Annotated in this window: 100 protein-coding genes (2 of these 100 running past the window's edge); 44 read left to right on the top strand and 56 right to left on the bottom strand. The window is 65.2% G+C overall.

Going from position 1 to position 114,008, the window contains the following annotated elements:
- Positions 1–63 carry the 5' portion of an SRPBCC family protein gene (locus tag K2Y42_RS02205; RefSeq protein ID WP_291147955.1) on the bottom strand. Its footprint begins 396 nt before the window's first position, so the window shows 63 of its 459 coding nt (coding positions 1–63); it begins with the start codon at positions 61–63; its stop codon lies off the left edge, out of view.
- 224 nt (positions 64–287) lie between these two features.
- On the opposite strand from K2Y42_RS02205, the gene K2Y42_RS02200 reads away from it, so the two are divergent.
- The 5 genes from K2Y42_RS02200 to K2Y42_RS02180 all read left to right on the top strand — a co-directional run bounded on the left by K2Y42_RS02200 (position 288) and on the right by K2Y42_RS02180 (position 4,448).
- A complete protein-coding gene (locus K2Y42_RS02200; RefSeq protein WP_291147953.1) occupies positions 288–1,010 on the top strand; it encodes an RDD family protein in 723 nt (240 codons plus the stop codon).
- Between the two features lie 106 nt (positions 1,011–1,116).
- On the top strand, positions 1,117–1,944 hold the full coding sequence (locus K2Y42_RS02195; protein WP_291147951.1) for a cytochrome c: 828 nt from the start codon (positions 1,117–1,119) through the stop codon (positions 1,942–1,944).
- Positions 1,945–2,138: 194 nt separating this feature from the next.
- Entirely contained in the window at positions 2,139–2,426 is a 288-nt protein-coding gene (locus K2Y42_RS02190) for a hypothetical protein (protein WP_291147949.1), read from the top strand.
- 379 nt (positions 2,427–2,805) lie between these two features.
- Positions 2,806–3,027 carry a hypothetical protein gene (locus K2Y42_RS02185; protein WP_291147947.1) on the top strand — a complete coding sequence of 74 codons (222 nt, stop codon included), beginning with the start codon at positions 2,806–2,808 and terminating at the stop codon, positions 3,025–3,027.
- Positions 3,028–3,308: 281 nt separating this feature from the next.
- Positions 3,309–4,448 carry a tetratricopeptide repeat protein gene (locus K2Y42_RS02180; protein WP_291147945.1) on the top strand — a complete coding sequence of 380 codons (1,140 nt, stop codon included), beginning with the start codon at positions 3,309–3,311 and terminating at the stop codon, positions 4,446–4,448.
- A gap of 72 nt (positions 4,449–4,520) precedes the next feature.
- Here the strand turns inward: K2Y42_RS02180 and K2Y42_RS02175 are convergent, their stop codons facing one another.
- On the bottom strand, positions 4,521–4,928 hold the full coding sequence (locus tag K2Y42_RS02175) for a lysozyme inhibitor LprI family protein (protein ID WP_291147944.1): 408 nt from the start codon (positions 4,926–4,928) through the stop codon (positions 4,521–4,523).
- A gap of 670 nt (positions 4,929–5,598) precedes the next feature.
- Between K2Y42_RS02175 and K2Y42_RS02170 the strand changes: the two genes are divergently transcribed.
- On the top strand, positions 5,599–6,828 hold the full coding sequence (locus K2Y42_RS02170; RefSeq protein WP_291147942.1) for a TIGR03862 family flavoprotein: 1,230 nt from the start codon (positions 5,599–5,601) through the stop codon (positions 6,826–6,828).
- 35 nt (positions 6,829–6,863) lie between these two features.
- Here the strand turns inward: K2Y42_RS02170 and K2Y42_RS02165 are convergent, their stop codons facing one another.
- From K2Y42_RS02165 to K2Y42_RS02155, 3 genes are all read right to left on the bottom strand, one after another.
- Complete coding sequence (locus K2Y42_RS02165) at positions 6,864–8,693, bottom strand: ATP-binding cassette domain-containing protein (protein WP_291147940.1); 1,830 nt, start codon at positions 8,691–8,693, stop codon at positions 6,864–6,866.
- A 94-nt stretch (positions 8,694–8,787) separates the two neighbouring features.
- The gene (locus K2Y42_RS02160) at positions 8,788–10,275 is read right to left on the bottom strand and encodes a PDZ domain-containing protein (protein ID WP_291147938.1); all 1,488 of its coding nucleotides are present in this window, start codon (positions 10,273–10,275) and stop codon (positions 8,788–8,790) included.
- Between the two features lie 158 nt (positions 10,276–10,433).
- Positions 10,434–11,201, bottom strand: coding sequence for a hypothetical protein (locus K2Y42_RS02155; RefSeq protein ID WP_291147936.1), 768 nt, complete (start codon positions 11,199–11,201; stop codon positions 10,434–10,436).
- A gap of 352 nt (positions 11,202–11,553) precedes the next feature.
- Between K2Y42_RS02155 and K2Y42_RS02150 the strand changes: the two genes are divergently transcribed.
- Positions 11,554–13,230 (top strand): FHA domain-containing protein, encoded by a 1,677-nt coding sequence (locus K2Y42_RS02150; RefSeq protein WP_291147934.1) that lies wholly within the window; start codon positions 11,554–11,556, stop codon positions 13,228–13,230.
- Positions 13,231–13,243: 13 nt separating this feature from the next.
- Here the strand turns inward: K2Y42_RS02150 and K2Y42_RS02145 are convergent, their stop codons facing one another.
- From K2Y42_RS02145 to K2Y42_RS02120, 6 genes are all read right to left on the bottom strand, one after another.
- On the bottom strand, positions 13,244–14,494 hold the full coding sequence (locus K2Y42_RS02145; protein WP_291147932.1) for a GNAT family N-acetyltransferase: 1,251 nt from the start codon (positions 14,492–14,494) through the stop codon (positions 13,244–13,246).
- A gap of 154 nt (positions 14,495–14,648) precedes the next feature.
- The gene (locus tag K2Y42_RS02140; RefSeq protein WP_291147930.1) at positions 14,649–15,011 is read right to left on the bottom strand and encodes an ABC transporter permease; all 363 of its coding nucleotides are present in this window, start codon (positions 15,009–15,011) and stop codon (positions 14,649–14,651) included.
- A 56-nt stretch (positions 15,012–15,067) separates the two neighbouring features.
- The gene (locus K2Y42_RS02135) at positions 15,068–15,649 is read right to left on the bottom strand and encodes a hypothetical protein (RefSeq protein ID WP_291147928.1); all 582 of its coding nucleotides are present in this window, start codon (positions 15,647–15,649) and stop codon (positions 15,068–15,070) included.
- Positions 15,650–15,793: 144 nt separating this feature from the next.
- The gene (locus tag K2Y42_RS02130; protein WP_291147927.1) at positions 15,794–16,969 is read right to left on the bottom strand and encodes a VWA domain-containing protein; all 1,176 of its coding nucleotides are present in this window, start codon (positions 16,967–16,969) and stop codon (positions 15,794–15,796) included.
- 103 nt (positions 16,970–17,072) lie between these two features.
- Positions 17,073–18,296 carry a porin gene (locus tag K2Y42_RS02125; RefSeq protein ID WP_291147925.1) on the bottom strand — a complete coding sequence of 408 codons (1,224 nt, stop codon included), beginning with the start codon at positions 18,294–18,296 and terminating at the stop codon, positions 17,073–17,075.
- Between the two features lie 727 nt (positions 18,297–19,023).
- Positions 19,024–20,250, bottom strand: coding sequence for a porin (locus K2Y42_RS02120; protein ID WP_291147923.1), 1,227 nt, complete (start codon positions 20,248–20,250; stop codon positions 19,024–19,026).
- An 807-nt stretch (positions 20,251–21,057) separates the two neighbouring features.
- Between K2Y42_RS02120 and K2Y42_RS02115 the strand changes: the two genes are divergently transcribed.
- Entirely contained in the window at positions 21,058–22,629 is a 1,572-nt protein-coding gene (locus K2Y42_RS02115) for a glucan biosynthesis protein G (RefSeq protein WP_291147921.1), read from the top strand.
- Positions 22,626–24,599, top strand: coding sequence for a glucans biosynthesis glucosyltransferase MdoH (gene mdoH, locus K2Y42_RS02110; protein WP_291147919.1), 1,974 nt, complete (start codon positions 22,626–22,628; stop codon positions 24,597–24,599). Before K2Y42_RS02115 ends, mdoH begins: the two co-directional genes overlap by 4 nt.
- Positions 24,600–24,617: 18 nt before the next feature.
- Here mdoH and K2Y42_RS02105 read toward each other — a convergent pair whose 3' ends face one another.
- Positions 24,618–25,604 carry a TIGR01620 family protein gene (locus tag K2Y42_RS02105; RefSeq protein ID WP_291147917.1) on the bottom strand — a complete coding sequence of 329 codons (987 nt, stop codon included), beginning with the start codon at positions 25,602–25,604 and terminating at the stop codon, positions 24,618–24,620.
- Positions 25,601–27,055 (bottom strand): YcjX family protein, encoded by a 1,455-nt coding sequence (locus K2Y42_RS02100; protein ID WP_291147915.1) that lies wholly within the window; start codon positions 27,053–27,055, stop codon positions 25,601–25,603. Before K2Y42_RS02100 ends, K2Y42_RS02105 begins: the two co-directional genes overlap by 4 nt.
- Before the next feature lie 661 nt (positions 27,056–27,716).
- Between K2Y42_RS02100 and K2Y42_RS02095 the strand changes: the two genes are divergently transcribed.
- On the top strand, positions 27,717–29,438 hold the full coding sequence (locus tag K2Y42_RS02095) for a methyl-accepting chemotaxis protein (protein ID WP_291147913.1): 1,722 nt from the start codon (positions 27,717–27,719) through the stop codon (positions 29,436–29,438).
- A gap of 247 nt (positions 29,439–29,685) precedes the next feature.
- Here K2Y42_RS02095 and K2Y42_RS02090 read toward each other — a convergent pair whose 3' ends face one another.
- Positions 29,686–29,871, bottom strand: coding sequence for a hypothetical protein (locus K2Y42_RS02090; RefSeq protein WP_291147911.1), 186 nt, complete (start codon positions 29,869–29,871; stop codon positions 29,686–29,688).
- 127 nt (positions 29,872–29,998) lie between these two features.
- Positions 29,999–30,874, bottom strand: coding sequence for a MoxR family ATPase (locus tag K2Y42_RS02085; protein ID WP_291147909.1), 876 nt, complete (start codon positions 30,872–30,874; stop codon positions 29,999–30,001).
- A gap of 688 nt (positions 30,875–31,562) precedes the next feature.
- Here K2Y42_RS02085 and dksA point away from each other — a divergent pair.
- Positions 31,563–31,928, top strand: a complete 366-nt coding sequence (dksA, locus tag K2Y42_RS21240) for an RNA polymerase-binding protein DksA (RefSeq protein ID WP_366512356.1) — start codon at positions 31,563–31,565, stop codon at positions 31,926–31,928.
- 51 nt (positions 31,929–31,979) lie between these two features.
- On the opposite strand, the gene K2Y42_RS02075 is transcribed toward dksA, so the two are convergent.
- Together K2Y42_RS02075 and K2Y42_RS02070 are read right to left on the bottom strand one after the other, a co-directional pair.
- Positions 31,980–34,631, bottom strand: coding sequence for a DUF3772 domain-containing protein (locus K2Y42_RS02075; protein ID WP_291147906.1), 2,652 nt, complete (start codon positions 34,629–34,631; stop codon positions 31,980–31,982).
- A 67-nt stretch (positions 34,632–34,698) separates the two neighbouring features.
- Positions 34,699–35,085: a flagellar biosynthetic protein FliO gene (locus K2Y42_RS02070; protein ID WP_291147904.1), complete on the bottom strand. Its 387-nt coding sequence runs from the start codon at positions 35,083–35,085 to the stop codon at positions 34,699–34,701.
- A 269-nt stretch (positions 35,086–35,354) separates the two neighbouring features.
- Here K2Y42_RS02070 and K2Y42_RS02065 point away from each other — a divergent pair, with 269 nt between their 5' ends.
- The 3 genes from K2Y42_RS02065 to K2Y42_RS02055 all read left to right on the top strand — a co-directional run bounded on the left by K2Y42_RS02065 (position 35,355) and on the right by K2Y42_RS02055 (position 40,845).
- Entirely contained in the window at positions 35,355–37,877 is a 2,523-nt protein-coding gene (locus K2Y42_RS02065) for a PAS domain-containing sensor histidine kinase (RefSeq protein WP_291147902.1), read from the top strand.
- Between the two features lie 39 nt (positions 37,878–37,916).
- On the top strand, positions 37,917–38,354 hold the full coding sequence (locus tag K2Y42_RS02060; protein ID WP_291147900.1) for a cupin domain-containing protein: 438 nt from the start codon (positions 37,917–37,919) through the stop codon (positions 38,352–38,354).
- Positions 38,355–38,583: 229 nt separating this feature from the next.
- Positions 38,584–40,845 (top strand): autotransporter outer membrane beta-barrel domain-containing protein, encoded by a 2,262-nt coding sequence (locus K2Y42_RS02055; protein ID WP_291147898.1) that lies wholly within the window; start codon positions 38,584–38,586, stop codon positions 40,843–40,845.
- Between the two features lie 47 nt (positions 40,846–40,892).
- On the opposite strand, the gene K2Y42_RS02050 is transcribed toward K2Y42_RS02055, so the two are convergent.
- On the bottom strand, positions 40,893–41,201 hold the full coding sequence (locus tag K2Y42_RS02050; RefSeq protein WP_291147896.1) for a hypothetical protein: 309 nt from the start codon (positions 41,199–41,201) through the stop codon (positions 40,893–40,895).
- Positions 41,202–41,444: 243 nt separating this feature from the next.
- Here K2Y42_RS02050 and recA point away from each other — a divergent pair, with 243 nt between their 5' ends.
- Positions 41,445–42,590, top strand: coding sequence for a recombinase RecA (gene recA, locus K2Y42_RS02045; RefSeq protein ID WP_291147894.1), 1,146 nt, complete (start codon positions 41,445–41,447; stop codon positions 42,588–42,590).
- Between the two features lie 342 nt (positions 42,591–42,932).
- Positions 42,933–45,623: an alanine--tRNA ligase gene (alaS, locus tag K2Y42_RS02040; RefSeq protein WP_291147892.1), complete on the top strand. Its 2,691-nt coding sequence runs from the start codon at positions 42,933–42,935 to the stop codon at positions 45,621–45,623.
- A 5-nt stretch (positions 45,624–45,628) separates the two neighbouring features.
- Here alaS and K2Y42_RS02035 read toward each other — a convergent pair whose 3' ends face one another.
- A complete protein-coding gene (locus tag K2Y42_RS02035; RefSeq protein ID WP_291147890.1) occupies positions 45,629–45,916 on the bottom strand; it encodes a hypothetical protein in 288 nt (95 codons plus the stop codon).
- Positions 45,917–46,282: 366 nt separating this feature from the next.
- Here K2Y42_RS02035 and K2Y42_RS02030 point away from each other — a divergent pair, with 366 nt between their 5' ends.
- A complete protein-coding gene (locus K2Y42_RS02030) occupies positions 46,283–46,846 on the top strand; it encodes a hypothetical protein (protein WP_291147888.1) in 564 nt (187 codons plus the stop codon).
- 445 nt (positions 46,847–47,291) lie between these two features.
- On the opposite strand, the gene K2Y42_RS02025 is transcribed toward K2Y42_RS02030, so the two are convergent.
- From K2Y42_RS02025 to K2Y42_RS02015, 3 genes are all read right to left on the bottom strand, one after another.
- A complete protein-coding gene (locus K2Y42_RS02025) occupies positions 47,292–47,759 on the bottom strand; it encodes a hypothetical protein (RefSeq protein WP_291147886.1) in 468 nt (155 codons plus the stop codon).
- Positions 47,760–47,761: 2 nt separating this feature from the next.
- Positions 47,762–48,979 (bottom strand): NADP-dependent isocitrate dehydrogenase, encoded by a 1,218-nt coding sequence (locus tag K2Y42_RS02020; RefSeq protein ID WP_291147884.1) that lies wholly within the window; start codon positions 48,977–48,979, stop codon positions 47,762–47,764.
- A gap of 153 nt (positions 48,980–49,132) precedes the next feature.
- The gene (locus tag K2Y42_RS02015; RefSeq protein ID WP_291147882.1) at positions 49,133–49,687 is read right to left on the bottom strand and encodes a DUF924 family protein; all 555 of its coding nucleotides are present in this window, start codon (positions 49,685–49,687) and stop codon (positions 49,133–49,135) included.
- Positions 49,688–49,804: 117 nt separating this feature from the next.
- On the opposite strand from K2Y42_RS02015, the gene K2Y42_RS02010 reads away from it, so the two are divergent.
- The 8 genes from K2Y42_RS02010 to K2Y42_RS01975 all read left to right on the top strand — a co-directional run bounded on the left by K2Y42_RS02010 (position 49,805) and on the right by K2Y42_RS01975 (position 61,887).
- Positions 49,805–51,082 (top strand): RNA methyltransferase, encoded by a 1,278-nt coding sequence (locus tag K2Y42_RS02010; protein ID WP_291147880.1) that lies wholly within the window; start codon positions 49,805–49,807, stop codon positions 51,080–51,082.
- A gap of 144 nt (positions 51,083–51,226) precedes the next feature.
- Positions 51,227–51,835 carry a hypothetical protein gene (locus K2Y42_RS02005; protein ID WP_291147878.1) on the top strand — a complete coding sequence of 203 codons (609 nt, stop codon included), beginning with the start codon at positions 51,227–51,229 and terminating at the stop codon, positions 51,833–51,835.
- Positions 51,836–52,127: 292 nt separating this feature from the next.
- Positions 52,128–52,745, top strand: a complete 618-nt coding sequence (gene rpsD, locus K2Y42_RS02000) for a 30S ribosomal protein S4 (protein WP_291147876.1) — start codon at positions 52,128–52,130, stop codon at positions 52,743–52,745.
- Between the two features lie 352 nt (positions 52,746–53,097).
- The gene (locus K2Y42_RS01995; RefSeq protein ID WP_291147869.1) at positions 53,098–54,828 is read left to right on the top strand and encodes a L,D-transpeptidase family protein; all 1,731 of its coding nucleotides are present in this window, start codon (positions 53,098–53,100) and stop codon (positions 54,826–54,828) included.
- Positions 54,829–54,849: 21 nt separating this feature from the next.
- The gene (locus tag K2Y42_RS01990) at positions 54,850–55,932 is read left to right on the top strand and encodes a murein L,D-transpeptidase family protein (protein WP_291147866.1); all 1,083 of its coding nucleotides are present in this window, start codon (positions 54,850–54,852) and stop codon (positions 55,930–55,932) included.
- Between the two features lie 214 nt (positions 55,933–56,146).
- Positions 56,147–57,451 carry a dicarboxylate/amino acid:cation symporter gene (locus tag K2Y42_RS01985; protein WP_291147862.1) on the top strand — a complete coding sequence of 435 codons (1,305 nt, stop codon included), beginning with the start codon at positions 56,147–56,149 and terminating at the stop codon, positions 57,449–57,451.
- Between the two features lie 160 nt (positions 57,452–57,611).
- A complete protein-coding gene (locus tag K2Y42_RS01980) occupies positions 57,612–58,688 on the top strand; it encodes an efflux RND transporter periplasmic adaptor subunit (protein WP_291147859.1) in 1,077 nt (358 codons plus the stop codon).
- Positions 58,689–58,731: 43 nt separating this feature from the next.
- Positions 58,732–61,887: an efflux RND transporter permease subunit gene (locus K2Y42_RS01975; protein WP_291147855.1), complete on the top strand. Its 3,156-nt coding sequence runs from the start codon at positions 58,732–58,734 to the stop codon at positions 61,885–61,887.
- A 230-nt stretch (positions 61,888–62,117) separates the two neighbouring features.
- Here K2Y42_RS01975 and K2Y42_RS01970 read toward each other — a convergent pair whose 3' ends face one another.
- The 4 genes from K2Y42_RS01970 to K2Y42_RS01955 all read right to left on the bottom strand — a co-directional run bounded on the left by K2Y42_RS01970 (position 62,118) and on the right by K2Y42_RS01955 (position 65,171).
- Positions 62,118–63,212: a paraquat-inducible protein A gene (locus tag K2Y42_RS01970; RefSeq protein WP_291147853.1), complete on the bottom strand. Its 1,095-nt coding sequence runs from the start codon at positions 63,210–63,212 to the stop codon at positions 62,118–62,120.
- Between the two features lie 354 nt (positions 63,213–63,566).
- Positions 63,567–63,908 carry a Grx4 family monothiol glutaredoxin gene (grxD, locus tag K2Y42_RS01965; protein ID WP_291147851.1) on the bottom strand — a complete coding sequence of 114 codons (342 nt, stop codon included), beginning with the start codon at positions 63,906–63,908 and terminating at the stop codon, positions 63,567–63,569.
- Between the two features lie 156 nt (positions 63,909–64,064).
- Positions 64,065–64,301, bottom strand: coding sequence for a BolA family transcriptional regulator (locus K2Y42_RS01960; RefSeq protein ID WP_291147848.1), 237 nt, complete (start codon positions 64,299–64,301; stop codon positions 64,065–64,067).
- A 108-nt stretch (positions 64,302–64,409) separates the two neighbouring features.
- Positions 64,410–65,171, bottom strand: a complete 762-nt coding sequence (locus K2Y42_RS01955; RefSeq protein WP_291147844.1) for a hypothetical protein — start codon at positions 65,169–65,171, stop codon at positions 64,410–64,412.
- Positions 65,172–65,491: 320 nt separating this feature from the next.
- Between K2Y42_RS01955 and K2Y42_RS01950 the strand changes: the two genes are divergently transcribed.
- On the top strand, positions 65,492–66,919 hold the full coding sequence (locus tag K2Y42_RS01950; RefSeq protein WP_291147842.1) for an aldehyde dehydrogenase family protein: 1,428 nt from the start codon (positions 65,492–65,494) through the stop codon (positions 66,917–66,919).
- An 8-nt stretch (positions 66,920–66,927) separates the two neighbouring features.
- On the opposite strand, the gene K2Y42_RS01945 is transcribed toward K2Y42_RS01950, so the two are convergent.
- Entirely contained in the window at positions 66,928–67,824 is an 897-nt protein-coding gene (locus K2Y42_RS01945) for an adenylate/guanylate cyclase domain-containing protein (RefSeq protein WP_291147840.1), read from the bottom strand.
- Positions 67,825–68,167: 343 nt separating this feature from the next.
- Here K2Y42_RS01945 and K2Y42_RS01940 point away from each other — a divergent pair, with 343 nt between their 5' ends.
- On the top strand, positions 68,168–68,770 hold the full coding sequence (locus K2Y42_RS01940) for a hypothetical protein (protein WP_291147838.1): 603 nt from the start codon (positions 68,168–68,170) through the stop codon (positions 68,768–68,770).
- A gap of 27 nt (positions 68,771–68,797) precedes the next feature.
- Here K2Y42_RS01940 and K2Y42_RS01935 read toward each other — a convergent pair whose 3' ends face one another.
- Positions 68,798–69,232 carry an MgtC/SapB family protein gene (locus tag K2Y42_RS01935; RefSeq protein WP_291147836.1) on the bottom strand — a complete coding sequence of 145 codons (435 nt, stop codon included), beginning with the start codon at positions 69,230–69,232 and terminating at the stop codon, positions 68,798–68,800.
- A gap of 210 nt (positions 69,233–69,442) precedes the next feature.
- Between K2Y42_RS01935 and K2Y42_RS01930 the strand changes: the two genes are divergently transcribed.
- Both K2Y42_RS01930 and K2Y42_RS01925 read left to right on the top strand, forming a co-directional pair.
- Positions 69,443–70,021, top strand: a complete 579-nt coding sequence (locus tag K2Y42_RS01930; RefSeq protein ID WP_291147834.1) for a hypothetical protein — start codon at positions 69,443–69,445, stop codon at positions 70,019–70,021.
- Between the two features lie 55 nt (positions 70,022–70,076).
- On the top strand, positions 70,077–70,595 hold the full coding sequence (locus tag K2Y42_RS01925; protein ID WP_291147832.1) for a hypothetical protein: 519 nt from the start codon (positions 70,077–70,079) through the stop codon (positions 70,593–70,595).
- 33 nt (positions 70,596–70,628) lie between these two features.
- On the opposite strand, the gene purL is transcribed toward K2Y42_RS01925, so the two are convergent.
- Complete coding sequence (purL, locus tag K2Y42_RS01920) at positions 70,629–72,857, bottom strand: phosphoribosylformylglycinamidine synthase subunit PurL (protein ID WP_291147830.1); 2,229 nt, start codon at positions 72,855–72,857, stop codon at positions 70,629–70,631.
- A 374-nt stretch (positions 72,858–73,231) separates the two neighbouring features.
- Between purL and K2Y42_RS01915 the strand changes: the two genes are divergently transcribed.
- Positions 73,232–73,630, top strand: coding sequence for a hypothetical protein (locus K2Y42_RS01915; protein WP_291147828.1), 399 nt, complete (start codon positions 73,232–73,234; stop codon positions 73,628–73,630).
- Between the two features lie 459 nt (positions 73,631–74,089).
- Here the strand turns inward: K2Y42_RS01915 and purQ are convergent, their stop codons facing one another.
- The 4 genes from purQ to purC all read right to left on the bottom strand — a co-directional run bounded on the left by purQ (position 74,090) and on the right by purC (position 76,521).
- A complete protein-coding gene (gene purQ / locus K2Y42_RS01910; RefSeq protein WP_291147826.1) occupies positions 74,090–74,794 on the bottom strand; it encodes a phosphoribosylformylglycinamidine synthase subunit PurQ in 705 nt (234 codons plus the stop codon).
- Between the two features lie 159 nt (positions 74,795–74,953).
- Positions 74,954–75,403: a hypothetical protein gene (locus K2Y42_RS01905; protein WP_291147824.1), complete on the bottom strand. Its 450-nt coding sequence runs from the start codon at positions 75,401–75,403 to the stop codon at positions 74,954–74,956.
- Positions 75,403–75,645, bottom strand: coding sequence for a phosphoribosylformylglycinamidine synthase subunit PurS (gene purS, locus K2Y42_RS01900; RefSeq protein ID WP_291147822.1), 243 nt, complete (start codon positions 75,643–75,645; stop codon positions 75,403–75,405). The genes K2Y42_RS01905 and purS overlap by 1 nt, the downstream gene beginning before the upstream one ends.
- An 87-nt stretch (positions 75,646–75,732) precedes the next feature.
- The gene (purC, locus tag K2Y42_RS01895; protein WP_291150138.1) at positions 75,733–76,521 is read right to left on the bottom strand and encodes a phosphoribosylaminoimidazolesuccinocarboxamide synthase; all 789 of its coding nucleotides are present in this window, start codon (positions 76,519–76,521) and stop codon (positions 75,733–75,735) included.
- Positions 76,522–76,880: 359 nt separating this feature from the next.
- Between purC and K2Y42_RS01890 the strand changes: the two genes are divergently transcribed.
- Positions 76,881–77,204 carry a DUF1476 domain-containing protein gene (locus tag K2Y42_RS01890; protein ID WP_291147820.1) on the top strand — a complete coding sequence of 108 codons (324 nt, stop codon included), beginning with the start codon at positions 76,881–76,883 and terminating at the stop codon, positions 77,202–77,204.
- A gap of 77 nt (positions 77,205–77,281) precedes the next feature.
- Here the strand turns inward: K2Y42_RS01890 and K2Y42_RS01885 are convergent, their stop codons facing one another.
- From K2Y42_RS01885 to purB, 3 genes are read right to left on the bottom strand one after another with little or no spacing between them, the layout of a single operon-like run.
- Positions 77,282–77,863 (bottom strand): alpha/beta hydrolase, encoded by a 582-nt coding sequence (locus K2Y42_RS01885; RefSeq protein WP_291147819.1) that lies wholly within the window; start codon positions 77,861–77,863, stop codon positions 77,282–77,284.
- Between the two features lie 44 nt (positions 77,864–77,907).
- A complete protein-coding gene (locus tag K2Y42_RS01880) occupies positions 77,908–79,041 on the bottom strand; it encodes a hypothetical protein (RefSeq protein ID WP_291147817.1) in 1,134 nt (377 codons plus the stop codon).
- Between the two features lie 55 nt (positions 79,042–79,096).
- A complete protein-coding gene (gene purB, locus K2Y42_RS01875) occupies positions 79,097–80,404 on the bottom strand; it encodes an adenylosuccinate lyase (RefSeq protein ID WP_291147815.1) in 1,308 nt (435 codons plus the stop codon).
- 577 nt (positions 80,405–80,981) lie between these two features.
- Between purB and K2Y42_RS01870 the strand changes: the two genes are divergently transcribed.
- Positions 80,982–81,179: a hypothetical protein gene (locus K2Y42_RS01870; RefSeq protein ID WP_291147813.1), complete on the top strand. Its 198-nt coding sequence runs from the start codon at positions 80,982–80,984 to the stop codon at positions 81,177–81,179.
- A 118-nt stretch (positions 81,180–81,297) separates the two neighbouring features.
- On the opposite strand, the gene K2Y42_RS01865 is transcribed toward K2Y42_RS01870, so the two are convergent.
- From K2Y42_RS01865 to K2Y42_RS01820, 10 genes are all read right to left on the bottom strand, one after another.
- A complete protein-coding gene (locus tag K2Y42_RS01865) occupies positions 81,298–82,383 on the bottom strand; it encodes a branched-chain amino acid ABC transporter substrate-binding protein (protein WP_291147811.1) in 1,086 nt (361 codons plus the stop codon).
- Positions 82,384–82,393: 10 nt separating this feature from the next.
- Entirely contained in the window at positions 82,394–83,500 is a 1,107-nt protein-coding gene (locus K2Y42_RS01860; RefSeq protein ID WP_291150137.1) for a branched-chain amino acid ABC transporter substrate-binding protein, read from the bottom strand.
- Positions 83,501–83,629: 129 nt separating this feature from the next.
- The gene (locus K2Y42_RS01855) at positions 83,630–84,001 is read right to left on the bottom strand and encodes a DUF6867 family protein (RefSeq protein ID WP_291147809.1); all 372 of its coding nucleotides are present in this window, start codon (positions 83,999–84,001) and stop codon (positions 83,630–83,632) included.
- Complete coding sequence (locus K2Y42_RS01850; protein WP_291147807.1) at positions 84,001–84,723, bottom strand: ABC transporter ATP-binding protein; 723 nt, start codon at positions 84,721–84,723, stop codon at positions 84,001–84,003. The genes K2Y42_RS01855 and K2Y42_RS01850 overlap by 1 nt, the downstream gene beginning before the upstream one ends.
- Positions 84,720–85,658, bottom strand: a complete 939-nt coding sequence (locus K2Y42_RS01845) for an ABC transporter ATP-binding protein (RefSeq protein ID WP_291147805.1) — start codon at positions 85,656–85,658, stop codon at positions 84,720–84,722. Before K2Y42_RS01845 ends, K2Y42_RS01850 begins: the two co-directional genes overlap by 4 nt.
- A gap of 5 nt (positions 85,659–85,663) precedes the next feature.
- Positions 85,664–87,010, bottom strand: a complete 1,347-nt coding sequence (gene livM, locus K2Y42_RS01840) for a high-affinity branched-chain amino acid ABC transporter permease LivM (protein WP_291147803.1) — start codon at positions 87,008–87,010, stop codon at positions 85,664–85,666.
- A 4-nt stretch (positions 87,011–87,014) separates the two neighbouring features.
- Positions 87,015–87,929, bottom strand: a complete 915-nt coding sequence (locus K2Y42_RS01835) for a branched-chain amino acid ABC transporter permease LivH (protein WP_291147801.1) — start codon at positions 87,927–87,929, stop codon at positions 87,015–87,017.
- Between the two features lie 240 nt (positions 87,930–88,169).
- Entirely contained in the window at positions 88,170–88,412 is a 243-nt protein-coding gene (locus tag K2Y42_RS01830) for a CDGSH iron-sulfur domain-containing protein (protein WP_291147799.1), read from the bottom strand.
- Positions 88,413–88,524: 112 nt separating this feature from the next.
- On the bottom strand, positions 88,525–88,854 hold the full coding sequence (gene soxZ / locus K2Y42_RS01825; protein WP_291147797.1) for a thiosulfate oxidation carrier complex protein SoxZ: 330 nt from the start codon (positions 88,852–88,854) through the stop codon (positions 88,525–88,527).
- A 3-nt stretch (positions 88,855–88,857) separates the two neighbouring features.
- Positions 88,858–89,400 carry a thiosulfate oxidation carrier protein SoxY gene (locus tag K2Y42_RS01820; RefSeq protein WP_291147795.1) on the bottom strand — a complete coding sequence of 181 codons (543 nt, stop codon included), beginning with the start codon at positions 89,398–89,400 and terminating at the stop codon, positions 88,858–88,860.
- Between the two features lie 151 nt (positions 89,401–89,551).
- Here K2Y42_RS01820 and K2Y42_RS01815 point away from each other — a divergent pair, with 151 nt between their 5' ends.
- The 5 genes from K2Y42_RS01815 (at position 89,552) to K2Y42_RS01795 (ending at position 97,576) form a co-directional block, all read left to right on the top strand.
- Positions 89,552–90,034 carry a thioredoxin gene (locus K2Y42_RS01815; RefSeq protein ID WP_291147793.1) on the top strand — a complete coding sequence of 161 codons (483 nt, stop codon included), beginning with the start codon at positions 89,552–89,554 and terminating at the stop codon, positions 90,032–90,034.
- Entirely contained in the window at positions 90,031–91,362 is a 1,332-nt protein-coding gene (locus K2Y42_RS01810; protein ID WP_291147791.1) for an NAD(P)/FAD-dependent oxidoreductase, read from the top strand. The genes K2Y42_RS01815 and K2Y42_RS01810 overlap by 4 nt, the downstream gene beginning before the upstream one ends.
- A gap of 304 nt (positions 91,363–91,666) precedes the next feature.
- Positions 91,667–94,189 carry an acyl-CoA dehydrogenase gene (locus tag K2Y42_RS01805; RefSeq protein WP_291147790.1) on the top strand — a complete coding sequence of 841 codons (2,523 nt, stop codon included), beginning with the start codon at positions 91,667–91,669 and terminating at the stop codon, positions 94,187–94,189.
- Positions 94,190–94,203: 14 nt separating this feature from the next.
- Positions 94,204–96,228 (top strand): 3-hydroxyacyl-CoA dehydrogenase NAD-binding domain-containing protein, encoded by a 2,025-nt coding sequence (locus K2Y42_RS01800; RefSeq protein ID WP_291147788.1) that lies wholly within the window; start codon positions 94,204–94,206, stop codon positions 96,226–96,228.
- A gap of 43 nt (positions 96,229–96,271) precedes the next feature.
- The gene (locus K2Y42_RS01795) at positions 96,272–97,576 is read left to right on the top strand and encodes an acetyl-CoA C-acetyltransferase (RefSeq protein WP_291147787.1); all 1,305 of its coding nucleotides are present in this window, start codon (positions 96,272–96,274) and stop codon (positions 97,574–97,576) included.
- Here K2Y42_RS01795 and K2Y42_RS01790 read toward each other — a convergent pair.
- On the bottom strand, positions 97,573–97,707 hold the full coding sequence (locus K2Y42_RS01790; RefSeq protein ID WP_291147785.1) for a hypothetical protein: 135 nt from the start codon (positions 97,705–97,707) through the stop codon (positions 97,573–97,575). The genes K2Y42_RS01795 and K2Y42_RS01790 overlap by 4 nt on opposite strands.
- A 27-nt stretch (positions 97,708–97,734) precedes the next feature.
- Between K2Y42_RS01790 and K2Y42_RS01785 the strand changes: the two genes are divergently transcribed.
- Positions 97,735–98,607, top strand: a complete 873-nt coding sequence (locus tag K2Y42_RS01785) for an intradiol ring-cleavage dioxygenase (RefSeq protein WP_291147784.1) — start codon at positions 97,735–97,737, stop codon at positions 98,605–98,607.
- Between the two features lie 20 nt (positions 98,608–98,627).
- Here K2Y42_RS01785 and K2Y42_RS01780 read toward each other — a convergent pair whose 3' ends face one another.
- Together K2Y42_RS01780 and K2Y42_RS01775 are read right to left on the bottom strand one after the other, a co-directional pair.
- Positions 98,628–99,293 carry a GNAT family protein gene (locus K2Y42_RS01780; RefSeq protein ID WP_291147783.1) on the bottom strand — a complete coding sequence of 222 codons (666 nt, stop codon included), beginning with the start codon at positions 99,291–99,293 and terminating at the stop codon, positions 98,628–98,630.
- A gap of 85 nt (positions 99,294–99,378) precedes the next feature.
- Complete coding sequence (locus K2Y42_RS01775; protein WP_291147781.1) at positions 99,379–101,094, bottom strand: long-chain fatty acid--CoA ligase; 1,716 nt, start codon at positions 101,092–101,094, stop codon at positions 99,379–99,381.
- A gap of 445 nt (positions 101,095–101,539) precedes the next feature.
- Between K2Y42_RS01775 and K2Y42_RS01770 the strand changes: the two genes are divergently transcribed.
- The 3 genes from K2Y42_RS01770 (at position 101,540) to K2Y42_RS01760 (ending at position 103,926) form a co-directional block, all read left to right on the top strand.
- On the top strand, positions 101,540–101,806 hold the full coding sequence (locus K2Y42_RS01770; protein ID WP_291147779.1) for a phosphopantetheine-binding protein: 267 nt from the start codon (positions 101,540–101,542) through the stop codon (positions 101,804–101,806).
- Between the two features lie 104 nt (positions 101,807–101,910).
- Positions 101,911–103,155, top strand: coding sequence for a beta-ketoacyl-[acyl-carrier-protein] synthase family protein (locus tag K2Y42_RS01765; RefSeq protein WP_291147777.1), 1,245 nt, complete (start codon positions 101,911–101,913; stop codon positions 103,153–103,155).
- Between the two features lie 288 nt (positions 103,156–103,443).
- Entirely contained in the window at positions 103,444–103,926 is a 483-nt protein-coding gene (locus K2Y42_RS01760; protein ID WP_291147775.1) for a cyclophilin-like family protein, read from the top strand.
- Positions 103,927–104,066: 140 nt separating this feature from the next.
- On the opposite strand, the gene K2Y42_RS01755 is transcribed toward K2Y42_RS01760, so the two are convergent.
- The 3 genes from K2Y42_RS01755 to K2Y42_RS01745 form a co-directional block, all read right to left on the bottom strand.
- A complete protein-coding gene (locus K2Y42_RS01755) occupies positions 104,067–104,336 on the bottom strand; it encodes a hypothetical protein (RefSeq protein ID WP_291147773.1) in 270 nt (89 codons plus the stop codon).
- Between the two features lie 237 nt (positions 104,337–104,573).
- On the bottom strand, positions 104,574–104,843 hold the full coding sequence (locus tag K2Y42_RS01750; RefSeq protein ID WP_291147771.1) for a hypothetical protein: 270 nt from the start codon (positions 104,841–104,843) through the stop codon (positions 104,574–104,576).
- 185 nt (positions 104,844–105,028) lie between these two features.
- Positions 105,029–105,742, bottom strand: a complete 714-nt coding sequence (locus K2Y42_RS01745; protein ID WP_291147769.1) for an autoinducer synthase — start codon at positions 105,740–105,742, stop codon at positions 105,029–105,031.
- Between the two features lie 486 nt (positions 105,743–106,228).
- On the opposite strand from K2Y42_RS01745, the gene K2Y42_RS01740 reads away from it, so the two are divergent.
- A complete protein-coding gene (locus K2Y42_RS01740) occupies positions 106,229–107,701 on the top strand; it encodes a PAS domain-containing methyl-accepting chemotaxis protein (RefSeq protein ID WP_291147767.1) in 1,473 nt (490 codons plus the stop codon).
- 12 nt (positions 107,702–107,713) lie between these two features.
- Here K2Y42_RS01740 and K2Y42_RS01735 read toward each other — a convergent pair whose 3' ends face one another.
- Entirely contained in the window at positions 107,714–108,010 is a 297-nt protein-coding gene (locus tag K2Y42_RS01735; protein ID WP_291147765.1) for a hypothetical protein, read from the bottom strand.
- 253 nt (positions 108,011–108,263) lie between these two features.
- Between K2Y42_RS01735 and K2Y42_RS01730 the strand changes: the two genes are divergently transcribed.
- A complete protein-coding gene (locus K2Y42_RS01730; RefSeq protein WP_291147763.1) occupies positions 108,264–109,721 on the top strand; it encodes a DUF4041 domain-containing protein in 1,458 nt (485 codons plus the stop codon).
- A 94-nt stretch (positions 109,722–109,815) separates the two neighbouring features.
- On the top strand, positions 109,816–110,838 hold the full coding sequence (locus tag K2Y42_RS01725) for a phosphotransferase (protein ID WP_291147761.1): 1,023 nt from the start codon (positions 109,816–109,818) through the stop codon (positions 110,836–110,838).
- 27 nt (positions 110,839–110,865) lie between these two features.
- Here the strand turns inward: K2Y42_RS01725 and K2Y42_RS01720 are convergent, their stop codons facing one another.
- From K2Y42_RS01720 to K2Y42_RS01710, 3 genes are all read right to left on the bottom strand, one after another.
- Positions 110,866–111,633: a creatininase family protein gene (locus K2Y42_RS01720; protein WP_291147760.1), complete on the bottom strand. Its 768-nt coding sequence runs from the start codon at positions 111,631–111,633 to the stop codon at positions 110,866–110,868.
- Between the two features lie 159 nt (positions 111,634–111,792).
- Positions 111,793–113,154 carry a type III glutamate--ammonia ligase gene (gene glnT, locus K2Y42_RS01715; protein ID WP_291147758.1) on the bottom strand — a complete coding sequence of 454 codons (1,362 nt, stop codon included), beginning with the start codon at positions 113,152–113,154 and terminating at the stop codon, positions 111,793–111,795.
- Positions 113,155–113,244: 90 nt separating this feature from the next.
- Positions 113,245–114,008, bottom strand: partial view of an APC family permease gene (locus K2Y42_RS01710; RefSeq protein WP_291147755.1) — the end only. Its footprint extends 868 nt past the window's final position; only the last 764 of its 1,632 coding nucleotides appear in the window; its start codon lies off the right edge, out of view — the gene reads right to left on this strand; its stop codon occupies positions 113,245–113,247.

The raw sequence follows: 114,008 nt of genomic DNA, 5'->3' as shown, positions 1-114,008 counted from the left end.
CTCCGGCGGGGCTGCAAACACGCGGTGGAGGCGAATGGTGTTGGTTTCCGGTTTCTTGGACATCAAATCTCTCCCTTGGCTGGCCGGCGGCCCGCGCGATTGTCCGGCACGTGGCCGCCGTCTAGCTTAAAGACGTACGGCGCAGCCCGTTCCCGACAGACATGCGTGATAAATCCCGCCGCCACCGTCTGTCTCCCTCGGCACATCCGCGCCGCCGGAAAACGCGCACCCTGGAGCTGAACGCAGGCGGCAGGCAGCATGCCACCCAAACGCGAGTGGAGCACATCATGGTGAACATCGAGGGGCAGGCGATTGAGGAGCAGGCGGATGGGGCGCCCACCGAGCGCGCGCCGCGCGACGCCGGGTTCTGGAAGCGCGCGCTGGCGCTCCTGATCGACGCCTGCGTCGTCGGAACGGTCGTCTCGGTTCTGTTTCTGCTGCTCGCGCTGGCGGTGCCCGATGTCGGGAAGATGATCACGCTGAACACGCCGTTCGGCATCGGCACCGTGGAGAAAGTCATCGAAGACAAGAGCACGGCGACGCCCGCGGGCGATGGCGCCACGCTCACGACGACGGACAAGACCATCGAGAAGACGGTGCTCGGCCGTTGGGTCTACCGCTACCGCATCGAAGGCTCGGGGCGCGAGACGGAGGGCGCGTACTACACCACCAAGTTCCGCACCTACACACGCCAGCAGCTCGATCCCGTCACGGGCGAGGAGATCGAGACGGCCGACGTCGATGCGATCGCGTTTGTGGTGCTCATGCTCTATTGGATTCTGGCCGACGCGGGCCTCCACCAGGGATCGCTCGGCAAGCGCCTGTTGGGCCTCAAGGTCGCGGACGCAAAGGGCCAGCGCCTGACGCTGGCTGCCGCCGCCGGCCGCAACCTGCTGAAGATCCTCTCGGCCGTCCCTGCGTTGCTGGGCTTCATGATGGCCGGTTGGACGAAGCGCAAGCAGGCGCTCCACGACAAGATCACGGGCAGCTACGTGATCGTCGCGCGCTGAGGGGCAGGAACGCCGCGAGCGCGCCGAAGCGTCATCATTGGCAAGCATTGTTCCGCAAACGGCGCTAAAATCGTTTGCGGTGGCGCTTGCCGGGGAGTGGACGCGAATGAGACTGGGGCTCGGACGAATTTTCCTGCTGGCCGCCGTCATACTCGGCGCGGTGCCCGCCAGCGCCGCCGAGCGCGTCCTGACGCTGTCGTTTGGTGGCGAGCCCCGCCGCGTCACGGCCGAAGAGCTGCTCGCCCGGCCGGATGCGGCCACGATTTCGATCCCGAACGACCTGTCCTACAAGCGCGCGATGACCTACCGGGCGGTGCCGATGCTGGCCGTCATCGGCGACGCCGCGCTGCGCGATGCGGACACCATCGAAGCGCGCGCGAGCGACGGGTTTGTATCGCAGATCCCGGCGGCTCTCATCAGGAAGGCCGCCGAGGGCGGCTCCGTGCCCTGGATCGCCGTTGAAGATCCGAGCGCGCCCTGGCCCAGCATCAAAGGCCAGAGCCACAGCGCCGGGCCGTTCTACCTGGTGTGGGAGCATCCGGAACGCTCGAGCGTTGGCAGCGAGCAATGGCCGTTCGCGCTCGCAGTCTTGACGGCGGTCGCCCACCCTCTGCAGCGCTGGCCGCAACTGGCCGTCGCGGAAGCGCTGTCCCAGGATGCGCCCGAGCGCCGGGGCCAGCAGAGCTTCATCACGAACTGCATGCCGTGCCACCGCTTGAAGGGGGCGGGCGAGGGAGAGATCGGCCCCGATCTCGGCCAGCCGATGAACGTCGCGGAGTACATGACGGCGGCCGGCATCCGCGCCATCGTGCGCGATCCGAAAGGCGTGCGCACCTGGCCGAAGCAGCAGATGCCCGGCTTCACGGCCGAGCAGATACCGGATGGCGAGCTCGACGCGCTGGTCGCCTACCTCGAGCACTTGGCGAAACGCTGAGGCGCATGCCTGCAACGCATGGGTCCGTCGGCGAAAAACATCTCTGATCTGACGATAAATACCGGCCCGATCGGCGCAATTGTCAGCGTCTCCGTAAGGGCATTTTAGACCCCGCGTGGAAGAGTGCGTCCAGGCCGGCAACAAGAAGCGGACCGCACCGCCCAGCCCGGAACCCCCATACAGGAGACGTCAGAATGAAGATCATGAAGACTGCGCTTGTCGCCAGCCTTGTCGCCGCCAGCGCGCTCGCGGGCATGGCCAACGTCGCGCAAGCTCACAAGTCGAAGTATTACGGGCCGAAGTATTACGGCAAGCATCATCACCACAACAAATACAAGTACGGCGTCGGCGCTGCCGCCGCGGTCGCGACTGTGGTCGCAATCGACGCCGCCCGGCGTTCGGACTGCAAGAAGTGGAAGTATCGCTATCAGCGTACCGGCAACCCGGCATTCCTCGATCGCTACTACGCCTGCAAGTACTAAAGCCCGGCCACGCGCTCCGGGTGCGGCCGTGCTCGCGCCGCGCCGCCGATAGCGCTGCAAGCCGATCTCGCGGTTCCGTCGTACTCCTCCATTGCTCGGGCGATGGAAGAGTGCGGCGTTTTCTTTTCAGCGTTCCTGTGCGGTGCAGCACAACGATCCTGCCGCCATTGCCGGCTCACTCCGCATTCGCCCGTTTGCCGTTGGCCGTTTTGGCACTACCATCAGACCGCGCACGGTCCGCGTGCGGCTGCAGGCAAGGAACCGACATCTATGGCAATCGATCCGATCTGGTATGTCGTCGGGGCTTACGCGCTGGGTGCAGTCGTGATTGCGGGGCTGGTCGCGCTCTACTTCCGCAGATGAGGATCGCACACGGGCCATGATCTCGCGCATCGTTGTCCTGACCGACGACAGCGACGCCATCGAGTTCGCCAAATCCGGCGCGCCCGAACCGACACAAGAGTTGCGCGACTGGATCGCGCGCGAATGCAAGGGCGCGGTCCGCATCGAAGCCGACAGCGTGTTCAACGTCATCTTTGAATTCGAGGTGATTGAGGACGCGATGCGATTTCGGGCACGGTGGGCGGAGCCCACCAAGTAAGAGAGCAGGGCGGAGCCCACAAAGTAAGAAAGCAGGGCGGAGCCCACTAGGCAAAAGACAGTGGGCGGAGCCCACGAAGTGAAGAGCAGGGTGGAGCCTACTGAGTAAGAGCGCGGGCCAACGCCACTGAAATGCGCGTGCGCGGCGCTCGCATAGAGACAGGCCGGACCATCCGTGTTCCTCGCGGAACTGTTTCTCCCGAAACACGGCCGTAATGTCCCCGCCGTCAGCGCCATCCTCCCTTCTTCGACCGGCGCAAGGGTTCAGGCAGGAGCAGCCACATGCCGCTATATCAGCACGCCCGCATTCCACTCGCGCTCGGCGCAATCTACCTCGGCCTCAATGCGCTTTTCGGTGGACCGGACTTCTCGCCCTGCACGCAGGGTACGTCCGCGTCGAAAATCGCCGGATGCACGGCGCTCATCGATGGCACCGGCCTCAGCGGCAAAAACCTCTCCATCGCATACCTGCAGCGCGGCCTCGCGCACGACGACGCCAACGAGCTCGACGCAGCGCTCTCCGATTATACGGCGGCCATCAAAGCCGATCCGAAACACGCGATCGCTTACTCGAACCGCGGCCACACCTACGCGCGCATGAACGAGCTGACGCTCGCCATGGCCGATCTCGATGCGGCCGAAAAGCTCGATCCGAACCTCGGCCTCGTCTACCAGAACCGTGCCTTCGTCTACTCCCTGCAAGGCAACATGGAAGGCGCGATGGTCCAGGCCGTGCGCGCGCTGGAGGTCGCCCCGCGCGATCCGCAGAACCACTACAATCTCGGCGTCTTGAAAGGCCTCGGCGGCGACACCGCCGGCGCACTTGCCGCTTATGCCAAGGCCGTCGAGGTCGATCCCAACCACGCAGGCAGCTACGTCAATGCGGGCGTCATCCTGGCCGACCAGGGCGATCTCGACACGGCCATGGTCCGCTATCAAAAGGCGCTCGCGATCGATCCCGATAACGTCCTTGCTCACCACAACTTGGGCGTTCTGCATTGGCGGCGCCAGGAGTGGCAGAAGGCGCTTGAGGAAACGGGGCGCGCCATCGCTCTCGACCGCACCTTCAAGCAGGCCTACATGATCCGGGCGATTGCCCGCGCCCAGCTTGGCGACATCGACGGAGCCTATGCCGACAACACGGCGGCCATCGCCCTCGATGCGTCATACATGGTCGCCTACATCAACCGCGCCGAAATCCAGATCCACAAGGGCCACCACCAGGAGGCAATCGACGATTGCTCGCGGGCCATCGCCCTCGGCCCGGCGGCGGCGGAGCTGGGGTACGCCCACGCGCTGCGCGGCCAGGCGCAGGCCAAGCTCGGCAATACGGAGGAAGCGCGCCGCGATTTCCAGAAAGCGCTCGAAGTCGCGCCCGATGAAAAGATCGCAGCCGATGGACTGGCCAGCCTCGGAACGTAGGCCGAAGCCTCAACCGACAACCGGACGCCGCGTCATCTGAAAGGATGAGGCGGCGTTCGCGCGTCAGGGAGATCACTCGAGATTGTAGCGCTCGCCGAGGTCTTTCGTGCGCTCGTTCGTCAGAGCCGTCATGCATCCGAGAACCGCGGAAGACGTACCCGTGCCGCCCGACCACTCCATCGGCACCGCGCCCTTGCAGTCCGCATCGCGAAACGCCACCCACGCCCGCTGGCTTTCGCGCATAGCCTTTTCCCAACTTGCCCGGTCGTAGGGCTTTTCGAGATCGCTTTCGGCGATCTGCGCGAGCACCTTCTTGTAGGCCGCGTTGAGCTTGGCATCCGCCGCCTTGAAATCTTCGTCGGCGCAGAAGTTCATGTCCACCGTCGTCTTCTGGTCGGCGCAGTCGATGGGGTCGTCCGCGTGCGCCGGAAGAGAGGCGACGCAGAGGGCAAGCAGGGTGGCAGCAACAGTCAGGCGCATGGCGCGATCCTCAGGATGACAGTGCGCCACCCTAGCCGATGATCCGCATACCCAACAGGCACGCGCGGGAGGTTATCCGGAAATCCCGATAAGCGCCGCGCCTACCGCAAAGTGCCGCCGCTTGCAGCGGTGCGTCCGAAAAAGGAACGGCCCGAATTTCTGTTCGAAATCCGGGCCGAACGACGATGAGAACAAACCCTATCCGGCCGGGGTGGCCGGGTTCAGGTCAAATGTCGCGATCACCACTTCCACCGGTAGCGCTTCGGCACGCACCTCTCGCGGCCCCACACATGTGACCTGTGCCAGCCTCTGCGGTCCCGTTGGCAGCTCAGGTGCCAGCCATGGGTCTGGATCACGTTCGACGTTGCGGCCGTGGAATTCGTCGGCGCGCTGCCGCCCAGGGGCGCTGCCTGCGCAAAGGTCGTGAGAGCTCCCAGGCACACAACGCCCGCGAGGCCGGCAAGTGTTCTTGTCATGGCGATCTCCATTGGCTTCAAATGGCTTGGCTTCAAACGACGCGGACCTGATCTGGGCCCCCGTCCAGAGTGCGACTCCAGAATAAACGACCGGCCGCGCCCGCACTATCTGAAACCCCAACCTCAATTGTTCTTTGCGTTGACAGGTGCTAAGCGGGCACCTCGCAGTTATGCTCGCAAGTGCTCAGGGTGCAGTGCAGCCAACAGAAAAACATGTCGCCGTCGTCGGCGCCGGACCATCCGGCCTGATCGCGGCTGAAACGCTCGCCGCGGCAGGGCATCGCGTGGTCGTGTACGACCGCATGCCACGCGTCGGGCGCAAGCTGCTGCTGGCCGGCCGCGGCGGCCTGAACCTCACCCACAGCGAGGCCACGGAGCGCTTCATGACGCGCTACCGGGGAGCCGCGCCTCGGTTACGCGAGGCCATCGACGCGTTCCCGCCCGATAGCCTGCGCGCGTGGTGCGAGGGGCTGGGCCAGGAAACATTTGTCGGCTCGAGCGGCCGCGTGTTCCCGCGCGCGATGAAGACCTCGCCGCTGCTGCGCGCCTGGCTCGCGCGCCTTGCCGGCCTCGGCGTCGAGATCAAGACGAACCACCGCTGGCTCGGTTGGGACGGGGAGGCTTTGGTCTTCGAAACGCCCGGCTGCCGGTTGCTGGTCGAGCCGAGCTGCACGGTGCTGGCGCTGGGTGGAGCGAGCTGGCCGCGTCTCGGGTCGGACGGATCATGGGCGCCGGTTCTGTGTGAAGCGGGCGTCAAGGTGGCGCCGCTCGCGCCTGCGAACTGCGGGGTGCGCATCGCCTGGTCCGAAATCTTCAGCGCGCGCTTCGCAGGCACGCCTCTCAAGCGGATCGCTCTGTCCCTCGCTGACGAGACCTCGCGCGGCGAAGCCATGATCACGGCCGATGGGCTTGAAGGCGGCGCCGTCTACGCGCTGTCGGCGCCGATCCGCGACGCGCTGCAACATCGAGGGGAAGCGACGCTCGCCATCGACCTGCGCCCGGACCTCACGGCAGACGAGATCGCAGCGAAGCTCGCCAAGCCGCGTGGAAAGCAGTCGCTCGCGACGTATCTGCGCAAGGCACTGAACCTCGACCCTGTCGCCATCGGGCTGCTGCAGGAGCAGGCGCACGCTGGTGGAACGCCGCTTGCGTCTCTCGCGCCTGATGCGCTCGCTCGTGCCGTGAAGGCGCTGCCCATCACCGCAGCCGGGCTGGCTCCGATCGAACGCGCAATCTCGACGGCCGGCGGCGTGACGTTCGACGATCTCGACGACGCATTCATGCTGCGCGCCCGCCCGGGCACGTTCATCGCTGGTGAAATGTTGGATTGGGAAGCCCCGACCGGCGGCTATCTTCTCCAGGCGTGCTTCGCGACCGGCCGCGCAGCCGCCAACGGCGCGCTGGCGTATCTCGCAAGGACCTAGCGGCCGCGACCTCGCGGCAAAGACTGCAAGCGGCCTCAGCCCTCGATCTCGTCACGCAGCATTTCGAGTTCGAGCCACCGCTCCTCGGCCTTGGCGAGCTGGCCTTGCACTTCGGTCAAGTCGTCGGAGATAGCGGAAAAGCGCTTGCGGTCGCGCGTGTAGAGGTCGGGCTCGTCCAGCATGGCCGAGAGCGCCTTCTGCTTGGCTTCGAGCTTCGCGATCTCGCCGGGCAGCGTTTCGAGCGCATGCTTGTCCTTGAAGGACATGCGTTTACGCTGAGCGCTCTTGTCGGCGGGCGCGTTCTTCTCATCCGCAACGTCCGCAGAAACAGCGGCAACCGGCTGCTTCTCGCGGGCCTGGCGCGCCTTGAGGTCCGCCCCGCGCTGCGCGAGCATGTCCTTGTAGCCGCCCGCATACTCGGTCCAGCGGCCGTCGCCTTCCGGCACGATCACGCTCGTCACGACGCGGTCGAGGAAATCGCGGTCATGGCTGATCAAGAGCACCGTGCCCTTGTAGTCGGCCAGAACGTCTTCCAGCACGTCGAGCGTTTCGAGGTCGAGATCGTTCGTCGGCTCGTCGAGCACCAGCAGGTTGGAGGGCTTGGCGAGCGCACGCGCCAGCATCAGCCGCCCGCGCTCGCCGCCCGACAGCTTGCCGATCGGCGTCAGGCGCTGCTCGGACGCGAACAGGAAGTCCTTCATGTAGGCGACGACGTGCTTCTTCTCGGTGCCGATCGTCACGACGTCGCCGCGCCCGCGCGTCAGCGCCTCGGAGAGCGTCCAGTTGGGGTCGAGGCTGTCGCGCCCCTGCTCCAGCGAGGCCATCTCGACGCTCGCGCCGCTGCGCACGATCCCCGCGTCCGGTTGCAGCGTGCCGGTGAGAAGCGACACCAGCGTCGTCTTGCCCGATCCGTTCGGCCCGACGATGCCGAGGCGGTCGCCGCGCATCAGCCGGAGCGAAAAATCCTGCACGACGGTGCGGTCGCCGAACGACTTCGAAACGCCCTTGGCCTCCACGACGAGCGTGCTGGAGACGTTTTCGGATTCCGCAACCGAGATCGTCGCCTTCCCCTGCACTGCGCGGTAATCGCGGCGCGCCTGCCTCAGCTTCGCCAGTTCCGGCATGCGCCGCACGTTGCGCTTGCGCCGCCCCGTGACGCCGCCGTGCACCCAGTGATTTTCGGCGACGATCTTGCGGTCGATCTTGTGCTGCTGCGTCTCTTCCTCGGCGAGCTGCTGGTCGCGCCAGTCCTCGAAGCTGCTGAAGGGCAGGTCGACGCGCCGCGCCTGCCCGCGGTCGAGCCACACAGTCGTGCGCGAGAGCTTTTCGAGGAAGCGCCTGTCGTGGCTCACGATCACCAGCGCCGCGCGCGAGGTCGCGAGGTGCCCTTCGAGCCATTCGATCACCGGCAGATCGAGATGGTTGGTCGGCTCGTCGAGCAGCAGGATTTCGGGATCGGCCGCCAGCACGTGGGCGAGCGCGACGCGGCGCGCTTCACCGCCCGAAAGGTTGGACGGATTTTCATCGCCCGAAAGGCCGAGCTGCTCCAGCAGGTAGCGCGCCTGATAGGAGTCGTCGCTCGCGGCCAGCCCCGCCTCCACGTAGGCGAGCGTGGTTTCGTAGGCGGAGAGATCCGGCTCCTGCGCCAGATAGCGCGTCAGCGCGCCGGGCTGCACGAAGCGCGTGCCACGATCCGGTTCCACGATCCCGGCGGCGATCTTGAGCAGCGTCGACTTGCCGGACCCGTTGCGGCCGACGAGGCAGATGCGCTCGCCCGCGGCAACGGAGAGATCCACCCCGTCGAGCAGGCTCGTGCCGCCGAAGGTCAGCGCGATGTCGGTGAGCTGGATAAGGGGAGGAGCCATGAAAGTCCGCTGTGAAAGGAGGACCAGGCCGAGCCGGGCCGATGCCGCCGTCTAGCAGCCCTCGGGCACGATGGCCAGGATTTGCGGCCCGCGGCTATTTCACCTGCGCCAGCGCGCTGATGGCGTCGAGGGTGGTCCGCCCGAAGCTGCCGTCCACCGTGCCGCTGTATAGGCCGCCGTTGACCAGCCGCTGCTGCAGCGACTTGCGGAATTCCCGGCTCCAGGCCCGGCTGTTCTGCATCATCTGCTGATAGCTGAACGCATAGCGCTGCTCGAGCGCGTGGTAGATGTAGCCGGACGCCGCGTTCGGATCGCGCTCGACGCCGAGCCCCTTGTCGTACTGGTAGGCGAGATTGTGGATCGCGAGCAACTGCCCGCGCTTTGCCGCCTCGATGTACCAGGTGGCCGACGTGGCGTAGTTCTTCTCGACGCCGCGCCCCGTCGAGTACATCGTCCCGAGCGCCGCCATGCCTTCCGCATCGCCGAGATCGGCCGCCTTCTTGTACCACTGCACGGCCTGGAGGTTGTCGGCTTCGAGACCACCTCCGCCCTCGAACATCAGCCCCACGGCCACCATCGCCGGGGTGTAGTTCGTCTCGGCCGCCTTCTTGAACAGGTTGACCGCTTCGAGCGGATCGCGCGTCAGACCTTCGCCGTCGCGGTACATGCGCCCGAGCCGGAACAGCGCGGCGACGTTCCCCGCATCCGACGCCTTTTTGATCCAGCGATGGCCCTCGGTGACGTCCTTTGCCGTGCCGCTGCCGGTCGCGAGCGCATCGCCATAGAGCAGCATGCCGTTCGTGCTGCCCGCGAGCGCCGCCTTCTTGTACCAGTTCGATGCCTCCGTTGCGTCGCGATTGACGCCGGTGCCGTTGGTGTAGAGGCGGGCGAGGAACATCATCGCGGGCGTGCTGCCGCGGTCGGCGACCTGGCGCAGCTCCTGAAGATAGCCCGTGCCGTCGTCGCCGACCCGCCAGACCGAAAGCGTGCCCTGCGATCCGGGCGAGCGGCCCTTGATCGCCTCGACGAGCTCCGAGGTCTGCGAGATCGGCTTGTCGTCGAGCGCGAGCACGAAATCGCCGAAGCGCAGCCCGGCCTGGGCCGCGGGCGCGCCCGGTGTCGTATCGACGACGAACACGCCGCTGTCACTGCTGAGCCCGAGGGCAGATGCCGTCGCCCCGTCGCTCACGCCGTCGAGGCGGATGCCGATGTAGGAGGCTGCGGGATTGCCCGGCGCGGCCAGGAAGCTGATTGGAAGCTTGATCGATTTACCGTTGAGGCGCAGCGCGCCTCCCGGCACCGCACCACCCCCGGAGGGCGGAAACGGAATGTCGGCGCCGGATGGAGGCGCCACGCCCGCCCCGCCATTGCCCGCCCCGCCCGGAGGCGGCAACAGGCGGATGATGTCCCGGTCATCGGCGCCCGCGAGCACGACGCTGCCGTTTGCCGTCCGAGGGAGAGCAGCCAGCGGGCCTGCGCCGCGCACGCTCGCGACCAGCGGACCGGCTGCGGCGAGGTGAGGGGGAAACACGAAAAGTCCGCCGAGCGCTGCCGCCAGCAAGTGCGTCGTGGGTCGCGACATGAACGTGCCCCGCAAGGATCCTGGCGCCAATACTAACCCATCGCGGGCAGCGATGAAATGTGCCGATGGCGCGTGCGCCGGTAGAGGGCCGAGGTCAGCCCGCGGCCCGCCAGCATCGCTTGGACAGGGAAGGCGCTCACGATGCGGCCGGATTGAAATCAGGCGGCGGCCGGTTTCCATTCGCCGGGCGCGGTCTGGCAGAAGATCGCCGTGTTGGCGTTCTTCTCGTCGGCCGTCTCCTGACCCTTCTTCTTGCGGATCTCGAGCTCGGTCGTCACCTTCCGGCACTGCGTGTCGGGCGGGATTTCGCCGATCCGCACGATTTCTTCGTCGACCGGCGGCTTGGCCGCCTTACCGTCAGCGGGCGGCGTGGCGGCCTTGCCGTCTGCGGGCGGCGTCGCGGTGGGCGTCGGCGCATCGGTCGTCTTCGAGGTATCGGAGGCGAGCGCGGTTCCGGGAGCGGCAGGGGCGCCCTTGCCGTCCGGCGCGACCACCTTGTCGGCCGTGACGATGATCGCCGGATCGTTCTTGAGGTCGACGGCCTTCTGCATTGGCTCAGCAACGATGGTGACCTGCTTGGTTCCGTCCTTCGACGTGTAGGTGTCGGTCACGCGCTGTTCGGGGTCCTTGGCCACGACGACCTTGGCGCGCCGGGCGACTTCCCGACGCTCGGGCTTCGACAGCCGGTCGAAGATGATCGCGCCGACGGCGACGGCAGCCACAACTCCAAACACGGTCCGGAAGCGGCCGCCGAACACGACGAGGGGAGCCACGGCGAGAACGCCGGCCCGCGGGAGGATCCTGGCAGGTGCCCGAACGACGCTCTTGAAGGCGCGGCGAATGCCGAACTGCGCATCCGCAGGAGGCGGCAAGCTGGTGATGCCCACAGAAACCGCGAGTAGAACGCAGAGAATGCGCGCCAACATGTCCGTCTCCCGAATTCGCATTTGGACGAAATGAAATCTAAGGGGCGCCAAGCCCAAAGCCTTCGCCCGGACACGCGCTGCACAGATGAGAGACTATCCGAACAGAGCCTAAATCGGGAGTGGGATTCTGCGCCCTTGCAGATCAGGGTTACGAGCGCCGACAAGGACCCCCAAGTCCTTCATCTTTCAAGGGCTAGCGCGCGCATTGCCAGGGGTGTAGCGGGGCTCGGAAGGCCCGGGCGCACGGGGGCATGTCCGCAATATCGACTGGATGCCATGGGGCGGTTGCGGTACGACTTGAACGGAGAGGGTCGCTGTCGCCGAGTCGATAATGCCATTCCAGAAGAGAGGGATGTTCGGCGGGCGCCTTGGGAAGCCCACCGTTCTGATGCTCGGCGCGCTGGTCGCGGCCGGCCTCGCCCCGCCCGCTTCGCGCGCCTTCGACGCCAGCCGCGTCGAGCCCAGCGTCTACAAGATCTACACCTTCGTTCCCGACAAGGAAGGCCAGTTCTCCGTCTCGTCCGGGTCCGGCTTCCTGATTTCCGGCCGCCGCTACGTCGTCACGAATTTCCACGTCGTCGAAGGCGGTGCGAGATTCTACATCGCCTTCCGCGACGGCCGCGAAGCCAAGCTGATCAAAGCGCGGCGCGCCGACAGCCGCCCGAACGTGGATCTCGCTTTGCTCGAAGCCCGCGAGGATCTGCCGGGCTCGCCCCTGAAGCTCGGAGAGTATGAGCCGGACAAGCTCGCCGAGGTCGTGGCCATCGGCTTCCCCGGCGCCGCCAACCTCAACAAGGATCTCGTCCCCGGGCCCGATGCGCGCGGCGTGCCGCTCACCGATCTCGACTCGACCGTGACCACCGGCGTCGTCTCGCGCATGACCTTCACCAACCTCAAGGTTAGCGAAACGCAGATCTTGAGCGCGCGCACCGTGCAGCACAACTCCGCGATCAATCCCGGCAACAGCGGCGGCCCGCTGTTCGATGCCTGCGGCCTCGTTGTGGGCGTCAACACGCTGCAGGGCCTGAACTCCCAGGGGCTCTTCTTTTCCATCCACGCCAACGAAGTTGGGCGCTTTCTGCGCGAGGGCCAGATCTCCTTCGCCTCGACCAGCCGGCCGTGCGGCGCGGGCGTCGGCGGCGGTCTGACGCCTCTGCTCGTCGGCCTGTTGACGACCCTGGCGCTCGCGGGCGCCGTCGTGTTTCTGCGCACGCGCGGCTCGCCGGTCGCGCTCGCAGCGCTGCCGGATGCCGTCGCCAAGCTCCTTTCACCGGGCGCGGCGCGCAACAAGCGACTGACGGAACCCGTGGCCCTGCCGCGTGCCAAGCCAAGCGCGCGCGGCGTGCTCTGTCTGCGCCCGGCGGGGGGCGGCGAGCCGATCCGCTTCGATGACGCGCCGGGCGAAGTCACGCTTGGGCGCGGGCCCGGCGCCGACATCACGGTGCCCGCCGACATGCCGGCGAGCGATACGGTCTCGAAGGTGCATGCGCGCCTCGCTTACGACCGCAAGGCGCAGCGCCTCCACGTCGTCGACCTGAACTCGTCGAACGGCACCTTCGTCAACGGCGCGCGCATCACCGACACCGTAGCCTCCGCGGGCGCGGTCGTGCGCTTCGGTACGATGGAATACAAACTGGCACTGGAAGCTCCCCAGGCGCGCCCCGTATCGAGCCGCGTCGGCGGCGGCGGATGGATGCTGTCCGGCTTCGACCCGTCCGGCCGCGCCTTGCAGTTCGCCGCACGCCCGCTCGTCGATGCCGACAGCGGGGCAGATCTCCCCGCCACCTGGAGCATCGGCCGCGATCCAGCGCGCGCCGATTTCGTGATCGACGACAGCAGCGTCTCGTCGCTGCATGCGCAGCTCATCTACAACCCGGGTGAGACGCTTCAGCTCCGCGACATGGGCTCGATGAACGGCACGCGCCTCGACGGAGATCCGATCGGCAAGCGCACGGTGCGCGTGCGCGATACCGGCCACGAGATCTCGTTCGGTTTGGCGACGCTGCGGCTCTCGCGTTTGACGGGGTGAGGAGCGGCCGGACTTAGCCCTTGGGTTTCGTCCAGCGCGCGAGCAGATCCGTCACGACGCGGCGCGCGCCCAGAGGAAGTGCGCCGATCGCCCGCTTCGTGCCGTTGCGGATCAGTCCGAGATAGACCGTCACGTAGGCCCGGCCGAGAAGCGTCACCGGCTTGGCCCAATCCCTCACGCCGACGGCGTCGTCCGCCCACTCAAGCTTGTAGCCGTCGCCGGGGGCCAGGAGATCGAACACCTTGAGACCGTCGTCGCAGGCGCGCCGGATGCTGTCTTCCATCAGCAGCGCGCCGGCCGCCGTTTTCTCGAAGTCGGGATCGTACGAGATGATGTGGATCGCCGTGCGCCCGAGACACCGGACGCCGATCTCGAGAGCCACCGGCTGATCATTGCACTTGAGCGCCAGCACATGGCAGCCCGCGGGACGGACATCCGCGCGCGTGACGTCGGCAAAGAACTTTGCCGTCCTGGGATCGGCCAGCGCAGGCGAGACGATGCCCCGCTGACGAAGCCAGATGTTCTTGAAATGAAAAGCTTGCGCCGTGAGCGCCTCAGCCTCGGCGCCACCGAAGACCTGCGTGAGGCTCACGGGGCCGCGGTCTTCGAGCCTGCGCCGTTGACGCTTGCGGTTGCGCTTGGCGTTGCTCGAATAGCGCTTCTCGTACTCAGCGAAAGAGGGCGCGCTCGCGAGGTCGAGGTAGGGCGCCTTGAGGTCGCTGGTCACATCGGCGCCGAGCTCGGCAAGGAACGGGGCAACCGCAGAATCTTGACGCACCTTGCGCAGGCGCAGAACGTCCGCTCCCGTTTCGCGCGTCACGAACGCCCATGCCTCGCGCATCAGCGCTATCGCACCCGGGCCGCTTTCGATCAGGAGGTCGCCGTACTGGCTGACGGGCTCGCCCATCCACGCCAGCTCCGTCACCGGGCCCGAGCGTTCCACCACCATCGGCCAGACCATGACGAGACGGTCGCCGTCGCGCGCCGTCACGATGGCGAGACGCGTGGTGCTGCCGACGCGCAGGAAATGATTGGCCCAGTGCCAGAGCCAGTTGAACGTCTGAAAGAGATGGCGATCCGTGCCGGCGCGCTCGAAGAGCGCCGTCCAATCGGCTTCGAGCGCCTCGAAGTCCGCGAATGTCTGGACGAGGCCGAGAACCGGGCGAGGGGCGGGCCCCGGCGAGGGAAACCGGTGGACCGTGGAACGGTCCTGACCCTCGACCTGCGGAAGGTCACGCGGGAGGGTGCGCACGGCTACTGACATGGGGCGATCCATTACGCAAAATGAACATGTGTCCCAGGATGAGACCCATCCTGAGCTACGTAGAACGTGCCACGAAAAGGCTAATGTTTCGGCAAGACGGCCGTGTGTTGCGAGCGGATTTCGAGAGGCCGTGAAACGCGGGGCCGTGCCCGGATCAAGCGTGCGCGATTTCGACCAGCGCCAGCACGAACAGAGTGACGACGGTCGTCCAGATCACAAACGAGCCGCGCCGTGTCGGCGCGCCGCCGCCGAGCATCGCAGTCGCCGCGAGCGTTCCGGACAAAATGAAGTTGATGAGAACGAGGCCGGCGAGTCCAAGACCGCGCGATCCGGGCCACGCGCCCTCAATGTAGGCAGCCGCGCCGCATCCGATCAGAATCGCGCCGAGCAGACGCGGCCACAGTCCGGACCCCGCCGACGGCAATCCGAGAACACGGATGAGCGCAATCGGGACTAGCACGAGCGCGAGGCCGCTGCCCGTCTTGAGAAGCGCTTCAAGCCAAAGGAGCTGGTTCACAGGTGGCGATGCTCGCGGTGAAAGGATGTCCGCCCGGCGCTACGCGCAAAGCGAGTCTAACCGCCGGACTTGTCATCCTGCTTGGCCCACCAGTCGTCCGAACCGAACTTGGGACCGGATTCTTCCACGTCGTCGCCGTTGAAGAAGTCGCCGAAGAAGCCGTCGCCCTGCTTTTTAGCCACGGCCGTCTTCGCAGGTGGCTCGAAGTCGCCCGCGAGCAACCGCGTCAGGTCAGCTTTTATTTGCTGCGTCTTGCGATCGGAGCAGTAGTTCGGATCCTCGGCGGAGGCTTTCGTCACGCCGCCGTAGGCGACGCTGTAGATCTTCTCGACCGTCGCGAGTTGATCGCTGGGAGTTCCGCGTCCCATCTCGTTGGCGAGATAGGCCGCCTTCAATTTGTTCGCGTCGAAGTTATAGCCGCACTTCGCTGCGCGCGCGCTCACTGTTCCGACCTGGAATGCGCGATCCGTCGGCGTCGAGGGAATGACGACGGCAGCAACAGGCGTCGCGGCACCGGCCTGGCCAGCAGGAGGCGTGGGCGCATTGCCGAGAATCGACGCAGTCGAAATGCCGCTCCCACCCGAGCAGCCGGAGACGGCCGCGGCGACGAGAAGAACAGGCACGATGTAGCGATGCATGGGGGCTCTCCCTTGCCCAAAATCAACGCAGATTTGCGCCCTTTTTTAGGTGAGGTCAATGTGAGCAGGCACGTGCGCTGTTGAAAGCGGGCCACTGTTCACCATCCGCCGATGCAACCCGTAACTCCTTGAAGTTATGCGAGGTCAGCGCATCAGTTCGCGCATGGCGGCGTCGAGCCCGGTGAGCGTCATTGGAAACATGCGCCCATCCATCAGCCGCCGCACGAGCCCGATCGAGGGCGTGTAGCCCCAATGAGTCTCCGGCACCGGGTTGAGCCACACGGCGCGATGGTAAATCCCGCTCACGCGCTGCAGCCAGGTGGCGCCGGATTCCTCGTTCATGTGCTCGACCGCGCCCCCGACGTGCGTGATCTCGTAAGGGCTCATCGAGGCGTCGCCGACGAAGATGATCTTGTAGTCGGCAGGATAGGTGTTGAGCACCTGCCAGGTCGGCGTGGTCTCGCTCCAGCGCCGCGCGTTGTCGCGCCAGACGCTTTCGTAGAGGCAGTTGTGGAAGTAGTAGTACTCGAGATGCTTGAACTCGCTGCGCGCCGCCGAGAACAGCTCTTCCGCCGTGCGAATGTGCCAGTCCATCGAACCGCCGACATCGAAGAACATCAGGACCTTGACGGCATTGCGCCGCTCGGGCCGCAGCGCCAGATCGAGATAGCCCTTGCCGGCCGTGTTCCGGATCGTCTGGTCGAGATCGAGTTCTTCGGCAGCCCCTTCGCGCGCGAAGCGCCGCAAGCGGCGGAGCGCGACCTTGATGTTGCGGACGCCGAGCTCGAGGTCGTCGGCGAGATCCTTGAACTCGCGCTTGTCCCAGACCTTGATGGCCCGCCGGTGCCGGCTTTCATGCTGGCCGATGCGGATCCCGGCAGGATTGTAGCCGTATGCGCCGAACGGTGACGTGCCGCCGGTGCCGATCCACTTGTTGCCGCCCTGATGGCGCTCATTCTGCTCGGCAAGACGCTTCCTGAGCGTCTCCATGATCTTGTCCCAGTCGCCGAGCGCTTTGATCGCGGCCTTCTCTTCGTCCGAGAGGTAAAGCGACGAAACGGCGCGCAGCCACTCTTCGGGGATTTCGGCCGTCTCCGCCTCGCTCATGAGGTCGAGGCCTTTGAAGACGTGCCCGAACACCCGATCGAAGCGATCGAGATGGCGCTCGTCCTTAACCAACGCCGTGCGCGAAAGATAATAGAAGTCCTCGACGCGCCGCCCAGCGGCGCCCGCCGCCAGTGCTTCGAGCAGCGTCAGGTACTCTTTGAGCGTCACCGGGATCTTTGCGTCCCGCAGCTCCTTGAAAAACGTCGCGAACATGGCCGCCTCCTGCGCCCACCTATAGGACGGCGGGGCCTCGGAGAAAACAAAGAAGCCGCCCCGAGGGGCGGCTTCCGAGTTTCAGGCTTTAGATCGACTTCGATTAGAAGTTGATCAGAGCGCCGAAGGTGACTTCGTTGAAGTCCTGGCAACCCTGGTTGCCGACATCGCACACGCCGCCATCGGCTTCGATGTTGCGATACTTCAGCCAGAGAGACATAGCGGCAGCGTCGATTTCCTGCACGATGCCAGCGCCGTACCAGTTCAGGTCAGCATTGCGAGCGTCGTCCTGGCTGTCCAGGTACTCACCGTAAAGAACGGTGGCGCCGAGGTGGTTCCAGTTACGACGGATACCACCCTTGAAGTACCAGACTTCGCCTTCGTTCGCGACCAGGTTGTTCTCGAAGTCAGCGTAGTTGACCAAGCCGAAGAGGCCCGTGCCGATGTGCTGAGCGTAGAGGCCAGCCTGGAAGTAGTTGGCGTCGCCGAAGACCGACGAGACAGCGCCCGAGCTCTCAGCATAGACAGCCGTTGCAGCGAGCTTGAAGCCGTGGACTTCGCCAGCGTAACGGATGCCGATATCCCAGATCTCGTCATCGCCCCAAGAAGCCGATGCGCTGAAGCCAGCGAAGGTCGGCGAGTCGTAGCGAACCGAGTTGGCAGGAACGCCGAAGCAGTCGCCGGTGATGCAGACGCCCTGACCGCCCCAAGTGCCGCCGGTGAAGCCGCCAGCGTTGTTGCGGATGCCGAAGCTCAGGAATTCGTACGCCACCCAGTTGGCGGGAACGAGCGAGCCCGAACCGTCGACGAGGATTGCAGCGTTATCCGAAACCATCGACTGGAGGCCGACGCTGACCTTACCGTAATGGTCGCTCTTGATGAACCAGTACGACTGCATGGTCTGAACGAAGTTGTTCGTCAGGCCGCCGTTGAGGAGGCCAGGACCGCGCGGGGTAACCTGGTTGGTCGTGAGCGAGTCGGAGCCGTCGGCTTCGATGTGCAGCACGTAACCCGCCGTCCAGCCCGGGACGATGGTAGCCTGGCCGGTGAACTTGACGTTCGTGGCCAGCGTCGAGCCGAGGCCCGTCACGTAGGTGTTGCTCTCAACGCCGTCGTCCCAGTAGGTGACCTGTTCGGCAACCCAACCAGAGATCGTCAGCGAAACCTTGCGGTTGCCCTTGCGAGCGGTCGTGGCCTCGAGCTCTGCAATGCGCTCCTCGAGGTCTGCGCAGCAGTTACCCCCAAGGTCGGCTGCGTTTGCACCGGTGGCGAAGCTACCTGCGAGCAGGCCAGCTGCCGCCAGGGCGCTTAGGCTGTATTTGTTCATTAGACCTTCTCCCAATCTGCGTTGGTAATCGAGATGGCGGACGCCTTACCTGGGTGGATACGCAAACGAGGCCGCACTCTGCGATAATGACGGCGCGAAGATTCCTTCGGAACCGCCGCTGGCCCGGAGAGTCTGCGATTCTCCCCCTCGCAACAATCGAGCATTGCCTTTTCAGCTATGACAGGGCTGCAACTGTGGCGCGTGAGACACGAGAGGCGCGTCAGAGGCTGAAAACATTGAAACATTTTCATGATGCCCTGAGCGCTTCAGGCTGTGCAGGAACGTGGAAGCCCTGGGGACAACCCGCCCGTGAACCCGTTTTGGCGAGCTCATTGATCCCGAAGGCGGTCCACGGACCAGCGCCGAATCTCATCATAGGGCATGCGGTCGGCCCCGTTCTGCGTCGCGCACAGAATGATCAGGATGCCCAAAGTTTGAACGCGGGTGCGTCCGAAAAACGGGCCAGCAGATGGCAGACGAAACGACTCTGATGGTGGCCTCGCCGCGGCGATCAGATGCTCCCATCGGGCCTGCGCGGATCGCGCACGGCGGGACGCGATGAGGTGGTGCGGCAGCCGGGCGGCCGCCCCCGTCTCTTTGTGGGTCGCGCGGCGCACAGCATCTTGGTCCATCCGGGCAGCGGGCCGCGTCGAGGGGCGACGCGATAAAAACAAAGAGGCCGCCCTTTCGGGGCGGCCTCTCTTAGTCCAGACGCGATCAGCTTGGATTAGAAGTTGATCAGAGCGCCGAAGGTGACTTCGTTGAAGTCCTGGCAACCCTGGTTGCCGACATCGCACACGCCGCCATCGGCTTCGATGTTGCGATACTTCAGCCAGAGAGACATAGCGGCAGCGTCGATTTCCTGCACGATGCCAGCGCCGTACCAGTTCAGGTCAGCATTGCGAGCGTCGTCCTGGCTGTCCAGGTACTCACCGTAAAGAACGGTGGCGCCGAGGTGGTTCCAGTTACGACGGATACCACCCTTGAAGTACCAGACTTCGCCTTCGTTCGCGACCAGGTTGTTCTCGAAGTCAGCGTAGTTGACCAAGCCGAAGAGGCCCGTGCCGATGTGCTGAGCGTAGAGGCCAGCCTGGAAGTAGTTGGCGTCGCCGAAGACCGACGAGACAGCGCCCGAGCTCTCAGCATAGACAGCCGTTGCAGCGAGCTTGAAGCCGTGGACTTCGCCAGCGTAACGGATGCCGATATCCCAGATCTCGTCATCGCCCCAAGAAGCCGATGCGCTGAAGCCAGCGAAGGTCGGCGAGTCGTAGCGAACCGAGTTGGCAGGAACGCCGAAGCAGTCGCCGGTGATGCAGACGCCCTGACCGCCCCAAGTGCCGCCGGTGAAGCCGCCAGCGTTGTTGCGGATGCCGAAGCTCAGGAATTCGTACGCCACCCAGTTGGCGGGAACGAGCGAGCCCGAACCGTCGACGAGGATTGCAGCGTTATCCGAAACCATCGACTGGAGGCCGACGCTGACCTTACCGTAATGGTCGCTCTTGATGAACCAGTACGACTGCATGGTCTGAACGAAGTTGTTCGTCAGGCCGCCGTTGAGGAGGCCAGGACCGCGCGGGGTAACCTGGTTGGTCGTGAGCGAGTCGGAGCCGTCGGCTTCGATGTGCAGCACGTAACCCGCCGTCCAGCCCGGGACGATGGTAGCCTGGCCGGTGAACTTGACGTTCGTGGCCAGCGTCGAGCCGAGGCCCGTCACGTAGGTGTTGCTCTCAACGCCGTCGTCCCAGTAGGTGACCTGTTCGGCAACCCAACCAGAGATCGTCAGCGAAACCTTGCGGTTGCCCTTGCGAGCGGTCGTGGCCTCGAGCTCTGCAATGCGCTCTTCGAGGTCGGCGCAGCAGTTCCCCCCGAGATCGGCTGCGGACGCGCTGGTAACAGACAGACCACCTGCAAGGAGGCCGGCTGCCGCCAGGGCGCTTAGGCTTTGCTTTTTCATTTACCTTCTCCCGTCTACTTACTTCGAAACGGGCGCTTGACGCTTTTACGCCTCGCGCTCACCAACTCGACCCAGCGGCTGCTGCACGACTGTGCCGAATCACCGCTCAGGCCGAGATACTACGCAGATCTCTCCCGACCAGGGAATGCCCAAGATCGCAATTCCAGCCGAATCCACAGGTCATGTTGCGTGATTGCCACTGCGTCTGTTGCCCGGCTAAAGTATTGAAACCGCTGATCATTGTCTTGTGTCGTTTTGAGAAATGGCGCGTCTGCCATGGTTCCCTAAGCCGGTCGGAGGCGGGCTTCATCACCGCCAAGCGCGCGTTCTGCCCAGCCACGGCCTCGATCCATCGCCCGTCTGGCAGGGCACTTTTCCTTGCCTTGGTCTCGCAACCTCCGGCAGCACGTGAGCATGTACAATCTAAAGCGGCGCTGATCCAGTGCGGCGGCGAGCCCTAGCAAAAATATCGCTGGGCGATCCTTGCGAGACGTCCACGGCTCAGGTTATTGTTTTTGCGGCGCACAAAAGTACGCGGGCAATAGTGCGTGGCCGGAGCCTGCGGCTTGGAGGCCTCGCCGCCGAGGAGCCGAGCAGGCCAGCTCCGACCTACCTGTTAATGTTGCCACAATTAAACGCTATCGCCCTTCCACGGCGCGGTTTTATTGAATCGTGCCTGAATGGCCGGATTGCCACGTGGGGAACGTCAGAGCCCCCCGATCAGTTGGTGCGAGATGTGCTGGTTGATCTGGGGACAACGACGACGCGGCAAAAACCGGCGAGGGGGTTCTCCGGAACGAACGCTATATGAATGACGTACCAGCGACTGGGGCGAGCCTGAACCGGCGCGGCGTGCTGCTCGGAACGAGCGCCCTCGTGGCCGTTGCCGCATTGGCGGACAGCCTTCTCAACGCGACCGATGTATTTGCGCAGGCCGCGGAAGATCCTGGGCAGTCGTTTGCAGCCGGCCATGTGCAGAAGCTTGCCGAGGATCTCTCGTCGCGCGCCTTTGCCAAACCCCCGCACGAGGTTCCCGAGCCGTTCAACGCGCTCACCGCAGAGCAGTACCGCGACATTCGCTTCCGCCACGAGAGCGCGATTTGGCGCGGCGAGAACCTCGACTTCGAACTTCAACTGCTGGCGATGGGCTGGCTCTACGATGTGCCGGTCGAGATCTGGATCGTCGACGGCGACAAGGCGCGCGCCCTCAAGGCCAACAGCGCAAACTTTTCCATCGGGCCCTCCATCGAGAAGGCGCCCGACACGGCTCCCTTCGGATTTTCAGGTTTTCGCCTCTCCGGTGCTTTGAACCGCGCGGGCGTCCTGGACGAGTTCGTCTCTTTCCAGGGCGCGAGCTACTTCAAGTCGATGGGCCGCGGCCAGCAGTTCGGTCTTGCGGCGCGTGCGCTCGCCGTCAACACGGCGCGTCCCGGTGGCGAGGAGTTTCCGTTCTTCCGCGGCTTCTGGATCGAGAAGCCGGCGCCTGGCCAGCCCCACATCGTCATCCACGCGCTTCTGGATAGCGAAAGCCTCTCCGGCGCCTACCGCTTCACCGTGCGGCCGGGCAGTGCCACGACGATCGATGTCGAAGCAGCGTTGTTTCCGCGCAAGCCGCTCTCGCACGTCGGTCTCGCGCCGCTCACGAGCATGTATCTTCACGGCCCCCAGCAGCGCCGGTTCGGACGCGACTATCGCCCCGCCGTGCACAACAGCGAGGGCCTTGCCGTCATCAACGGGCAGGGCGAACGCCTGTGGCGTCCGCTCGCCAATCCGAAGATGCTGCAGACCAGCGCCTTCGTGGATAAGAACCTCAAGGGCTTCGGCCTCTGCCAGCGCAGCCGGGACTTTGCCCACTTCGACGACCTGGAAGCGCGCTACGAGCGCCGCCCGACGCTCTGGATCGAGCCCATCGGCAGCTGGGGCGATGGCTATGTCGAGCTGATCGAGATCCCGGTCGCCGAAGAGATCCACGACAACATCGTCGCCTATTGGAAGCCCGCCAACGTCATCGAGCCGGGCAAGCGCTTTAACTATGCCTACCGCATGTCCTGGGGCGAGGACGTGCCGGCGGTGTGGGCGGGCTCCTGGGTCGGCAAGACGCAGGTTGGCGCCGCGCGCAGCCCCGACACCCTTCAGTTCGTTGTCGATTTCGTAGGCCCCGCGGCGCGCGACGCGCGCGAGCTGCCGGTTGCCGATCTCGTCGCCAGCAGTGGTGCGACGTCCAAACTGAGCGTGCAGCGTAATCCGGACGTGCAAGGAATCCGCGTGAAGTTCGAACTCAATACCGCGGGAACCGAGCTCATCGAACTGCGTTTAGGCCTGAAGCTTGGGGATCAGCTGATTTCCGAGAATTGGCTCTATCGATGGACCCCAGCATGAGCCTTGATGACGTCGAACGCGGCGCCGCGCCGGTGAATGCCGAGACGCCACCCCGTTCCCATCACGATGCGAGCGATCCGTCGCTCCTTCCTGCGCCATCGCCGTTAAGAATGCCGGAGCAGGATTTCTCCGCGAGCCCTCCGCGCTTGTGGCCGAAGCGTCGCGGACCCTCTATTCCGCGCACCGCCGTCTTCCTCGGTGCGGCCCTGATGACGGCCGCATTCGCCTATGAACTCTACGGCGTGCTGTCGTTCGTCCAGATGACGCCGTTCCAGCTCTTCTTCCTCGTGCTGTCCACCATCACGTTCGCGTGGATCGCGGTTGGTACGCTGTCGGCCGCTCTGGGCTTTCTTCCCCTTTTCGCGGGCGAGACCGCCGACACAATCCGTATTCCCGACGCGGACGGCCCGCTCAATCGGCGAACGGCGCTGCTCTTTCCCGTCTACCACGAAGAAGCGGCGACAATCGCCGGCACCATTTCCGCCATCGTCGAGGAACTGACGTCGCTCGGCCGCAACGACGCGTTCGACATTTTCGTGCTGTCCGACACGCGTGGAGCCGAGGAGGGCGCCCGCGAGGAAGCCGCCTACGCCGCCCTCGCCAAGGCGCTCGCCGGCGACTGCAAGATCTTCTATCGCCGCCGCATCGAGAACACGGGCCGCAAGGCCGGCAATATCAAGGACTGGGTCGAGCGCTTCGGCGGCGCATACGAGAATTTTGTCATCTTCGACGGCGACAGCATCATGTCCGGCGTCGCGCTGGTGCGCTTGGCCCGCGCCATGGAGAGCGATCCCTCGGCCGGCCTGATCCAGACGGTGCCGAAGCTGATCGGCGGCCGCACGCTGCTCCAGAAGCTGATGCAGTTCGCCGCCAATACCTATGGCCCCTCGGCCGCCGCCGGCCTCGCCTTCTGGGGCAAGGACCAGGGCAACTACTGGGGCCACAACGCAATCATTCGCACGCGCGCCTTCGCCGGCTCCGCAGGCCTGCCCGCGCTGCCGGGTCCGCCGCCGTTCGGTGGCCACATCATGAGCCATGACTTCGTCGAGGCCATGCTGCTGCAGCGCGCGGGCTGGGGCGTGCACATGGCGCCCTCCATCGAAGGCTCCTTCGAAAGCATGCCGCCCGCGCTGACCGACCTGATTGTGCGCGACCGGCGCTGGTCGCAGGGCAACCTTCAGCATCTGGCACTGCTTTTCCGCCGCGGCGTGCCGCCGATGGGCCGCCTGCATCTCTTCATGGGCGCCATGGCCTACGTCGTCTCGGCGATCTGGGCCGCGTCCCTCGTCGTCGGCCTCGTGCTGGCCCTGCAGGGCCAGCAGTTGCTGCCGAGCTACTTCACCGACGCCAAGACGCTGTTCCCAATCTGGCCGATGATCGATCCGGGCGCCGCCATGCGGCTGTTCCTCGGCACGATGGCGGTCGTCCTGCTGCCGAAGGCGCTGGGTCTCGCGCTCGAGCTGAAGCGCGCGCAGCGCGCCCGCGAGCTGTTCGGCTTGCCGCGCGCGGTTGCAGGCGTGGCGACCGAGACGGTCTTCTCGATGCTCTTCGCTCCGATCATGATGATGACGCAGACCTCGTCGGTGCTGCAGATCTTCCTCGGTCGCGATGCCGGCTGGAAAGCGCAGCGCCGCGACGGCGCTCACATGGATCTCGCCGCTGCCATGCGATTCCATGGAGCCCACATGGTGGTCGGCATCATCGTCACCATCGTGTGCTGGAAAACGTCGCCCGGCCTGCTCGTGTGGATGGCGCCGGTCGTGCTCGGTCTCGTCCTGTCGGGCCTTTTGAACTGGTACACGTCGCAGGTCGCCGGCCCCGCCATGAACGTCGTGCTGTCGACGCCGGTCGATCGCTCGCCCGCCTCGATCGAGCTGCGCGCGCTCCGCCATACGGGGCTTTGGCGCGAGCGCTGGCTCGCAGACACCGCCGATGCCGGTCCGCAGCGGGAACTGGCGACGGCCGCCTGATCGCCAGCATTTAGCTCGCTAAGTTTTCGACGCCTTCGCCTCCCGGCGCAGCAGCTCCGGAAGCAGGTCGCGCACGCGGATCGGATCGGTATCGAGAAAAGGCATTGGCCGCGTCACGTCGATTGCGGCGGTGCCGATCCTGGCTGTCAGCGCCCCGTTGAACGCGCCTTCCCCGAGCCGCCGCGACAAGCGCCGCATGAGATCCTGGCCGAGAAACTGGCCGACGAGGTCGTCGGTCATCGCCAGCCCGCCCGTCGCCACGATGTGCCCCACGACCAGGCTGCCGAGCTTGAGCGCGCCGAGCCCGCCGGGGCGCCCGCCATAGGTCGCAGCGAGCCCCTTGAGCATGCGCACATTCTCCACCATCACGTAGAGCATCGCCACCCACACCATCGGGCTCATCGCCGTCACCACCAGCACGCGCTTGGCGCTCTTGAGCACGAGACGGCGCGCGGCCGCATCGAGCGGCGCCATCAATTCGCGGTCGGCCAGACGCAGCAGCTCACCGGGATCGCGGATGTCGCCCGCATGCGCGTCAAGCCGCGAGACGTTCCATGCCAGCTCTCGCCGCCCGCGCAGCGTCGCCGTCAATGCCGCGACGGTCTTGCGTTCGAGTGCGCGGTCGTTCGTGCGCAATGCCGCATCCGCGTCGCGCCTGAGACGCGTCAGCCGCCCGAGACGCACGAGACCGATCAGTTCGCGCAGCACGATCACGAGGCCCGTGAGCGCCGCGATGCCCGCAAGGCTGGTCGCCGTCCATCCGATCCAATCTTCACGCGCGAGCGCCGTCGTGATGAACCCGGTAAAGCTCGCCGCCAGCGTGAGGCTCACGAGGCCCAGCACCGCCGAGAGAAAGATCCCGCCGAGGCTCGCGCCCCGCGACGGCGGCGTGCGGGGCCCATCAGGCGCCGTGTCGTCGGTGTCGTCGTCGGGCGGAAGCGAGGGCGCACTGACGACCTTCGGATCGTCGGTCGAAAAGACGCGCGGGCCTCGGATGTCGCTCATGCCAGCCAGTCTCCGATCAGGTAGTCGAGGGCGCGGTCGAGGCGGACGTGCGGCGCTGCGGGCGTTTCTCCGGCGCCGGTGACCGGCAACAGGCGCGCCGGCCGGAACCGCGGAAAGGTGACGCCGAGCGATACGTCGCCAGAGAACACCGCCGCGGGATCCTCCGGCAGGTCGCCCGGAAAGAGCGCCACCTCGCGCTTGCCGTCGAAACGTTCGGCGCCCACCGTCTCGCCGGGCAGCGGCACGCCGACGATGCAGGGCAGCGTCGTCCGCCCCTCCCGCACCTCGGCTTCGCGCGTCGCGCGCAACGCCGCGAGCGCCATCACGCGCGTCTCAGCGCCTGCACCCGAGGATCGCGCCGCCGCGCGCTCGGTCAGGAGCGCGAGGATGCGTTCGAGCCGGTCGTGGCTCGTGTGATGGACATGGTCGGCCTTCGTGGCCGCAAACAGCAGCCGGTCGATGCGGCGCGCCCCGATCAGCGATTGCAGCCAGCTCGCGAGCCCGGGCCGGAACGCCGTCATGACGGAGGAGAGCGTGCGTTCGAGCTCGCGGATCGCGTCCGCGCCGCCGTTGAGCGCGCCGAGCACGTCGACGAGCACGATCTGCCGGTCGAGGCGGCTGAAGTGATCGCGAAAGAAAGGTCGCACCACATGCTGCACGTAGCTGTCGTAGCGCCGCGCCATCATCGCCGCGAGGCTGCCGCGCTCGATGGCGGCGCCGTCCGGCAGCTCGATTGGAAAGAACGTCAGCAGCGGCGATCCTTCAAGCTCGCCCGGCATGAGAAAGCGCCCCGGCCCGAGGGTCGCGACCTTCGACTGCCGCCGCGTCTCCTGCAGGTAGTGGGTGAAGCGTCGCGCCCCGTCGAGCGCCACCTGCTCGTCCTCTGGCGCGGAAGGATCGATGGCGCCGGCGTAGGCCAGCCAGTCCCGCGCGGGCTCGCCCTGCACGCCGAGGCGCGCGCGCTCCAGCGCATCCCGCGACCAGGCGTCGTAGGACAGGTCGAGCAGCGCGAGATCGAGCAGCCATTCGCCCGGATAGTCGACGATGTCGAGATTGAGCCGGCGCAATCCAAGCGCGCGCCGCAGAGGATGGGCGCTTTCGAACGTGAGCGCGACACGCACCTCGGAAATGCGGCGCGTGCTTTCGGGCCAGTCCGGCGGATCTGCGGAAAGCGCGCCGATGTGGCCTTCGTAATCGAAGCGCGGGACGTGGTCGTCGGGCTGTGGATCGAGGTGCGCGGACGCAAGGCGCCTTTCGGCGACGGGCGTGAAAAACGGCAACCGCCCGCCCTGTGTGAGGTTGCGGATCAGCGCCGTGATGAAGACCGTCTTGCCGGCGCGCGAAAGCCCCGTCACGCCGAGGCGAAGCGACGGCGTGAACAGGTCTGCAACACGCTGACCGGCTTCGGCGAGGCTGTCGGTGAGGGTTTGCGGTAAGTCGCGCGCGGCCAAAGGGAACCTCTCATTGGGTTCCCCTAATTAGGCGGCGCAAACACGCCCTGCAAGGAGCGCTGGGGCAGGTGGTCGCGCCGGCTGCGTGTCAGGCGCGCCGCGGGGCATGCGGTGTCACCCGTAGAAAACGACGACGACGCCGGCACCGATCACGGTCAATCCCATAAGGACGATGGTCGCGCTTCTCATGAATTCGAGCATGTCTTTCTCCACCGGCCCCGCTCCGGCTGACTGCCAGGCAGGGTACGATGCAATGTTTACGGTTCGCTCAATGAACCCGCCCTGAAATGCACTGTCAGGTGCCGTTCATGTGTCAGATGCGGTCCGTGGCCCCCTAGCGCTTTTCCGGAGGCCCGGATTCGCGTGTGTCGCGGGTCGCCGTGGGCCTCGGATGGCGGGCACTGGACGACAGCAGTTGGGTAGCTTTGCGGCTGCAACCCATATTGCCTGGGCATGACGTTGAGAATGCCGGGACGCCGTGATGGAAAAGCCCCAACCGTCCGGCCTTACCAAATGTACCGCCGATAATCGGGACAAAAACAATCTAGATCAGATGATTGACTAATAAAACTTAACTTAAATTGAAACGAAAAGTTCATACGACAAAAGTAATATTGGGCAAACCAAGTTCCACAAGTCGTGGCACGTGAGAGGCTTTCCCATGAGTGCGATGCGTTCGTTAACCGCGCGAGTTCGGATCGAAACCCTGATTTCGCTGCTCACCATCACGGCCGTCTTGGTCGCGACCGCAGGGCTGATGGCCGTTGTGCACGTCCAGTTGACGGACGACGCCAAAGAGAAGGCGATCGAAAGCCAGCAGCTCTCGTTGCGCATCGGCGCCGAGCTGCTGCGCACCACCAATCCCTCGACCGAGGTCGTGTGGGCGGATCGGCGCGTCCAGAAGATCGTCATGGACAAGATCCCGGCCGACACGGATTTCGCGCTGGTGGAATCCATCACGCGTATGGCCGACGACCCGATCACGCTGTTCACGTATGATGCCGCAAAGCGCGACTTTCTCCGCACGTCGACAACCGTGAAGACGGCGAACGGCGGCCGGGCGGTCGGCACGTGGCTCGGCCAGAGCAGCGCCGCCTACGACGCGGTGATGGCAGGCAAGCCCTACAACGGCGCCGCCGACATTCTGGGCACCCAGTACTTCACCGTCTATTTCCCGATTGTCGACCGCGCGTCGAACGTCATCGGCATCCTGTTTGCGGGCACCGAGCAATCGGCGGCCTATGAGCTGGCCGCGGCTCTTGAAAAGCGCATCCTGCTGGCGTCCGGTCTGTTGCTTCCGCTGATGGCCGTCGCCGGGTTTTTCATGTCCCGCCGGTTCATGAAGCCGATCCCGACCCTCGCAGCCGTCATGGACCGCCTGGCTCGCAACGATGCCAAGGGCGACATCCCGTACACCGAATACAACAACGAAATCGGCGAAATGGCACGCGCTGTCTCGGTGTTCCGCGACAACACGCTGGAACGCGCCAAGCTCGAAGAGGAGCGTGAACGCGAGGCGGATCGCACGATGGCCCGCCAGGAAGCGCTCGAATCCCTCATCGACTCTTTCAAGTCTGACACCGCCGAGACCATCGCGGCGCTGTCCGTGATGGCCGCAGATCTCGATCGCACGGCGAACGGCCTGCAGGGCATTGCCGCCGGCACCAGCGACAAGGCGCAGTTCGTCGCCTCCGCGTCCGATCAGGCCTCCGCCAACGTCGGCACGGTGGCCGCGGCCGCCGAGGAGCTGACGGCGTCGATCTCCGAAATCGGCAACCAGATCTCGGTCGCGCTCGCCAACGTCAGTGACACGAGCTCGATGACCATCACCACCAACGAACGCATGTCGGAGCTGCTCGCGTCGGCCCAGGAGATCGGCCAGGTCGTGACCCTGATCCGCGAGATCGCGGGCCAGACCAACCTGCTGGCCCTCAACGCCACCATCGAAGCCGCACGCGCGGGCGAGGCGGGGCGCGGCTTTGCCGTCGTTGCAACCGAGGTCAAGACGCTCGCCACCCGCACCGCGCAGGCGACCGAAAGCATTTCCGAGCAGGTGACCTCGATCCAGATCGCGACAGACGAGGCCGTCCGCGCCATTGGCGAGATCGCAGCCCGCGTCAGCCACGTCAACGGCATCACGACGCAGATTGCCGCCGCCGTAACGGAGCAGGGCTCAGCGACATCCGAGATCAACGCCAGCGTCCATCACGCGGCAGGCGACACCCGCCATGTCAGCGAGACGATTGCCGGCGTGACCGAGGCAGCTACGTCGACCTTCAATTCGGCTCGCGCGGTGCTGGAGACCAGCGCCAACGTAAGCGCGCAGACGAAGGCGCTGGGCGCGCGGATCGAACGCTTCCTCGCAGGCGTTGCCGCCGCCTGATCGCGGTCGCGCGGTCGCATCGAAATATGGATTTGGCCCGGGACCTAAGGTCGGTTGCCGAGCGCTTCAGGCAATCATGTACTGGGCAAGGCGGTGGATTCGACACTGCGTGCCCGCCAGTCGCAAGCACCTCAGTCTCTCGACCATTGAACCAATAAAAAAGGCCGGAGCGTCACACGCTCCGGCCTTTTCTCGTCGTCGAGGGAGAACTCGTCGAGAGAGAAACTATCGATGGAAAACTGCGCGATCAGGGACCGTCGATGTGCAGCGTGAGCGAGCGCGCTTCGGACTTCAGCGACGCGAGCTCGAGGCGAACCTCGCCGTCGCCACGGGCCGAAACGGCGTCCTGCGAGCCGGCCGAGGGCAGCGCGACGAGCAGCAGCAGCGGGATGGCCGCAAACAGAAAACCGTTGCGAATGGAGGACTGGCTCATGACGCGCACTTTCGATGACGGGCTTCAATCGACCCGCAGCGTGCCATGGATCCTGTGTCGGTTGTCTTAATGCGGATGGCTAAGCCCGCCCCAATCCGCCAAATCCCGCGTCAAGGTTGATGCGGCGTTAATCGCCCTTGCGGCGGCTCATGAACGCCAGGCGCTCGAACAGGTGCACGTCCTGCTCGTTCTTGAGCAGTGCGCCCGCGAGCGGGGGAATGATCTTCCGGCTTTCCGTCTCGCGCAGCACGGCCGGGTCGATGTCTTCGTTGAGCAGCAGCTTCAGCCAGTCCAGCAGCTCCGACGTCGACGGCTTCTTCTTGAGGCCCGGCATGTCGCGCAGATCGTAGAAGACCTTGAGCGCTTCCGACACCAGCCGGCCCTTGAGGTCCGGGAAATGCACCTCGACGATCTGCGCCATCGTCTCTGGATCGGGAAACTTGATGTAGTGGAAGAAGCAACGGCGCAGGAATGCGTCCGGCAGCTCCTTTTCGTTGTTCGAGGTGATGATCACGATGGGGCGCACGCGCGCCACGACCGTCTCGCTCGTCTCGTAGACGTAGAATTCCATCCGGTCGAGCTCCTGCAGGAGATCGTTCGGAAATTCGATGTCGGCCTTGTCGATCTCGTCGATCAGCAGCACGGGCCGCGTCTCGGAGACGAACGCATCCCACAGCTTGCCGCGGCGGATGTAGTTGCGGATGTCGCGCACCCGCTCGTCGCCGAGCTGCCCGTCGCGCAGCCGCGAGACGGCGTCGTACTCGTAAAGCCCCTGATGGGCCTTGGTGGTCGATTTGATATGCCACTCGATCAGCGGCGCGCCGAGCGCGCGGGCGACTTCCTGCGCCAGCACGCTCTTGCCGGTGCCCGGTTCGCCCTTGATCAGCAGCGGCCGCTGCAACGTGACGGCGGCGTTGACGGCCACGGTCAGGTCGCGCGTCGCGACATAGCGGTCCGTACCCTCGAATCGCTGCGTGCCCGTGTCCGCGCCCGATTTGGCCATGGCGGCTGTCTCCGTCGTTGCTGAACGCCGTCATAGAAGCGTCGCCCCCGGCCCGCAAGCGGCGTCCCGACGCGGGAAATCGGGCCTGCGGGGGCCGAAGGCGCCGTCGGGCGGAAAGTTGCTGGGGACAAGCGTCTCCGCTGGCAGACGAACGAGCCCAAATCGGTCGAAATATCCGCAGCTTGACCCTTCGAGGCCCGTGAAGCGTTTAACAGTTAAGCAGCGGATTTTCTTGACAGAAGAGGTCGCTGCCGCCAAGAGAGCGTCGCCGCACTTCGGTACGGTTGACACGAGCGAGGAGCGGCGGCGGCAGAGCGACCTTAGGCAGGCCCATTATCGGAGGCCACGAATGACGAAACGAGCCACGGCGAAGTCGGCCAAATCGAAGGCCGTTTCGAAAAAAGCTGCCGTCAAGTCAAAGACCGTCGCCAAGTCGCCGGCCAAGGCTGCTGCGACCAAGGCCGCCGCGAAGGCCAAGCCCGCGCGCACGGTAGCGGCAACGCCTGCAAAAAACCAATCCGCAGCCAGCAAGTCTCCCGTAAAAGCGGTAGCGAAATCCGTGCCTGTGAACAAACCGAGGACCCGCGCCATCGAGAAGACCCAGGACAAGAAGCTCACCGCCAAAGCGGGTGTGGCTTCCACCATCGTCGTCCCGCCGGACTATCGCCCTTCCGAGGACGAGCCGTTCATGAGCGAGAAGCACCGCGCCTACTTCCGCCAGAAGCTCACGGCCTGGAAGGAGGAGATCATCCGCCAGACCCGCGAGACGCTGGCTGGACTGCACGAGGATTCGACGCAGCACGCCGACCTCGCAGACCGCGCGACCTCGGAAACGGACCGCGCGCTGGAGCTGCGCGCCCGTGACCGCCAGCGCAAGTTGATCGCCAAGATCGACGCGGCGCTCGCCCGCATCGAGGACGGCACGTACGGCTACTGCGAAGAGACGGGCGAGCCCATCGGCCTCAAGCGGCTCGATGCCCGCCCCATCGCAACGCTCTCCGTCGAAGCGCAGGAGCGCCACGAGCGCCGCGAACGCGTCTATCGCGAAGACTGATCCACGAACAAGACTGATCCACCAAAGAGCTGAGGCTGCCGCAAGGCCGCCTCAGCTTTCGCGTTCCGGCTTGCTGTCCGGCGCCGACGCGCGCGCCCGTTCCTCGGCGAGCCGCATCAGCATTATCTTCACGCCGTCGAGATCGCGCAGATGCACGTCCTGCTGCGCATGCGCCATTGCGATGCCGGCCTCCCGCAGCGCCTTGATGACCCGGAAGCGCAGATCGCTCTGCACGGCGGCCAGTTTCGTCACGTCCGGCGTGACGCCTCCGACTGAGAACTCGAACCCGTTCATGCTGAGGTTTTCGAGCGCGACGGATGGCGCCGGATGCGGCAGCAGCATCGGGCAGTCCTTGCCGACGCGCTCCAGCATCCGGCGAACCTGCTCGGGATCCGACTTCGAGCTGACGGTGACGCGGACGGTTGCGGCGCCGAGCGAATTGCGATGCGTGTAGTTCGTCACCGTCGACGTGACGAGCGCCGAGTTGGGAACGATCAGGCTCGCCTTTTCCGCCGTCTCGATTTCCGTCGACCGCACTGAGATGCGCCGCACGAAGCCTTCGAGGCCATTGACCGAAACCCGGTCTCCGACCTTGATCGGACGCTCGACCAGGAGGATCAGGCCGGACACGAAATTGTTCACGATCGACTGCAGGCCGAGACCGATACCGACCGACAGCGCGCCCGCGACGATGGCGAAGTTCGTGATGTCGATCCCGCCGTAGGACACCGCCACCAGCGCCGCCAGGATGAAACCGGCGTAGCCCACCGCGGTCCGCACCGAATTGGCGATGCCCTGGTCGATGCGCGGCGACCGGAACACGTCCTTGTCGAGCCAGCGCTGCAGCAGCCGGGTCGCAAACACGAGCGCGAGAAACAGCAGCGCCGCGAGCATGATCCGCGCCACCGAGATGCGGAAGTCGCCGACCTGGAAGCCCAGCACCGCCGCGCGCACCCAGGAGAGCGATTCACTCAGCGTGTAGCCCCACGTGATCAGGAACAGCGGCACGGCGGCGAGCGCGAGCGCAATGTTGAGCAGGGCCGAGAAGGCGCGCGTCAGCACGCGGCTTTGCGTCTCATCGAGGCCGGTCTGCTCCTCCAGCACCGTCGCGAGCGGCTTGATGCCCGAGCCCGGAGCGCCGAGCAGCGCGCGGATGGCGAGATGCAGCACAAGCACGACGGCAATCGCACTGCCCGTCACGATCACCTGCTGGGCGATGAAGCGGCCCAATCCGATATAGCCGAACAGCGTGGTCGCGAGGATCGCGAGCGCGGCCAGCAGGATCGGCACCTTGAGAATCTGCGGCCGCAGCAGCGACGTGTCGTCGTAGACGACCGCATCGACGGCCGCTGGAGAGGACGTCGTGACGGCGGCGGGGGAGGCGGCGCCTTCTGAGATCGGCACGCTCTTGTCGGCCGGCGCCGCGCGCGGCAGCGGATCGAACGGCACGCGCACGATCTGCAGCATCAGGAGCCCGATCGCGAGACTCGCCAGCGCCGTCTCCATGATCGAGAGCGGCAGCGGCAGGTAGAGCCGTGCGATGATCTGTTGGAGGATCAGGTCGCCGGAAAAGACGGCCGCGATCCCCATGATGATACGCGACAGCCGGTGCGCCGCCGGGGTCGAAAGATCGACGAGCCGCCAGTGCGCGCGGCGCGGTTGCAGGATGGCGCGGGCCAGCGCCGATGCGACGATGAAAGCCAGGAGCGCCGGTGCTGCCGCATGCGCGATCTTGCCGACTTCCATAACCAGCAGATTCAAGCTCTCGAGCCCGCCGGCGAGCGCCGACAGCGCGACGAGGCCGGGCAGCGCCAGCAGCGGCGCCATCCATCCGACGGTTACGGCCTTCGTGAAGAAGCTCGGCGGCTTTTCGCGCGGACCGTCGAGGCGATGCGCGAGGAAGCGCCGCACGAGCGCAATCGAAACCGCAAGCAGCAGCACTACGCCGCCGATCAGCGCGGCGAGCGCCGTGCCCCGCCGTGACGCGAGCGACCACCAGTCGGAAATCGCCGAGCCCACTTGCCGCACAGCGCTCGGCAGGTCGTCGGCGAGCGTGTCCCACGTCGCGGGCGTCACGGGCGAGGGGCTGCGCTGCAGGATATGCGAGGCAAACAGATCCTGGCGCGCCCGCTGCAGGGTGTCGCGAAGCTGGTTTGCGCGCACGACGATGAGTTCGATGTTCTTGAGCGCGCCGTCGAACTCGGCCGCCTTCGCATTGAGCCGCGCCCGCTCCGCCGTGACGTTTGCCGCTTCCGGCGCGGCGTCCTTCGCCGGTGTCGTGCCGAGTTGCTCGACCTGCTGGCGCAGGGCTTCCTGCTTGGGCTTGATAGCGTCGCGCGCAGCTTTTGCGCCGTCGAACACGGCGACCAGCCGGGTGCTCAGGAGCGTGAGCTCAGGATCGTTGTCGAGGTTGTTCGTGACGGCCTTCTCGAGCCGGTCCATGTCGGCCTTGAGCTGGTCGACGGGGCGCTGCACGTCGGCAATTTCTTTGAGGTCCGCATCCGTCAGAACGGGGGGCGCAGGCTCGGCCGGGGCGGGCGGCACGGCCGGCGGGGACGCTGGCGGGGCGGTGCCGGGCGGCTCGGCGGCGGAGGGCGAAGCGGCCGGCGCTGACGGAGCGGTCTGAGAAACGGCCACGCCCGCGCCCGCCAGCAGCGAGAGCGCGAGCACGGCGAACCGCAGAATGTGCCGAACCAAAACCATAAATCGTCCTTGTGAATGAACCGCGCGGGCGGCGGATAATGTGCGGCCGCCCCGCACGAAAAAGCGCTTAAGGGCGCAGCGTGGTGCGCGACGAAACCGTGCCGGGCGAAGGTGCGCCGGGCGGCGAAAGCGAAGGCGTGGATTTGCTGGCCGCCGCGCTCTCGGCTCCGGCCTCCGGCCCGCCGATTCCCGTTTCGATCACCATGTCGACAGGCCCGCCCGTCATGATCAGGTGCTCGACCCCGTCACGGCGCACGAGAATGAGCCGGCGGCGGCCGTCGATGTTGAACTGTTCGGTGATCGAAAGGCGCCGCTCGGGCTTGGGGCCGAACAGCCCACTGACGGCCTGCCCCGGGCTCGTCCCCGAGAGATAGTTCCGCACGACGAATGCGCCCCCGATCGTCGCGACGGCGAGGGCGATTACGACCGCAAGATAGTAGACGATGTCCAACATGCTCCTGCCACTCGGGCACCCCCGAGAGTCCTTCCTCTGCGCGTTTCGCGGTTTCCCTATAGCGTGGAATTCATTCCATTTTAACTCTGATGATCGAAGTGTGGGTGTGACGGGGCGCAGCAACACGGGCGCCGGGCGGCCTCTGAGCGGGGCTTCCGGCGACGGCGCAGAGGCCCCGGACACGAGCGTAACCGTTAGCGTAAGAGTTCAGTACATCCATGCAGGCTTCCCGGGCGGTCACCCCTGAGAATCAGATAGCTTTCGCCTTCATGAGTGAGAGCAATGTCCGACCACCCCAAGCCGGCGTATCGGCAGCCCCGCCCCTGAGCGGCGGCCAGGAAGCCGGAATCGTCCCGATCATCGCAGCCTCGGTCGCGGCCGGCGCGCTGGTTTTGGCGCTTGTCGCATCGCCCGCGGGCGAGCCGCTGCTGCTGACGATCCTCTCCGTCCTCGCCATGCTCGGGCTTGCCGCCGTCTTCGCTTACGTCGCCGGCCACGTGCGCATCGGTGAGCGCGTGCGCGACGACGATCTCGTGCGCGCCCTCGCCAACAGCCTCGACGACGGCATCCTCGTCACGCGTCGCGACGGCCGCCCCATGTACGCCAACAAGACGCTCGCCGATCTCGTCGGTCTCACGGCAGGTGGCGAGGTCAAGGCGCTGGAAACCCTGTTTGCAGGCGACGCCCGCGCCACCGCCGCCTACTTCCGCCTGGAGCGCGCAGCTTCGCGCCGCGAGCCCTGGCGCGAGGAGATCGAGCTTGCCGCGCCGGGCCGCCCGCCGCGCCTGCTGCGCGTGTCGCATCGCGCCTGCAGCGTGCCCGGCCACGATCGCGAACTCGGCCCCATGATGCTGTGGACCGTCGCCGACGTGACGCTCGACCGGGCCCACCAGGCGAACACCGTCTCCATGCTCGAAGCAACGCTCGAGCGCCTGGACAGCGCCCCCGCGGGCCTTCTCGAAGTCGATTCCCGTGGCGTCGTGCGCCGTCTGAACGCCACGCTGCTGCGCTGGCTCGGCCTTGAGCCGACCGCGCTGTCCGAGCGCAATCTGAAACTCGCCGATATCGTGTCTCCGGAAGGCGTCGAGCTGATCGTCAACGCGGCGGCCGCCTATTACACGACCGGCCAGGGCGTCGATCTCGATGTCAGGATCGACAAGACCACCCAGGTGCCGCTGCGCTTCTTCGCCCGCCGCGATGCGCAAGGCGGCCTGCTGATCGCCGCCTACCGCCGCGAAGCAGGCACCGAGGACGAAGCGAGCGCCGCCGAAGTCCGGTTTGCCCGCTTCTTCCAGTCGGCTCCGTTCGGCATGGCAACCCTCGGCCCGGACGGCCGCCTGATGAGCGTCAACGCCGCCTTCGCACGCATGATTCCCGATGGGCTGACGGCAGTCGGCTCCCTGGCGGCCCCCGTGCTGTGCCGGCAGGCGGGAAGCGACACGCTGGCAGCGGTCGAAGGTGCCATCAAGCAGGTGCTGGCCGGTACGGCGGGCGCGACGCCAATCGACATCACGGTCGGCCCCGACAGCGAGTTCTCGCGCCGCGTCTACCTTGCTCCGCTCACCCAGGCCAAGGATGCGCGCGAAGCTGCCGTCCTCTACCTGATCGACGCGACCGAGCAGAAGGCGCTCGAAGCCAAGTTCGCGCAGAGCTCGAAGATGGAGGCCGTGGGCAAGCTCGCGGGCGGCATCGCCCACGACTTCAACAACGTGCTGACCGCCATCATCGGCTTCTCGGATCTGCTGCTGCAGACGCATCGCCCGAGCGATCCCGCCCACAAGGACATCATGAACATCCGCTCGAGCGCTGTGCGCGCGGCGGGTCTCGTGGCCAAGCTGCTCGCGTTCTCGCGCCGCCAGACGCTGCAGACGGAGCCGCTCCAGCTCGGCGAGGTGCTAGGTGATCTGTCGCCGCTCCTCAAGCGCTCGATCGGCGAGACCATCGACCTCAAGATGCCGTCCGGCCGCGATCTCTGGTACGTGAAAACAGACCGCACGCAGTTCGAGCAGGTCGTGATCAACCTGGCCGTAAATGCGCGCGATGCCATGCCTGAAGGCGGCACGCTCTCGATCGTGACCCGCAATGTCACCGAGCGCGAGAGCCAGCGCCTGTCCAACCACGGCATGACGGTCGGCGAGTACGTGCTGATCGAGGTCAGCGATACCGGCTCCGGCATGCCGCCCGACGTGATGGCCAAGATCTTCGAGCCGTTCTTCACCACCAAGGGCGTCGGCAAGGGCACCGGTCTCGGCCTTTCGACGGTGTACGGCATCGTCAAGCAGTCCGGCGGTTTCATCTATCCGGAGAGCGCGCTGGGCCGCGGCACCGTCTTCCGTGTCTACCTGCCGCGCTACATGCCGGGCAACGAGGACGAGCTCGTCGCGCAGAAGTCGACCAAGAAGGAGCGTCCCCAGGATCTCACCGGCTCCGGCCGCGTGCTGCTCGTCGAGGACGAGGACATCGTGCGCTCGTTCGCGGTGCGCGCGCTGCGCCGCCAGGGCTACGAGGTTCTTGAGGCGACGACGGGCGTCGAAGCGCTCGAAGTGATGGCCGCCAACGAAGGCAAAGTCGACATCGTCGTCTCCGACGTCGTGATGCCCGAGATGGATGGGCCGACGCTGCTCAAGGCGCTGCGCAAGAAGAACCCGGACCTGAAGATCATCTTCGTCTCCGGTTACCCGCACGAAGCCTTCGAGACCAGCCTCGACAAGAACGAGCAGTTCGCCTTCCTGCCGAAGCCGTTCTCGTTGCCGCAGTTGGCGGCTAAGGTGAAGGAGCAGCTCGCGCTCTAGCGAAGGCTCGGCGCTGGGCGCGGAGTTCTGGAGGCCGAAATGAGCGATGCCGAAGCCCCGATGTGCCGCGTGGTGCGCGCCGACGAAACCTACGACGGCAAGCAGGGCCTGACCTACTTTTGCGGCATTGCCGCAGAAACGGTCGGCTCGAAGGCCATCTGCATGCATCTGCTGACGATCCCGCCCGGCGCGCGCGCCAAGGCGCACCTGCACGAAAACCACGAGACGGCGGTCTATCTGCTGGCGGGCGAGGTCGTCACGCTTTACGGCGATCGCCTGCAGCACCGCATGACCAACCGGGCGGGCGATCTGGTCTACATTCCGGCCGGCGTGCCGCACCTGCCCGTCAACCTGAGTGGCGAGCCTGCATCCGCCGTCATTGCGCGCACCGACCCTAACGAGCAGGAGAGCGTGGTCCTGTTGCCCGAGCTCGAAGCGATCGCCGACGAAGCCATGGCGCGCCTGACCGCGGTTTGACGGAACCGGCCGCACCCCCGCGGTGACGCATCACCCGAGATCGACGCAGCAGCACCGCTTCGGCCGTGAGAATCGCCACGCGATGCGCGCGCGCGACTTCTCGCCAATAGCTGATTTCAATGATCCGTTTTTCCGTAAACGAATTGGTAAGGTTTGTTAACGTCGAGAGCAGAAGTCGATTCTGCCGTGTGCGTGATCCGCTGTCTCGCCGTCAAACCTGAGAGCCCGAATGATCCGCTACACGGAGCAGCAGCCCCGCCGGGCTGAAGTCTGCGATCGCCCGTTTCTGCGCCCGCACGCAGCCGCAATCTTTGCGGTTCTGTCGATCTGCGCGCCGATATCGACGGCGGACGCAGCAGGCTGCGAGTCGGTCACTGGCGGCATTGTCTGTTACGCGCCCGATACCTTCAAAGGCACCGCCGATCTCGCTCAGGTCTTTTACGCGTTCACCAACGCGGGCACTCTGAACACTCTTTCCGCCTTCAACTACACGGGCGCCCCTTATTCCGTCACCAACACAGGCAAGATCACGGGTAGCTTCACCTTCAGTGCCAACAACTCCGGCACGCTGTTGGACGGCTACAGCTTCATCAATCGCGGCACTGTCGGCAACGAAGTGAAGCTCGAGACGGGCGATCTCGTCTTCAGCAACTTCGGAAAAGTCGGCGGACGCGTGTCGAGTTTCGACGGCGACATCCAGATCCTGAACTTCGCGGGCGCGCAACTGAACGGCGGAATTCAAACCGCGGCCGGCAACGACGTGGTGGTCAACGTTGGAACGGTCAAAGGCGATATCGCCCTTGGCTCCGGCGCCAACAGCTTCGTGAACTTCTGGGGCGGTTTGGTCGAATCGGGCGCTACCTTCTCGGTCGGCGCCGGCAATTCGTTCGAAAACTACGGCGTGATCTCTCCGGGTGGCGGCAACAGCGTCCAGACCACGACCTTCACCGGCGACTACGATCAGTACGCCAGCGCCGCCTATCTCACGACGCTGAAGGGCGCGTCATCCGCCGACCGGATCGCCGTGTCCGGCACCGCCGAAATCGCAGGCGCCGTCGTCGTCAACCGCACCGGCGCGATCGGCAACTCCGGCTCGGCCGTGATCATGACCTCGGGCGGATCGTTGACCAACACCGTCACGTCGCTGACCCAGAACGGCTGGCAATATGCGCTGGCCGTCGTCCCCGGATCCTCCGGCGGCGCGACCTACTACCGCTACGACCTGGCCAACTGCTGCGGAAACTACGTCCTCGCGACGCCATCGATGGTCGGTGACGGGGTGAACTGGTCGACGCGCCTGTACGTGTCGGACGGGTCCGGCGGCTACAACGTCACCTCGCTCATGACACTCCCCACGAGCGGCGACCAACTCGTGCTGAGCTGGAACCGCCTCCCACTCATGAACTATCTCACCTCTGTGGTGCTCACGGAGCATCAGACCGAGGTCGCAAGCATCTTGCATGGGGCGGAGGCGGGCAGCCCGGCTATTCGCTTCTTGAACGACACGCTGTTGGACGCCAGTGCCGCGTCGGTGCAGTACCTCCTTGGAAGCGTTCTGTCGCCGACAGCTTTCGTGGCCGACTACAAGAGCCTTTGGCAATCGACGAACGGCTTCATCCAGGCGGTGAACAGTTGCCCCAAGCTCGAAGGCAGCCCCGGCCTGATCGTCGAAGGAGAATGCTACTGGGCCAAGTTCGGCGCGGGCCGCAACGACTGGGAGACGACTTCCAGCAACGTCGGTGGCCAGGATCAGTCGTACGCGTTCTCGGGCGGCGTTCAGGTGGCGCTTCGTGACGAATGGCGGCTCGGCTTCGCGGGCTCCTACGAAGCCGCCACCTTGGACACCGCGAATGGCACGAGCACCGATCGCGACAGCTTCGAAGGCGCCGTCGTTCTGAAGAACCGCTGGGGTAACTTCAGCGCCGCCGCGACCGGCTTTGCGGGATATGGCTGGGCGGATTCCGAGCGCACGCTGTTTGGCGGACTGGGGCCCGCGACGAGCGACCGCGAGATGTGGCTTGCGGGCGCAAACCTGCGCCTGAGCTACCTCTTCGGCCTGTCGCAGGGCTGGTACGCAAAGCCTCTCGTCGATTTCAACGCGACGTACGTCGCCACCAAGGACTTCACCGAGCAGGGCGGCGGCGGCGCCAACCTCGCTGTCGAGGGCGACGGCACCTGGGTGCTGTCCGCGAGCCCCGCCATCGAGGTCGGCACCGAGATCCGCTCCGGCGGCATCCTCTATCGGCCGTTCGTGCGCGTCGGCGGCACGTTCCTGGACGACGCGACATTCGACGTGACGGCGAGCTTCGTTGCGGCTCCCGGCCAGTTCTTCACGACCTCGCAGTCGTTCGACGACGCATACTTCGACGTCACGGCCGGCATCGACATTCTGACCGTCGATGGCGTCGACTTGAAGCTCACCTACGACGGGCGTTTCGCAGAGGACACGACCTCGTCCGCAGTCGGCGCCAAGGCTGCGATCCCGTTCTGAGTGTAAGGCGAGGGAGAGGTGTTCATGAGATCGGTGAAGCGGGCCGGTCAGTCGATGGCCTTGTAGAGCGCCGTGATCATGTCGGCGGCCGTTTTCAGCACGGCTGCATTGGCCTTGAACGCCATCTCGGCTTCCATCATCGAGGTCATGCCCTCGATGTCGCCCGGTAACGGCAGGTAGCCGATCCGCGGCGCGCTGGTGGAGCTTTGCGTGCCCTGCGCCCCCGCAGCGTCTTCCGGAGTGGCGATAGCCTGCGCCGCAGCCCCGAGTTTCGCCGAGGCCGAAAGCATCCCGTTGCGGGCTGTTGTGAGCGCGTCGATCAAGCGGGCGGCGAACCGGCTAAAGCCAAAGATCACACACTGTCCCATGCAACGCCTAAGAGGCCGTTACATCCCGGCCTCGAACTGTCTCGAATGGGGGCTCGATCGGGGTCTCACGAGCAGCGTATCGGCCGGTCTTGGCCCGCCACGTCCCGCGTTCGGCCAGCGTCTCCGAATGCCCCCGTGGACGGAACAGTAGACGGGTGAGAACAAATAGGGTACAAACAAGGCAACACGTCGAGTCGCTCATCAATCGTTAACATGTCATAAGGTGCGCACATGACCAAGCCGGAGCTGCACGTCGTCGAGGGGGGAAAGATGGACAAGAAGCAGGCGCTCGAAGCGGCGTTGGCGCAGATCGATAAGGCCTTCGGCAAAGGCTCGATCATGCGTCTTGGCGCCAACGACAAGATGGATATCGAAGCGATTTCGACGGGCTCGCTGGGCCTCGATATCGCCCTTGGGATCGGCGGCCTGCCGAAGGGCCGCGTGGTCGAGATCTACGGCCCCGAAAGCTCCGGCAAGACGACGCTGACGCTGCAGGTAATCGCGGAATCCCAGAAGAAGGGCGGCGTGTGCGCGTTCGTCGACGCCGAGCACGCGCTCGACCCGGCCTATGCCCGCAAGCTCGGCGTCAAGATCGACGAGTTGCTCGTCTCGCAGCCCGACACGGGCGAGCAGGCGCTGGAAATCGCCGACACGCTGGTGCGCTCCGGCGCCATCGACGTGCTGGTTGTGGACAGCGTCGCCGCTTTGACGCCCGAAGCCGAGCTCAACGGCGAAATGGGCGATATGCAGCCCGGCATGCAGGCGCGCCTCATGAGCAAGGCCTTGCGCAAGCTCACGGCGTCGATCTCGAAGTCCGGCACGATGGTGATCTTCATCAACCAGATCCGCATGAAGATCGGCGTCATGTTCGGCAATCCGGAAACGACGACGGGCGGCAACGCGCTCAAGTTCTACTCGTCCGTGCGTCTCGACATCCGCCGCATCGGCCAGATCAAGGAGCGCGAGGAAACGGTCGGCAACCAGACGCGCGTCAAGGTCGTCAAGAACAAGGTCGCCCCGCCCTTCAAGCAGGTCGAGTTTGACATCATGTACGGCGAGGGCATCTCCAAGATGGGCGAGCTGATCGACCTCGGGTCGAAGGCCAACGTCATCGAGAAGTCCGGCGCGTGGTTCTCCTACGACGGCGAACGCATCGGCCAGGGCCGCGAGAACGCCAAGCTGTTCCTCAAGCAGAACCCGAAGATCGCCGAGGCCATCGAGAAGGCGATTCGTGCCAGCGCCGGCCTGATCGTCGACAAGATGCTGTCCGAACCCGAAGCCAACGCCGAGGGCGAGGAGCCGGACGAGGACGGCGTGCTGCCCGAGGCCAGCGCCGACACCGCCCGCAAGGGCGCCGGCCGGGCCGGGAAGCGCTAGCGCTCCCTCGCAAGCCTGAAATCAGCGCGGCGCAGCCTTCGAAACCGGGGGTTGCGCCGTTTGCCTTTCTGGACAGTCCCGAGACCGACCGCTAAAAGCGGCCAATGGCGGAAAGGCGCTCGCAAGGGGGCTTTTCGCCGCCACGCGCCCGATGCTCCGTCGTCGCTCGATTGACGGAGGCGGGATCCACGTCACTCCTGACAATCGGTGTGTGGTGCAGCGTGGGAAGCCGGCCTTCGGCCAGGATGCATGGTTTCGCCCGCCGCGAAGCCGCGCGCCGCCGGGACCGGTGAGCGGACCGCTTCCAATGCTTTTCAAGGCCTGAGCCTTCAAGGAATCAGAATGACTGGCGTCAACGAGATCAGACGGGCGTTCCTCGACTACTTCAAGAGCGAGGGCCACGAGGTGGTAGCCTCTTCGCCGCTCGTGCCGCGCAACGATCCCTCGCTGATGTTCACCAACGCCGGCATGGTGCAGTTCAAGAACGTGTTCACCGGCCAGGAGCAGCGCCCCTATGTGCGCGCCACCTCGTCTCAGAAGTGCGTCCGCGCCGGCGGCAAGCACAATGATCTCGACAACGTCGGCTACACCGCGCGCCACCACACGTTCTTCGAGATGCTCGGCAACTTCTCGTTCGGCGACTACTTCAAGGAAGACGCGATTGAGTTCGCCTGGCGCCTGATCACCAAGGACTTCGGCCTCGACAAGAAGCGCCTCACCGTCACCGTCTATCACGAGGACGAGGAAGCCCACGCCATCTGGAAGAAGCTGACCGGCTTCGGCGACGACCGGATCATCCGCATCGCCACGAAGGACAACTTTTGGCAGATGGGCGACACCGGCCCCTGCGGCCCGTGCACCGAGATCTTCTTCGACCACGGCCCCAAGATCCCGGGTGGCCCCCCGGGCTCGCCCGACGCCGACGGCGACCGCTTCATCGAGATCTGGAATCTCGTCTTCATGCAGTTCGAGCAGCTCCCCTCGGGCGAGCGCGTCAATCTGCCGAAGGCGTCCGTCGATACCGGCATGGGCCTCGAGCGCATCGCGGCCGTGCTCCAGGGCACGCACGACAACTACGAGATCGATCTTTTCAAGAACCTGATCGCGGCCATCCGCCAGGAATCCGAAAAGGCCGGCAGCCGCGAGAGCAGCGTCGAGGGCGGACCCGAGTTCATCAAGGTCGCGCGACGCGTCATTGCCGACCACCTGCGCGCAACGAGCTTCCTGATTGCCGACGGCGTGCTGCCGTCGAACGAGGGACGCGGCTACGTGCTCCGCCGCATCATGCGCCGCGCCATGCGCTACGCCCATCAGCTCGGCTGCGTCGATCCGCTGATGTACCGCCTCGTGCCCGCGCTCGTGCGCGAGATGGGTGCGGCCTATCCCGAGCTTGGCCGCGCTGAAGCGCTCATTGCCGAGACGCTGAAACTCGAGGAAACGCGCTTCAAGAAAACGCTCGGCAACGGCCTCAAGCTCCTGGGCGAAGCCTCCAGCGGGCTTACCCAGGGAGCGACGTTCTCGGGCGACGTGGCCTTCAAGCTCTATGACACGTACGGCTTCCCGCTCGACCTGACGGAAGACGCGCTCCGCGCCCGCGACATCACCGTCGACGTCAAAGCCTTCGACGCCGCCATGGCAAAGCAGAAGGACGAAGCGCGCCGGGCTTGGAAGGGCTCGGGCGAAGCGGCCACCGAAGAGATTTGGTTCGAGATCAAGGAAGAGACCGGCGCAACGGAGTTCCTCGGCTACGACACCGAGACCGCCGAGGGCGAGATCCGCGCGCTCGTGCGCGACGGCAAGCCCGTCAAGACCCTGAAGGCCGGCGAGGAGGGCGTGCTCGTCCTCAACCAGACGCCCTTCTATGGCGAGAGCGGCGGCCAGGTCGGCGACCAGGGCGTCATCCGCGGCGCCAAGGGGGCGCTGTTCCGCGTCACGGACACGCAGAAGAAGCTGGGCGATCTTTTCGTCCACGTCGGCCGCGTCGAGGCGGGCAGCTTCAAGTCGGGCGAGGCGGTCGAGCTGGCTGTCGATCACGCCCGCCGCACCGCCACGCGCGCCAACCATTCGGCAACCCATCTGCTGCACGAGGCGCTGCGCCAGGTTCTCGGCACGCACGTCGCGCAGAAGGGCTCGCTCGTCTCGCCGGACCGCTTGCGCTTCGACTTCGTGCACCAGAAGCCGATGAGCGCCGAGGAAATCGCGGCCGTCGAAAAGCTCGCCAACGAAATCGTGCTGCAGAACAGCGCCGTCGAAACGCGCCTGATGGCGCTGGAAGACGCAAAGGCGTCGGGTGCCATGGCTCTGTTCGGCGAGAAGTACGGCGACGAGGTGCGCGTCGTGTCGATGGGCGATGCCCATGCCGGAAGCAACAAAGCCTGGTCGGTCGAACTCTGTGGCGGCACGCATGCGCGCCGCACCGGCGACATCGGACTGGTCAAGGTCGTGGGCGAAAGCGCGAGCTCCGCCGGCGTGCGCCGCATCGAGGCACTGACCGGCGACGGCGCTCGCGCCTACCTGGTCGACGCCGATCAGCGCGTCAAGGAAGCCGCCAGCGTTCTGAAGACGCGCCCCGAGGATCTGGTCGAACGCCTCAAGGCCCTGGTCGAAGAGCGCAAGCAGCTCGAACGCCAGCTCGCGGACGCCAAGAAGCAGATCGCTCTTGGCGGCGGCGGGGGCGGCAAGGAGAGCGGCCCCGCGATCGTCGAAGTCGCCGGCAAGAAGTTCCTGAAGCTCTCCGTCGCCGGCGTCGAGATGAAGGACCTGAAGGCGATGGCCGACGACGGCCGCGCCAAGGTCGGCTCCGGCGTTGTCGCGATCGCCAACAATTCCGCCGATGGCAAGCTCGGCATCGTCGTCGCCGTGACGAACGATCTGACGGGCGCCGTCAATGCCGTCGATCTGGTCCGCGCGGGCTCCGAAGCGGTGGGCGGCAAGGGCGGCGGCGGCCGGCCCGACATGGCCCAGGCCGGCGGCCCGGACGGCAGCAAAGCCGACGAAGCCCTGGCTGCCATCGAGGCGCGCCTCGGCGCCTAGTCCGGTCACGCGGCAATCGCTGTCGCGGCGCTGCCGATTGGCAGTTGCCCGCCCCCGACTCCCGGGTCGAGGGCGGTCGCGAGCTTGAACAGCCCCCACGAGAGCCACCGTCTGGAGTGACGCCAGAAGAACGCCGCCAGCGGCTTGGTGAGAATGTCCCAGGCCAGCAGCATGGCGATGGTCGAGCCGACCTCGCGCCAGCTCAGGTCCGGCATGGCCAGCACGAGATCCAACAGCGTCGGATCGAGCACCATGTCGTAGAGCGCGTCGTAAACATGTGAAGACACTGTCATTCCACCCCTCCCGATGTCAGTCGGGATGGAAAGTTGAGACATGCTTAAGAGACGCCAGCGCGCATTTGAAAAACGGAAGCCGACGGAATGAGTTGGATGTGGCGGCTAACGAGCGTGTGAACATTCGTGCCCCAGCTACGCATCCAGACGCACACAACGAATATCCGCGACTGACGATCGTAGAAAAACAAGCAAAAACAGATAAATAGGCAGGCAAGTTAGAGTGGAATATTACGAATAAAACGAATGCAACGCCGCCCGCTTGCGACGCCTCGAACGAAATGCAATAGAAAGAACGGAACGCATGAGCATGCGCCGCATGGGCGCGCAAAGCCCATTCAATTGCATTCGTATTGGGTTCGAGCGATGGCCGCCGACGGGTTCAACGGAAAGCTTTCTGAGGATCGCGTAGCGCACATTTTCGGAGCGTTCACCCGAGAGGTCTTCACGCCCATGGTGGCGTCGCTGACCGGCGTTCCAGCCGCCGAGCGCCGTCGCCTGCTCGATGAAATCCGCCGCCGCCTGGACATCGTCGAAGACGTCATCGCGACCGAGGAGGCCGCCGGCATGCTGCCGCAGCAGGCCCTTGCGCCCGTACCGCTCGAAGACCCCGAGCCCGACGACGGCCTATCCGCCAATGACAACGGGCTCGGCCGCAACCAGCGCAGCCGCGTGCGCGAGCTGGTGCTGCTCGAGGTGCTGGGGCGCGACGCCAAGGCCTTCTCCCTTCAGCAACTCATGAACGCGCTCGCCCAGCGGGGCTTTAACGATACCCAGTCAGCCGTCGTCTCTCAGCTCCATCGCTTGAGAAAACTGGAGCTGATCCGCCAGCCTGCGGGCAGCACCGGCATGTACGAGATCACCACCGAAGGTCTCGGCCACGGCCGCAACCTGCGATCGAGCTTCGGTGCCTATCTCCCGCCCGGCTAGAGTGCTACTGGACGCGTGGGACCAGTTTTCCGATCGGAATCACGAGCGCGGCAAAGCGTCCATTGACGCCAAGGGGCTGTGGTCCTAACTCGCCGCTCCCGAAACCCAGCAAGCCGCTAGGTAGTTTCCCCGAGTGACCGGGATCGAACGACTCTGGTAGTCGAGCGTTCCTAGGGGACCTTGCAGCACAACGTCGATGATCATGCAGAATGCATCCAGCGCCAACGAGCGCTTCGTGTCTCTCGTTTGTACCCTTCGCTCCAGCGTCATGAAGGCGATCTTCGGAAAGAGCTGGGCCTGCGCGCGCTATCAGCGCCGCCACGCTCCGCTCGCCGGACCCCGCCCCGGCGCACGTCTGGACTAAGCCGCTTCTCGCGAAGCCCGGCCCCCCTGTCTCGGATGAACGCGCGCTTCCCAATGCATGGATCAGCTATGCGCTGCCTCGCTAGCGCAGCAGGCGATCGCCGAAGAAGATCGCGATAATCACCGAGACGATCGACAGCACGAAGCCCGCGACCGACAGGCCGAAACTCCACCAGAACGTATTGAGACGAAGTCTCATGTACTCGGAGCGGAGCGCTTCCATCTCCGGATTTCTACCGCGCCCGCCGCCGCCCATCGCCAGCGGCTCTTCCTTGAGATAGGCGAGCCATCCCCCGTGCAGCGCCCAGTAGCGCCCCGCGTTGGTGAGCACGAGGGTGGTCCGCCCCTCATCGTCGAACTTTGCAAGTCGCGCCTTGACCAGGAGGTCGGACGCGAGCTTGAGCAGCGCCAGGCGATCCTTCTCCGGCTCGACCTCGGGCAACGGAAAATCGAACAGCGACAGCGGCGCGCCGGCAAAGGCGCCGTCCAGTAGCCGCGCGGCGACAAGATCGGGAGACGTCGCCCCTGCGGGTGCCGGATCGTCCGCCATGCCTATCCCTGCGTCATCGCCGTCTTGAGATTGGCGTCGATCTTGTCGAGGAAGCCGCTCGTCGACAGCCACTTCTGATCGGGCCCGACGAGCAGCGCGAGATCCTTCGTCATGGAGCCCGCTTCCACGGTCGACACGCAGACCTGTTCGAGCGTCTTCGAGAAGCGCGCGAGCTCGTCGTTGCCGTCGAGCTTGGCGCGATGCGCAAGCCCGCGCGTCCACGCGAAGATCGACGCGATCGAATTGGTGGACGTCTCCTTGCCCTTCTGGTGCTCGCGGTAGTGACGCGTCACTGTGCCGTGGGCTGCTTCCGCTTCCACCGTAGCCCCGTCCGGCGTCATGAGCACGCTGGTCATCAGGCCGAGCGAGCCGAAGCCCTGCGCCACCGTATCCGACTGCACGTCGCCGTCGTAGTTCTTGCACGCCCACACGTAGCCGCCGCTCCACTTGAGCGCGGAGGCAACCATGTCGTCGATCAGGCGGTGCTCGTAGACGATCTTCTTGGCCTTGAACTTGTCGGCGAACTCGGCGTCGAACACCTCCTGGAACAGATCCTTGAAGCGCCCGTCGTAGGCCTTGAGGATGGTGTTCTTGGTGGAGAGGTAGACCGGGAAGTTGCGGTTGAGGCCGTAGTTGAACGACGCGCGCGCGAACTCGCGGATGCTTTCGTCGAGATTGTACATGGCCATCGCCACGCCGCCCGACGGTGCCTTGAAGACTTCCTTCTCGATGACTTTGCCGTCCTCGCCCTCGAACTTGATCGTGAGTTTGCCTTTGCCCGGGAACAGGAAGTCGGTGGCCTTGTACTGATCGCCGAACGCGTGGCGTCCGATCACGATCGGCTGCGTCCAGCCCGGCACGAGGCGCGGCACGTTCTTGGCGATGATGGGCTCGCGGAAAATCACGCCGCCCAGGATGTTGCGGATGGTGCCGTTGGGCGACTTCCACATGTCCTTGAGATTGAATTCCTTCACGCGCGCTTCGTCCGGCGTGATCGTCGCGCACTTGACGCCGACGCCATGCTTCTTGATGGCGTTGGCCGCGTCGACGGTGATCTGGTCGTTGGTCTTGTCGCGGCTCTCGATGCCGAGATCGTAATACTCGAGGTTCACGTCGATGTAGGGATGGATCAGCTTGTCCTTGATGAGCTGCCAGATGATGCGAGTCATCTCGTCGCCGTCGAGCTCGACGACAGTGCCGGTCACCTTGATCTTCTGCATGGGAAAGCCTTCGGGGTGGAGGAGAGGAGGATTCGAGAAATGCTGGGCTGTAGCCTAGCGGCACCGCTGCGCTGCAACAAGATGCCCCTTGGTCGTCAATTCGATTGGTTCCCGAGCCCGGCACCGCCCGAGATCAAGCGAGCCCCCGACCGCTCAGCCGCCGAACCCGCCCTCATCGAGATAGCGCTGCTCGTCCGGTGTCGCGGTGCGCTCGAGAATGGCGTTCCGGTGCGGGAAACGGCCAAAGCGGCGGATGATCTCGCGGTGCAGCTCCGCATACGACCGATAGATATCGTCGAGCGGCTCGGAGAGCGCCACCGACCGGTCCTGGTCGGCCAGATCCTCGGAATGCTCGAAGGGAAGGTAGAGGAACACCCGTAAGTCGGGATCGACGGCCCGGTCCAAGCCGGCGGCGATGGCCGCGTCCGCCACCTCGCGCGCCTGTGCGTCCGTGGCGAACATGCGGGCCGTGCCCCGGAAGCAGTTGCGCGGAAACTGGTCGAGCAGAAGCACCAGCGCCAGCGCGCCGTCCGGCCCCGCCCTCCAGGCGTCGAGATCGCCCCTGGCCGCCGCCTCGTGCAGCGCCAGGCAGTGCGCCCGGAAGCGCCGGTCGAAGTCGGCGTCTTTGGCGAACCACCGGTCGGGCCCGGCGTCGCGCCAGAAGCCGATGATTTCTGCTGCGGTCTCGAGGGGCGTGGGGCTGTCCATGTCCCCCATATTGGGTTTGCGGCGGGAGACTTCAAAGGGTTAAGCAGGCGGACCCGCCTCGCGAAATGCCGTCTCGGACCCCGGGACAGCGCCCGGCAACGATGCTAAAGCCCCACCATGACCGCCGACCCGACACCCGAAACAGCCATCGAGATCAGTTCCGAAGCGGACGCGCGCGTACCGTTCGTCGCCGGGCTATCCATACCGGTCGCGCGCCTCGTGCACGCGTGCCATGAGAAGACCGTCGACGGCGGCCTGTCCGCGCTCGGCGCGCCGGACTTCGACCGCGACACCCTCGAACGTGCGCTCACCTATTGCGCCGAGCTTCGCTGCGAGAGCGATGCCGCGACCTGCCCGGACTGCAAGCGCCGCACCGAGGCGCAGGGCCTCGCCACCCTCGACGACTACATCGCCCATCATCGCGAAATCGTCGTCGGCGACGGATCGGTCCGCCTTATGGGCGCCGGCCAGGAGACGTCGCACACGCCCTCCGTTGCTGTGCTCGAAAAGACGTGGTCGGGCGAGAACTACTGGTTCTGGGCGCGCCGCGTGTTGCGCAAGCTGAGGCACGGCATTCGCCGCGCGAACGTGACCGGCGAGCGCGTGGCGGGCCCGGGCGAGACGCCGTCCGTCGTGCTCGTGGAGCCGCAACTTGCCGACAACATCGGCATGGTCGCGCGCGCGATGGCGAACTTCGGCCTCGACGATCTGCGCCTTGTCGCCCCGCGTGACGGCTGGCCCAACGAGAAGGCGCGCATTGCCGCGTCCGGCGCCAACTACGTCATCGACGACGCGGCCGCCTATCCCTCGCTCGAAGCTTCGCTCGCGGACGTGAACTACGTCGTGGCCACCACGGCGCGCCAGCGGCCGTTGAAAAAGCCGGTGCTCACGCCGGAGGAAGCGATCGCCGAGGTGCGGGCGCGAACCGCGCGCGGCCAGCGCTGCGCGATTCTCTTCGGCCGCGAGCGCAACGGCTTGGAAACGAGCGAGCTTGCGAACGCGGACGCGCTGATCATGATTCCGGTCAACTCGCGGTTTGCCTCGCTCAATCTCGCCCAGGCGGTGCTGCTGCTTGGCTACATCTGGATGCGCGAGAGCGGCCGCGCGAGCCTCGGCCGCGTCACCAACTACGAGACGCCCATTTCCCCCGGCCTGAACTTCGGATCGGACCGCCCGGCGGAGAAAGAGCTGCTGTTCGGCTTCTTCGACCACCTGGAATCTGAGCTTTCCGAGCTCGGATTCTTCAATCCGATCGAAAAGCGCCCTGCTGTTGTCCAAAACATGCGGACTATGTTCACCCGGATGGCGTTGACGGAGCAGGAAGTGCGGTCGCTCCGTGGTATTGTTGCCACTCTGTCCAAAGGCAAAGGACACGGTCGCAAGTCGTCCACATAGGTCGCCTTTATGTTGCCGGTTTTTGGGCAGAGCGATGCCCGCAATCCTGGCATAACACCGTGCCCGTCGGCGAACGGGCGCGAACGGTGGCGGACACAAAGACAACAGGCGTCGCAGTAGGGGCAAATAATGCGGACGAAGATCATGGCGAAGAGTGCATGGGTTGGTGCGGTCGTACTGGCGGGCGTGACCGCGCTCCTTCCGGGGACGGTAACGGCCTCGGAAGGCGAGCTCAGTGACAAGTCCGTGCAGATCTTTATGGAATACGCGTGGTCGCTGACCCCGCAGCAGTTCTCTAAGAAGGACGGCACGGTCATCGTCGTCGACAAGTCCAAGCCGGAACAGGCCATGGTGCCGATCGACGTAGCGCGCGAGGTGATCCGCGTTGGCCGTATTTCGGCTCACGCGCAGGTCTGCAACCTGCCGGAAGACCAGACGCTGAACCATCGCTCTCTGATGCGCCGCGAGACGGACAAGAAGAAGTGGACCGACCAGCAGACGCTGTACATTAACCAGCTCCACCTCACGACGGTCATGTTGCTGACCGGCAAGATCAAATTGGTCGAGAAGGACGGCGACAAGGAAGTGGTCGTCGACGAGAAGCAGGCTCCCCAGCAGACCTGCACGGACGAGCAGCGCCAGAAGGTGAAGGAGCTGATCGCCGCCTACGTGAAGGCCGGCCCGTCTCTGGCCTCGAACGAAACGGGCGCACCGGCTCCGGCTGCCGCCCCGGCTCCTGCCGCCAAGAAGTGATCGGTCGGGGCTGAGGCCCGCCGCGCCGAGGCAAAGCCTTTCCTTGACTGCGGACTTGCCTTGACTGGGGATCGGCCCTCGACTATGCACACCCCAAGACGCGGGCCGATTTGGCCCGCGTTCTATTTGCGCACCCGCGGCAGACCCCGAAAGTTGGGGCCGGCCTGTCGGTCCGCTCCCCGGAAGGGACGGACAGAGGAGGGGGCGCTCCAGGCTGAAATCCAGGCTGTCCCAAGGACTTGACCAGGATTTCGGATACAACGAAGACAGCAACTCTTGGAGTGCCGTTACCATGACGAAGCGCATCCGCGCCAAGCACAAGATCGACCGCCGCCTGACAGAGAACATCTGGGGCCGCCCGAAGAGCCCGCTCAACAAGCGCCAGAGCCGTCCCGGCCAGCATGGCGAGCGCCGCGTGTCCAAGCTGTCCGACTTCGGCCAGCAGCTCCGCGCCAAGCAGAAGCTCAAGGGCTACTACGCCAACCTTTCCGAGCGCCAGTTCTCGCGCCTCTACGTTGAAGCCAGCCGCCTCAAGGGCTCGACCTCCGAGCACCTGATCGGCCTGCTCGAGCGCCGCCTGGACGCCGTTGTCTATCGCGCCAAGTTCGTGCCGACCGTGTTCGCCGCCCGCCAGTTCGTGTCGCACGGCCACGTGACCGTCAACGGCCGCCGCGTGACGATCCCGAGCTTCCGCGTCCGCGTCGGCGACGTTGTCGAGGTCAAGGAAAAGGCCCGCCAGCTCCCGCTCGTCCTCGAAGCGCTGAAGAGCGCCGAGCGCGACGTGCCGGATTACGTCGACGTCGACCAGAACAAGCTGACCGCCAAGCTGACGCGCATTCCGTCGCTTTCGGACGTGCCGTACCCGGTTACCATGGAACCGAACCTCGTGGTCGAGTTCTACTCGCGCTAAAGGTCGAGTTCTACTCGCGCTAAAGGTCGAGTTCTACTCGCGCTAATCTGCAAAGCTTCGGCTTTCTGCGAATTCAACGGCCGGCTCCCACGGAGCCGGCCGTTTTTGCGACCAGCGTCATGTGGATCGGCCGTCCTGGCGCTGGGTCGCTTCACCGGTTGGCAACGGGCGGCCGATACACTTGGGCAACCCTGCGGAGCCCCGCCGCCACGGCACGACGTGGCGAGGGCTCCAGTTTTGTCCGGCCCCGTCCGAAAGATGCCGCATCGCAGGCGTATCGAGGACAGGCTGGAACGTTGACCGCAGCCTGGCGTTTAACGCGTGAGGCATCCAAGGGACGCAGCGCAAGTTTATGAAAAACTGGCTTAAATCGATTGTCCTCGCCTCGGCCTGCGCAGGTGTTTTCCTGGCCGCCGCCGGCCCCGCCGCCGCGCAGGACAGGCGCGACCGGTATGAGCGCTATGACCGCTACGACCGGTACTACAGCTACGATCCCTACGACCGGCGATACCGGCGCAGCCGGGAGCGCGCGCCGGTCTCACCTGCGCCCGCCACCAAGGAAGACAGCGCCGAAGTCGCCGCCCAGCCTCCCATCGGCCCAGCCGTGCTGGCCGTCGTTTCGCTGCGCCATCAGCGCGTTTCGGTCTACGACGCCGAGGGACGCGCAGTGCGCGCCGGCGTCTCCAGCGGCCAGACGGACTACGAGACCCCGGTCGGGATCTACGCGATCCTGCAGAAGAACCGCGATCACTATTCGAACCTCTACGACGACGCGTCGATGCCGTTCATGCAGCGCCTGACGTGGTCCGGCATCGCCTTGCACGCGGGCGCTCTGCCCGGCCATCCTGCCTCGCATGGTTGTGTTCGCCTCCCGCACGCCTACGCGGAAAAGATCTTCGACCAGACCAAGCTCGGCATGCGCGTGATCGTTGCGCGCGACGACCGCGCCCCCGTCGCGATCACGCATTCCCGCCTGTTTCAGCCGACCATCGAAGCAGGCGCGAGTGTCGCCCAGGCGCCGACGCCGATCGCCTACGACCCCGCCTCGACCGAAGGCAGCCCCTTCGAGCCGGATCTGACAAACTGGCCGGAACGGCGCGCTCAACTTGAAGCCTTGCGCCCCGACGCGAAGGCGAAAGCCGCCGAGGCCGAGAGCGCCAAGACGCAGGCCGACGACCTAAAGAAGGTCGAGAAGGCGAAGGCCGCCGAGGTCAAGAAGCTCGCCAAGCCGCTGGCGCGCGCCGAGCGCAACAAGAAGCGCGCCGACGAAGCCAAGACGGCCGCGGAAAAGCGGCTCGCGGCCGCCAAGACGGATCAGACGCGCAAATCCGCAGAGACGCGCGTGGCCGCCGCCGCCAAGAGCGTGACCGAGGCCGAGACCGCGCTCGCTGCCATCAAATCCAAGCATGACGCCGCCAGCGCCGAGCTCGCCCAGGCGACCGCTGCCGCCACCGCTGCGGAAACGGCCAAGGCCTCCGCCGTCGCGGCCGCCGCAGAAGCGCGCGGCAAGATGCTTCCGGTGTCTGTTTTCGTGAGCCTCAAAACGAAGCGGGCTTACGTTCGCCAGGGCCACGAGGCGCTGTTCGACATGCCGGTCACCATTTCAAATCCCGAAGTGCCAATCGGCACGTTCGTGTACACGGCGGTCGATTATGCCGACGGCGGCAACCGCGTGCGCTGGATGGCGACTGCGCTCCCGGCGCGAGCCGACGACGACACGGGCGCCTACGACCGCCAGCGTCGCGCCTCGAAAACGGAAGCGGCGCCCGCAACGGATGCCGTGGCCGCCGGCGCCGCGCTCGACCGCATCACGTTCCCGCCGGAGTTCGTTGCGCGCGTGTCGAGCTATGTCTGGCCGCGCTCCTCGCTGATCGTGTCCGACGAGGACGTCAGCAAAGAAACCGGCGCAGCCACGGATTTCACCGTGTTGATCAGCGGCGAGCCGCAGGGCGGCATCAAGAAGCGTCCCAAGCAGCCGCCGGATTACTACGCCTACGACTCCTACTATTATGACGATGGCTATTACTACGATCGCAGTCAGCGCAGACGTCAGAAGTATCCCTCGTTCTTCAGCTTCTGGTGATTGGCCACGGGAGGATCGTCATTGCCGGCATCCGGGCGACTGTCACGCCAACTGGCGATGGCCGCCATCGCGGGCACGGCGATCACGCTCTCGATCACGCTCAATGGCACGTCCGCCCGGGCCGCTGATCCTGCTCCGCCTGCGGCCAAGGCGAGCGTCGACCGCGATCTCGCCGGGCGCTCGGAGCGCAGGCGCGCGGTCAAAGAGGGCCGCCTGAAGCTGCCGCTGCCCGGAACGCCCGATACGTCCCAGCCCATGACGCGCCTCGCCGCAGCGGGACTTTCGCTGGGCGCGCCGGCGCTGATCCGCGTGTTCAAAGCCGAATCCGAACTCGAAATCTGGCTCGAGAAGAAGCATCGCTTCGTTCTCTTCGCCACCTACCCGATCTGCTACTGGTCCGGCACGCTCGGCCCAAAACTGCGCGAAGGCGACAAGCAGACCCCCGAGGGCTTCTACTATCTGACCGAAGCATCGCTGCATCACGGCGGCCGCTGGCGCCGCTCGCTGAACCTCGGCTATCCCAACGCCTTCGATCGCACGCAGGGGCGCAGCGGCTCCGTGATCCTGATCCACGGCGGCTGCGATTCCATCGGCTGCCTGGCGATGACGAACGAGGTCAACGCCGAGATTTACGATTTCGTGGCCGCAGCCCTCAGCCGAGGAGCGGCGAGCGTCCCCGTGCACGTGTTTCCCTTCCGGATGACGGCGGAGAACATCGCAGCCCAACCGGCCGGACGCTGGAACGGCTTCTGGGACGACCTTCGCCAAGGCTACGACTCGTTCGAACGCACCCATTTGCCGCCGCGCATCACCGTGTGCGGAAAGCGCTACCGGGTCGGCGATGCGGCCTCGTTCGTGCGCACGCCGGACAGGCTCGAGCACTGCCCGCAGGACAATGACGCCGTCCCAGATCCGCTCGAAGCCCACCAGCGCAACGATCAGCCCAACTTCTCGCTGCGCCAAGCCGCGCTCAAGGCACCGCTTGCGCCACGCTGCGACACGTCCCGCCCGAGCTGCCGCAAGTGGGTGGCCCTGCGCGACCGCCACACCAGCCGCATGATCTCGGACCGCGGCGCGGGCGGCAGGCATTCGAAGATTCGCTGAACCGCGGACCTGCTGGCTTTGAAGTCAGCACGAGCGCAATTCGCCCACGCTTTTCACTGTGATTGCTCCGTGCTTCACCAATAGGAGAAGGCGTGGCCGGAATGGTGCGTGCAGGCACGCAACCCGCGGGCATTGCCGCGCGTTGGTGAGGACGCCCAGGCCATTCCGCGAATTTGGTCTATAGTCGGCAAAAAGAGAGGGGCGAGGGGGCACGATGCTGGCGGGGACTGCTGACGAAACGGTGAGCGTGCCGCCAAAGAAGCCATTCTACACCCACCTTTACGTTCAGGTTCTCACGGCCATCGCGCTGGGCGTGCTGCTCGGGCACACCTATCCCGAGCTCGGCACGCAGATGAAGCCGCTCGGCGACGGCTTCATCAAGCTGATCAAGATGATCATCGCGCCGATCATCTTTCTGACGGTCGTGCACGGCATCGCATCCATGACGAACCTGAAGGCCGTCGGCAGCGTCGGCATCAAGGCGCTGATCTATTTCGAGGTCGTCACGACCTTCGCGCTCATCATCGGCCTCGTCGTGACCAACGTCCTGAAACCGGGCGCGGGCATGAACATCGATCTCTCCACGGTCGACAGCTCCGCCATCGCCGAATACGTCCAGAAAGCCGAGAAGCAGAGCACGATCGAGTTTCTGCTCGATGTGATCCCGAAATCCGTCGTCGGTGCTTTCGTGGACGGCAACATCCTGCAGGTTCTGCTGTTCGCCATCCTGTTCGCGTTCGCGCTCCAGGCCATGGGGCAGCGCGGAAAGCTCGTGCTCGATCTGGTCGACCAGCTCTCGCATGTGTTCTTCGGCATCGTCGGCATCATCATGAAGGCTGCGCCGATCGGCGCGTTCGGCGCGATGGCGTTCACCATCGGCAAGTATGGCGTGAGCACGCTGGCCTCGCTCGCAGCCTTGATGGGCAGCTTCTATCTCACGTGCCTGATCTTCATCTTCGGCGTGCTGGGGCCGATCGCCTGGCTCACGGGCTTCAGCATTTTCAAGTTCATCCGCTACATCAAGGACGAGCTTCTGATCGTGCTCGGCACGTCGTCGTCCGAGTCCGTTCTGCCGCGCATGATTGCGCGCATGAAGCAGCTCGGCTGCAGCGAGCCGGTCGTCGGTCTCGTCGTTCCGACGGGCTATTCCTTCAACCTCGACGGAACGTGCATCTATCTCACCATGGCCGCGCTGTTTCTCGCGCAGGCCACCAACGTCGACCTGTCGCTCGCCCAGCAGCTCGGCATTCTGGGCGTGCTGCTGCTGACCTCGAAGGGCGCGGCCGGCGTCACCGGATCCGGCTTCATCGTGCTCGCCGCAACGCTCGCCGCGACCCACACCATCGACGTCAGCTCGATCGCGATCATTCTCGGCATCGACCGCTTCATGTCGGAAGCGCGCGCTCTCACGAACCTCGTCGGCAACGGCGTCGCGACCGTCGTCGTCTCGAAGATGGAAGGCGAGCTCGACGAGGCGCGCATGCACGCCGAGCTGGACCGGCGGCCGCTGCCCGCGTGACGCGCAAAGCTGCGGCGAAAAAAGGGCGCGCGCGGCGCCAAAAATTTGCCGATCGCAGGACGGATCTCTTCGTCTCGCGCGTTATCCTGACGACGAATGCCTTTTGCCGCCGGCGAGACCGACATCTTTGGACGCGCACAGACCGAGGAGCTCTGAAACGATGGGATGGCAAATTCTTTGGCGTGCGCCGCACGCAGCCCGGCCCCTGGCGGCGGTCCTGCTCGCGATTGCGTCGGGGGCAAGCGTTCTTGTCTCTGCCAGCGGCGAGGCGGCTGCCCAGCGGCGTGGCGGCCGTGCCGACATCGTGCCGGCCGTCACCGTAGTCGAGGTGAAGCTGCAGCCCCTGAACGAGCGCGTCGCCGCGGTCGGATCGGGCCGCGCCCGCCAGCAGGTCACGCTGACGACGCGCGTTGCGGGTGTCATCGGCGAGGTGCTGTTCGAGGGCGGCAATCTTGTCGAGGCCGGCCAGCCGCTGGTGAAGCTCAATGCAGAGCCTGAAGCGATCGCCGTCGAGTCCGCCGAAGCTCAGCGCGCCCAGGCGGCCGATCAGGTCGAACGCTATCGGCAGCTCACGAGCGGCACCGTATCGAAAGTCGTGCTCGCCGAAGCCGAAACCGCACTCAAGGTCGCCGATGCCGCCCTGCGCCGCGCCAAGGACGAGCTGGACCGCACGATCATCAAGGCCCCCTTTACCGGCATCATGGGCCTGTCGAACCTTCAGGCAGGCGACTATCTGGCGGTCGGCGCGCCGATTGCGAGCATCGACGATCGCACCAAGCTGCTGATCGAGTTCACGGTGCCGGAAGCCGTCGCGAGCGCGATCAAGATCGGACTGCCTGTCCGCGCGAGCCTGATCACGCGCTCGGGCGAAATCCACAACGGCGTCGTGCAGGCCGTGGGAACGCGCATCGATCCGGTGTCGCGCACGCTGACTGTCCGCGCCGAAATCCCGAACCCCGAATCCAAGCTCATTCCCGGCTCGACGTTCTCGATCTCGATCCAGCTTCCCGGGCAGGAAACGCCGTCCGTGCCCGCGCTCGCCATTCAATGGGACCGCGAAGGCGCCTACGTCTGGAAGCTCGGCGAGAACAACACCGTCCAGCGTGTCAACGCGGCCATCCTGGGCCGCGACGGCGATCGCGTCATGATCGATGCGCAACTCAAGCCGGGCGACAAGGTGATCCACGAAGGCGGCAGCTCGTTGCGGCCAAGCCAGACCGTGCGGTTGGCGTCGTGAGCGCCGCCCTCGTGACGCAAGCCACCAACACGGGACAATCGCGATGACAACGACGAACGACGCGCATCTGTCCCAGGGAAGTGTGGACGACGGCGGATGGGTCGGAACGTTCGTCCGCCGCCCCATCCTGGCCATGGTGCTGAACCTGCTCGTCATCATTGCGGGCATCGCCGCGCTCCAGGGCGTCGAGATCCGCGAGCTGCCGGATGTCGACCGCCCGGTGATCACGGTCCGCACGAACTATCCGGGCGCCACGCCCGAGAGCATGGACGCCCAGATCACCGCCATCATCGAGAGCGCGGTGTCGCGCGTCCAGGGCGTCACGAGCATCTCGTCGAACTCGTCCTACGGATCGAGCCGCGTGACAGTCGAGCTGTCGAGCAACGCCAATCTCGAAACCGCCGCCATGGACGTGCGCGACGCGGTGGCGGGCATTCAGAACCAATTGCCCGACGACATGGACGAGGAGCCGCGCGTCCTCAAGGCCGACGCCGACGCCACGCCGATCATGCGCATGGCGGTCGCGTCCTCGACACTGTCGGAAGGCGAGCTGACCGATCTCGTCAACAACGTCATCGAGGATCGCCTGTCGGCCGTCGAAGGCGTCGCGTCGGCGAATTCCTACGGCCTGCGCGCGAAAATCATCGAGGTGCGCGCCAATCCCGTCGCACTCACGGCGCGCGGCCTGAGCGTGAGCGATCTCATTGCAGCGATCAACAAGGCGTCCGTCGCAACGCCCTCCGGCGCGCTCGAAAACGCGACGCAACAATTGCTGGTGCGGGCGGAGGCGCCAGTCTCGTCGCCGGAAGATGTGGCTGCGCTCGAAATCAACGCCCAAACCAAGGTCGCGGATGTCGCCTATGTCCGCTGGGCGTTCGAGGAGGCAACCGCCATGACGCGCCTCGATGGCACCACCGCCATCGGCGTCGAGATCGTCCGTCAGGCGCAATCCAATACCATCGCCATATCCGAAGGCATCCACGCCGCCATTGCCGAGCTCAAGTCGTCCCTGCCGCCGGGTGTCCAGATCGCCATTACGTCGGACGATGCGGTCTTCATCCGCGAGTCCGTCCGCGAGGTCGTGATCGCGCTCGTGCTGTCGACGGTGATCGTGATTTTGATCATCGTGGCGTTCCTGCGTTCGATCCGCGCCACCATCGCGCCCACCATCGCCATTCCGGTATCGCTCGTCGGTACCATCGCCGCCATCTGGATGGCCGGCTTCTCGCTCAACATCCTGACACTGCTCGCGCTCGTCGTAGCAACGGGTCTCGTCGTCGATGACGCCATCGTCGTCATCGAGAACATCGCCCGCCATCGCGCCATGGGGAAGGGGCCCCGCGCCGCGGCCGTCATAGGCACGCGCGAGATCGTGTTCGCCGTGCTGGCGACCACCGCCACCCTCGCGGCGGTATTCATTCCGGTCTCGTTCATGCCGGGCGTGGTCGGCAGCTTGTTCTCCGAGTTCGGCTTCGTGCTCGCCTTCGCGGTCACGATCTCGTCGCTGACCGCGCTCACGATCTGTCCGATGCTGGCCGCCAAGCTTGGCACCGGCGACCATGGCGCGGATCCGCACGCCAATCCCGGGGTGCTCGGCCGCGTGGGCGGCTGGCTGGCATCGAGCTACGCCTGGGCCATCGACATCTGCCTCAGGATGCGCTGGATCGTGGTGCTCGTCTGCCTGGGCTTCGCCGCGCTCGGTTGGGCCGCCTTCAAGCTCCTTCCGAACGAGATCACGCCTGCTGAGGACCGCGGCGTCGTGCAGATCCGCCTGACCGCCCAGCAAGGCGCCAACCTCGACTACATGTCGAAGAAGACGCACGAAGTTGAGGACGTACTCTCCGAATACCGCAAGACGGGCGAGGTGACGGGCGTCCTCGCGACGGTCGGCGGCGGCGGCGTGAACCGCGCGTCCGTCGTGGCGTCGCTCGCACCATGGAACGAACGCAAGCGCACACAGCAGCAGATCCAGGCCGAGCTGCAGAAGAAACTGGGCGACATCGCCGGCCTCTCGATTTCGATCAGCTCCGGCAACAGCCTCGGCATTCGCGGCGGCGGCCAGGGACTGCGCTTCGCGATCTCAGGCCCCGACTACGCGCGCCTGGCGGACGCCGCCGCCAAGATGGTCAATCGGCTGTCCGAGACGCCGGGCTTCCGCAACGCGCGCACCGACTACGACACCACGCAGCCGCAGCTCTCCGTCCGCATCAATCGCGAGGCAGCCACCAAGCTCGGCGTTCCGATCAGTGAGATCACGAGCTTGATCAACGCCATGATCGACTTCGAGAAGGCCGCCGACCTGTTCGTGGAGGACGAGATCATTCCCGTGCAGGTGAAGGCGGGCGGCCGGCCGATCAACGATCCATCCGATCTCCGCAATCTGTTCGTCAAAACCGCGGACGGCAGCTTCATCACGCTCTCGACCCTCGTCACCATCGAGGAGGTCGCCATCGCGCCGACGCTCGGCCGCGAAGACCGCCAGCGGTCCGTGCCCGTCAGCGTGCAGCTCGATGAGGGCATCGCGCTCGGCGATGCCGTGACGCAGATGCGCGCCGTCGCCGCCGAGGTGCTCGACAAGGATCTCTCGATCACGCTTCTCGGCGAGGCCAAGACGCTCGCCGAGACGACGCAGAACACGGCCTTCGTCTTCGCCATCGCGTTTCTGATCGTCCTCATGGTGCTCGCCGCCCAGTTCGAAAGCGTGGTGAGCGCGCTCGTGATCATGTTCACGGTGCCGTTCGGCCTCGCGGCGGCGACACTCGCCATCCTGATCACCGGCGGCACGATGAACGTCTACAGCCAGATCGGTCTCGTGCTGCTGGTCGGCGTGATGGCCAAGAACGGAATTCTCGTCGTCGAGTTCGCCAACATCCGGCGCGACGAGGGCGCCGACGTCGACACCGCCATTCGCGATGCGGCCAACACGCGGTTGCGGCCCGTGATGATGACGATGACGGCCGCGGTGCTGGGCGCGCTGCCACTCATCTACGCGCATGGCGCGGGCGCCGAGGCGCGTCTCGCGTTGGGCTGGGTGATCATCGGCGGGCTTGGCTTCGCGACCGTGTTCACGCTCTTCCTGCTTCCGGTCGCTTACCGCATCATGGCGCCGTGGTCGAAGCCGCGCGCCGAGGAAACCCGCCTCCTGATCGAGGAAATGCGGGCAGCCGAGCAGCTCGACGCGAACAGCGCCCATGCCTGACGTCGGGACGCGGTTCTGAATGCCAGAGCAATTTCTGACCAAAAGCGGCAGGAGGACTTAGGTGACTGGATCCTGGCCTCCGCCGGGATGACGTGGGCAAGGATGACGTTGAGAATGAGCGGTCCGTAGCGACCCATAAATCCGTCACCCTGACGAAGGTCAGGGTCCAGTCACGCCTCAAGCAATGCTTTTGAGAGGACTGGCGCTAAGCCGTGTGATCGGAAAATGCACTAGGCCGGACGATGCCGGCGGCCGGGGTTCGTCGGCATGGAGACCACGTGCGACGTGGGCTCGGCCTCGCGCAGGCCGTCGCGGTCCGGCTGCACGGCAAGCGGTGTGATCGCCACCTCGCGGCGCAGCGGCCGCGCGACCGGAACTGAGTTCGCCCAGCCGTAGGCGAGCATCGTGATGATGGCGGACGCCGCGAAGAAGTAGACGCCCGGCAGCACGGTCGCCTCGGTGTAGCCCGAGGAGTTGACGTAGAAGATCATCAGCGCGAGCACCATGACGTCGGTCATCGAATAGCGCCCCAGCCACTCCATCGTCGAAATGGACTTCTTGCGGAACTCCGGCGGGATGTCGGGCGAGGTCACGAGCGTCAGCAGGTAGAACAGCTTCAGGAACGGAAACAGGATCGAGAACAGGAACAGCACGACGGTGAGGAAGTACTCTTCGTTCTCGAACAGCGCCCAGATGATGGTCGCGATGGAATGCTCGTTGGTCCAGACGTAGACGGTGGTGAAGCGGATGACCGGCAGGATGATCCCGAGCGCAAAGAACACCGTGGCCAGGATGATGAGGAAGCTCAGCACGAAATTGCGGAACGGCGAGATCTGCCGCGCGAGCGCCGTCTGCGTCGAGGGCTCGTCTGCGGGCCGCGCCGTCAGGCCCTCGTTGCGGAGCCACGCGTAAGAGAGGATCATCAGCACGACAGCGGCCGTGAAGTAGTAGACGCCCGAAAGGCTCGCCGCGTCGTAGAGACCCTGGGCCTTGATGAAGAAGATCGTGAGCGACAGCACCAGCACGTCGTGCATGGACCACTTGCCGAGCCACTCGAGCGCCTTGAGGCGGCGGTTCTGCCGCGTCAGCTCCACGGCCGGAAGCGTCGAGACGAGCAGCAGATAGAGCAGCTTCAACACGGGCAGCACGATCGAGAAGATCAGCACCGTGCCGCCGAGAAATGTCTGCCCGTCGCGGATCAGCACGTCCACCGTCGAGAGCAGCGAATGCTCGGTCGTCCAGAACACGTATTTCGTAAGGCGGATAATGGGGAGCGTGATGCCGAGCGCGAGGCACACGGCCGCGCCGATGATCGCCAGGCTCAACAGAAAGCGCCGTCCGCCCAAACGCATCTGCCGCCTACGCCCTGTCCAGCCCCGATTGCCCCGAAGCATGGACTAGAGGGGCCCGCCGCGTCAAAAATTTGACCGTGACGGCGCTTCCGCGGGTAGGGGCGGTAGCGGGCAGTCGGCAGACGCAGCGGCTGAGGCACAGGGCTGCCGGTGCGCCTCCAAATCGTCGCAGCACACAGGCCATCGCCAGCCTGACGTCAGTTCCCATCAAAGGCGACGTCAGTCACGACCACATCCGGCCGCCAGCCCCACCGTCATCCCGGCGCAGGCCGGGATCCAGACACGCCGTGAGAAACGCGACGCCGGTCGTGGTCCAGCCGGCTACCCTTAGCCGTGGTTCGTGTGGGCGATGCCCTTGTCGTGGATCAGGGCGTGCAGCTCGCCGGCCTGGAACATCTCGCGCACGATATCGCAGCCGCCGATGAACTCGCCCTTGACGTAGAGCTGCGGAATGGTCGGCCAGTTGGTGAAGCTCTTGATGCCCTCGCGGATGTCCTGGTCGTCCAGCACGTTGACGTCCTTGTAGGGCACGCCGAGGTGGTTGAGGATCTGCGCCACCTGAGCCGAAAATCCGCACTGCGGGAACTTGGCGGTGCCCTTCATGAACAGCACCACGTCGTTGCTCTCGATGGTCTCTTTGATCGCCGCGTGGGCGGTTGCTTCGCTCATGGGTCGAAAACCTTTCTTGTCGTGGGATCTGGCGGCGCGCCGCGTACGGGTGGCGGTCGAATTCGTGCCGGTAGATGTGGCGTGCGCCTGCCGGTTGTCAATGCGGCCACGGTGGCGAGGCACGGGGGTGGCCAGGCGACAGGGTGGCCAGGTGCGCTAGTCGGGCGGCGCGGCGGTGGTCAGGGCGAGCGCATGCAACACGCCGCCCATGCGCCCGCCGAGGGCGTCGTAGACCATCTGGTGCTGCTGCACCCGGGATTTGCCTTTGAAAGCCTGGCTTTCCACCCGCGCGGCGTAGTGATCGCCGTCCCCGGCCAGATCCTGGATGACGATCTTGGCATCCGGAAATTTCGCCTTGATCAGCTCTTCGATCTCGGACCGGTCCATAGGCATGGGTGAGGGGCTCCTGAAACGCGTGAGGCCACCCGGTGGGGCGGCCTCGGCGAGTGTATAGGGGGTGAAGGGAGCGCGAAAGGTGCGTCCGAGCGCCGCTGGGGATCTCTAGCGGCGGATCGAGGCGGTCTCGATGCCGCTGGCGCCTAGATAGGGCGCAATGCGGCCGAGCGCCACCAGGGCGGACTCGCCGTTGACGCGCGCCATCGAAATCTCGATTTCGGCGTTTCGGGCCGCAATGAAGGCCATGTCCTGCTGCTGGGAAACCTTCGTCATGCTGATGTCGATTTCGCGGTTGCGCGCTTCGGCGAAGCGGGCCTCGCGGGCCCGGTCGGTTGCAGCCATTGCGGCGGCAATTTCGACATTGCGCTTGAACGTGAAGGCGGCGGTGCGCACAGCGCTGTCCATCGCAATCGACTGGTCGATCTCGCGCTGGCGGGCTTCGGCAAAGAGCGCGGCGCGTCCTGCGTCGGCAGCGGCCATCGAGCGGTCGATTTCCGCATTGCGCTCCGCCATGAAGTCGGCGGCGGCGACCATGGCGCTGCGTTCGCTGGCCGCTTCGATCTCCGCAAGGCGGGCTTCAGCAAACAGCACCGGCGCGATCGCATCGCGCGCAGCAATCGAGCGGTTGATTTCGCGATTGCGCTCGGCGGTGAACTCGCGCGTGCGCAGGGTCTCGACGCGCCGCATGGAGCGGTCGATTTCACCGTTTCTCTGCGAGGTAAAGAGCGCCGTCATGACGGTCTTCTGCAATTCGGACGAGATCGACGCGCGCATCGCCTGCGTCTGGCGGGCGTTCGGAAGATGATGGTCAACGGTGAGGGGAATGAGCGTTGCAACGAGCAACCCCGAAAGCGCGATGGTACGCATGACTGAACTCCACTACGGCGTTGAGGGGAGTGTCACCCGGAAATCTAAAGGTTTATCTATTCGAGAAATAATGCGCCGAGGAATACAGTGTTTTTAAAAAGCGAAACGAAAAACAGAGTTACCAATTGATTTCGATTGTTTTCAATGCAGGTCGCGCCGGAGGCGCGCGAGCAACGACTGGCCGGAGGCATGCGAGGAAAGTCATGCCGAAGGCGTGCAAGCAAAAGACCGGCCGGAGGCATGCGCGGCACGATGCGGACTGGCCACTGGTTGCGCTCGTATGCCAAGTAAGGCGGATTGCGCGGAACGGAACCGGTCAGATGGTAGATCGAAGCAAATTCTATATCGGCGGCACGTGGGTCGACCCCAAGCAGCGGCGAACGATCCCCGTCGTCAATCCGGCGACCGAGGAGCCCATGTACGACATGGCGGTGGGGTCGGCCGAGGATGTCGACGCCGCCGTCGCGGCGGCGCGCGCGGCCTGGCCCGCCTACGCAGCTACAACCCGCGAGGAGCGCGTCGCCCTGCTGACGCGCATCATGGAGATCTACTCCAAGCGGCTGCGCGAAATCGGCTCCGCCGTGTCCGACGAAATGGGCGCTCCCCTCGGGTTTGCCGAGCGCGTCCATGCGGGCGCGGGGCTCAGCCATTTCATGACGACGCTCGAAGCGCTCAAGTCCTATCCGTTCGAGGAGCGCATGGGAGCAACGCTGATTGTGCGCGAGCCGATCGGCGCGGTCGGCATGATCACGCCGTGGAACTGGCCGCTCAATCAGGTCGCCTGCAAGGTCGCGCCGGCCCTGGCGGCGGGCTGCACGATGGTGCTGAAGCCGTCGGAGTACACGCCGACCTCGGCGCTGATTCTCACCGAGATCCTGCATGAGGCGGGCGTGCCGCCGGGCGTGTTCAACCTCGTCAATGGCGTCGGTCCTGAGGTCGGGGCTGCCATCAGCGCCCATCCCGGGCTCGACATGGTGTCGTTCACGGGCTCGACGCGGGCCGGCATCGACGTCGCCATCCGCGCGGCGCCGAGCGTGAAGCGCGTGACGCAGGAGCTGGGCGGCAAGTCCGCCAACATCATTCTCGCCGACGCCGACTTCGAGAAGGCGGTGGGCGGCGGCGCGCGCCATTGCTTCGGCAACTCCGGCCAGTCCTGCAACGCGCCGACCCGCATGCTGGTGCCCCTCTCGCGCATGGACGAGGCCGCCGCCATCGCGGCCGCCGTCGCCGACAGCCTCCGCGTCGGCGATCCCCGCGCCAAGGAGACCGAAACGGGCCCCGTCGCCAACCGCACGCAGTGGGACAAGATCCAGCGCCTGATCGAAAGCGGCGTCTCGGAAGGCGCAACGCTCACAGCCGGCGGCCCAGGCCGCCCGCAGGGGCTCAACAAGGGCTTCTTCGTGCGCCCGACCGTGTTCGCCAACGTCACGCCGGACATGACCATCGCGCGCGAGGAGATCTTCGGCCCCGTGCTCTCGATCCTGGCCTACCGGGACGAGGACGACGCCGTGCGCATCGCCAACGACACCCCGTATGGTCTGGCCGGCTACGTATCCTCCGGCGACATCGACCGCGCCCGGGCGGTTGCCCGCCGTCTGCGCGCCGGCAACGTCAACCTCAACGGCGTCATGAACGACCGCCGCGCGCCGTTCGGCGGCATGAAGCAATCCGGCAACGGCCGCGAATGGGGCCGCTTCGGGCTCGAGGAGTATCTCGAAGTCAAAGCCATGGGCGGCTGGGGCGAGTAGGCGCGCGCTTATTTCGAGCGGATGCCGAAGAACCGCCGCGGCAGGTTGTCGGTGAAGCCGGTAATCGCGTGCTCGCCCACGAATTCGAGGTCGATCAGGGATTGCAGTTTCGCGGCCGCCGGCTCGCTGCAGAGAAATGTCCGGTTGATGCTGCCGGCGATCTTCTCCATGCGAAACAGCAGCACGAGTTCCGCGCCCGAGATGTTGTCCTCGCCGAGGCTGCGCCCGCCGCCCATCACGACGTCGCCAAAGTGCACCGCGATCCGGAACGGCAGCCGCGCGCCGCGCTGCTGACTGAGCAGGGCGGCGATCGCCTCCTTGACCGGCTTCGTCGGCTGGCCGTCGCGCGGCCAGATGGCGAGGAAGCCGTCGCCGAGGTACTTGTTGATCAGCCCCCCGTTGCCCTCGACGATGCGGCGGCATCCGTCAGTCCAGGCCCCGACGAGAGAGGCCCACCGCGCCGGCTCGTAGGACGTGGCGAGCTTGGTCGATCCGACGATGTCGGCGACCAGCATCCAGCATCGGGCGCTCTTCACCTCGATCATTGTCATGGAAGAATGGGCGGACGTCAGCGCGCGGGCGCCCGAGCCAAAGGCCTGGCGGAAAGTGAGGATGGATTCCCCGATCCCCACGCAATCGCCGTCGTAGAGACGCGTCGGATTGGCGATGCGCAACCCGTTGATGAAGGAGCCGTTGCCGCTGCCGAGGTCGACGAGCCAGTACTCCGTGCTGTCCTGGCGATGCACGACGGCGTGGCGCCGCGAAATGCGCCGGTCGTCGAGCACGATGGTATTGGAGGGCGCCCGCCCGATCGAGCAACTTGCGCCGAGCGGCCAGGGACGTCCGTCCGCCGCTTCGAGCCAGGCATCCCGGCTATCCCGGTCGTCCGCCGATTGAGGCCCCATGAGGGGATCCGCGTTTGTGAAGCCTACGCAAACTCGAGTAACGCCCGCGCTCCGTGGAGCGCGCGCCGCCCATCTCTCCGTAGTCTCACGGCCGCTCCAGCGGCTGGCAAGCGATATCTGCTGAGGGCCGCCCGAGGCATCAAATGGCGGGCTTGACGAAATCGGATGACGGCCGCCAAAAGAGACGCGAGGTCATCGCGGGCGATGGACCAAACCGATCCGAAGTCTGGGGGCGCTCATCGAACGGACCTTGATTGATGCGCCCCGAAGCCTTCCGCCGGCCGCGGCCAATGATGAAGCGACGCCCCGCAGGCGGGCAACCAGCCGCCGGCCCACGAAGTCCGTGCCAGCCAAGCCGCGGCCAGCAGAGCACAACAAGTCGCGCGGCTCCCGCGTGTCGCCGCGCGCAACCGTCAAGGTCTCGGCGCCGCGCACCACGCGCCGCAAGACAAGCGCGCCGCCGGACGGCGTGACCTTCCGGCACGACACGGACGCGCACGGCCGCACGACGGCGAAGTTTTTCAAGAACGGCGCGGAAGTCGGCTCTGCCGACATCCGCAACTTCGGCCACACGATCCAGATCACCAACTTTCAGATTGTGCGCGGAGCGCGCCGCCAGGGCATCGGCACCGCGTTCCAGTCCTATATCGAGGCGAAGCTCGGCAAGCCCGCCGTACCGGATGCCATGCTCTCGAACGCGGAGTACCGGCGATGGAAGAAGATCGATCCCATCGCGGTGAGCGACTACGCCAAGGGCGCGAAGACCTACACGCCGCGCGCAAAGAGCGACGGATACATCGCAGCGCATGGCGGGCGCCCCGTGCCGGGATCGCGCGCGGCGCAACGCATCGCGGCGCAGGCTAAGAAGGCAGCGGCGAAGACACGCCGCAAACCGGCGGGAACCGCCAAGAAATCCGCGCGCAAGCCACGAGCGAAAACCCGCTGACGCCTGCGCCGGCCGCGACCGATCCGGCTATTCGTCGTGCTGGCTCGCGTTCCATTTCTTGACGTGCGGAATGCGCGGCACGATCACCGCATAGACCGATGCGATCACGGCGATCACATACCAGCCGATGCCGATCGCCATGCCGACCGCCGCCGCAAACCAGATGGCCGCCGCTGTCGTGAGGTTCCGGACGGAGTCGTTTTCACTTTTGATGATCATGCCCGCGCCGAGAAAGCCCACGCCCGACACCACCTGGGCCGCGATCCGCGCGGGGCTGTTCGGGTCCGCCACGGTGGAGATGAACGTAAACAGGCAAGCGCCGGCCATCACGAAACAGTGCGTGCTGATCCCGGCCGGCTTGTTGCGCAGCTCACGCTCCACGCCGATCATCATCCCGAGCAGCAGGCACAAGGCGAGCTTGCCCGCGAACGCGGCTTCGTGTCCGGTCAGCCAGTCTGACATGTCGTCTCCTGAGTTTTTTCGGCTTGCGAATGGCTACAAGGACGCGGCACACACCGCATCTGTCACGAGACCGTCATCCCGTGCGGCGTCAACCTAGGTGGCAGCCCGTCCGCTGTCTTGGATACGCGGAATACGCCGTCCTGCTTTCACCGCTGACAGTGGCGGAATTCGGCCCGATACTGCGCGCGCAATTACGATGGAAAATCCTGAATGAGAGTTGTTCTCGCGGTGTTCGCCGGTCTCTTCTTCCTGTCGTCGGCGCACGCCGAGGACCATCCTTACACCGGCCTGTGGTCCGAGGCAGGGCTCGAGGACGCGAAGGGCAATGCCGAACTCGCCGGCCCGCTCGCCTGCTACAACAAGTTTACCGAGCAGCTTCCCGACGGCCGGTTTCGCTACTACCTCGTCGATCATGCAAAGTGGCTCGCCGAGAAGAAAGTCGAGTATCTGCTCGCCCAGGAAGGCACGTGCACGATGAATGCGGGCGGGCGAAGCGAGCGCTGCACGGGCCGCGTAATCGGCGAGAAGGACAGCGAGTGGTTCATCGCCTATGAGGGCGCGCCGTCGAACGAGGTCCGCGCGACCTACTACGAAAACGTCTTTTCATTCGAAAAGCGGTTCGACGGCGAACCGATCGTCCGGAACAAGTGCCCGTTCACTATTGCCGAGATCAACCGCTACATCACAGGCAAGACTATCGCGGACTGCACCACGCGGTGCCGGGCGTTCGGTCGCTCGGAAGGGGAAGAGTTCAAGGGCATGCTGAAGGCGCTGACGGGCGAAAAGTGACACGTACGCTTTGTCGGTGCCGCGGCGAACGTCGCGCTACAACGGTGGATCGCACATGAAAACGCGCCTTTCCGGCAGGTCGAGCTTTCTGGCCGCTGCCGGCATCGCAACTGTTCTGCTCGGCGGATCTGTTGTTGCGTATTTGTTTCGGCAGCCGACCGCGCCAGCGCAGAGGCCGCCGGAGGTTGCGACCACGAAGCCGAACGACGCGCTGCCCCCGTCGCTCGATTGCTCCTTCACCGCCTTCATGCACAGCAGCACCGCGGTGTTTTTCTACTTCGACGTCGAGGTGCCGAAAGGCGAGCCGCCGCGCTTCTTTCAACGCGCCTTCGTCTCGGCAGACGGCGTTCGCCAGAACTACGAGCACGCGGAGCGTCCCGCCTGGACCTACGCGCTCGACGGCGACGGCCGGCCGATGATCACGTCGGCGGACGGCGCCACCCACATCGTGCTCTACGACTTGAAGCTCGGCGCATCCGGAAGCCTGCCGGTCGAGGCCGGCATCCGGAGCAACGTGTTCCGCAACCTGGGCGGCCAGTGCCGCCAGACCAATCTCGATGGCAAAGGCGCTTGAGGGGATACGAACAGGGCTTGGCGGAAGCCGCGCCTAGATCTCACCCGCCATGTAGTTCGGCAGCCAGCCTTCGTTGATCTCGGCCAGCTCCGTGAGCTTGAGCGGCTCCTCGCCCTTGAGCACGATGGCGTCGCCGCCCGTGCGCCCGACGATGCGGGCCGGCAGCGCGAGGAGACGCGCGCGCTCGACCACCTCTTCCGCGCGGGCCGGATCGACCGCCAGCACATAACGTCCCTGGTCTTCGCCGAACCACACCGCGTGCGCCGGCAGCTTGCCTTCATAGGCGAACAGCTCCACGCCGAGCCCGCTGCCCTTTTCGCCCGACGCCAGCGCCATCTCGGCAATCGCGACGAGCAGCCCGCCGTCCGAGAGGTCGTGCACGGCCGACACCTTGTCCTCGCGGATGAGCGCGCGCACGAGACGCCCGGCCTTGATCTCGTCGGCGAGATCCACCGGCGGCGGCGCGCCTTCGAGCTTCTCGCAGATGATCTGTTGGTAGAGCGACTGGCCGAGCCAGCCCTGCTCGCGGCCGATGACGATCAGCAGATCGCCCTCGCGCTTGAGCTTGATGTCCGCCACATGCGCCACATCCGGAATGAGCCCGACGCCACCAATGGCCGGAGTGGGCGGGATGCCGACGCCGTTGGTCTCGTTGTAGAGCGACACGTTGCCGGACACGACCGGGTAGTCGAGCACGCGGCACGCTTCCGCCATGCCGCGCACGGAGGCCACGAACTGCCCCATGATTTCCGGGCGCTCGGGATTGCCGAAGTTCATGTTGTCGGTGATGGCGATCGGATCGGCGCCGACGGCGCAGAGATTGCGCCACGTCTCAACGACAGCCTGCTTGGTGCCCATCTCAGGATCGGCCGCAACGTATCGCGGAGTGACGTCACAGGTGGCCGCGAGGCCCTTCTGCGTGCCGTGCACGCGCACGACGGCCGCGTCTCCGCCGGGGCGTCCGATGGTGTCGCCCATCACCATGTGATCGTACTGCTCCCACACCCAGCGGCGCGAGCAGAGCGCGGGCGAGCCGAACATCGTCTTCAGCGCATCGAGATTGCCGTTCGGCGCCTTGACCCACTGCGGCAGCACAGGCTGCGGCGGCACGGGCGCGAACCACGGCCGTTCGTACATCGGGGCCGAGTTCGCGAGCACCGGCACCGGCAGGTCGGCTTCGACCACGCCCTTGTGCATCACGATCATGCGGCCCGTGTCGGTCGTGGTGCCGACGACGGCGAAATCGAGACCCCACTTGCGGAAGATCGCCTCGGCCTCAGCCTCGCGGCCGGGCTTCAGGATCATGAGCATGCGCTCCTGGCTTTCGGAGAGCATCATCTCGTAGGCCGTCATGCCCTCTTCGCGCTGGGGCACATGATCGAGGTCGAGCGTGATGCCGACGCCGCCTTTGTCGGCCATTTCAGACGTCGACGAGGTGAGGCCGGCAGCGCCCATGTCCTGGATGGCGATGATCGCGTCCGTCGCCATCATCTCGAGGCAGGCTTCGATCAGCAGCTTTTCGGTGAAGGGATCGCCGACCTGCACCGTCGGGCGCTTCTCTTCGGATTTGTCGTCGAACTCGGCGGACGCCATCGTCGCGCCGTGGATGCCGTCGCGGCCGGTCTTCGAGCCGACGTAGACGACCGGCAGGCCGACGCCCTTGGCGGCCGAGTAGAAGATCTTGTCCGTCCTCGCGAGGCCGACGCACATGGCGTTGACGAGGATGTTGCCGTTGTAGCCCGCGTCGAAGTTCACTTCGCCGCCCACCGTCGGCACGCCGACGCAATTGCCGTAGCCGCCAATGCCGGACACGACGCCCGAAACGAGGTGCCGCGTCTTGGGATGGGAAGGATCGCCGAAGCGCAGCGCGTTGAGGTTCGCCACCGGCCGCGCGCCCATCGTGAACACGTCGCGCATGATGCCGCCGACGCCCGTAGCCGCGCCCTGGTAGGGCTCGATGTAGGAGGGGTGGTTGTGGCTCTCCATCTTGAAGATGGCCGCGTCCCCGTCTCCGAGGTCCACCACGCCCGCGTTCTCGCCGGGCCCCTGGATGACCCGCGCGCCGGAGGTCGGCAGCGTCTTGAGCCAAACGCGAGAGGATTTGTAGGAGCAGTGCTCGCTCCACATGACCGAGAAGATGCCGAGCTCCGTGATCCGGGGCTCGCGCCCGAGAATCTTGAGCAGCCGCTGGTATTCGTCGGGCTTGAGCCCGTGGGCGGCGACGGTCTCGGGCGTGATGGTGGAAGTCGCGTTGTCCTGCATCAGGAAGGTGTTCCGGGTCTCGCGATGAAGATCTAACGCGGAGCTTATAGCGAGGGAAAACGGGCTTGTCGCTCGCCCGGGCCGTCTTGTCCCGCGGCGCGGACGCGCGTGTCGCAGGTCGCGTGGTTCGTCTGGGCCGCGGCGGGGTCGGGGCGACCGGCGAGAGGACAGGATTCGGGCGGGCTTACGTTGGGTTGAAGCCATGCGACATCACACCCATTGCGACAGTATCGCGCTGCACAAACCTGGCCGCTGCTATGCAGCAATAGGAATTCTTCCTGCCGAGTCATGATGTTATAGAATGCCCAAGCCGGAACGCAGGACCAGAAGAGTCCCGCCGCGGCGAGCATCTCATCATTAAATGGAGTTGAACCATGTTGAAGGCGACGAAAGCCGTTGCTGCAGCAGCGGGTATGATGGGCGTACTTGCTGCGGGTGTCGTATCCGCCGATCCGTTGTTTCATGCCCAGCCGGGCGCAACGGTCGAAATCATGACGCCGGGACGCGGCATCAGTCTCGATATCGGTGGCAAGCACGCGATTGGCTATTTTGTAGCCAATAACAAGGCGTGCGAGCTGACGGTCGTGGTTGCCGACGCGTTCGGCGATCAGGCGAGCCTGGATAGCCCGGGTACCCGTTTCGTCATGCCGGTCACGCAGGGCAAGATCTTCAAGGTCGATGCCAGCGCCGGCCAGTCCGCCGAGTTCTTCTGCGGGCACGGTGCGAATCGCATGATCGCGCGCGTGTATGATCGTGCGCCCTACAAGTCTTAAGAAGCATTCGTAAAGTAACGATGCATAGTTTGAGGGCAGGTCCATGACCTGCCCTCAATTGTTCCAGGTCTTGAAAGTAATGTGAAATTTCGGGCTGCCATGCCGGGCCTGCATTGCAGGCGAGCAAGTGCCGCACTTCCTCGGGGCCGCGGATCAGGGTACAAGCTCACCCAACGAAACACTTCTAGAGAGAAATCCAATGAAAGCCGTGTTGCTCGCTCTTCTCAGCTCCTGGTCGCCCGTCGAGGGCGCCGGCTCCAAGAAGCGCTGAGTTCGGCCTCCGGCGCAGGAGCGTGATCGTTTGAGATCCTATCAATCTCAAACGTGAATCACCCTCCGGCAAGAAGCCGGGTCTCGAATTCACTCCGGCATCGCCGGAGGACGAAAAAAGGGACGAACCGAAAGGTTCGTCCCTTTTGCATTTCAGAGCGACGAGGGCTCCACCTCGACTGCCGACTATCACCCCATCGCAGCCACGGCGCCCACGACCGCGCTCTCGAACACGCGCCGGCCGTCCGTCCCGCCGAGCATCTTTTCGTAGAGCCGCTCCGGATGCGGCATCATCCCGACGATGCGCCCCGTCGGATCGGCGATGCCCGCGATGTTGCGCTGCGCACCGTTCGGGCACGTCTCGGGCGAGACGGTGCCCTCGGCATCGGAATAACGGAACACGACCCGGCCTTCGCCCTCCAGCCGGTCGAGCGTTTCAGTATCGGCGAAGTAATTGCCTTCCGCGTGCGCGATCGGGACGCGGATGACTTCGCCCGGACGGTAGCAACCCGTGAAGAACGTCTTGTCCGTTTCGACCTTGAGATGCACGTCCCGGCAGATGAAGTGCAGGGATTTATTGCGCATCAGCACGCCCGGCAGGAGGCCGGATTCGCAGAGGATCTGAAATCCGTTGCAGATGCCGAGCACGGGCGTGCCCTTGCGGGCCTTCTCGACCACGTCGCGCATGATCGGCGATTGAGCCGCCATGGCCCCGCAGCGCAGGTAGTCGCCGTAGGAAAAGCCGCCCGGCAGCACGATGAGGTCCGAGGAAGGCACCGTGGCGTCGCCGTGCCAGACCATCTTGACCGGAAAGCCGGTGATGGCTTCGAGCGCGGTTTTGACGTCCCGGTCGCAGTTCGAGCCAGGGAATACGATCACGGATGCGCGGAGCATGGTCTCTCCCGGTATGAGCTTGGCCCCCAGTATCGCGTGGCCCTGCCGCTGTCCATAACCCATTGCGCCGCTGCGAACGGGGATGTGGACCGGCGCCCGGGTGGCGAGGGCAGGGGCAATACCTAATGGTTTCGGCGGGGCTCAGACGCCTGCGCCCCGTCAGTTGGGCGTCGCGAGCGGCGACTGGTCCTGCTTCTTCCGTTCGACCTCGTCGCGCGAGGCGTTGGTCAGCGCGGTATCGGCGGCCTTCATGTCGGCCATCGCGGCTTCGAACTGAACGCGGTCGCCGTATCCGCAGCCCTTGCTTTGGGAGGTCCAGACGCCGGTCACCTGCATGTACCGCGTCCGCATCATGACGGCGGGATGCGCGGGCGTGCCGGGAGCCGTGAACACGACCTCGATGCTCCAGGTGTCCGGCACGGAAAGCGTCACGACGTCGAAATCGCCGCGCCGCTCTGCCTTGGCGCCCGGAAGGGCCTGCATGGAGGATTGAAGTCTTGCGTAGCCGAGCGCGCAATCGAGCGTGGGCGCACCCCCGCTTTGCGCGCCTGCAGCCGCCGGACACAGCAGTCCGATGGCCACAGCAATTGCGCGCGCGCTCCGCACCATCAGGGCGCGAGCTCGAAGCTGTAGTTCTCGATGACCGTGTTGGCGAGCAGGTCGCGGCACATGCGCTCGACTTCGGCGCGGGCCTTGTCCTCGCTCATGCCGGCGACATCGACCTCGATGTACTTGCCCTGGCGAACGTCGTTGACGCCTTCGAAGCCGAGCGCGCCGAGCGCGTTCTGGATCGCCTTGCCTTGCGGGTCGAGGACGCCATTCTTGAGCGTGATCTTGATGCGGGCTTTCATTGGACCTCGGGCAGCGGGCAGCGGGCAACCGGCAGCAGTGTTACAGCCATCTTGCTGCCTGCTGCCATGTTGCCTGTTGCCTCATACTTAGTTGGGTTTTCCGGTCGGGTTCGACGCGACGAGCACCGGGCCGACGCCCTTGGGCGGGCGGTTTTCCGTCAGCACGCCAAGACGGCGCGCGACTTCCTGGTAGGCCTCGAGCACGCCGCCGAGATCGCGGCGGAAGCGATCCTTGTCGAGCTTGTCGCCCGACGTGATGTCCCACAGGCGGCAGCAATCGGGGCTGATCTCGTCTGCGAGCACGATCCGCATCTGCTCGTTGTCCCACAGGCGGCCGAACTCGATCTTGAAGTCGACGAGACGGATGCCGATGCCGAGGAACAGGCCGACGAGGAAGTCGTTCACGCGCAGCGCGAGCTGCATGATCTCGTCGATTTCCTGCGGCGTGGCCCAGCCGAACGCCGTGATGTGCTCTTCGGAGACCATCGGGTCGTTGAGGTTGTCGGCTTTGAAGTAGAACTCGATGATCGAGCGCGGCAGCTGCATGCCTTCTTCCAGGCCGAGCCGCGTCGACAGCGAGCCGGCCGCAACGTTGCGCACGACGACTTCGAGCGGAATGATCTCGACTTCGCGGATCAACTGCTCGCGCATGTTGAGGCGCTTGATGAAGTGCGTCGGCACGCCGATCTCGCCGAGACGCTGGAACACGTATTCCGAAATGCGATTGTTGAGCACGCCCTTGCCCTCGATGAGCGCGTGCTTCTTCGCATTGAACGCGGTCGCGTCGTCCTTGAAGTGCTGGATGAGCGTTCCCGGCTCTGGTCCTTCGTAAAGAACCTTCGCTTTGCCCTCGTAGATTCGGCGCCGCTTGTTCATCGATCCTGGTCCCTTGACGATCACGCTCTTGCCCGACATTGCAACTGATGAGGACGGCCTGTCCCGAGGAGCCGACCCATTGATGTTACGACGAGATTTCGGAAGTTCTCGACTTGTCTCTGGGCCGGTCTAACGCACAAATTTCATGCCCGGACACTAGCCGAAGCAGGGGGGAGAAACAATCTAAACGAGGGGGCAAATGGCCTCTGGGGTACGAGCTGGACAAGCCGTTGATTTGTTTGCCCCGCCAAGGTACGGCTCGCGGACTGCTGGGCGTGATGCGAGACCCATACAACACGGATTCGCCCTGAACAAAGCCGGAACAGCCCGGACTGAAAGTAGCCTGATTGGAGACGGTCATGACCACGTTTGACGAGCGCGAAAAAGGTTTCGAGAAGAAGTTTGCCCACGATCAGGACCTGAAGTTCAAAGCCGAAAGCCGGCGCAACAAGATGTTGGCGGAGTGGGCCGGCGCCAAGCTCGGCATCACCGGCGCCGCGCTTGAGGACTACATCAAGGCCGTGCGCAAGGCCGATCTCGCCGAGAAGGGCGATGACGACGTGCTGCGCAAGGTGAAGCAGGATTTCGCCGACAAGGGCGTGACGATCGCCGACGCCGAGATCCGCCAGGCCATGACCGAGTTCCTGGCCAAGGCCGTGACCGAAATCGAATCGGCGAAGTAAGCACGAGATCGGCCAGCGGGTTCAGGCCCGCTGGCCACTTTCCTTTGAGCGTGCGGCCGGCGGCTCCTCGAGCGCGACTATGCCTCGAGCGTCCTGAGGAAGGCGCCGAATCGCAGCACGCCATCGGGCCACGGCCCGAAGCCGGACGCGCTGTTGATGTGACCGGCGTCCCCGGCCTCCACCAGCGTTGACCCCCAGCCATTGGCCAGCGCGGTCGCGCGCTCCATGCTGCAGTAGGGGTCGGTCGACGACGCCACCAGCACGGACGGAAACGGAAACGGCTCGCCCGGCAGCGGCGAAAATCCGCTCGCCGTGGCATCGAACTTGAGCCCTTCCGTCACCGGCCAGGCGCTCGCGTGATCGACATCCGCGGGCGCGACGAGGAACGCCCCCGAAATGAAGCCCTTCGGAATCCGCTTCGCCATGTGGGCCACCGCAGGCACGCCGAGGCTATGCGCCACGATGACCACGGGCCGCGCGCTTTGCACGGCGTTCTCGATGATGCGGCCCACCCACGCCTCGGCATCCGGCGCGTACCAGTCCTCCTGCTCGACGCGACGCGCCGTTTTGAGCGTGCGCTCCCAACGCGTCTGCCAATGGTCTTCGCCGGACCCCGACCAGCCGGGGACGATCAGGATATCGACGTCGGACGTGCGCATGGAACCTCTCGCGAAAAAACCGTTCGCGCGGATGGGGATCGCGCTCAGGACTGGGGATCGGGTGGTGAAACGGCCCCGGAGTTGGAAGGCGTCGACGTGGAGGGCGTCGCCGCCGGCTCGTATTCGGGGCGCGCCATGCCCTGTAGGACGATAAGCCCCGCTGCCGCAAGCAGCAGAACCTTCGTCGGAGGAATGAGGAGTGGCGCGTGCGATATATGTGAAAGCACCATCCCGAATACAACGAGCCCGACCAACGCTCCGGCGAGCGGCATCGCCGCAGCCGCTGCGGAAGCGCCGGTCGCGCTTCCGAGACTCCGCCGCCGCATCACGACGACCAGCACCACGCACACAAGGCTGAGCAGCAGCAGCGCGTCGTAGAGGGACACCTGCTCGAAGGGCGGCGCATACTCCGGCGCGAGGAGCGCGACAGCGACCCATGCCCCCGTCACGACCCACGTCACGAGCGCGAAGCCGAGAATGCTGGCCCAGGCCGGCTCAGTCGGTTCGCTGAGAGGCGGCTTCGCGTTGAGCAGCGCGGCCAGCACCGCGATCGAGACGGCCAGCATGAGGACCGTGAGCGCAATCCCCGTCGGCCCGGCCGGCCCGAAGTCGCCGGCCCGTTCGATCACGCGCTGGGTCAAGGTCACGATGAGGGGTGCAGCCAGCAGGATCCAGAAGCCGTGCCCAATGCCATGTTGCGAAATCACGGCCGCAAGCCAGATCAGAACCGCCATCGCGGCCATCAGGGAGACCACGACGCCCGCCCGGAAGCCGAACCCAGGCTCGGGAACGAGCCCGACGACCTGCTCGAGCGCGAGCGCGAGCCCGCCGGCCTGAAGCGCGGCAATCAGGAGCGCGCCGGCCACCGCGGCGATCTCGATCCGATGGGCTTTGCGAGGCACGGCCGCCCACGCGCAGAAGCCCGGCCAGAACGTCTTCGTCATCTCGACGAGGATCAGCGCCGACAAGAGCGGCGTCATGCCGAGCGTCATGATCGACACGAGCCCGATGTAGGCGCCCGATCCGCGCATGGGAGCCTGCGCGTACAGAAGCGCGGCATCGATGCCCGGCAGCGGTACGTTGCTGCCAACACGATAGAGCGCCAGCACCGCGAAGGTGACGGCGAGGCGACGGATGAATTCGGGCTGGGTCCAGCGGGCGGCGGGCAGGGTGAGCATGCGCGATCCTAGCGCATGCCGTGCCGGAAGCACCAGATCCCGAAGGCGTGATGCGTTACGCCGTGCCGAACACGCGCGTGAAGATCGTGTCGACGTGCTTGAGGTGATAGCCGAGGTCGAACATCTCTTCGAGCGCCGCCACGGGCACCTTCGCCGTCACATCCTTGTCGGCCTTGAGCTCAGTCAGGAAGTCGGCGCCCGTTTCCCACGTCTTCATCGCGTTGCGCTGAACCATCGCGTAGGCCTCCTCGCGCGAGGCGCCCGCCTGCGTCAGCGCCAGCAGCACGCGCTGGGAATTGTGCAGCCCGCCAAGCTTGTCGAGGTTCCGCTTCATGGCCTCGGGGTAGATGACGAGCTTCTCGATCACGCCCGCGAGCCGCGCCAGCGCGAAGTCCAGCGTCACCGTCGCGTCCGGACCGATCATGCGCTCGACGGACGAGTGCGAGATGTCGCGCTCATGCCAGAGCGCCACGTTCTCCATCGCCGGCATGGCGTAGGAGCGCACCATGCGCGCCAGCCCCACAAGGTTCTCGGTCAGCACGGGGTTGCGCTTGTGCGGCATGGCCGACGAGCCCTTCTGCCCGGCCGAGAAGAACTCTTCGGCTTCCAGTACCTCGGTGCGCTGCAGATGGCGGATCTCGGTCGCGAGCCGCTCGATCGAGGACGCCACCACGCCGAGCGTCGCGAAGTACATGGCGTGCCGGTCGCGCGGAATGACCTGTGTCGAGACGGGTTCGGCTTCGAGGCCGAGCTTCTCCGCCACGTAGACTTCAACGCGCGGATCGATGTTGGCGAACGTGCCGACCGCGCCCGAGATGGCGCAGGTGGCGACCTCACGCCGGGCGGCGACGAGGCGTTCGCGCGCGCGCTGGAATTCGGCGTGCGCGAACGCGAGCTTGACGCCGAACGTCGTCGGCTCGGCATGGATGCCGTGGCTGCGCCCGATGGTGACGGTGTTCTTGTGCTCGAACGCGCGCGTTTTGAGGGCGGCGAGCAGGCGGTCGACGCCCGCGATCAGAATGTCGGCGGCACGCACGAGCTGCACGTTGAGGCACGTGTCCAGCACGTCCGATGAGGTCATGCCCTGGTGCACGAAGCGCGCGTCCGCCCCGACGTGCTCGGCGAGATGGGTCAGGAAGGCGATCACGTCGTGCTTCGTCACCGCCTCGATCTCGTCGATGCGCTGGGTGTCGAAGACGGCCTTGGAGCCCTTGTCCCAGATGACCTGCGCCGCCGCGGCCGGAATCACGCCGAGCTGCGCCATGGCGGACGCGGCGTGGGCCTCGATTTCAAACCAGATCCGGAAGCGCGTCTCGGGGGTCCAGATCGCGGTCATCTCGGGGCGTGAATAGCGGGGAATCATTCGGGTCTCGCAGGCTGGAAGAGGGAGGGACTCTGAGACGGGGGCGTAGCAGAGCCGGCCTCCGGCAGCAAATCCGGCCGCGCCGGGCGCCAGCATCCTGCCCGCGCTGTGGATGGCTCTTGCGACACTATGTCATGCGAAAGTCGGGGGCAGCAGACGGGCGTCCCAAATGTCGGCGTTTTCCCTGCATAATATTCAGGCAGGTGAAACTTCGCACTGCGAAATCACGTCGCCGTTTTTTGTGCCGGAAATCGAAAAAAGAAATCGGGCACAATCTGTTGCATTTTGCTGCAGGGCCCAAGTGCATTTTTGCAACGCAATACTCGGCAACAATACGTGAGCCTAAAACGCCAAGATCGGGCCACAGTTCGATGAGAGATCATGCGCCGCGCCGGGTGATCAAGTAACGCAACGATCAACACTGTTGCGAAAATGTTAGGACAAGGTCTTCCGAGACTTGATACTTTTCGAGTTCGTATTTGAGTTTCGGCAGACGCGCGCACACCGACAGCGCTTCGCCGACGAAGGCCGGAACCGGCTCGTCCCGCGAAGACACGACGAAGCTTAGGGGTAATTGATGACCGAACAGATGCAGTCTGAGATTGCTGAGCTCAATCTCAAATTGGAAGAAATCGACGATCCACGCCGCTCTTACGCAATTGTTTCGGAGCGCATTCGCGCTTATCGCGCCCACGGATATCAGGTGCCTGAGGCGCTCGCGCTCATCGAACGCCGACTGGCGCAGGAGTGCATGAGAGAATCGCAGGGCCGCTGAACGTCCCCGTCCCGGGGCCCGCTACAGAGGACCCCTCCGGGGCGATGAACGACGCCCCGCCCGGGATCATGAACGAAGTCCCGCACCGGGCCGGGCAAGACTGCTCCCAAAGCAGCGATCAGGGCCGCCGGTCCACGAGCCAAACGCCTGCGCGCGCCGACGCCGTCACAAACGGGTCGGCCGCCAGGTCGCCAGCCGGATCGAAGGCCAGCTTTCCAAGCGACGGCGTATCGAGCACCGCCATCGGGTCCCGGACCTTCGCCGCGACCGCTTCGCCGTTCGCCGAGCCAAGCGCGGCCACCGCCTGCATCCAGACCTCCAGCGCACCGCGCGCACGCGCCCCGAACACGTCCTCGCCGTGCGGGAGCGGCATCGGATCGGCAGGCAGCAGCACCTGGACGCTGAGCTTCGATTTGGCAGCGACGAGCGCGAACTCTTCGGTCGCAAGCGCATCCGAGCCGAGCACCGGCACCGTCTGGCCGGCCGCCGCAAGCCCCGCCAGCATCACCGCCGCCTCATCCGGATAGCCTGCGAAAAACAACGCGTCGGCGTGCATGTCGCCGATCCGCGCGATGGTCTCCGCGTAGCTGTGCTTGCCGGCCACGATCGGAAACACGGTGGCGAGCTCCACCGCCGCGTCCTTGAGCGCCTGCGCCGCGCGCTCTGCGATGACACGCGCATAGGCCGTCCGGTCGTGCACGATGGCGACGCGCTTGCCAGGAGCCCGGGCCGCAAGCCAGTGCGCGGCCGCATCGCCCTGCCGGTCGTCGCGCCCGGCGAGCCGCAAAATGGGCGCGCCCGCGCCGCCGAGCATGACGTCGGGATGGCGCGCGCCGACGGCGATAAACAGAACTTTCGCAGCCCCATAGACCGGCGCCGCAGCGGTGGCGGCACTGGAGCAGGGGTGGCCGATGACGAGCAGAGGGCCCCGCGCAAGAAGCGCGCGCGCCGCGCCTTCGCCGCTCGCACGTGCGCACCCGTCGTCTTCGACATCGAGAATGAGCGGCTGGCCGAGCACGCCTCCGGCCGCGTTCACGTCCTTGATGGCGGCGGCAAGAGCCTGCTGCATGGCGAGCCCCTGGGCGGCCAGACGCCCGCTCAGGGGCGCGGCGAGCCCGATCCGGATGTCCGCACGCGCGCCCTCGGGCAGAAGCCCGAGCAGCGCCGCGCCGATCATCACGCCGAGCCGCACGCCCCGGAGCATGGACGAGGGCTCAGTTCTGCACGTAGCCGATGGTGCCGTCCGGCAGCTTCTGCCAAGTGTACATGACGTAATCGATGCGGGTCACGTCGCCCTTGGCATCGAACGCGAGGTCGCCGATCGCGGTCTTGTACGTCTTGCCGGAATGCAGCTCCGCGGCGATCTTCACCGGATCGACGGAGTTGAGGGCCTTCGCCGCCTCCGCGATCACCTGCGTCGCCGCGTAGGCATAAAGCGTGTAGGCCTCGGGCTTGAAGTTGCGCGCCTTGAACTTTTCGAGCACGGCCTGCGCCTCGGGGCGCTTCTGCGGATCGGGACCGAACGTCATCAGCGTGCCTTCCGTACCAGGCCCGCCGAGCGCGGCGAACTCGTCGGTGGCGATGCCGTCGCCGCCCATCATCACGGCCGTCAAGCCCGCGCCCCTCATCTGGCGCAGGATGCTGCCGCCCTCGGTGTGCACGCCGCCCCAGTAGACGAGATCGGCGCCGGAGGCCTTGATCTTCGAGACCAGAGCGCTGAAATCGCGCTCGCCCGCATTGATGCCCTCGTACAGCACCTCCTGCACGCCGAGGCCGTTCATCGTCTTCTTGGTCTCGTCGGCGAGCCCCTTGCCGTAGGTCGTTTTGTCGTGCGCGATGGCGACTTTCTTGTCCTTGAAGTGCTGCGCGATGTACTCGCCCGCGATCTTGCCCTGCTGGTCGTCGCGCCCGCAGGTGCGGAACACGTTGCTGAGGCCGCGATCCGTGATCTTGGGGTTGGTCGACCCCGGCGTAATCATCAGGATGCCGTGCTCGGCGTAGATGTCGGAGGCGGGCTCCGTGACGCCGGAGTTGAAGTGGCCGACGACGAAACTCACGCCCTCGCCGACGAACGTATTGGCGACCGAGCGGCCCTGCTTCGGATCTGCCGCGTCGTCGCCGAACACGAGCTCGAGCTTCTGCCCGTTGAGCCCGCCCGCCGCGTTGATGTCCTGCACGGCCTGGTCAACGCCGTTCTTGAGCTGCGCGCCGAACACCGCGTCCTTGCCGGTGAGCGGGCCCGCCACGCCGATTTTGAGCGTCTTCTCGCCGCCGCACGCGGACAGAGACAGGGCGACGGCGAGCGCGATCGCAAGCTTCACGGGACGCATCGAGATCCTCCTGGATGTAAAAAAAGGTGCGCGCTCGCGCGCGCATCGAATGTCAGACCGCGTTTGTCTCCCGAAAAGACGGCGAAGTCACGCCGAGTATGAGAAGACGCGTGAGACGACTTAGGGGCGATCGCGCCAGGTCAGGGGACCCGACCGCTCAAAAATCCATCCGTATTGTTCGGTCATGTGGCGGGTGCGCCGGATCCGATAGGCCACGAGCGCGATGACGGAAAGCAGCCCAAAGTCGACCAGGTAGCTCGGCGCCGACACGAGCGCGGCCCCGAACAGCGCGTAGTGCAGAAACCGCACGGCCGCCGCGATGAGCGCCGTATAGACGAGCACCGGCCAAAGGGGGCTCCAGCCCTCGGCCACGGCCTGCCCCGTGCGCCATGCCGCGCCGCCCCCGACGGCGAGTGTCAGCAGCAGAAACGGGATGACGCCCCCGCCGGGCGGAAGCGCATAGCCGAGAGAGGAAAGCAGGTCTTCGATCATCAATGCCTCCCGCCTTCGAGGTAGGCCTGGCGGATCTCCGGTCGCGCCAAGAGATCCCGCCCCGCGCCCTCCATCGTGATCACGCCGTTGACCATGACGTAGGCGCGGTGCGCCAGGCGAAGCGCATGAAAGGCGTTCTGCTCGACGAGGAAGATCGTCATGCCTTGCGCATTAAGCTCGGCCAGCGTCGCGAAAATCTGTTTGACGATCAGCGGCGCAAGTCCGAGCGACGGCTCGTCGAGCATCAGCAGCTTCGGCCGTCCCATGAGGGCGCGCGCGATGGCCAGCATCTGCTGCTCGCCGCCGGACAGCGTGCCACCGCGCTGGAGAAGTCGCTCCTTGAGGCGCGGAAACAGCGTCGTGATGCGCTCGAGATCCGCTTCGAAATTCTCGCCCCCGTCGACGGCCGCGCCCATCTGCAGGTTTTCGAACACCGTCATGCGCTGGAAGATGCGCCGGCCCTCGGGGGCTTGCGAAATCCGAAGACGCGCGATCTCGTGCGTCGGCAGATGCGTGATCGGCCGGCCCTCGAACAGGATCTCGCCCGCGCGCGCCCGGGGACTGCCGAACACCGACATCATGAGCGTCGACTTGCCGGCGCCGTTGGCCCCGATCAGCGTCACGATCTCGCCGCGGCGGACGTCGAGCGTCACGCCCTTGAGCGCCTGGATGTTGCCGTAGAAGGCCGAAACGTTGGAGACCGACAGCAAGGGTGCGCTCATGATCCGCGTCCCTCTTCCGCGGGCGCCCGGTCGGCGTTCACCCTGTCCGCCGCCGCCAGATCCTCGTCTTCGACGCCGAGGTAGGCCGCGATAACTCTGGGATCGTTCTTGACGCTCTCCGCCGTGCCGTCGGCGATCTTGGTGCCGTACTCGATCACGACGACATGATCGGAAATATCCATCACCACCGACATGTCGTGCTCGATGAGCAGGATCGAGACGCCGGTCTGCGCGCGGATCCCGCGCAGGAGCTTCGTCAGCTCGGCGCTCTCCCGGTTGTTGAGGCCCGCCGCCGGCTCGTCGAGACAGAGCAGCACGGGGTTCGTGCACATGGCGCGCGCGATTTCGAGCCGCCGCTGCGCGCCATAAGGCAGCTCTCCCGCCGGATGGTCGGCGCGGTCGAGGAGCCCGACGACTTCGAGCCACGCCCGCGCCAGCTCCAGCGCCTTGCGTTCCGCCGCGCGGTAGGTGGCGAGCCCGAGCAGGCCGCCGATGCTCCAGCCGGATGCGTGCATCAGCGTCTTGTGCTGCGCCACGATCAGGTTTTCGAGCACCGTCATGCCCGGGAACAGGCGAATGTTCTGGAACGTACGCGCCACGCGCGCCTGAGCTGCGATCTCGTGATCGGGCATGCGTTCGAGCAGGAACAGCTCAGGGTTCTTGCCATAGGTGCGCCTCCGGTCGGAGCGCGTCAGCACGTCCACCGCGTCGGGCGTTGCGGCCGCCCCGTGCGCCAGCGCGATCCGCCCGCTGGTGGCTTTGTAGAAACCTGTGATGCAGTTGAAGACGGTCGTCTTGCCCGCCCCGTTCGGCCCGATCAGCGCCGTGATGTCGCCGCGCCCGACCTGGAACGAGAGGTCCTTGACGGCCACCAGTCCGCCGAAGCGCATCGAGAGGTGGTCGACCACGAGCAGGGGTTCGGATTGCCAGCGCATGCCCGTCACTCCGCCGGCTGGGGTCGATGGGCGGGGCTGCCGCGCGTCGGCCGCGCCGCAAGCCGCACGCTCGGCTCGCGCGTCGAGACCAGCCCCTTGGGCCGCAGCACCATCAGCACCACCATGGCCAGGCCGAACAGCAGCATGCGGTACTGGGCCGGATCGAACCCGCTGCCGAACACGGCCTGCAATCCGCCGAGTTCGCGCAACAGCTCCGTGCCGCCGACCATGGCCGTGGCGGCGATCGCGACGCCCAGCATGCTGCCGAGGCCGCCGAGCACGACGATGGCGACGATCATCGCGCTTTCCAGAAACTCGAATGACTTGGGGCTGACGAAGCTATAATGCGCGGCGAAGAACGCGCCCGCGAGCCCGCCGAAGAATGCGCCCGCCGCGAACGCCGTGAGCTTGGTCGTCACGGTATTGATGCCGAGCGAGCGGCAGGCGATCTCGTCCTCGCGCAAGGCTTCCCAGGCGCGCCCGACAGGCAGCGTCCTGAGGCGCAGCGTGACGAAGTAGGCGGCCAGCGCCAGCGCCAGCACGAGATAGTACATGAAGGCGAGCCGGTAGATCGGCGCGTAGGGGATTGAGAGCGCGGTCCAGAGTGAGTCCGGACCTGGGCCAAGCGAGTAGCCGAACAGCGTCGGCTTCGGGATGTCCGACAAGCCCGCATATCCGCCCGTCACCGGCACCCAGTTGACGAGCACGAGGCGCACGATCTCCGCGAACGCAAGAGTGACGATGGCGATGTAGTCGCCCTTGAGGCGCAGCACCGGCAGGCTGATCAGCACGCCCCAGAGTGCCGCCACGATGCCCGCGATCGGCAGCGCAATCCAGAACGAGAAGCCGTAGGTGGTGGTGAGGAGCGCCGTGCAGTAGGCGCCGACGGCATAGAAGGCGACGAAGCCGAGATCGAGAAGGCCGGCGAGGCCGAGGATGATGTTGAGGCCGAGCCCGAGCAGCACGTAGATCAGGATCTGGATGCCGTAGGTGTCGACGACCTTGAGGATACCCGGCCCTCCGGCAGAGGCGACGGCGAGCGCGATGAAGGGAAACGCAAGCAGCAGCGCCAGCCCCACACGCGGCAGATAACGCAGGTAGGGATGCGGCGGCACCTCGCTTCTGGGCTTTGCGGCGCGGCGCACGAAGCCTGCCGGATAGAGCAGGGCGAACACGAAGCGCACGGCGAACGCGGCGCCCGCCAGCGCCAGCGCCAGTCCCGAGCGTTGGTTCAGCACGAGCTGGTTCGACAGGTTGGTGTCGGTGCGCAGCGCCACGATGGGGAACGCGAGACCGAACGTCACCAGGGCTGCGATCAGCGCCGCTTTCAACGCCTCGCCGATATTGCCCATGGCCTCAGACCTTCTCGACGTCCGGGCGGCCCAACAGTCCGGAGGGCATGAAGATGAGAACGATGGCCAGGATCGAGAAGGCCGCGACGTCCTTGTAGTCGATGGTGAAGTAGGCCGACCAGAATGTCTCGATGAGGCCGATGAGAAGTCCGCCGAGCACCGCACCGGGCAGCGAGCCGATGCCGCCGAGCACCGCCGCCGTGAACGCCTTCACGCCGGGCACGAAGCCGTCGTTGAAGCTGACGACGCCGTAGTAGGTCATCCACAAAAGCCCCGCGACCGAGGCCAGCGCCGCGCCCATGATGAACGTGATCGAGATCGTGCGGTCCACATCCACGCCGAGCAGCGAGGCCATCTTGCGGTCCTGCTCGCAGGCACGTTGCGCGCGCCCGAGAGGCGTGTGGCGCACGACGTACCAGAGCACGCCGAGCAGGAGCGCCGTGACGAGCATGATCACGAGCTGCTTTTCGGCGAGAGTCACCGAGCCCTGACCGACCGGAAGCACGATGACGTTGGACAGGATCGGCTCGAGCGTCTTGTTGCGGGGGCCCTGCACGAGCTGGACGAAGTTCGACAGGAAGATCGACATGCCGATGGCCGAGATCATCGGCGCAAGACGGAACGATCCCCTGAGCGGCCGGTAGGCGAGCCGTTCGATCACCCAGCCCCAGAGGCTGGTCAGCGCCATGCCGAGCACGAGCACGATCAAGAGCGCGAGCCCGAGCGAGCCGATGCCGAGCAGTTGCGTGAGGGCGAGAAAGAGGATGAGAGCGATGAAGGCGGCCAGCATGAACACGTCGCCGTGGGCGAAGTTGACCATGCCGATGATGCCGTAGACCATCGTGTAGCCGATGGCGATGAGACCGTAGATGGAGCCGAGCGTGAGCCCATTGATGAGCTGCTGGATGAAATAGTCCATTGTTGCGGCCGTTCCCCCGAATAGCTCTGCCTTAGCTGTTTAGGACGGGTGCGGCGCGGTTGGGAAACGATTTTTCGGCTGAGGCGCCCGGGAAGCGGCCCGAGCGGGCGGCGTGCTGTGGATTTGTGCGGAGGTGAGGCAATTTTTGCGCAAAAAGGGGCCTGGAGGCTGCGGCCCAACTCCCCGGACGAGTGTCCGATTCGCCTTGGATGTCCGTGCGCGCAGGCGGAGCAGTGGGCCTCAAATCATATTATGCGAGCCGTCGCACCAGGGCTCGTCGTCGGTGGCCTTGCAGCCGCAGAGATTGAAGGTGCCCGTGGACGGCGCCGTAAACTCCAGCGGCTCGATATCAGTCACGCTGTGCGAGCCGTCGCAGAACGGCTGCGTCTGCGAGCGCCCGCAGCGGCAATAGAAGTACGTCTGCCCTTCCACGAGTTCGACCTGGTAGGGGCCCGCTTGCGCGACAATGGGGTCATCAGACATGCTTCGGATCCTGCGTTCAGCCTGCCCTCCGGCGTATCGGCTTCAGGCCGCGCGGGCAAGTCCAAGAAACCAGGAATATAAACCGCTCTGTTAGGTCGGAATTCCGCGGGCCTCAGCCGACCGCGATCGGGTAGCGCTCGATCGTCTCGCCGCCCTCGTCGTCAATCCATGTCACCCGCAGTTCGCCGGGGCCCGGCACCTTGAGATAGAACGAGATGTAGGGATTGGCCGAAATGCTGGGGCCGAACTCGGCCGTGAACACGGGCTTGCCGTCGTATTCGGCCCTGAACGTGTGGATGATGTTGCGCGGGATCGGCTGGCCATCGGCCGTCTTGCGGTTGCCCGTCTCCATGACGTGCGTGATCAGCGCCTTGATTTCGATCACGTCGCCGGCGGCGGCAGCCTGCTCGGGAAGCTTGAGGCGGGGTTTGGAGGCGGCCATTGTCTACTCCGCCCCGCAGCCGCCGATGCCGACATCGACCATCTGTCGCCCGACCAGGAGCGAGTTCGACGACGTCAGCGCCACCGCAACGACTTCCTGCGTCTTGGCAAGGCGCATGCGCCCCGACACGGTCGCCTTGCCGGAGAGCGGCGTGAAATGGAACACGGCCACCGTGGCTTGCGGGTTCTGCGTCGAGAGCAGGGTGATCCGCTGGATATGGTCCTCGCCGGTCATGGGGCTGTCGATGCTGATCTTGTAAGGCACGATGTTGCCGTTCTCGGCAAACTCCGGAAGCTCGAGCACAACGAGCCCTTCGAGCGGCGTCCCGCTTCCGACAACTTTCGCGAACGCGTCTCCGAACTGCGCGGTCGGCACGAGGGGAGGCGGGTCCGCCGCGGCTGCCGGGGTGGTCTTCGCGGCTTCGGCCAAGGCCGCTGCCGGGACCATCGCTGCGGCTGCGAGCGCGCCGGCGCCGGCCAGAACCGCACGGCGATCGAGCGCGCGCCCCCCAAGCAGGTGCTCCCATGGCGAAGTGGTGTTTTTCACGTCCGTGCTCGCATCATCTCTCAAGGCGCGCCGCCTGGGCGGGGAGGAGTCGTCGAAGATTACATATATGAATGCGTGGGCATCGTGGCCATAGCATCCTTCTCGTCATACCTAGGGACTGCTACGATGCCACCAAACGAAGGTGCAAAAAATGGCCCTCGATCACGTCGGAGCCGACTTGGCGCCGCGCGCAAGCCGCGGCTGGCTCACTGGAATTCTGCTCGTGCTGGCGTCCGCCGTGTGCGCGGCCGGCGCGTTCGTGGCCTGTGCGATCGCGCTCAATGCCGCGGCCTCTCTCCCGTCCCATGCCGCATCCCCCATCCGCCTCGTCATGGTGGAAGAGCCCGGGTGCCGGTTCTGCCAGAAGTGGCATGCCGAAATCGGGCGCGGCTACCCCAAAACCGATGAAGGCCGCTTCGCGCCGTTGAAGCGCGTGCGCCGTGGCGCCCCCGATCTCAAGGGGCTCGCGCCGGTCGTCTACACGCCGACATTCATTCTGATGCGGTCCGGCGAAGAGCTCGGACGCGTGACCGGCTATCCCGGCGCGGACTACTTCTACGAGGAGCTGCGGCCGTTGCTGTCCGCAGCCGGGTATTTTCCAGGTTTCGGGACCAAGGAGATCAGTGCGCCATGAGCCAGATCGACCGGCGCCAGTTCGCGCTCGCACTAGCAGCCGTGCCGCTCTCGCTTAGCGCGCTCGCGCGGTCGGCGCGCGCCGCCGCGAAGGCCCGCGTCGTCATCATCGGCGGTGGCCCGGCGGGCGCGACGGTCGCCGTCACGATCAAGCGCGCCGTGCCGGATCTCGACGTCACGCTCATCGAGCCGCAGACGCACTATACGTCGTGCTTCTACTCCAACCATTTCATCGGCGGCTTCCTGCCGGTCTCGCGTATCACCAACACCTACGACGGACTGGCCGCCATCGGTATTAAGGTCGTGCATGCCCGCGCCACCGGATTCGATGCCGCAAAGCGCGAGGTATCGATCGAGAAGGGCGCAGCCATCCCCTATGACCGGCTCGTCGTCGCGCCCGGCATCGGCTTCAAGTATGGCGCCATCGAAGGCTACAGCGAAGCCGCCAGCTATTTCATGCCCCACGCCTGGTCGGGCGGACGTCAGGCGAAGCTGCTGCGCGAACGCCTCGACGACATGGAGAACGGCGGCCTCGTCGTCATCGCCGCCCCGCGCAATCCCTATCGATGCCCGCCGGGCCCCTACGAGCGCGCCTGCCTGATCGCCAACTACCTCCAGCGCGAAAAGCCGAAGAGCAAGCTCGTCATCCTCGATCCCAAGATGTCGTTTTCCAAACAGGCCGTCTTCGAGGAGGCGTTCGCCAAGTACTACAAGAACGTCATCGAGCTGCGCCTCACCAACGACATCGACGACATGAGCGTTGTGCGCGTCGATCCCAAGACGGGCGAGGTGGTGACGAAGTCGGGCGAGACGTTCAAGGCGGCGGTCGCCAACATCATTCCCGACCAGACGGCGGGCGCGATCGCGCTGTCGAGCGGCCTGGCCGAAGGCGACTGGTGCCCGATCAAGCCGGAAAGCTTCCAATCGGCGAAAATCGAAAACGTCTACGTCGTGGGCGACGCAACCATTGCCGCCGACATGCCCAAGTCAGCGTATTCTGCCAACAACCAGGCGCGCGCCGTCGCGGGGCACGTGCTGGCCGATCTCACAGGGGCCGAGCGCCCGCCGGCCGCCTACCGCAACACCTGCTGGTCGATGCTCTCGCCGGGCGACAGCGTCAAGATCGGCGCCGACTACGCGCCGGGCGACGCCAAGGGCAAGCACATCCTGGTCGCCAAGGATCCCTTCATCTCGCAGCCCGGCGAGACGGCAGAGCTGCGCAAGGAGAACTACGAGGAGAGCCTCGCCTGGTACGAGACGCTGACCGCCGACATGTTCGCCAAGTCGGCCTCCGCCACGGGCAAGCATCCTGAGGCAGGACGCGGTTAACAGCCGCCGCGGGTCGCTCTCATTTCAGTCGCGGCCGGAAGATACAACGTTAACGCTCAGTAAAGACAAAGATTTCCACGAATTCATTGTGGCGGAGAGGAACGCTTTATACTCTTCGCTTACCATATCGGCTCGACGCGCGTTTTTGCGTGTGAAGCGGAAGCGTCGTATCGATGGCGAGGTAGTCTCAGCAACTCTGAGCGGCCTGCGCCAGGCGTTGTTGATCGAGCCTGATGAAAGTGGGACGCGCCCCCAGGGCGTAGACCGCTCCTGAGGCGCGACAGACCAAAGAGCGGAGCCCCCGATGGCGTTGATCCTGCTTCTGATCACTTTGATCGCGGTCGCGGTTGCGCTCGGTATCTGGCGGGCCTCTCCCTGGCAATGGGCAGCGGGCCTCGGACTTGTGGCCCTGGCCTGGCAGTGCGGGGCGTTCCACGGCGCGCTGCATGCGCCGCACTTCGGTTTCCTCGGCTTTCTGGTTTGGCTTGGCCTCGCCGGGCTGGCAGCACTTTCAATCGCGGACGTGCGCCGCAAGGTTCTGGTCCGGCCCGCCTTCAAGCTCGTCCGCAACATCCTGCCCAAGGTCTCGGACACCGAGCAGCAGGCGCTCGACGCGGGCACCGTCGGCTTCGATGCCGAGATCTTTTCGGGCACGCCGGACTGGCAGAAGCTGCGCGCCATCCCCCCGATCGTGCTCTCGCCCGAGGAGCGCGCTTTCCTCGACGGTCCGACCGAGCAGCTCTGCGCCATGATCGACCACTGGCAGATCCGCCACGCGGAGCGCCGCATGCCGGTCGAGATCTGGGATTTCGTGAAGGCGCATGGCTTCCTTGGCATGCTGATCTCGAAGGAGCACGGCGGTCTCGGGTTTTCCGCCCAGGCCCAGTCGCTGATCCTGGGTAAGATCGCCTCCCGTTCGCCCGACGTCGTCACCATCGTGATGGTCCCGAATTCGCTCGGGCCCGGTGAGCTGATCGAGAAGTACGGCACCGACGAACAGAAGCACCATTTCCTGCCGCGCTTGGCGCAGGGCCTCGAAGTACCCTGCTTCTCGCTGACGGGGCCAACGTCCGGCTCCGACGCCGCCACCATGCGCGACATCGGCTATGTCACGAAGGGCGAGCACGAGGGCCGTGAGGTCGTCGGCATCCGCCTGTCGTGGGACAAGCGCTACATCACCCTCGGGCCCGAAGCGACGCTGGTCGGCCTCGCGTTCCGCCTGTTCGATCCCGACAAGATCATCGGCGACACCGAGGACATCGGCATCACCGTGGCCCTCATCCCGGCGAAGCATCCGGGCGTGAACATCGGCCGGCGCCATCTGCCCTCGGGCGCGGCCTTCCCGAACGGCCCCAACTGGGGCACGGACGTCTTCATTCCCATGGAGTGGGTGATCGGCGGCCAGGCCATGGTCGGCGGCGGCTGGCGCATGCTGATGGAGTGCCTGTCGGCGGGACGCGCGATTTCGCTGCCCTCATCCGCGACTGCAGGCGCCAAAGCCATGCTGCGCGTCACGACCGCGTACGCCCGCATTCGCCGCCAGTTCGGCCTGCCCATCGCGCGGATGGAAGGCGTTGACGAGCCGCTCGCTCGTCTTGTTGAAACCGCCTACGTCAACGAAGCCGCCCGCGCCGTCACGGCCGCCATGGTCTCGCGCGGCGAGCGCCCGTCCGTCATTTCGGCGCTGATGAAGTACCAGACGACCGAGAAGCTGCGCCGCGCCGTCAACGATGCCTTCGACATCCACGGCGGTCGCGCCATCTGCGACGGCCCATCCAACTACCTGCAATCGGCCTATCAGCTCGTCCCCGTCGGCATCACGGTGGAAGGCGCAAACATTCTGACTCGCACGCTGATCACGTTCGCTCAAGGCGCGCTGCGATCGCATCCCTATTTGTACAAGGAAGTGCAGGCCGTCCAGGACACGGACACCAAGCGCGGCCTCGCCGCCTTCGAAGACGCGCTGCTCGGCCACATCTCGTTCTCGATCTCGAACGTCGCGGGCGCCTTCTTCCACAACATCACGCTTGGGCTGTTCGGCGAGGTGCCGGATCGCGCCGACGGTCTTGAAACCATCTATCGCCAGCTCTCGCGCGCATCGCGCAACTTCGCCCTCGTCGCCGATCTCACGGTCGCGACCCTCGGCGGCGGCCTCAAGGTGAAACAGAAGATCACCGGGCGCCTCGCCGATGCGCTCTCCGAGATCTACCTCCTGTGCTGCGTGCTCAAGCGCTTCGAAGATGACGGGCGACCCGAACCGGATCGCGCCATCGTCGCTTTCGCCGCCGCGAACGGCCTGCATCGCTTCGAGGAAGCGCTTCGCGGCACAGTCGAGAACTTCCCCAACCCGGCCGTGCGCGTCCTGCTCCGCACCCTCGTGTTCCCGTTCGGCCGCCACTACTATCCGGCTCCCGACGCGCTGGGCTCGCGGATCGTGCGCCTCGTGACCGAGCCCGGTCCCGTGCGCGACCGCCTCACGCGCGACATCTACATCTCGAACGATCCGGGCGATGCGACCGGCCTGCTCGAAGTGACGCTGAAAAAGGTCGTCGCCGCCGAGGAAGCCGAAAAGAAGCTTGAACGCGCCATCCGGTCCGGGACCGTTCGCCGCTTCCACGGCATCGATTGGATTGCCGCCGCGGCTGAGGCAGGATCGATCACCGAAAGCGAAGCGTTGATGCTGCGCGAGGTCGAGACGTTGACGGCCCGCGTCATTGCGGTCGATCATTTCGCGCCCGAGGAATTGGAGCCAAACTATCGCAAGGCGGCTTCGATCCTTGGACACAACTCGCGCGGCCTTCCGGCCGATGCGGAAAAACAGATGTAACAGGAGTTCACCCGATGTCCGACGACGGCGAGAGAACGGAAGACGCGCCCGCGAGCACCCTCGCGTTTCGCGACTGGCATTTCTCGGTCGATCAGGAGGGGATCGGCTGGGCCATCTTCGACCGCGAGGGCGCAAGCGCCAATGCGCTCGGCACGCGGCCCCTGCAGGAGCTGTCGGCGATCATCGATTGGGCCGAGGAAGGCGCGCGCCGTCGCACCATGTGCGGCCTCGTCATCCTCTCCGGCAAGGAGAAGGGCTTCATCGTCGGCGCCGACATCAACGAGTTCGACAGCTTCGACACGGAAGCCCAGGTGCTCGACCGCCTCGGCATGGTGCTGGCGCTGTTCGACCGCATCGAGCGCCTGTCGATCCCGGTCGTCGCTGGCATCCACGGCGTCTGCGTCGGCGGCGGCTTCGAGCTGATCCTCGCCTGCCACTATCGTATCGCGACCCGTGATCCTTCGACCAAGGTCGGCTTCCCCGAGGTCAAGCTCGGCATTTTCCCAGGCTGGCACGGCACCGCCCGCTCGATCCGCCAGGCCGGCCCCGTGGCCGCCATGCAGGCGATGCTGACGGGCTCCATGATCGGCGCCTCGCGTGCGCGCGCCCTAGGTCTCGTCGATGAACTGGTCGCCAGCCGCAGCGCGCTCCGCTGGGCCGCGCGCCGCGCCGTGCAGAAAAAGCGCAAGTCGAAGCCCGCAGGTCTCGCCCAATCACTGCTGACGCGCTGGCCCGCCCGCGCGCTGCTCGCCAAGAAAATGCGCGACGAGACCAAGAAGAAGGCGCGCGAGGCGCACTATCCCGCGCCCTTCCGGCTGATCGATCTGTTCGAGCTGCACGGCGGCGACCTCGACGCGATGAAGGCGGCGGAAACGCGCTACTTCGCGCCGCTGCTGATTTCGGACACGTCGCGCAATCTGCGCCGCGTCTTCAAGCTGTCCGAGCTGCTCAAGGCGCAGGCCCCGAAAGACCAGAAGTGGAAGCCGCTGCGCGTGCACGTCATCGGCGCAGGCACGATGGGCGCCGACATCGCCGGCTGGTGCGTCGCCTCGGGCATGGAGGCGACCCTTCAGGATCTCTCTCCTGAGGTCATCGAAAAGGGCATCAAGGCACAGAGCAAACTGTTCTCGCGCAAGTTCAAGACCAAAGCCGAGAAGGCGGCCGCGAAGGCGCGCCTGATCGCCGATCCCACGGGCGCCGGCGCGTCGCGCGCCGACATCATCATCGAGGCCATCGTCGAACGTCTCGACGTCAAGCAGAAGCTGTTTGCGGAGCTTGAGGGCGTGATCAAGCCGGGCGCCGTGCTGGCCACCAACACGTCGTCGCTCGAGATCGAGGCCATCGCCGCCCCGCTCAAGGATCCCGGCCGCCTGATCGGCATCCACTTCTTCAATCCCGTGGCTCAGATGCCGCTCGTCGAGGTCGTGCGCGGGGCGCAAAGCCGCGAGGACGAGGTGAAGAAGGGTGCAACCTTCGTCACCGCCATCGGCAAGTTCCCACTCGTGACCAAGAGCGTCCCGGGCTTCCTCGTCAACCGCGTGCTCGCGCCCTACATGATGGAAGCGATGGCGCGTCTGGAAAAGGGCGAGGAGAAGGAAAAGATCGACGAAGCCGCCCGCGCTTTCGGCATGCCGATGGGCCCCATCGAGCTGTCCGACAACGTCGGCCTGGATGTCTGCGCGCACGTCGGGCGCATCCTCGGCCTGTCGCCGGAGGGCTCCATGCTGCAGCGCCTCGTGGACTCGAAGAAACTCGGAAAGAAGACGGGCGAGGGCTTCTACGTCTGGAAGGACGGCAAGCCCGAGAAAGCGGAAAAAACTTATTCGGCGATCGAGCTCGAACGGCTCGGCCGCGAGCTGGTCGAACCCCTGATCCGGGAATCGCAGCGCGCCCTCGACGACGGCGTGGTGGAAAGCGCGGATCTGGTCGATGCCGGCGTCATATTCGGCACCGGCTTTGCGCCCTTCCGGGGCGGGCCCCTGCACTTCAAGGCGAGCGAGCAGAACCAGAGCGCGGCAACGCGCGAAGCGGCGGAATAGCAGTCGCGCTCGCGCTGCGCGGGCGGACAGAGGAGAGACAAGCATGGCTGGAACTTTGCGGCGGATCGGCATCGTAGGCGGCGTGCGCACGCCGTTCTGCCGCTCAAACACCCTGTATGCCGATCTGTCCAATCTCGATCTGATGACGGCGGCGCTGAACGGCCTCGTCGACAAGTACCGGCTCAAGGGCGTGCACATCGACGAGGTCGTCGGCGGCGCGGTCGTCACCCACTCGAAGGACTTCAACCTGACGCGTGAGGCGGTGCTCGGCACCAAGCTTGCGCCCTCGACACCGGGCATCACGCTCCAACAGGCGTGCGGCACGAGCCTGCAGGCCGCCGCCATGATCGGCGCCAAGATCGCCTCCGGCGAGATCGAATGCGGCATCGCCGTCGGCTCCGACACGACGTCCGACGCGCCGATCGTGTTCTCGAAGAAATTCTCGACCCGCCTGATCCAGGTCGGCCAGCAGAAAACGCTAATGGACCGCGTGCGCGTGTTCAAGGGCTTCAGTCCGAGCGAGCTCGCCCCCCAGCCGCCGAACGTCGCCGAGCCGCGCACCGGCCTCACCATGGGCCAGCATTGCGAGCTGATGGCGCGTGAATGGAAGATCGGCCGCCAGGAGCAGGACCGCTTTGCCTTCGAGAGCCACCGCAAGGGCGCCGAGGCCTATCGCTCGGGCTACATGGACGATCTGATCGTGCCGACCGCCGGCGTGTTCCGCGACAACAACCTGCGCGAGGACATGAGCCTCGACAAGCTCGCGACGCTCAAGACCGCCTTCGACAAATCCGACAAGGGCACGCTGACGGCAGCAAACTCGACGCCGATGACGGACGGCGCGGCCTGCGTGCTGCTATGTAGCGAGGAATGGGCGGCAAAGCACGGTCTCGCACTGCAATCGTACCTCACGTACTCGCAAAGCTCGGCCAACAATTTCGCGGCCGGCGAGGGCCTGCTGATGGCGCCGACGATTGCCGTCTCGCGCATGCTCGATCGCGCGCATCTTACGCTGCAGGATTTCGACTACTACGAGATCCACGAAGCCTTCGCGGCCCAGGTTCTGGCCACGCTCAAAGCGTGGGAGGATCCGCTCTACTGCAAGACGCACCTCGGCAAGGACGCCCCGCTCGGCGCGATCGATCGCGCCAAGCTCAACGTCAAGGGCTCGTCGCTGGCGTTCGGCCATCCGTTCGCCGCGACCGGCGCGCGCGTGCTCGCCAACCTGTCGAAGCTCCTGTCGGAGCACGGCGGTCGCGGCCTGATCTCCGTCTGTACGGCGGGCGGCATGGGCGTGGCAGCGATCCTCGAAAGCGCCAACCGCGCCGAAGCCCGGGTTGCCGCCTAGCCGAATTGCACCTGCGTCACCGAGGTCATTTCGGCGAGCGCCGGATATTGCCCGCCTGCTGCGTTGTTGCCCATGATCGTCGCGGCATGACTGACTGCCGTGATGGCGGTTGCCGTATCGACGGCCGCCACAGCGACGCGTGCAGACAGGGGACAATCATGACAGCAGAGAAAAACGTGTCGCGGCGCGCAGCCTTGACCGGGTTCGCGGGCGGCGCCGCGGCGTTAGCAAGCGCCCGTACGGCGACAGCGGAAGCGGCAGGGCCGGTCGCCGTCCCCCAACTCGCGAACGTCTGCCGCATGACGCCGCGCATGGTCGAAGGCCCGTTCTATTTCGATCCCGCCCTTGTCCGCGAAGATATCACCGAAGGCCGTCCGGGCGTGCCGCTCAGGCTTCTCATCCAGGTGACGGACGGCGCTACCTGCCAGCCGATCCCCGCCGCGCGCGTAGATGTCTGGCACTGTGACGCGACTGGCCAGTATTCCGGCTATGACGGGCAGGGCGACGACCGGGAAATCTCGACCAAGGGTGAAAAATTCCTGCGCGGCACACAGACGACGAGCGCAACCGGCGAAGTCTCATTCAAGACGATCTTCCCCGGCTGGTATCGCGGCCGCACCACGCACATCCATTTCAAGGTGCTGCTCGACGAGAAATCGATGCTGACAGGGCAGATGTACTTCCCGGATGCGCTCGCGGAATACATCTTCGCCAACATCGCGCCCTACAATGCGCGCTCGTCCAAGCGCGACACGCTCAACAGCACGGACTTCATCGCCCGCGCCGACGAAGACCACATTTCCTTCGTGAGCCTGCGCGAGGAGGCCGACGCGTATGTCGCGACGCTGGTGATCGGCGTTGACCGTGCCGCGGGGCCTGAGCGCGCAGGGTTCGGACGTCCGCCCGGCCCACCCCCTGGTCCTCCCGGCATGGGGCCACCGCCCGGCGGCGCCCCAGGACCGCGCGGTCCGGAAGGCGCGCCGGCGCAGCCCCGCAGTCGCGGTTCGATCGTTCCTGGCAGCGAGGGTTGACCGGCGAATGTCTGCGGCCGTCAGGTCGCGAGCGGCTGGCGTTGCTGGCCGGAAGCGTCGAAATTCTCCGGCGCGAGCCACGCCTCGTAGCACGCTCTGAGGCGCGGCCAGTCGCGGTCGAGCATCGCGAACCAGGCCGTGTCCCGGTTCTGCCCCTTGGCGACCATTTGCTGGCGGAACACGCCCTCGAACGTGAAGCCGAAACGGAGCGCCGCGCGCTTCGAGGGTTCGTTGCGGTCGTCGCATTTCCATTCGAAGCGGCGATAGCCGAGATCGTCGAACACGTGGCGCGCGGCCAGAAACAGCGCCTCCGTCGCGACGCGCGTGCGCGCGATCCGCGGCCCCCAGAGAATGCTGCCGATCTCGATCACGCCGTGCTTGGGCTCGATCCGCATGAGGGCCTGGCGGCCTTCCGCCCGCCCGGTGGCAGCGTCGATCACAGCGAAGAAGAGCGGATCGGGTGTTGAGGCGGCCTTGGCGAGCCAGGCATCGAACGCGGCCCGGTCGGCGGGTAGATCGTCGAACAGAAAACGGAAACGCTCGTCCGCGCCCGGCTCCCGCGCCGATGCGTAAAGGGCGTCGCCGTGCAAGCTCGCTTCGAGCTGCTCGAGGCGCGCATAGCGCCCGTGCAGGGACGTGCGTGCGGGGCGCGGCGCGCCCGTCCAGCTTGAGAGATCCGTCGTCATGCGTGACCTGGAGCAGCGTGGTGAGATGGCGCGGTGGGGTGAGTGGCCGTCGCCCTTCCGCGATGGATGACAGGAGAGGCGCGCCCTAGCCTTTCCGGCCGCCCTGGACTTCCTCGGCCTTGAGCTCCTTCTTCGACAGCTTGCCGATCATGGTCTTCGGCAGCGTGTCACGGAACTCGATGTCGACCGGCATTTCGAGCTTTGAGATCTTGGTTTCCAGATGCGCCATCAGCGCGGCGCGCGTGGCCTCCTGCCCGGCCTTGAGCTTCACGAACGCCTTGGGCGCCTCGCCGCGATACTTGTCGCTGATGCCAATGACGACCGCTTCCTCGACGGCCGCATGCTCGTACAAGGCCTCTTCGATTCTGCGCGGATAGACGTTGTAGCCCGAGCAGATGATGAGATCCTTGATCCGGTCGACGATGAAGAAATACCCGTTCTCGTCCATGATCCCGACGTCGCCGGTGCGCAGGCAGGGCCCCGCAAACTGGGCCGCGGTCTCGGCCGGCTTGTTCCAGTAGCCGCGCATCACCTGCGGGCCCTCGATGCAAAGCTCGCCGCGCTCACCGCGGGCAACCTCGCGCGTCGGGTCTGTCAGGTCGCGCAGCGTGAGAACCGTTCGCGGCAATGGCAGGCCGATTGCCCCGCGCGGCGCCGACCCGTCGAGCGGATTGCAGGTCACGACGGGCGAGGCTTCGGAGAGGCCGTAGCCCTCGACGACGCAGCAGCCGGTGGCGGCATCGAACGCCTGCTTGACCTCGGCCGGCAGCGCCGCCCCTCCCGAGAGCACGAACTTGAGGCACGTCAGGTCGTAGCTCGAAATGCGCGGATGGTTCAGCATGGCGTTGAACAACGTCGGCACGCCCGCGAGCACCGTAAGCCTATTCTTGTGGATCAGGTCGAGCGCGTCGTTGAGCACGAAGCGCGGCATCAGGAACAGCTCGGCGGCATACTTCACGCCGAGGTTCATGACGACTGTCATCGCGAAGACGTGGAAGAAGGGCAGGCAGCCCAGCGACTTCTCTTTGCCGTAGACGAGTTCGGGCGCCCAGGCTCCGATTTGCTGCACGTTGATGTAGAGGTTCGCGTGCGTCAGCATCGCCCCCTTGGGGGTGCCCGTCGTGCCGCCCGTATATTGGATGACGGCGACGTCCTCGGCCTCGACCGCAACCGGCGTGAACGTGGCCGCGTCGGTCAGCACCTCGTCCTCGAGCCGCAGGCGGTCGCGCACGCGTGACGAGTGGGGCCGCGCCAGCTCTTTCGACTTGAACAGCTTGAACGGGATCGCCTTCGTCGCCGGCAGCAGCGCCGGGAACGAGCAGATGACGGCGCCCTTGAGCGTGTTGTTGGCGATCAGGGCCTCGACCTTGTCGAACAGCACCTTGAGGTCGAGCGTCACCATCAACTCGGTTTCGCTGTCCTTGGTCTGGAAGGTCAGCTCATCGAGCGTGTAAAGAGGATTGTAATTGACGACGACACCGCCCGCCTTGAGGATCGCGTAATAGTAGACGACGAACGTGGGCGTATTCGGCAGGAAGAGGCCGACCTTGGTGCCCTTCACGACGCCCAGTTGCTGCAGCCCGGCGGCGGCGCGAGCAACCAATGATCCGATCTCGGCGTAGGTCAGCGTGCGGCCCAGGAACGTCGTGCACGGATTGTTCGGGCTGGTGGCGGCTGCGTCCTCGATGAGGTGATGGAGCGGCTTGACCTCGGTGTCTAAATCCCAAGCAACCCCAGCGGGATAGCTCTTGATCCACGCATAATCGGCAAGGGGGGTGTCTTGAGCCGTCCCGTCAGCCATCCGTGTGCTCCCCGCGTTTTTTTACGAGCGGAAGCGTGCAATTTCGGCCGCGTCTGCGTGTCGCGCAGCGTGGCCGAGGCTTCACTATCCACCCGGCAAGCATTAGTTGTAACTTGTCCGTGACGCAGAACGCCGCATTGCCATAGAACACACTTTTTCGGCTTTCGCCTAGTGCGCGCCCCACAAAGACGCGAGAGGTGAGGGCCTATGAGGTGAGGGCCTGTGTCGTGTGGAACTTCGCGGCGTTTGAAGATCTGAGATGAGACGGCCTGGCCGGACGGCCTCGGGCGAAATAGCCCGTTGGCTGGACTTCAGGCCGGTTTAAGGATATGTGACGCCCAAGCTTGTGACGATTGCAGCCTTGCTTTACTTAAGTGCTTCAAGACTTAAGTGAAAGACAACCGGGGTCCCTGCAAGTCAAGTTTGGCAGGGTGTGGAGAGCGAGATGGACGAAGTCGCAACCAAAATCATTGAAATCCTCAAGAAGCACATGAAAGAGCCGAGGGACGATATCTCGCTCACGACCGCTTTGACGGATCTCAAGATCGAGTCGTTAGACCTTGCGATGATTGTTTTCGATATCGAAGACACCTTTGGGATCGAGATCCCCTACAACGCGAACGAAGACGTTGGCGACTTCAAGACTGTCGGCTCGGTGGTCGACAAGGTTAAGGGCCTGATGGCCGCTGGCCCGGCTGCTGCAAAGGCCTAACGGCCAGCCGTAAGGTCCTCGATTGCGCGAATAGCGGGCTGCCGGTCAAGGCGGCCCGTATTTGAACGTGGCTGGGCTTGCCCAGATCTTAGGATTGATAATCCATGGCAAAAGGCAACGGCACACGTCGTGTGGTCGTGACGGGCGTTGGCGTGGTTACGCCGATCGGCCTCAATACCTCTGAGTTCTGGGAGAGCGTGAAGGTCGGCAAGTCCGGCGTGAGCGAACTCGGCGGCTTTCCGCTCGAAGACCTCAAGATTCTGATCGCGGCCCAGATCAAGGATTTCGATCCCAAGGTCCGCCTCAAGAACTTCAAGCGCGACAAGATCATCGTGCACGCCGACCGCTACTCGTGGTTTGCCGCGGCCGCCGCCGAGGAAGCCGTGCGCCAGTCGGGCATCGAGTTCCCGGTCGAAAACCCCTACCGCGCGGCCTGCATCATCGGCTCGGGCGCCGGCGGCCTGACGACCTTCGAAACGGCCTACCGCGACCTGTTCATTCACAACAAGCGCGCCACCAACCCGCTGACGCTCCTGCGCATCATCGGCTCGTCGGCGTCGGCCCACGTCGGTATCGAATTCGGCATCAAGGGCCCGACGTTCGCGACCTGCTCGGCCTGCTCGACCGCGACGCACGCCATCGGCCTCGCACGCGATTACATCAAGAACGACCTGGTGGATGTCGCCATCTGCGGCGCCTCGGAATCGGTCATCAACTACGGCACCATGAAAGCCTGGCAGGCGCTGCACGTGCTGTCGGCGCAGGGCTGCTTCCCGTTCGCCAAGAAGCGCAACGGCACCGTGCTCGGCGAGGGTGCCGGCATCCTGGTGCTGGAAGAGTATGAGCATGCCAAGCGCCGCGGCGCGACCATCCTTGCCGAGCTCGTCGGCTACGGCATGGCCTCCGACAGCCAGGACATGGTGAAGCCCACGGTCGAAGGCCCGAGCTACGCCATGCAGATGGCGCTCGACGATGCCGGGATCGAGGCGTCAGAGATCGACTACCTGAACGCGCACGGCACGGCGACCAAGGACAACGACATCAACGAGACGAGGGCGATCAAGGAGGTCTTCAAGAACTCCGCCTCGAAGCTCGCGATCTCGTCGACCAAGTCGATGACCGGCCATCCGCTGGGCGCGGGCGGCGGCATCGAGGCCGTCGCATGCATCAAGGCCATGCAGGAGAGCTGGGTTCCCCCCACCATCGGCCTCGACGAGCCCGATCCGGAGTGCGACCTCGACTACGTCCCGAACGTCGGGCGGAGCATGAAGGTCAACTACGCGATGTCGAACTCGTTCGCGTTCGGCGGCCTGAACGCCGTTGTGGTGTTCGGCCCGCCACCCGCCTGAGCTGCCTCTGAAGTCTGATCGTTGTGTACTGTTCTGAGGCGCGGGAGATACCAGTCTTCCGCGCCTCTTAACGTGTGGGCGAACGCGGACGAGGCCGTCACCCTCTTGAAGGACGCCGCTCCAGGTGAGATGGTAGGGTTGACGGCCACGATAAAATCGAAGCCGCGCAGTGCGCGCCACAAAATGGCGTTCTCCGCGGCGCCCACTTGGAACCGGATCGCTTGCGGCTCGGTTAATGTCTGGATGGGCGAAAAATAAGCCGTCACGGCGAGGGCTTGGGAGGCTTTGATGCGGCACATAGTCATCAAGGCAGGAAAGGTGACGATCCGGGCTCGGCTGCTGCCGACGCCGACGGCGGATCGCATTTGGGATGCGCTGCCGATGCACGGCGCCGTCCAGACCTGGGGCCGCGAGGTCTACTTCCGCACGTCCCTCTCCCCTGATATCGAGCCGGATGCCCGCGCGGTCATCAACAAAGGTGAGATCGCCTTCTGGCCGGACGGCGACGCAATCACCATCGGGTTCGGCGCGACCCCCATCTCGAAGCGCGGCGAGATCCGGTTCACCAGCAAATGTAACGTCTGGGCCATTGCCATCGACGATGTCGACCAGCTCCGGAGCGTGTATGCGGGCGAAGACATCACCGTGATGGAAGCCGAGTTCAGCGAGCCGGCATGGCAGGGCCACGCTTCGGCTGCCCCGCTCGTTTGTGCGGGACGTCAGGGCCGGCTGCAGGCCGATGCGTGTCCGGCCGACGACGCGAGCGGGTGAAGGCAAGCGCTCATCCCGGAATTCCGCTTTTCATTGAAAAAGCCGGTGCGTGGAGAGCCGCACCGGATTTTCTGATTCAGAGTGTCGGGCCGTCGATTTGTCGAAGTTGCGGGTTGAGCCTCTGCAACTTGTCCCGATCCTTACTTGGCGGCGACCTTGCGCTCGACGGTCGACTTGGAGACTTCGCCGGCGGCTACGAGGGCGCTGATGCAGCCCTGCGAGAGGTTACGGCCGACGGCGCGCATGCACTTGCGGACGCCGGGAGAGCCGACAGCATGCATGCTGCAGTGAGCGCGGTAGTCGGCGGCGCAGGCAAGCTTGACGCCGAGGCTGACGGCGCCGGCCTGGCTCGAAACCAGAAGCGCGCCGAGGGTGATGCTTGCTGCGAGGATGTTCTGGATCTTGGTCATTGGCGTTCTCTCCGTTGCCAGTGTGTGTCCGATGAGGAGAGAGTGCGCCCAAACGGCCCTGGCCGCTGTTCCTCTGGGAACGCGGATGGAAAAAGCGAAGACATCGGCAAAAAAGTAAGGGCGGGGGAGTGCGGCGGTCCGCGGTCGGAAAGCACTCCTTGAGAGACTGATACAACTTTGAGGGCGGTGCGGAGCGTGCGTGGACCCGGCGCTCCGGGCCCGGCTGGGCGAAGCGCCTTACTTGACGGCGACCTTGCGCTGGACGGTCGACTTGGAGACCTCACCGGCCGCCACGAGAGCGCCGATGCAGCCCTGCGAGAGATTGCGGCCGACGGCGCGCATGCACTTGCGGACGCCGGGGGAGTCGGGGGCGTGCATGCTGCAATGGGCGTGGTAGTCGGCGGCGCAGGCGAGCTTGACGCTGAGGCTGACGGCGCCGGCCTGGCTGGACGCGAGGAGAACGCCGAGGGTGACTGCGCCGGCGACGAGGTTGCGGATCGTGGTCATCTGGGTCTCTCCACCGTATGGCGTCGCCTTGGCGCCGGGTTGATGCGAGGATGATCGCCCGGAACGCGCACGAGCGCTGTTCCGCCCGGAACCACCTCACAACGAACGCAAAACACAGTGAAACAACACGCACGGCGGCGCGCTGGCGCCGCTCGATCACAGCGATCAGGAGGGCTGAACGCGGCCTAGACCGCGACCTGCGTCGGGGCGATCAGGCTCGGAAGCAGCGTCTTGAGCTCTTCCAGTTCTGCATCGTCGATCTTGAAGAACATGTTCTTCGAGATGCGGCGCTTCAGGTCGTCATCGAGCGCGCGGCCGAGCAGAACGACCGGAACATCGCCCGGCGGATAGAACTGCGGCGGCCCGAGCGCCTTGAACGCCATGACATGCTGGTAGAACGACTGCCACTTGGTCTGGGTGGCAACGAGGAGGTGGCGCGCATCCATGGCCACGCAGGCCGTCACGCCGGCGCGAATGGCGGCCGCATAGAGGCGTGCGCGGTAGCGCGTGTTGGTGATGTCCGGATCGATCGACAGGCGCGACAGCTCGACGACGAGCCCCTGCGCGTTGTCCTTGATGCCCTGAACTTCCGGATAGACCTTCTCGCATGGCAGAGCGGCCGATTGCGTGCCCGGCGTGTAGAAGCTCAGGCGGAGCGTCGCGACACAGGCGCCACGGCGGAAAAGCCCGGCGACAACCGTGGTCGGCAGCTCATCGTAGACGTCAGAGTAAATTCCGAACGGCGATGCTTCGATCAGACCTGCGTGAACATATCCGCGATGGCGAAGGGCGAAGGCTTCGCGCCGGTTGTCCAGGGTCGAATACCATTGGGTGGTGACAACACCATCCGACTGGGCCGCTTCCACCGGTGCGGCATCTCGCAAGGCATGAGTTTTCAATGGAAGGTCTCGAGGTTGGAAGCGCAAACGGACGTTCAGTTGTGTGCAAACACCTTACCAGATAATTGAGTTCCCCTAACACTCAAACCACTGAAGTTGAGACCGAATGTCACGCATTTGACGGGCAACGATAATTTTAACCTCAACACCGCGTGCGGTCCGGAAATCTTCTTCGACGATATCGGCTCGCCAGGCCCGAGCTGAGTAAAACCTAGGGTTGCGACAAATCGAAGCAAAAGGGTCAGAAGGCGTTCCAAATCAAAAACATACAGTCGTCTGACTAAAGTTTAGTCATTAGACCAATTTCCAATATTTTCTGAGTGTTTCAGGTTGAAAAATTCGGAGGTGGGAAAATTTCTTAACCCCAAATTATCCGGAATCGGACATTCTTGTACGCAATTTTCAGGTGCATTGACAGTCGACGCAGTATTGTGCGCTGCGATCGCCTGAACACCCGAGCATCGTCTCCAGCGGGAAGGCGTCCAAATGTTCAGCCAAAAGACCAATGAACTGCAGTCAAAGCTCGATGCCCTCGACAGATCGCAGGCTGTCATCGAGTTCAATCTGGACGGCACGATCGTGACCGCCAACGCGAATTTCCTCGGTGCAGTCGGCTACAGCCTGGGCGAAATCCAGGGCAAGCATCACAGCATGTTCATGCCGGCCGACCAGCGCTCCCACCCCGACTACGCGAAATTCTGGGCCAACCTGAACCGGGGCGAATTCCAGTCGGGCGAGTTCTTGCGGGTCGGCAAGGGCGGCAAGGAAATCTGGATCCAGGCGACCTACAACCCGCTGGTCGACGCCGGCGGCAAGCCCTACCGGGTCGTCAAGTTCTGCACGGACATCACCGCCCGCAGGCAGCATGCGGCCGAACTGGAAGGCCAGATTGCGGCCATCGGCAAATCCAATGCCGTCATCCATTTCGATCTCCACGGCAACATTCAGAGCGCGAACGCAAATTTCCTCGGTGCCGTCGGCTACGCGCTCGAGGAGATCGTCGGGCGCCACCATCGCATCTTCGTCGCCGAGGCGGATCGCCAGACGGCGGCCTACGCGGCGTTCTGGCAGGCTCTGAAGCGCGGCGAGTTCCAGTCCGGGGAATACAGGCGCCAGACCCGCGCCGGTAAGGAGATCTGGCTGCAGGCCACCTACAACCCAATTTTCGATGCCTCGGGCCGCCCGTTCAAGGTCGTGAAATTCTGCACCGACATCACCGCGCAGGTGGCCCTCAAGACGAGCCTCAAGCGCACCATCGACGTGGACCTGGGCAAGGTCACGAAGGCGATTGCCGACACGACGCAAGAGGTGTCCGGCGCGTTCACGGCGTCCTCGGCCACGTCGAGCAACGTCCAGGCCGTGGCGTCCGCCGCCGAAGAGCTGGTGTCATCCGTGCGCGAGATCGGCCGCCGCGTCGATCAGGCGTCTCAGATCACGAACCAGGCTGTGATGCTCGGCAAAAGGACGAACGAGATCGTGAGCGGGCTTGCCGTCTCGACCGATCGCATCGGCCAGGTCGTGAGCCTCATCAACACGATTGCCTCGCAGACCAACCTTCTCGCCCTCAACGCCACGATAGAGGCGGCGCGCGCGGGCGAAGCCGGCAAGGGATTTGCCGTCGTCGCCTCCGAGGTGAAGACCCTGGCCAGCCAGACCGCGAAGGCCACGGCCGAGATCGCCTCTCAGATCGGCACCGTTCAGGCCGGCACGAGCGATGCCGTCGCCGCGATCCAGGAAATCACCACCGTCATCAATTCGATCAACGACATTTCGACGGGCATCGCCGCCGCCATCGAGGAGCAGGGCGCCGTCACCCAGGAAATCTCGTCGAACATGCTGACGGCGTCTCACGGCGTGCAAGCCATCACCGACAACATGAGCAAGATCGCCGGCGCGACGGAAGCGGCCAGCGTCGCCGCGCGCGCAGTCGTCGAGGCGTCCAAGACGCTCGTCGCGTAGCAGTGCGGCTGCTCAGCGCCCGGCTCGCACCGCGCCGCCGAAGCCGGCGATCGCGTTGAGCAGGATGTCGCGCAGCGCATCCTCGGGATAGCTGTGCAATGCGTGACCGTAGGCCAGACGCAGCCAATGGCGCATGTCCCGCAGCTTGCAGACCATGGACGGGCTGTCGATGGCGTGCTCGAGCGCATCGCATTCGGCAAGCGCGACTTTGAGCGTGTGCGGGTTCTGCCCGATGGGCGTGGCGGCGATGCGATCGAAGAGCGCCTCGCACCGCAATGCCGGGTCGTCAGCCAAGTGCGTATCGAGCATGTCTGCCTCCGCGCATGTGATGACAGCACGAGACTAGCGCTTCGGCCGGATCTGCCAACGCACGCGGCGACCATGATCCACATCAAAATCAGCGGCAGAGTGAGATTTCACCAACAAAGTTGCACTGCGGGCGCATGCCCCAAAGTTTATGGACGGCCAAATTTGGCAGTTGGCGAAGTATCATTCTTTGTCGACGAGCTCCCCACGCAATGCGAAGAACACTGAATGTCGGACTGCGTGGGGGCACGCCAATATGGGAACTGTTCTGGAATTTCTTCCGCTCGCCAGCGTGATTGCGACTGCGGTCATGGCGTTCATTGTTTGCGGCGACGAGCGAAAATCTCGACTGGCTGTCGAAGAAAGATTTAGCGTCGTTCTCGATGCGGACGTGGAGGCTGAGCGCATTCTCAAAGAGGCGGATTGGACAGCGAAGAAAATCCTCGTCGATGCGAACTCTCAAGCGAATGTGGTGCAGAGTAGAGCGAACGCGTTTGCCGATGCACAGATGGCGCGTACCCACGAGTCGGGAGTTCGCGCTAGAGAGTTGCAGGGTGAAATTGAACTCCTCCAACGCAACTACATTGAGAAGAGGCAGATCTACGATCGGCTCGTAGCAGAGGTCGCCATCTTCGACGAAAAGCTCGCGTTCGCCGAGTTGGGCGTCTACGAGCCCCACTTCGATTTCACAGACAGCGAACAATTCAAAGCCGCAATCATCGACGTCAGGTCTGCCCAGAAGAAACTCATTTCCCAGGAGATCGCAGTCGTTTGCTCGACGAAATGGACAGTCGACGGAAGCGTCGCGAGGGGTAAGACAATGACCGGTCGGAACATCCGGCTGACCATGCGTGCTTTCAACAATGAATGCGACGCAGCGATAGCAAATACACGGTGGAACAACGTCAATGCTATGGAGAAGCGCATTGTTCGCGCAAAGGAGCAAATCGACAAGCTCAACGAGTCGAATGCTATCACGATCACCGCAGACTACTTGACGCTGAAGCTTCGTGAGTTGCGCTTAACGCACGAGTGCCGCGAAAAGCTGAAGGAAGAGCGAGAGGAACGCACTGAAGCGGCGCGACTGGCCCGAGAGGAGCAGCGATTGCTTCGAGATATGGAGGAAGCTCGGCGAGACGAAGAACACTATGAAAAGCTGCTGGCGAAAGCCTCTGCCGAGGCCGCAAGTGTGACCGGGCAAAAACTCGAAGCGTTCGGTGAGCAGATAAAACTCCTTGAGAGGGATCTGGCGGAAGCGCGGGCCAAGGCCGCAAGGGCTCAAGCAATGGCAGAGAGAACGAGTTCCGGCTATGTCTACATCATCTCGAACGTCGGCTCGTTCGGTGAGGACGTCGTCAAAATTGGACTTACGCGAAGACTTGATCCCCTCGACCGCGTAAAGGAGTTGGGGGACGCGAGTGTACCGTTCGTATTCGACACGCACGCAATTATCTACAGCGACAACGCGCCTGCACTCGAACGCGCCCTACACGCCACATTTGAATTGCAGCGCATCAACACCCGTAATGTCCGCAAGGAGTTCTTTCGCGTGTCGCTCGCCGAAGTTGAGGATGCCGTGCGAAAGCTGGCTCCCGCTGCACCGTTCTTTAGGGACATTGAAGCGCAGGAGTATCGGGAAACGGTATCCCGCCGCCAAGCCGCACTGGCAAGCGCGCATGAGTATGGGGCAAGTTTGCTGCCCGTCGCGATTTGACGCAAGATGTGCCCACGCAACGCTGCTTGAGTTCCGCTCGTCGAAAACAAACTGCGTTTGACAGGCAACGGAGCAGGCAACCAGGGCGCGAAGGATGGCAGGTCTCTACGAAGATGCGTTTGTCGAACAACTCCGCCAAGGCCTCGTCGCAACGGCCCATGAGTGGGGGCTCCCCCCGCACGCCTCTATCACGACCTTGAACCTCTCCGAGAACGCCACCTTCAAGGCTGTCGATCCCGAGACCGGCCATCCGGTCATTCTGAGAGTGCATCGGCCGGGCTATCACAGCCGCACCGAAATCGAATCCGAGCTCGCCTGGATTCACGCACTCCGGCGCGACGGCATCGTCACCACGCCGAAGCCTCTGCCGTGCGGGAACGGGGACGCCATCGCGGTCATGCAGGCCGCGGGCGCCGCGCGCCGCGTCGTCGCGTTCGAATTCATGAGCGGAGCGAAGCCGGACACGCGGGCGGAGAGCATCGTCCCCGCGTTCAGGGAGCTCGGCGCGATCAGCGCGCGCCTTCACGCCCACTCCCGCGCCTGGCGGCGCCCCGCGGAATTCCGCCGCAAAGTCTGGAACTACGAGGCGATGCTGGGATCGCGGCCGCTATGGGGCGACTGGCGAGACGCACTTGGGCTGACGGCGGACGGCAGAGCTACGCTCGGTCGGGCCTGCCGCGTGCTGGACGAGAAGCTCACGCGCTACGGCGAGGGGCCGGAGCGCTTCGGCCTCGTTCACGCCGATCTCCGCCTCGACAACCTCCTCGTCGACGGCGACCGCCTGGGCGTCATCGATTTCGACGACTGCGGGTTCAGCTGGTTCATGTACGATTTCGCAGCCGCCGTGAGCTTCTTCGAGGAAGACCCCATTGTGCCCGCACTTCAGGATGCATGGGTCGAAGGCTATCGCACGGTCGCGCCACTCGCAGAGGAAGATGTCGCGTTCCTGCCGACCTTCATCCTGCTCCGGCGCATCCTGCTGACCGCGTGGATCGCGAGTCATGCCGAAACGCCGACGGCTCAGGCGCTCGGCAGCGCCTTCACCGACATGACCGTCCAGCTTGCAGATGCGTACCTCACGCAAGCCGAGCGCAGCGTGGCGAACCAGCAGGGCTGAGGAGCATCGGCATGGAGGTCTCTGCGATCACCCGCCGGAGGCGTTGCTGTCGTAGCCATGCGGCAGCGGCGGCTGCTCGAACATCGCGCGCTTGATGAGAGCGACCAGATCCTCGACCATCCAACCGAACAGCTCTTCGCCCTCGGCGCGGGTCGCGAGACTGGGCGTTCCCGTCACGCCGTTGAGGCTTGTCCTGTTCACGGGATGAGAAAACAGAAGCCCGGCCGTGCGGTCCGGGTCGTCCGACGACGCAACCAGCGCCTCGCGCACCATTTCGGGCGCGACCGCCATCATCACCGCGGTTTCAGCACGATTGGCGTGCCAGTCGTCGCCATCGCTGAAATGGGCCGCGCGCACGCGGTCGCTGATGTGGGGCGAGTTGACGATCGCGACCATCAGGTCGTCGTGCTCGGCACGCAGCATTTCGAGCGCGCAGCGCAGTGGCGCGGCGTTCGTGACATGGCTGTTGACGATGATGAGCCGCCGCACGCCGCTGGCGTAGGCCCAATCGCCGATCTCCTTGACGACCGTGATGAGCGTGATCGGCTGGAGCGAAATGGTGCCGGGCCAGCGGCGGCTGTGCCCGAGAGAGCAGCCGTAGGGCAGGGTCGGCAGCATGAGCGCGCCGGTTCGCTCGGCAGCCTTCCGGCAGAGCGGATCGCCGATCGCCGTATCCATGCCGGTCCCGAGGTGCGGGCCGTGCTGCTCGGTTGCGCCGACCGGAAGCAGCGCCGTGTAGTTCGCAGCTTCGAGATCGCCGGGAATTTCAGTCCAAGTGCGCTCGGCCCAGATCATGTTGGTCCTATTGATGCATCGTACGTGGCGAACGGGTCGCATGCGCGCGAGGGCCCGCAAGGCCGCCGCGCGCATGACGATCGAGAAAAGAAGGAGACGCAGAAAACAAGGGGAGCAAAAACTGCGTCTCCCAGTCTGGATTTAGTAGAGCTTCCGGATTTAGAAGAACTTGAGGTAGCGCTTCACTTCCCATTCCGAGATGTGGTTCGTGTACGAGTGCCATTCCTCGCGCTTGAACTCGAGCCAGGACTTGAACATGGCATCGCCGAACACCTGCTTGCAGAGCGGGTTCGCTTCGAAGGCATCGAGCGCTTCGGAGAGCGACCCCGGAAGCTGCGACACGCCGAGCGCGGCCAGCTCTTCCGGTGTCTTGAGATACATGTTGTCCTTGTGCGGCTCGCCCGGATCGAGGCGATCGCGCACGCCTTCGAGGCCTGCCGCAATCGTCAGCGCAGCACCCAGGTAGGGATTGCACGCGCTGTCGGCGACGCGCAGCTCCACGCGGCCGCCGCTCTTGGGCACGCGCACCGTGTTGGTGCGGTTGTTGTTGCCGTAGCAGAGGAACACGGGGGCCCACGTGAAGCCGGACATGCTGCCCTTGAGCACGAGCCGCTTGTAGCTGTTCACGGTCGGCGCAACCACGGCGCTGATGGCGGGCAGGTGCTTCAGGATGCCGGCGATGTAGTGGTAGCCGAGTTCGCCCAGCTTGCAGCCGCGCGGATCGTCCTTCGCGACGAACAGGTTCTTGCCCGTCGCCTTGTCGGAAAGCGACATGTTGAAGTGAGCGCCGCTTCCTGCGCGATCCGCATAGGGCTTCGGCATGAATGTCGCGAACCCGCCGTGCTTGCGCGCGATCTCGTGCGCCATGAGGCGGAAGAAGGTGAAGCGATCCGCCATCGTTAGCGCATCCGCGTGACGGAAATCGATCTCGAACTGCCCGATGCCGTCCTCATGGTCGAGCGAATAGACATCCCAGCCCAGGTCGTTCATCGCGTTGACGAGCTCGAACAGCCAGCCGCTGTTGTCCATGCAGCGGGACACGTCGTAGGCGGGCTTCGCGAGGTTCTGCCGGTCCGAAAGCGGCTTGAAGCCAATCTTCTCGTCGTCCTTGAGCACGAAGAATTCGGCCTCGATGCCGAGGTTGACGCCGTAGCCCATCTCGTCGGCCTTGGCCAACTGCCGCTGCAGGATGTTGCGGCTGCAGGGCTCGAACGGCTGTCCGCCGCACCACAGGTCGCTCGCGAACCAGGCCACGTCGTTCGCCCAGGGAAGGACGGTTGCCGACCGGATATCCGGATGCGACGACACCTCTTCGTCGCTGACATCCTGCGGAACGCCGTCCAGTGCCGCGCCCGTGCACAGTTCCGATCCGTCGACCATGTCCTGGAGATGTGCGAGCGGCACGACCTTGGTTTTCGATACGCCGTGCATGTCGACGTAGCTCGGAAGCATGAACTTGACGCCCGCGCTTTCCAGTTTCTTCATCAGGGTTGCGATGGCGCTGTCGGTTACTGTTGTCATAACGTCCTCGTTGAAGGTCAGAGTGGTTTCAGTATCCCCGCGGGAGAGATGCGCCGTGCGCCTCTCCCGCGAGGGGGAGTGTTGTCAGGTTCAATATTGGGCGAGTGAGTATCCGATCGCGATCACGCCGGCCCCGACGGCGAGCGTCAGGTAGGGCAGCAGACCGGCGCGCGTCTTGACCTCGCTTTGATCCACTCCGGCGAAGTCTTCGAACGTCTGGTGCGGGAACTTCCCGCCGTCGACGATGTAGTGCCGGAATGCGAACACCGGGATGATCATCACCGCGACTGCGAAGCCGGCTGCGAGCGTGCCGGGCCCCCAGATATTGGCGCCCATGCCGAGCAGCAGCAGGTTGACGAAGCCGAGTACCGCACCGATCGCGAGAATGATGGTGGGAGCGCGGTAGGGCCGTGCCATCTCCGGCCGATCGATGCGATGCAGCCAGCCGGATTGCAGGTTGAGGAAGTTGAAGATCATGTAGTTCACGTTGGCGATCGCCAGCAGGAACACATAGTCCGACATCATGAGCAGCAGCATGTTGAAGCCGAGGTCGGTCCACATTGCCGCAACGGGCGCGCCGTGGCTGTTCACGCGTCCGAGGTAGCGCGGCAGCCAGCCGTCGACGGAGCCCTGGTAGAGCGTCCGAGCCGAGCCCGCCATTGACATGCTGACGGTCAGCAGAAGCGCCAGGATCAGCATCACGATGAGAATTTTCGTGATGACGGGGCCTGCGCCAATGATGCCCGCCATGGCGTCGGCCACGCCCATGCCGCTGTAGATGCCGGGGTCGAGCATGCCCGAGAGCCCCAACGCGCCTTGGAAGGCGAACGGTACGAGCGAGAACACGACCAGGC

The organism is Hyphomicrobium sp. (assembly GCF_019744875.1).
In the GTDB taxonomy this organism is placed as follows: Bacteria; Pseudomonadota; Alphaproteobacteria; order Rhizobiales; family Hyphomicrobiaceae; genus Hyphomicrobium_C.
The sequence above is the reverse complement of the archived record's forward strand: the minus strand, read 5'-3'. Positions and strand labels throughout refer to the sequence as shown.

Excerpts from the sequence above, each read along its gene's own strand:
- K2Y42_RS02015 (WP_291147882.1), bottom strand. The coding sequence starts at position 49,687 with ATGGACAGCCCCACGCCCCTCGAGACCGCAGCAGAAATCATCGGCTTC.
- K2Y42_RS01725 (WP_291147761.1), top strand. The coding sequence starts at position 109,816 with ATGGCAGGTCTCTACGAAGATGCGTTTGTCGAACAACTCCGCCAAGGC.
- mdoH (WP_291147919.1), top strand. The coding sequence starts at position 22,626 with ATGAGCCTTGATGACGTCGAACGCGGCGCCGCGCCGGTGAATGCCGAG.
- K2Y42_RS02175 (WP_291147944.1), bottom strand. The coding sequence starts at position 4,928 with ATGCGCCTGACTGTTGCTGCCACCCTGCTTGCCCTCTGCGTCGCCTCT.
- K2Y42_RS01975 (WP_291147855.1), top strand. The coding sequence starts at position 58,732 with ATGACAACGACGAACGACGCGCATCTGTCCCAGGGAAGTGTGGACGAC.
- K2Y42_RS02090 (WP_291147911.1), bottom strand. The coding sequence starts at position 29,871 with ATGAGCCAGTCCTCCATTCGCAACGGTTTTCTGTTTGCGGCCATCCCG.
- K2Y42_RS01905 (WP_291147824.1), bottom strand. The coding sequence starts at position 75,403 with ATGGTGCGGAGCGCGCGCGCAATTGCTGTGGCCATCGGACTGCTGTGT.
- grxD (WP_291147851.1), bottom strand. The coding sequence starts at position 63,908 with ATGAGCGAAGCAACCGCCCACGCGGCGATCAAAGAGACCATCGAGAGC.
- K2Y42_RS02025 (WP_291147886.1), bottom strand. The coding sequence starts at position 47,759 with ATGGCGGACGATCCGGCACCCGCAGGGGCGACGTCTCCCGATCTTGTC.
- K2Y42_RS01730 (WP_291147763.1), top strand. The coding sequence starts at position 108,264 with ATGGGAACTGTTCTGGAATTTCTTCCGCTCGCCAGCGTGATTGCGACT.
- K2Y42_RS02055 (WP_291147898.1), top strand. The coding sequence starts at position 38,584 with ATGATCCGCTACACGGAGCAGCAGCCCCGCCGGGCTGAAGTCTGCGAT.
- K2Y42_RS02155 (WP_291147936.1), bottom strand. The coding sequence starts at position 11,201 with ATGTTGGCGCGCATTCTCTGCGTTCTACTCGCGGTTTCTGTGGGCATC.
- K2Y42_RS02185 (WP_291147947.1), top strand. The coding sequence starts at position 2,806 with ATGATCTCGCGCATCGTTGTCCTGACCGACGACAGCGACGCCATCGAG.
- K2Y42_RS01930 (WP_291147834.1), top strand. The coding sequence starts at position 69,443 with ATGAGAGTTGTTCTCGCGGTGTTCGCCGGTCTCTTCTTCCTGTCGTCG.
- K2Y42_RS02135 (WP_291147928.1), bottom strand. The coding sequence starts at position 15,649 with ATGCATCGCTACATCGTGCCTGTTCTTCTCGTCGCCGCGGCCGTCTCC.
- K2Y42_RS02130 (WP_291147927.1), bottom strand. The coding sequence starts at position 16,969 with ATGTTCGCGACGTTTTTCAAGGAGCTGCGGGACGCAAAGATCCCGGTG.
- K2Y42_RS02030 (WP_291147888.1), top strand. The coding sequence starts at position 46,283 with ATGGCCGCCGACGGGTTCAACGGAAAGCTTTCTGAGGATCGCGTAGCG.
- glnT (WP_291147758.1), bottom strand. The coding sequence starts at position 113,154 with ATGACAACAGTAACCGACAGCGCCATCGCAACCCTGATGAAGAAACTG.
- purB (WP_291147815.1), bottom strand. The coding sequence starts at position 80,404 with ATGATTCCCCGCTATTCACGCCCCGAGATGACCGCGATCTGGACCCCC.
- livM (WP_291147803.1), bottom strand. The coding sequence starts at position 87,010 with ATGGGCAATATCGGCGAGGCGTTGAAAGCGGCGCTGATCGCAGCCCTG.
- dksA (WP_366512356.1), top strand. The coding sequence starts at position 31,563 with ATGAGCGAGAAGCACCGCGCCTACTTCCGCCAGAAGCTCACGGCCTGG.
- K2Y42_RS01720 (WP_291147760.1), bottom strand. The coding sequence starts at position 111,633 with ATGATCTGGGCCGAGCGCACTTGGACTGAAATTCCCGGCGATCTCGAA.
- K2Y42_RS02060 (WP_291147900.1), top strand. The coding sequence starts at position 37,917 with ATGAGCGATGCCGAAGCCCCGATGTGCCGCGTGGTGCGCGCCGACGAA.
- K2Y42_RS01950 (WP_291147842.1), top strand. The coding sequence starts at position 65,492 with ATGGTAGATCGAAGCAAATTCTATATCGGCGGCACGTGGGTCGACCCC.
- K2Y42_RS01830 (WP_291147799.1), bottom strand. The coding sequence starts at position 88,412 with ATGTCTGATGACCCCATTGTCGCGCAAGCGGGCCCCTACCAGGTCGAA.
- K2Y42_RS02085 (WP_291147909.1), bottom strand. The coding sequence starts at position 30,874 with ATGGCCAAATCGGGCGCGGACACGGGCACGCAGCGATTCGAGGGTACG.
- K2Y42_RS02190 (WP_291147949.1), top strand. The coding sequence starts at position 2,139 with ATGAAGATCATGAAGACTGCGCTTGTCGCCAGCCTTGTCGCCGCCAGC.
- K2Y42_RS01780 (WP_291147783.1), bottom strand. The coding sequence starts at position 99,293 with ATGACGACGGATCTCTCAAGCTGGACGGGCGCGCCGCGCCCCGCACGC.
- K2Y42_RS01870 (WP_291147813.1), top strand. The coding sequence starts at position 80,982 with ATGACCGAACAGATGCAGTCTGAGATTGCTGAGCTCAATCTCAAATTG.
- K2Y42_RS01795 (WP_291147787.1), top strand. The coding sequence starts at position 96,272 with ATGGCTGGAACTTTGCGGCGGATCGGCATCGTAGGCGGCGTGCGCACG.
- K2Y42_RS02145 (WP_291147932.1), bottom strand. The coding sequence starts at position 14,494 with ATGTCAGTAGCCGTGCGCACCCTCCCGCGTGACCTTCCGCAGGTCGAG.
- K2Y42_RS01775 (WP_291147781.1), bottom strand. The coding sequence starts at position 101,094 with ATGGCTGACGGGACGGCTCAAGACACCCCCCTTGCCGATTATGCGTGG.
- K2Y42_RS02160 (WP_291147938.1), bottom strand. The coding sequence starts at position 10,275 with ATGTCGCGACCCACGACGCACTTGCTGGCGGCAGCGCTCGGCGGACTT.
- purC (WP_291150138.1), bottom strand. The coding sequence starts at position 76,521 with ATGAACAAGCGGCGCCGAATCTACGAGGGCAAAGCGAAGGTTCTTTAC.
- K2Y42_RS01845 (WP_291147805.1), bottom strand. The coding sequence starts at position 85,658 with ATGCGCTGGCAATCCGAACCCCTGCTCGTGGTCGACCACCTCTCGATG.
- K2Y42_RS01740 (WP_291147767.1), top strand. The coding sequence starts at position 106,229 with ATGTTCAGCCAAAAGACCAATGAACTGCAGTCAAAGCTCGATGCCCTC.
- K2Y42_RS01835 (WP_291147801.1), bottom strand. The coding sequence starts at position 87,929 with ATGGACTATTTCATCCAGCAGCTCATCAATGGGCTCACGCTCGGCTCC.
- K2Y42_RS01865 (WP_291147811.1), bottom strand. The coding sequence starts at position 82,383 with ATGCTCCGGGGCGTGCGGCTCGGCGTGATGATCGGCGCGGCGCTGCTC.
- K2Y42_RS01850 (WP_291147807.1), bottom strand. The coding sequence starts at position 84,723 with ATGAGCGCACCCTTGCTGTCGGTCTCCAACGTTTCGGCCTTCTACGGC.
- K2Y42_RS01760 (WP_291147775.1), top strand. The coding sequence starts at position 103,444 with ATGCGGCACATAGTCATCAAGGCAGGAAAGGTGACGATCCGGGCTCGG.
- K2Y42_RS01815 (WP_291147793.1), top strand. The coding sequence starts at position 89,552 with ATGGCCCTCGATCACGTCGGAGCCGACTTGGCGCCGCGCGCAAGCCGC.
- K2Y42_RS01995 (WP_291147869.1), top strand. The coding sequence starts at position 53,098 with ATGAAAAACTGGCTTAAATCGATTGTCCTCGCCTCGGCCTGCGCAGGT.
- K2Y42_RS01960 (WP_291147848.1), bottom strand. The coding sequence starts at position 64,301 with ATGCCTATGGACCGGTCCGAGATCGAAGAGCTGATCAAGGCGAAATTT.
- purS (WP_291147822.1), bottom strand. The coding sequence starts at position 75,645 with ATGAAAGCCCGCATCAAGATCACGCTCAAGAATGGCGTCCTCGACCCG.
- K2Y42_RS02095 (WP_291147913.1), top strand. The coding sequence starts at position 27,717 with ATGAGTGCGATGCGTTCGTTAACCGCGCGAGTTCGGATCGAAACCCTG.
- K2Y42_RS01735 (WP_291147765.1), bottom strand. The coding sequence starts at position 108,010 with ATGCTCGATACGCACTTGGCTGACGACCCGGCATTGCGGTGCGAGGCG.
- K2Y42_RS02005 (WP_291147878.1), top strand. The coding sequence starts at position 51,227 with ATGGCGAAGAGTGCATGGGTTGGTGCGGTCGTACTGGCGGGCGTGACC.
- K2Y42_RS01915 (WP_291147828.1), top strand. The coding sequence starts at position 73,232 with ATGTTGAAGGCGACGAAAGCCGTTGCTGCAGCAGCGGGTATGATGGGC.
- K2Y42_RS01800 (WP_291147788.1), top strand. The coding sequence starts at position 94,204 with ATGTCCGACGACGGCGAGAGAACGGAAGACGCGCCCGCGAGCACCCTC.
- K2Y42_RS02075 (WP_291147906.1), bottom strand. The coding sequence starts at position 34,631 with ATGGTTTTGGTTCGGCACATTCTGCGGTTCGCCGTGCTCGCGCTCTCG.
- K2Y42_RS01935 (WP_291147836.1), bottom strand. The coding sequence starts at position 69,232 with ATGTCAGACTGGCTGACCGGACACGAAGCCGCGTTCGCGGGCAAGCTC.
- K2Y42_RS01885 (WP_291147819.1), bottom strand. The coding sequence starts at position 77,863 with ATGCGCACGTCCGACGTCGATATCCTGATCGTCCCCGGCTGGTCGGGG.
- K2Y42_RS01755 (WP_291147773.1), bottom strand. The coding sequence starts at position 104,336 with ATGACCAAGATCCAGAACATCCTCGCAGCAAGCATCACCCTCGGCGCG.
- K2Y42_RS01955 (WP_291147844.1), bottom strand. The coding sequence starts at position 65,171 with ATGCGTACCATCGCGCTTTCGGGGTTGCTCGTTGCAACGCTCATTCCC.
- rpsD (WP_291147876.1), top strand. The coding sequence starts at position 52,128 with ATGACGAAGCGCATCCGCGCCAAGCACAAGATCGACCGCCGCCTGACA.
- K2Y42_RS01765 (WP_291147777.1), top strand. The coding sequence starts at position 101,911 with ATGGCAAAAGGCAACGGCACACGTCGTGTGGTCGTGACGGGCGTTGGC.
- purQ (WP_291147826.1), bottom strand. The coding sequence starts at position 74,794 with ATGCTCCGCGCATCCGTGATCGTATTCCCTGGCTCGAACTGCGACCGG.
- K2Y42_RS01770 (WP_291147779.1), top strand. The coding sequence starts at position 101,540 with ATGGACGAAGTCGCAACCAAAATCATTGAAATCCTCAAGAAGCACATG.
- K2Y42_RS01750 (WP_291147771.1), bottom strand. The coding sequence starts at position 104,843 with ATGACCACGATCCGCAACCTCGTCGCCGGCGCAGTCACCCTCGGCGTT.
- recA (WP_291147894.1), top strand. The coding sequence starts at position 41,445 with ATGACCAAGCCGGAGCTGCACGTCGTCGAGGGGGGAAAGATGGACAAG.
- K2Y42_RS01985 (WP_291147862.1), top strand. The coding sequence starts at position 56,147 with ATGCTGGCGGGGACTGCTGACGAAACGGTGAGCGTGCCGCCAAAGAAG.
- K2Y42_RS02150 (WP_291147934.1), top strand. The coding sequence starts at position 11,554 with ATGTTCGGCGGGCGCCTTGGGAAGCCCACCGTTCTGATGCTCGGCGCG.
- alaS (WP_291147892.1), top strand. The coding sequence starts at position 42,933 with ATGACTGGCGTCAACGAGATCAGACGGGCGTTCCTCGACTACTTCAAG.
- soxZ (WP_291147797.1), bottom strand. The coding sequence starts at position 88,854 with ATGGCCGCCTCCAAACCCCGCCTCAAGCTTCCCGAGCAGGCTGCCGCC.
- K2Y42_RS01945 (WP_291147840.1), bottom strand. The coding sequence starts at position 67,824 with ATGGGGCCTCAATCGGCGGACGACCGGGATAGCCGGGATGCCTGGCTC.
- purL (WP_291147830.1), bottom strand. The coding sequence starts at position 72,857 with ATGCAGGACAACGCGACTTCCACCATCACGCCCGAGACCGTCGCCGCC.
- K2Y42_RS01805 (WP_291147790.1), top strand. The coding sequence starts at position 91,667 with ATGGCGTTGATCCTGCTTCTGATCACTTTGATCGCGGTCGCGGTTGCG.
- K2Y42_RS02120 (WP_291147923.1), bottom strand. The coding sequence starts at position 20,250 with ATGAAAAAGCAAAGCCTAAGCGCCCTGGCGGCAGCCGGCCTCCTTGCA.
- K2Y42_RS02180 (WP_291147945.1), top strand. The coding sequence starts at position 3,309 with ATGCCGCTATATCAGCACGCCCGCATTCCACTCGCGCTCGGCGCAATC.
- K2Y42_RS02165 (WP_291147940.1), bottom strand. The coding sequence starts at position 8,693 with ATGGCTCCTCCCCTTATCCAGCTCACCGACATCGCGCTGACCTTCGGC.
- K2Y42_RS02200 (WP_291147953.1), top strand. The coding sequence starts at position 288 with ATGGTGAACATCGAGGGGCAGGCGATTGAGGAGCAGGCGGATGGGGCG.
- K2Y42_RS02010 (WP_291147880.1), top strand. The coding sequence starts at position 49,805 with ATGACCGCCGACCCGACACCCGAAACAGCCATCGAGATCAGTTCCGAA.
- K2Y42_RS02195 (WP_291147951.1), top strand. The coding sequence starts at position 1,117 with ATGAGACTGGGGCTCGGACGAATTTTCCTGCTGGCCGCCGTCATACTC.
- K2Y42_RS02105 (WP_291147917.1), bottom strand. The coding sequence starts at position 25,604 with ATGAGCGACATCCGAGGCCCGCGCGTCTTTTCGACCGACGATCCGAAG.
- K2Y42_RS01925 (WP_291147832.1), top strand. The coding sequence starts at position 70,077 with ATGAAAACGCGCCTTTCCGGCAGGTCGAGCTTTCTGGCCGCTGCCGGC.
- K2Y42_RS02125 (WP_291147925.1), bottom strand. The coding sequence starts at position 18,296 with ATGAACAAATACAGCCTAAGCGCCCTGGCGGCAGCTGGCCTGCTCGCA.
- K2Y42_RS01980 (WP_291147859.1), top strand. The coding sequence starts at position 57,612 with ATGGGATGGCAAATTCTTTGGCGTGCGCCGCACGCAGCCCGGCCCCTG.
- K2Y42_RS02115 (WP_291147921.1), top strand. The coding sequence starts at position 21,058 with ATGAATGACGTACCAGCGACTGGGGCGAGCCTGAACCGGCGCGGCGTG.
- K2Y42_RS02035 (WP_291147890.1), bottom strand. The coding sequence starts at position 45,916 with ATGACAGTGTCTTCACATGTTTACGACGCGCTCTACGACATGGTGCTC.
- K2Y42_RS02070 (WP_291147904.1), bottom strand. The coding sequence starts at position 35,085 with ATGTTGGACATCGTCTACTATCTTGCGGTCGTAATCGCCCTCGCCGTC.
- K2Y42_RS01890 (WP_291147820.1), top strand. The coding sequence starts at position 76,881 with ATGACCACGTTTGACGAGCGCGAAAAAGGTTTCGAGAAGAAGTTTGCC.
- K2Y42_RS01810 (WP_291147791.1), top strand. The coding sequence starts at position 90,031 with ATGAGCCAGATCGACCGGCGCCAGTTCGCGCTCGCACTAGCAGCCGTG.
- K2Y42_RS02065 (WP_291147902.1), top strand. The coding sequence starts at position 35,355 with ATGAGTGAGAGCAATGTCCGACCACCCCAAGCCGGCGTATCGGCAGCC.
- K2Y42_RS01880 (WP_291147817.1), bottom strand. The coding sequence starts at position 79,041 with ATGCTCACCCTGCCCGCCGCCCGCTGGACCCAGCCCGAATTCATCCGT.
- K2Y42_RS01785 (WP_291147784.1), top strand. The coding sequence starts at position 97,735 with ATGACAGCAGAGAAAAACGTGTCGCGGCGCGCAGCCTTGACCGGGTTC.
- K2Y42_RS02020 (WP_291147884.1), bottom strand. The coding sequence starts at position 48,979 with ATGCAGAAGATCAAGGTGACCGGCACTGTCGTCGAGCTCGACGGCGAC.
- K2Y42_RS01855 (WP_291147809.1), bottom strand. The coding sequence starts at position 84,001 with ATGATCGAAGACCTGCTTTCCTCTCTCGGCTATGCGCTTCCGCCCGGC.